This is a genomic window from uncultured Eubacterium sp., assembly GCF_934561735.1.
In the GTDB taxonomy this organism is placed as follows: domain Bacteria; phylum Bacillota; class Clostridia; order Oscillospirales; family Acutalibacteraceae; genus Eubacterium_R.
In genome coordinates this window covers 113,604-228,946 of record NZ_CAKTGT010000002.1, presented here as the reverse complement: position 1 = coordinate 228,946, position 115,343 = coordinate 113,604, and the positions used below count along the sequence as shown (strand labels likewise).

105 protein-coding genes and 9 tRNA genes (2 of these 114 cut by a window edge) are annotated in these 115,343 nt (G+C 38.4%); 88 read left to right on the top strand and 26 right to left on the bottom strand.

What is annotated here, in order from left to right:
- Positions 1-500, bottom strand: the 5' end (the start) of a protein-coding gene (locus Q0E08_RS03070; protein ID WP_294776258.1) for a TrkH family potassium uptake protein. 838 nt of this gene lie to the left of the window's left edge; 500 of the gene's 1,338 nt are visible here — the first part of the coding sequence; it begins with the start codon at positions 498-500; its stop codon lies off the left edge, out of view.
- A 34-nt stretch (positions 501-534) separates the two neighbouring features.
- Complete coding sequence (locus Q0E08_RS03065) at positions 535-1,869, bottom strand: exo-alpha-sialidase (RefSeq protein ID WP_294776255.1); 1,335 nt, start codon at positions 1,867-1,869, stop codon at positions 535-537.
- 184 nt (positions 1,870-2,053) lie between these two features.
- On the opposite strand from Q0E08_RS03065, the gene uvrB reads away from it, so the two are divergent.
- From uvrB to Q0E08_RS03045, 4 genes are all read left to right on the top strand, one after another.
- Complete coding sequence (uvrB, locus tag Q0E08_RS03060; protein ID WP_294776252.1) at positions 2,054-4,012, top strand: excinuclease ABC subunit UvrB; 1,959 nt, start codon at positions 2,054-2,056, stop codon at positions 4,010-4,012.
- A gap of 2 nt (positions 4,013-4,014) precedes the next feature.
- Entirely contained in the window at positions 4,015-6,834 is a 2,820-nt protein-coding gene (gene uvrA / locus Q0E08_RS03055; RefSeq protein ID WP_294776250.1) for an excinuclease ABC subunit UvrA, read from the top strand.
- Between the two features lie 108 nt (positions 6,835-6,942).
- Positions 6,943-7,575, top strand: a complete 633-nt coding sequence (gene upp, locus Q0E08_RS03050; RefSeq protein WP_294776247.1) for a uracil phosphoribosyltransferase — start codon at positions 6,943-6,945, stop codon at positions 7,573-7,575.
- A gap of 36 nt (positions 7,576-7,611) precedes the next feature.
- On the top strand, positions 7,612-9,003 hold the full coding sequence (locus Q0E08_RS03045) for a uracil-xanthine permease family protein (protein WP_294776244.1): 1,392 nt from the start codon (positions 7,612-7,614) through the stop codon (positions 9,001-9,003).
- A 63-nt stretch (positions 9,004-9,066) separates the two neighbouring features.
- Here the strand turns inward: Q0E08_RS03045 and Q0E08_RS03040 are convergent, their stop codons facing one another.
- Positions 9,067-9,798, bottom strand: a complete 732-nt coding sequence (locus Q0E08_RS03040; protein ID WP_294776241.1) for a YlmH/Sll1252 family protein — start codon at positions 9,796-9,798, stop codon at positions 9,067-9,069.
- A complete protein-coding gene (gene tsaA / locus Q0E08_RS03035) occupies positions 9,788-10,465 on the bottom strand; it encodes a tRNA (N6-threonylcarbamoyladenosine(37)-N6)-methyltransferase TrmO (protein WP_294776238.1) in 678 nt (225 codons plus the stop codon). Before tsaA ends, Q0E08_RS03040 begins: the two co-directional genes overlap by 11 nt.
- 130 nt (positions 10,466-10,595) lie before the next feature.
- On the opposite strand from tsaA, the gene Q0E08_RS03030 reads away from it, so the two are divergent.
- Together Q0E08_RS03030 and Q0E08_RS03025 are read left to right on the top strand one after the other, a co-directional pair.
- On the top strand, positions 10,596-11,534 hold the full coding sequence (locus Q0E08_RS03030; protein WP_294776211.1) for a hypothetical protein: 939 nt from the start codon (positions 10,596-10,598) through the stop codon (positions 11,532-11,534).
- Between the two features lie 53 nt (positions 11,535-11,587).
- Positions 11,588-12,529 carry a DMT family transporter gene (locus tag Q0E08_RS03025; RefSeq protein ID WP_294776201.1) on the top strand — a complete coding sequence of 314 codons (942 nt, stop codon included), beginning with the start codon at positions 11,588-11,590 and terminating at the stop codon, positions 12,527-12,529.
- A 21-nt stretch (positions 12,530-12,550) separates the two neighbouring features.
- Here the strand turns inward: Q0E08_RS03025 and rnhA are convergent, their stop codons facing one another.
- A complete protein-coding gene (rnhA, locus tag Q0E08_RS03020) occupies positions 12,551-12,988 on the bottom strand; it encodes a ribonuclease HI (protein ID WP_290912313.1) in 438 nt (145 codons plus the stop codon).
- Positions 12,989-13,141: 153 nt separating this feature from the next.
- Here rnhA and Q0E08_RS03015 point away from each other — a divergent pair, with 153 nt between their 5' ends.
- The 6 genes from Q0E08_RS03015 to Q0E08_RS02990 all read left to right on the top strand — a co-directional run bounded on the left by Q0E08_RS03015 (position 13,142) and on the right by Q0E08_RS02990 (position 20,564).
- Entirely contained in the window at positions 13,142-14,914 is a 1,773-nt protein-coding gene (locus Q0E08_RS03015; RefSeq protein WP_294776196.1) for a ribonuclease J, read from the top strand.
- 24 nt (positions 14,915-14,938) lie between these two features.
- Positions 14,939-15,382: a 50S ribosomal protein L9 gene (rplI, locus tag Q0E08_RS03010; RefSeq protein ID WP_273472503.1), complete on the top strand. Its 444-nt coding sequence runs from the start codon at positions 14,939-14,941 to the stop codon at positions 15,380-15,382.
- Between the two features lie 18 nt (positions 15,383-15,400).
- Positions 15,401-16,768: a replicative DNA helicase gene (dnaB, locus tag Q0E08_RS03005; RefSeq protein ID WP_294776189.1), complete on the top strand. Its 1,368-nt coding sequence runs from the start codon at positions 15,401-15,403 to the stop codon at positions 16,766-16,768.
- Entirely contained in the window at positions 16,743-18,053 is a 1,311-nt protein-coding gene (gene tilS, locus Q0E08_RS03000; RefSeq protein ID WP_294776185.1) for a tRNA lysidine(34) synthetase TilS, read from the top strand. The genes dnaB and tilS overlap by 26 nt, the downstream gene beginning before the upstream one ends.
- Before the next feature lie 5 nt (positions 18,054-18,058).
- Positions 18,059-20,053, top strand: a complete 1,995-nt coding sequence (gene ftsH, locus Q0E08_RS02995; protein WP_294776182.1) for an ATP-dependent zinc metalloprotease FtsH — start codon at positions 18,059-18,061, stop codon at positions 20,051-20,053.
- Between the two features lie 88 nt (positions 20,054-20,141).
- Positions 20,142-20,564: a GNAT family N-acetyltransferase gene (locus Q0E08_RS02990; protein WP_294776179.1), complete on the top strand. Its 423-nt coding sequence runs from the start codon at positions 20,142-20,144 to the stop codon at positions 20,562-20,564.
- 54 nt (positions 20,565-20,618) lie between these two features.
- Here Q0E08_RS02990 and Q0E08_RS02985 read toward each other — a convergent pair whose 3' ends face one another.
- Complete coding sequence (locus tag Q0E08_RS02985) at positions 20,619-21,536, bottom strand: carbohydrate kinase family protein (RefSeq protein ID WP_288312528.1); 918 nt, start codon at positions 21,534-21,536, stop codon at positions 20,619-20,621.
- 160 nt (positions 21,537-21,696) lie between these two features.
- On the opposite strand from Q0E08_RS02985, the gene Q0E08_RS02980 reads away from it, so the two are divergent.
- The 11 genes from Q0E08_RS02980 to Q0E08_RS02930 all read left to right on the top strand — a co-directional run bounded on the left by Q0E08_RS02980 (position 21,697) and on the right by Q0E08_RS02930 (position 31,822).
- Complete coding sequence (locus Q0E08_RS02980) at positions 21,697-22,968, top strand: dihydroorotase (RefSeq protein WP_294776173.1); 1,272 nt, start codon at positions 21,697-21,699, stop codon at positions 22,966-22,968.
- Positions 22,955-24,043, top strand: coding sequence for a glutamine-hydrolyzing carbamoyl-phosphate synthase small subunit (gene carA / locus Q0E08_RS02975; RefSeq protein ID WP_294776170.1), 1,089 nt, complete (start codon positions 22,955-22,957; stop codon positions 24,041-24,043). The genes Q0E08_RS02980 and carA overlap by 14 nt, the downstream gene beginning before the upstream one ends.
- A gap of 1 nt (position 24,044) precedes the next feature.
- A complete protein-coding gene (gene carB / locus Q0E08_RS02970; RefSeq protein ID WP_294776167.1) occupies positions 24,045-27,230 on the top strand; it encodes a carbamoyl-phosphate synthase large subunit in 3,186 nt (1,061 codons plus the stop codon).
- A gap of 10 nt (positions 27,231-27,240) precedes the next feature.
- Positions 27,241-27,972 (top strand): dihydroorotate dehydrogenase electron transfer subunit, encoded by a 732-nt coding sequence (locus tag Q0E08_RS02965; protein WP_294776164.1) that lies wholly within the window; start codon positions 27,241-27,243, stop codon positions 27,970-27,972.
- The gene (locus tag Q0E08_RS02960; RefSeq protein WP_294776161.1) at positions 27,966-28,877 is read left to right on the top strand and encodes a dihydroorotate dehydrogenase; all 912 of its coding nucleotides are present in this window, start codon (positions 27,966-27,968) and stop codon (positions 28,875-28,877) included. The genes Q0E08_RS02965 and Q0E08_RS02960 overlap by 7 nt, the downstream gene beginning before the upstream one ends.
- Positions 28,877-29,575, top strand: a complete 699-nt coding sequence (pyrF, locus tag Q0E08_RS02955) for an orotidine-5'-phosphate decarboxylase (RefSeq protein WP_294776158.1) — start codon at positions 28,877-28,879, stop codon at positions 29,573-29,575. Before Q0E08_RS02960 ends, pyrF begins: the two co-directional genes overlap by 1 nt.
- Positions 29,576-29,593: 18 nt before the next feature.
- The gene (gene pyrE / locus Q0E08_RS02950; RefSeq protein WP_290907531.1) at positions 29,594-30,250 is read left to right on the top strand and encodes an orotate phosphoribosyltransferase; all 657 of its coding nucleotides are present in this window, start codon (positions 29,594-29,596) and stop codon (positions 30,248-30,250) included.
- A 17-nt stretch (positions 30,251-30,267) separates the two neighbouring features.
- Entirely contained in the window at positions 30,268-31,197 is a 930-nt protein-coding gene (pyrB, locus tag Q0E08_RS02945) for an aspartate carbamoyltransferase (RefSeq protein WP_294776154.1), read from the top strand.
- Entirely contained in the window at positions 31,184-31,597 is a 414-nt protein-coding gene (locus Q0E08_RS02940) for an aspartate carbamoyltransferase regulatory subunit (RefSeq protein WP_367118521.1), read from the top strand. Before pyrB ends, Q0E08_RS02940 begins: the two co-directional genes overlap by 14 nt.
- A 68-nt stretch (positions 31,598-31,665) precedes the next feature.
- Positions 31,666-31,742: transfer RNA gene (locus Q0E08_RS02935), tRNA-Asp, on the top strand.
- A 4-nt stretch (positions 31,743-31,746) separates the two neighbouring features.
- Positions 31,747-31,822 (top strand) — tRNA-Thr (locus tag Q0E08_RS02930).
- A 95-nt stretch (positions 31,823-31,917) separates the two neighbouring features.
- Here the strand turns inward: Q0E08_RS02930 and Q0E08_RS02925 are convergent.
- The 3 genes from Q0E08_RS02925 to Q0E08_RS02915 are packed head-to-tail and all read right to left on the bottom strand — an operon-like array spanning position 31,918 to position 34,938.
- On the bottom strand, positions 31,918-33,165 hold the full coding sequence (locus Q0E08_RS02925; protein ID WP_294776147.1) for an amidohydrolase: 1,248 nt from the start codon (positions 33,163-33,165) through the stop codon (positions 31,918-31,920).
- Positions 33,158-34,135: an S-methyl-5-thioribose-1-phosphate isomerase gene (gene mtnA / locus Q0E08_RS02920; protein ID WP_294776144.1), complete on the bottom strand. Its 978-nt coding sequence runs from the start codon at positions 34,133-34,135 to the stop codon at positions 33,158-33,160. Before mtnA ends, Q0E08_RS02925 begins: the two co-directional genes overlap by 8 nt.
- Complete coding sequence (locus tag Q0E08_RS02915; RefSeq protein WP_294776141.1) at positions 34,135-34,938, bottom strand: purine-nucleoside phosphorylase; 804 nt, start codon at positions 34,936-34,938, stop codon at positions 34,135-34,137. The genes mtnA and Q0E08_RS02915 overlap by 1 nt, the downstream gene beginning before the upstream one ends.
- A 148-nt stretch (positions 34,939-35,086) precedes the next feature.
- Between Q0E08_RS02915 and Q0E08_RS02910 the strand changes: the two genes are divergently transcribed.
- The gene (locus Q0E08_RS02910) at positions 35,087-36,937 is read left to right on the top strand and encodes a BMP family ABC transporter substrate-binding protein (protein ID WP_294776139.1); all 1,851 of its coding nucleotides are present in this window, start codon (positions 35,087-35,089) and stop codon (positions 36,935-36,937) included.
- Positions 36,938-36,996: 59 nt separating this feature from the next.
- Here the strand turns inward: Q0E08_RS02910 and carB (Q0E08_RS02905) are convergent, their stop codons facing one another.
- The 9 genes from carB (Q0E08_RS02905) to Q0E08_RS02865 all read right to left on the bottom strand — a co-directional run bounded on the left by carB (Q0E08_RS02905) (position 36,997) and on the right by Q0E08_RS02865 (position 48,098).
- Entirely contained in the window at positions 36,997-41,025 is a 4,029-nt protein-coding gene (gene carB / locus Q0E08_RS02905) for a carbamoyl-phosphate synthase large subunit (RefSeq protein WP_294776135.1), read from the bottom strand.
- On the bottom strand, positions 41,025-42,098 hold the full coding sequence (locus Q0E08_RS02900) for a carbamoyl phosphate synthase small subunit (RefSeq protein ID WP_294776132.1): 1,074 nt from the start codon (positions 42,096-42,098) through the stop codon (positions 41,025-41,027). The genes carB (Q0E08_RS02905) and Q0E08_RS02900 overlap by 1 nt, the downstream gene beginning before the upstream one ends.
- A gap of 8 nt (positions 42,099-42,106) precedes the next feature.
- Entirely contained in the window at positions 42,107-43,012 is a 906-nt protein-coding gene (argF, locus tag Q0E08_RS02895) for an ornithine carbamoyltransferase (protein WP_294776130.1), read from the bottom strand.
- A complete protein-coding gene (locus Q0E08_RS02890; RefSeq protein ID WP_294776127.1) occupies positions 43,009-44,172 on the bottom strand; it encodes an aspartate aminotransferase family protein in 1,164 nt (387 codons plus the stop codon). The genes argF and Q0E08_RS02890 overlap by 4 nt, the downstream gene beginning before the upstream one ends.
- A gap of 4 nt (positions 44,173-44,176) precedes the next feature.
- Positions 44,177-45,040: an acetylglutamate kinase gene (gene argB / locus Q0E08_RS02885; RefSeq protein WP_294776124.1), complete on the bottom strand. Its 864-nt coding sequence runs from the start codon at positions 45,038-45,040 to the stop codon at positions 44,177-44,179.
- A 21-nt stretch (positions 45,041-45,061) separates the two neighbouring features.
- Positions 45,062-46,309, bottom strand: coding sequence for a bifunctional glutamate N-acetyltransferase/amino-acid acetyltransferase ArgJ (argJ, locus tag Q0E08_RS02880; RefSeq protein ID WP_294776121.1), 1,248 nt, complete (start codon positions 46,307-46,309; stop codon positions 45,062-45,064).
- A gap of 2 nt (positions 46,310-46,311) precedes the next feature.
- Complete coding sequence (gene argC, locus Q0E08_RS02875) at positions 46,312-47,256, bottom strand: N-acetyl-gamma-glutamyl-phosphate reductase (protein ID WP_294776885.1); 945 nt, start codon at positions 47,254-47,256, stop codon at positions 46,312-46,314.
- 130 nt (positions 47,257-47,386) lie between these two features.
- On the bottom strand, positions 47,387-47,926 hold the full coding sequence (locus Q0E08_RS02870; protein ID WP_294776119.1) for a DUF6512 family protein: 540 nt from the start codon (positions 47,924-47,926) through the stop codon (positions 47,387-47,389).
- Positions 47,927-48,009: 83 nt separating this feature from the next.
- A tRNA-Ser gene (locus tag Q0E08_RS02865) sits at positions 48,010-48,098 on the bottom strand.
- Positions 48,099-48,261: 163 nt separating this feature from the next.
- On the opposite strand from Q0E08_RS02865, the gene Q0E08_RS02860 reads away from it, so the two are divergent.
- The 4 genes from Q0E08_RS02860 to Q0E08_RS02845 all read left to right on the top strand — a co-directional run bounded on the left by Q0E08_RS02860 (position 48,262) and on the right by Q0E08_RS02845 (position 52,494).
- Positions 48,262-48,352 (top strand) — tRNA-Ser (locus Q0E08_RS02860).
- 378 nt (positions 48,353-48,730) lie between these two features.
- Complete coding sequence (locus tag Q0E08_RS02855) at positions 48,731-49,456, top strand: ABC transporter ATP-binding protein (RefSeq protein WP_294776114.1); 726 nt, start codon at positions 48,731-48,733, stop codon at positions 49,454-49,456.
- A complete protein-coding gene (locus Q0E08_RS02850; RefSeq protein WP_294776113.1) occupies positions 49,443-51,161 on the top strand; it encodes a hypothetical protein in 1,719 nt (572 codons plus the stop codon). Before Q0E08_RS02855 ends, Q0E08_RS02850 begins: the two co-directional genes overlap by 14 nt.
- A complete protein-coding gene (locus Q0E08_RS02845) occupies positions 51,148-52,494 on the top strand; it encodes an FtsX-like permease family protein (protein WP_294776097.1) in 1,347 nt (448 codons plus the stop codon). The genes Q0E08_RS02850 and Q0E08_RS02845 overlap by 14 nt, the downstream gene beginning before the upstream one ends.
- Positions 52,495-52,828: 334 nt before the next feature.
- Here Q0E08_RS02845 and Q0E08_RS02840 read toward each other — a convergent pair whose 3' ends face one another.
- The 3 genes from Q0E08_RS02840 to ychF all read right to left on the bottom strand — a co-directional run bounded on the left by Q0E08_RS02840 (position 52,829) and on the right by ychF (position 54,933).
- Positions 52,829-53,104 (bottom strand): zinc-ribbon domain containing protein, encoded by a 276-nt coding sequence (locus Q0E08_RS02840; protein WP_294776096.1) that lies wholly within the window; start codon positions 53,102-53,104, stop codon positions 52,829-52,831.
- A 41-nt stretch (positions 53,105-53,145) separates the two neighbouring features.
- Positions 53,146-53,709, bottom strand: a complete 564-nt coding sequence (locus Q0E08_RS02835) for a sigma-70 family RNA polymerase sigma factor (RefSeq protein ID WP_294776095.1) — start codon at positions 53,707-53,709, stop codon at positions 53,146-53,148.
- A 129-nt stretch (positions 53,710-53,838) separates the two neighbouring features.
- Entirely contained in the window at positions 53,839-54,933 is a 1,095-nt protein-coding gene (gene ychF, locus Q0E08_RS02830) for a redox-regulated ATPase YchF (RefSeq protein WP_294776094.1), read from the bottom strand.
- A 154-nt stretch (positions 54,934-55,087) separates the two neighbouring features.
- On the opposite strand from ychF, the gene ilvB reads away from it, so the two are divergent.
- The 9 genes from ilvB to Q0E08_RS02785 all read left to right on the top strand — a co-directional run bounded on the left by ilvB (position 55,088) and on the right by Q0E08_RS02785 (position 64,841).
- Positions 55,088-56,755 (top strand): biosynthetic-type acetolactate synthase large subunit, encoded by a 1,668-nt coding sequence (gene ilvB, locus Q0E08_RS02825; RefSeq protein WP_367118520.1) that lies wholly within the window; start codon positions 55,088-55,090, stop codon positions 56,753-56,755.
- Between the two features lie 14 nt (positions 56,756-56,769).
- On the top strand, positions 56,770-57,279 hold the full coding sequence (ilvN, locus tag Q0E08_RS02820) for an acetolactate synthase small subunit (protein ID WP_294776088.1): 510 nt from the start codon (positions 56,770-56,772) through the stop codon (positions 57,277-57,279).
- 12 nt (positions 57,280-57,291) lie between these two features.
- Positions 57,292-58,551: a 3-isopropylmalate dehydratase large subunit gene (leuC, locus tag Q0E08_RS02815; protein ID WP_294776083.1), complete on the top strand. Its 1,260-nt coding sequence runs from the start codon at positions 57,292-57,294 to the stop codon at positions 58,549-58,551.
- Positions 58,552-58,564: 13 nt separating this feature from the next.
- Positions 58,565-59,044 (top strand): 3-isopropylmalate dehydratase small subunit, encoded by a 480-nt coding sequence (leuD, locus tag Q0E08_RS02810; RefSeq protein WP_078768718.1) that lies wholly within the window; start codon positions 58,565-58,567, stop codon positions 59,042-59,044.
- A 10-nt stretch (positions 59,045-59,054) separates the two neighbouring features.
- A complete protein-coding gene (locus Q0E08_RS02805; RefSeq protein ID WP_177664162.1) occupies positions 59,055-59,465 on the top strand; it encodes a hypothetical protein in 411 nt (136 codons plus the stop codon).
- 396 nt (positions 59,466-59,861) lie between these two features.
- Positions 59,862-60,539, top strand: coding sequence for a response regulator transcription factor (locus Q0E08_RS02800; RefSeq protein WP_290912732.1), 678 nt, complete (start codon positions 59,862-59,864; stop codon positions 60,537-60,539).
- Positions 60,532-61,524: a sensor histidine kinase KdpD gene (locus Q0E08_RS02795; RefSeq protein ID WP_294776076.1), complete on the top strand. Its 993-nt coding sequence runs from the start codon at positions 60,532-60,534 to the stop codon at positions 61,522-61,524. The genes Q0E08_RS02800 and Q0E08_RS02795 overlap by 8 nt, the downstream gene beginning before the upstream one ends.
- Before the next feature lie 76 nt (positions 61,525-61,600).
- Positions 61,601-62,293, top strand: a complete 693-nt coding sequence (locus Q0E08_RS02790; RefSeq protein WP_177664167.1) for an ABC transporter ATP-binding protein — start codon at positions 61,601-61,603, stop codon at positions 62,291-62,293.
- Positions 62,280-64,841 carry an ABC transporter permease gene (locus tag Q0E08_RS02785; protein ID WP_294776072.1) on the top strand — a complete coding sequence of 854 codons (2,562 nt, stop codon included), beginning with the start codon at positions 62,280-62,282 and terminating at the stop codon, positions 64,839-64,841. The genes Q0E08_RS02790 and Q0E08_RS02785 overlap by 14 nt, the downstream gene beginning before the upstream one ends.
- 175 nt (positions 64,842-65,016) lie before the next feature.
- Here Q0E08_RS02785 and Q0E08_RS02780 read toward each other — a convergent pair whose 3' ends face one another.
- Positions 65,017-65,607, bottom strand: a complete 591-nt coding sequence (locus tag Q0E08_RS02780; RefSeq protein WP_294776069.1) for a zinc ribbon domain-containing protein — start codon at positions 65,605-65,607, stop codon at positions 65,017-65,019.
- A 299-nt stretch (positions 65,608-65,906) separates the two neighbouring features.
- Complete coding sequence (locus Q0E08_RS02775) at positions 65,907-66,455, bottom strand: flavodoxin family protein (protein ID WP_294776066.1); 549 nt, start codon at positions 66,453-66,455, stop codon at positions 65,907-65,909.
- Positions 66,456-66,636: 181 nt separating this feature from the next.
- Between Q0E08_RS02775 and Q0E08_RS02770 the strand changes: the two genes are divergently transcribed.
- Positions 66,637-69,138 (top strand): heavy metal translocating P-type ATPase, encoded by a 2,502-nt coding sequence (locus tag Q0E08_RS02770; RefSeq protein WP_294776063.1) that lies wholly within the window; start codon positions 66,637-66,639, stop codon positions 69,136-69,138.
- 16 nt (positions 69,139-69,154) lie between these two features.
- On the opposite strand, the gene Q0E08_RS02765 is transcribed toward Q0E08_RS02770, so the two are convergent.
- Both Q0E08_RS02765 and Q0E08_RS02760 read right to left on the bottom strand, forming a co-directional pair.
- Entirely contained in the window at positions 69,155-70,231 is a 1,077-nt protein-coding gene (locus tag Q0E08_RS02765) for a glycosyltransferase (RefSeq protein ID WP_294776059.1), read from the bottom strand.
- Between the two features lie 39 nt (positions 70,232-70,270).
- Positions 70,271-71,095 carry a collagen-like protein gene (locus Q0E08_RS02760; protein WP_294776056.1) on the bottom strand — a complete coding sequence of 275 codons (825 nt, stop codon included), beginning with the start codon at positions 71,093-71,095 and terminating at the stop codon, positions 70,271-70,273.
- 241 nt (positions 71,096-71,336) lie between these two features.
- On the opposite strand from Q0E08_RS02760, the gene Q0E08_RS02755 reads away from it, so the two are divergent.
- The 8 genes from Q0E08_RS02755 to Q0E08_RS02720 all read left to right on the top strand — a co-directional run bounded on the left by Q0E08_RS02755 (position 71,337) and on the right by Q0E08_RS02720 (position 78,971).
- Positions 71,337-71,780, top strand: coding sequence for a CtsR family transcriptional regulator (locus tag Q0E08_RS02755; RefSeq protein WP_294776053.1), 444 nt, complete (start codon positions 71,337-71,339; stop codon positions 71,778-71,780).
- Positions 71,781-71,795: 15 nt separating this feature from the next.
- The gene (locus Q0E08_RS02750) at positions 71,796-72,308 is read left to right on the top strand and encodes a UvrB/UvrC motif-containing protein (RefSeq protein ID WP_294776049.1); all 513 of its coding nucleotides are present in this window, start codon (positions 71,796-71,798) and stop codon (positions 72,306-72,308) included.
- 2 nt (positions 72,309-72,310) lie between these two features.
- Positions 72,311-73,306 carry a hypothetical protein gene (locus Q0E08_RS02745; protein WP_294776046.1) on the top strand — a complete coding sequence of 332 codons (996 nt, stop codon included), beginning with the start codon at positions 72,311-72,313 and terminating at the stop codon, positions 73,304-73,306.
- A gap of 39 nt (positions 73,307-73,345) precedes the next feature.
- The gene (locus Q0E08_RS02740; RefSeq protein ID WP_294776043.1) at positions 73,346-75,769 is read left to right on the top strand and encodes an ATP-dependent Clp protease ATP-binding subunit; all 2,424 of its coding nucleotides are present in this window, start codon (positions 73,346-73,348) and stop codon (positions 75,767-75,769) included.
- A 109-nt stretch (positions 75,770-75,878) separates the two neighbouring features.
- Positions 75,879-76,316, top strand: a complete 438-nt coding sequence (locus tag Q0E08_RS02735; RefSeq protein WP_294776040.1) for an Rrf2 family transcriptional regulator — start codon at positions 75,879-75,881, stop codon at positions 76,314-76,316.
- A 9-nt stretch (positions 76,317-76,325) separates the two neighbouring features.
- Positions 76,326-77,351: a DUF2804 domain-containing protein gene (locus Q0E08_RS02730; protein WP_294776037.1), complete on the top strand. Its 1,026-nt coding sequence runs from the start codon at positions 76,326-76,328 to the stop codon at positions 77,349-77,351.
- Positions 77,351-78,334 (top strand): FRG domain-containing protein, encoded by a 984-nt coding sequence (locus Q0E08_RS02725; protein WP_294776034.1) that lies wholly within the window; start codon positions 77,351-77,353, stop codon positions 78,332-78,334. The genes Q0E08_RS02730 and Q0E08_RS02725 overlap by 1 nt, the downstream gene beginning before the upstream one ends.
- 10 nt (positions 78,335-78,344) lie before the next feature.
- Positions 78,345-78,971, top strand: a complete 627-nt coding sequence (locus Q0E08_RS02720; RefSeq protein WP_294776031.1) for a hypothetical protein — start codon at positions 78,345-78,347, stop codon at positions 78,969-78,971.
- A gap of 23 nt (positions 78,972-78,994) precedes the next feature.
- Here Q0E08_RS02720 and Q0E08_RS02715 read toward each other — a convergent pair whose 3' ends face one another.
- Positions 78,995-79,747: a YdcF family protein gene (locus Q0E08_RS02715; protein ID WP_294776028.1), complete on the bottom strand. Its 753-nt coding sequence runs from the start codon at positions 79,745-79,747 to the stop codon at positions 78,995-78,997.
- Between the two features lie 172 nt (positions 79,748-79,919).
- On the opposite strand from Q0E08_RS02715, the gene gdhA reads away from it, so the two are divergent.
- From gdhA to Q0E08_RS02505, 42 genes are all read left to right on the top strand, one after another.
- The gene (gdhA, locus tag Q0E08_RS02710) at positions 79,920-81,254 is read left to right on the top strand and encodes an NADP-specific glutamate dehydrogenase (RefSeq protein WP_294776025.1); all 1,335 of its coding nucleotides are present in this window, start codon (positions 79,920-79,922) and stop codon (positions 81,252-81,254) included.
- 134 nt (positions 81,255-81,388) lie between these two features.
- Complete coding sequence (gene ruvC / locus Q0E08_RS02705; protein WP_294776022.1) at positions 81,389-81,907, top strand: crossover junction endodeoxyribonuclease RuvC; 519 nt, start codon at positions 81,389-81,391, stop codon at positions 81,905-81,907.
- Positions 81,904-82,509 carry a Holliday junction branch migration protein RuvA gene (gene ruvA, locus Q0E08_RS02700; protein ID WP_294776019.1) on the top strand — a complete coding sequence of 202 codons (606 nt, stop codon included), beginning with the start codon at positions 81,904-81,906 and terminating at the stop codon, positions 82,507-82,509. The genes ruvC and ruvA overlap by 4 nt, the downstream gene beginning before the upstream one ends.
- Before the next feature lie 11 nt (positions 82,510-82,520).
- Positions 82,521-83,576 (top strand): Holliday junction branch migration DNA helicase RuvB, encoded by a 1,056-nt coding sequence (gene ruvB, locus Q0E08_RS02695; protein ID WP_294776016.1) that lies wholly within the window; start codon positions 82,521-82,523, stop codon positions 83,574-83,576.
- Positions 83,577-83,587: 11 nt separating this feature from the next.
- On the top strand, positions 83,588-84,940 hold the full coding sequence (glmM, locus tag Q0E08_RS02690; RefSeq protein ID WP_294776013.1) for a phosphoglucosamine mutase: 1,353 nt from the start codon (positions 83,588-83,590) through the stop codon (positions 84,938-84,940).
- Positions 84,940-85,806, top strand: coding sequence for a class I SAM-dependent methyltransferase (locus tag Q0E08_RS02685; RefSeq protein WP_294776010.1), 867 nt, complete (start codon positions 84,940-84,942; stop codon positions 85,804-85,806). The genes glmM and Q0E08_RS02685 overlap by 1 nt, the downstream gene beginning before the upstream one ends.
- 3 nt (positions 85,807-85,809) lie before the next feature.
- Positions 85,810-86,661 carry an energy-coupling factor transporter ATPase gene (locus Q0E08_RS02680; protein WP_294776007.1) on the top strand — a complete coding sequence of 284 codons (852 nt, stop codon included), beginning with the start codon at positions 85,810-85,812 and terminating at the stop codon, positions 86,659-86,661.
- Positions 86,661-87,533 carry an energy-coupling factor transporter ATPase gene (locus Q0E08_RS02675; RefSeq protein ID WP_294776004.1) on the top strand — a complete coding sequence of 291 codons (873 nt, stop codon included), beginning with the start codon at positions 86,661-86,663 and terminating at the stop codon, positions 87,531-87,533. The genes Q0E08_RS02680 and Q0E08_RS02675 overlap by 1 nt, the downstream gene beginning before the upstream one ends.
- On the top strand, positions 87,530-88,339 hold the full coding sequence (locus tag Q0E08_RS02670; RefSeq protein WP_294776002.1) for an energy-coupling factor transporter transmembrane protein EcfT: 810 nt from the start codon (positions 87,530-87,532) through the stop codon (positions 88,337-88,339). Before Q0E08_RS02675 ends, Q0E08_RS02670 begins: the two co-directional genes overlap by 4 nt.
- On the top strand, positions 88,336-89,070 hold the full coding sequence (truA, locus tag Q0E08_RS02665; protein ID WP_294776000.1) for a tRNA pseudouridine(38-40) synthase TruA: 735 nt from the start codon (positions 88,336-88,338) through the stop codon (positions 89,068-89,070). The genes Q0E08_RS02670 and truA overlap by 4 nt, the downstream gene beginning before the upstream one ends.
- 8 nt (positions 89,071-89,078) lie before the next feature.
- Positions 89,079-90,260, top strand: coding sequence for a DUF5711 family protein (locus tag Q0E08_RS02660; protein WP_294775998.1), 1,182 nt, complete (start codon positions 89,079-89,081; stop codon positions 90,258-90,260).
- A gap of 58 nt (positions 90,261-90,318) precedes the next feature.
- Positions 90,319-90,987: a CvpA family protein gene (locus tag Q0E08_RS02655; protein ID WP_367118514.1), complete on the top strand. Its 669-nt coding sequence runs from the start codon at positions 90,319-90,321 to the stop codon at positions 90,985-90,987.
- Positions 90,984-91,610, top strand: a complete 627-nt coding sequence (locus Q0E08_RS02650; protein WP_294775992.1) for a CDP-alcohol phosphatidyltransferase family protein — start codon at positions 90,984-90,986, stop codon at positions 91,608-91,610. The genes Q0E08_RS02655 and Q0E08_RS02650 overlap by 4 nt, the downstream gene beginning before the upstream one ends.
- A gap of 21 nt (positions 91,611-91,631) precedes the next feature.
- The gene (locus Q0E08_RS02645) at positions 91,632-93,938 is read left to right on the top strand and encodes an ATP-dependent Clp protease ATP-binding subunit (protein ID WP_294775989.1); all 2,307 of its coding nucleotides are present in this window, start codon (positions 91,632-91,634) and stop codon (positions 93,936-93,938) included.
- 64 nt (positions 93,939-94,002) lie between these two features.
- A tRNA-Gly gene (locus Q0E08_RS02640) sits at positions 94,003-94,076 on the top strand.
- 11 nt (positions 94,077-94,087) lie between these two features.
- Positions 94,088-94,164 (top strand) — tRNA-Arg (locus tag Q0E08_RS02635).
- 23 nt (positions 94,165-94,187) lie between these two features.
- Positions 94,188-94,264: transfer RNA gene (locus Q0E08_RS02630), tRNA-His, on the top strand.
- A 10-nt stretch (positions 94,265-94,274) separates the two neighbouring features.
- Positions 94,275-94,349, top strand: a tRNA-Gln gene (locus Q0E08_RS02625).
- A gap of 9 nt (positions 94,350-94,358) precedes the next feature.
- Positions 94,359-94,434, top strand: a tRNA-Lys gene (locus Q0E08_RS02620).
- A gap of 92 nt (positions 94,435-94,526) precedes the next feature.
- The gene (thyA, locus tag Q0E08_RS02615) at positions 94,527-95,429 is read left to right on the top strand and encodes a thymidylate synthase (RefSeq protein WP_294775987.1); all 903 of its coding nucleotides are present in this window, start codon (positions 94,527-94,529) and stop codon (positions 95,427-95,429) included.
- Between the two features lie 9 nt (positions 95,430-95,438).
- Positions 95,439-95,912, top strand: a complete 474-nt coding sequence (locus tag Q0E08_RS02610) for a dihydrofolate reductase (RefSeq protein WP_294775984.1) — start codon at positions 95,439-95,441, stop codon at positions 95,910-95,912.
- A 169-nt stretch (positions 95,913-96,081) separates the two neighbouring features.
- On the top strand, positions 96,082-97,266 hold the full coding sequence (nifS, locus tag Q0E08_RS02605) for a cysteine desulfurase NifS (protein WP_294775981.1): 1,185 nt from the start codon (positions 96,082-96,084) through the stop codon (positions 97,264-97,266).
- Entirely contained in the window at positions 97,266-97,688 is a 423-nt protein-coding gene (gene nifU / locus Q0E08_RS02600; protein ID WP_294775979.1) for a Fe-S cluster assembly scaffold protein NifU, read from the top strand. The genes nifS and nifU overlap by 1 nt, the downstream gene beginning before the upstream one ends.
- 35 nt (positions 97,689-97,723) lie before the next feature.
- Entirely contained in the window at positions 97,724-98,638 is a 915-nt protein-coding gene (gene nadA / locus Q0E08_RS02595) for a quinolinate synthase NadA (RefSeq protein ID WP_294775976.1), read from the top strand.
- Between the two features lie 3 nt (positions 98,639-98,641).
- A complete protein-coding gene (gene mnmA / locus Q0E08_RS02590; protein ID WP_294775973.1) occupies positions 98,642-99,700 on the top strand; it encodes a tRNA 2-thiouridine(34) synthase MnmA in 1,059 nt (352 codons plus the stop codon).
- Between the two features lie 369 nt (positions 99,701-100,069).
- Positions 100,070-101,374, top strand: a complete 1,305-nt coding sequence (locus Q0E08_RS02585) for a VCBS repeat-containing protein (protein ID WP_294775970.1) — start codon at positions 100,070-100,072, stop codon at positions 101,372-101,374.
- A gap of 30 nt (positions 101,375-101,404) precedes the next feature.
- Positions 101,405-102,118, top strand: coding sequence for a response regulator transcription factor (locus tag Q0E08_RS02580; RefSeq protein ID WP_294775967.1), 714 nt, complete (start codon positions 101,405-101,407; stop codon positions 102,116-102,118).
- A 51-nt stretch (positions 102,119-102,169) separates the two neighbouring features.
- The gene (locus Q0E08_RS02575; RefSeq protein ID WP_294775964.1) at positions 102,170-103,621 is read left to right on the top strand and encodes a cell wall metabolism sensor histidine kinase WalK; all 1,452 of its coding nucleotides are present in this window, start codon (positions 102,170-102,172) and stop codon (positions 103,619-103,621) included.
- A 19-nt stretch (positions 103,622-103,640) separates the two neighbouring features.
- Positions 103,641-104,615, top strand: a complete 975-nt coding sequence (locus Q0E08_RS02570; RefSeq protein WP_294775961.1) for a DUF1385 domain-containing protein — start codon at positions 103,641-103,643, stop codon at positions 104,613-104,615.
- A complete protein-coding gene (gene prmC, locus Q0E08_RS02565; protein WP_294775958.1) occupies positions 104,612-105,427 on the top strand; it encodes a peptide chain release factor N(5)-glutamine methyltransferase in 816 nt (271 codons plus the stop codon). Before Q0E08_RS02570 ends, prmC begins: the two co-directional genes overlap by 4 nt.
- Positions 105,428-105,431: 4 nt before the next feature.
- The gene (locus Q0E08_RS02560; RefSeq protein WP_294775956.1) at positions 105,432-106,106 is read left to right on the top strand and encodes a site-2 protease family protein; all 675 of its coding nucleotides are present in this window, start codon (positions 105,432-105,434) and stop codon (positions 106,104-106,106) included.
- Between the two features lie 11 nt (positions 106,107-106,117).
- The gene (locus tag Q0E08_RS02555) at positions 106,118-106,846 is read left to right on the top strand and encodes a ScpA family protein (RefSeq protein ID WP_294775953.1); all 729 of its coding nucleotides are present in this window, start codon (positions 106,118-106,120) and stop codon (positions 106,844-106,846) included.
- Positions 106,839-107,471, top strand: a complete 633-nt coding sequence (gene scpB / locus Q0E08_RS02550; protein WP_294775950.1) for an SMC-Scp complex subunit ScpB — start codon at positions 106,839-106,841, stop codon at positions 107,469-107,471. Before Q0E08_RS02555 ends, scpB begins: the two co-directional genes overlap by 8 nt.
- Entirely contained in the window at positions 107,472-108,245 is a 774-nt protein-coding gene (locus Q0E08_RS02545) for a hypothetical protein (protein WP_294775947.1), read from the top strand.
- 21 nt (positions 108,246-108,266) lie between these two features.
- Positions 108,267-108,662: a GerW family sporulation protein gene (locus tag Q0E08_RS02540; protein ID WP_294775944.1), complete on the top strand. Its 396-nt coding sequence runs from the start codon at positions 108,267-108,269 to the stop codon at positions 108,660-108,662.
- Between the two features lie 47 nt (positions 108,663-108,709).
- Positions 108,710-109,759, top strand: coding sequence for a D-alanyl-D-alanine carboxypeptidase family protein (locus Q0E08_RS02535; RefSeq protein ID WP_294775941.1), 1,050 nt, complete (start codon positions 108,710-108,712; stop codon positions 109,757-109,759).
- Positions 109,741-110,484: a pseudouridine synthase gene (locus tag Q0E08_RS02530; RefSeq protein ID WP_294775938.1), complete on the top strand. Its 744-nt coding sequence runs from the start codon at positions 109,741-109,743 to the stop codon at positions 110,482-110,484. Before Q0E08_RS02535 ends, Q0E08_RS02530 begins: the two co-directional genes overlap by 19 nt.
- A 138-nt stretch (positions 110,485-110,622) precedes the next feature.
- Positions 110,623-111,945 carry a carboxyl transferase domain-containing protein gene (locus Q0E08_RS02525; RefSeq protein WP_294775936.1) on the top strand — a complete coding sequence of 441 codons (1,323 nt, stop codon included), beginning with the start codon at positions 110,623-110,625 and terminating at the stop codon, positions 111,943-111,945.
- Between the two features lie 15 nt (positions 111,946-111,960).
- Positions 111,961-112,338 (top strand): biotin/lipoyl-containing protein, encoded by a 378-nt coding sequence (locus Q0E08_RS02520; protein WP_294775935.1) that lies wholly within the window; start codon positions 111,961-111,963, stop codon positions 112,336-112,338.
- A gap of 10 nt (positions 112,339-112,348) precedes the next feature.
- Entirely contained in the window at positions 112,349-113,746 is a 1,398-nt protein-coding gene (locus tag Q0E08_RS02515) for an oxaloacetate decarboxylase subunit alpha (RefSeq protein ID WP_294775932.1), read from the top strand.
- Positions 113,747-113,851: 105 nt separating this feature from the next.
- Positions 113,852-115,255: a transglutaminase domain-containing protein gene (locus tag Q0E08_RS02510; protein WP_294776855.1), complete on the top strand. Its 1,404-nt coding sequence runs from the start codon at positions 113,852-113,854 to the stop codon at positions 115,253-115,255.
- Positions 115,256-115,342: 87 nt separating this feature from the next.
- On the top strand, position 115,343 holds a 1-nt sliver of the coding sequence (locus Q0E08_RS02505) for an NAD(P)-dependent oxidoreductase (RefSeq protein ID WP_294775929.1). Its footprint extends 1,019 nt past the window's final position; just 1 of its 1,020 coding nucleotides falls inside the window; the start codon is cut by the window's right edge — 1 of its three bases falls inside, at position 115,343; the stop codon falls past the right edge of the window.

Genomic DNA, 115,343 nt, shown 5'->3' with positions numbered 1-115,343 from the left:
GAATGGAAAACAGACATCCAAATTCCTTTTGCACCAAAGTTTTTGCAGAAAACAGGCATCATTGAAACAGCTCCGACTGCTTCTATAATAAATGTGCCGGTGATGATGAATTTTGTCAGTTTGACTATTCCGCCAACTTTTGGAGCAGAAATTGCGTCTTGCATTGTACTTCGTTGCATAAGAGATATTCTTCTGCCTGCAAGCATAGAAAATGATGCGGCAATAGTGACAACTCCAAGACCGCCGATTTGGATAAGAGTAATAATTACCGCTTGTCCGAAAGCAGACCAATAACTGCCTGTGTCTTTAACTATAAGACCAGTTACGCATACGGCGGAAGTTGATGTAAACAATGCTTCGTTGAACGGAGTAACAACTCGTTCTGCCGATGAAATAGGCATCATCAAAAGCAGAGCACCGAGCAATATCACTCCTGCAAAGCCAAGTAATATAATCTGAAAGGTTGAAAGTCGTTTTTTTATGTTTGATTTCTTCGGCATAATAAATGTAAACTCCTTTGCCGATTTTGATTAATTATAGCTTAATTGTTTCAAAAACAATGTGAGAACTTGGTTGGTCTTCGTAAAGAATACCGATTGTGTTGTTATCAATCTTTGTCATACAACTGTAAGCAAAGAAGCCTTCGTTAATCTTGATGTCCTCTTTAGACCACTTGATGCCTTTGCACTTGCCTTTTTTGTCGTATTCAAAAGTACCTGTTGAGATAACACCGTCATTTCTGCCTTTCTTTGATGGGTGAGAAACATATACCTTGTCACCGTCGATAAGACAGTTCTTTTGGCACTTAGGTGCTTTGAACTTCGCAGTTTTAGCCTTTGCCCAAGTAATACCATTGTCATAAGAAATTGCGGCAGGGGTCGTCTTGTAGCCCTTTGCTCTTGAAAAAGAGTAAAGATTTCCGTCAGGACCTTCTGCAAGCGTCCATTCGTCAATGTTAGGTGTGTAAGGAACGGCTTCGTTTCTTCTCCAAGTGTTGCCGTTGTCATCGGAATAAATACAAACCGAACCTTTGAGAGTATAAAGAGGGAATATCATTCTGCCGCTCTTTGTTGTGATTGCATTACCCGGAGCGACTCCGAGGAAATATCCGTCTTTTTCCTGATTAAGAATGCTTCCCGTAATGTCAACAGGCTTTGACCAAGTTGCACCTTTGTCTGTTGAGCGAAGCATAAATACATAACTTCTCTTAACGGCTTTGAGAGGAGCACCGAATGTAGTGCCGTCGCCTCCGTCGGCTTTTTTGTTTGCACCGTTGAGGAAGATGTTGCCTACATATTTGTCGTTTTCATAAAGTTCGCCGTCTGTAAAGTTAACCTTGTACGGAGTGGCGGATTTTGCTTTGTCAATAACCTTGCCGCTTTCAAGAGCATAGTAGAAGTTGCCTTCTTTGTCATAAATGAGCGGAACTGTCTTGCCGTCAAAGTTTGCGTATGCAACCTTTTTGGTGTCCATCATCTTTTTATTAAAAAGACCCTTCGATTCGGGATAATATGTAACAAGAAGCACGATGTCGCCGTTTTGTGCAACAGCCATACAAGGGTCGATGTAAAATGCAGTCGCAGTATTTTCTTTGTCCGAATTGATAACTCTTGCAGGCGGTGTGGCAATAGTTTTGATGTCACTCCAGGTTTTGCCGCCGTCTGTACTTGTTCTTACAGCAAGTTCAATAAAGCCCCAATCCATAGGTACATGAGCCTTATCGATAGCGGCAACAAGCGTGCCGTCAACATTCACCAAACTCGGAATTCGAAATGCAACACCGCTGTTAGACTCATTTGCCTCTTTTACGAGTTCTGCGGATAAAAATTCAGTATTTGTTCCGCAAAACAATGTTTGTTTGTTAGCCATAATAATCACCCTTTAATATATAAATTTATAACCTATATTATACCAAACTTGTATCTGCACTTCAATACACAAAATATTAAATATAGATGAACTAAATACCAAATACTTTCTATTGAAAAATTGAAACATTTGTTGTATAATATAGTGATTGTAGATTTTTAGCAAAAAATAGTGAGTTGATGATATGGATAAATTTAAATTAGTCAGCAAATTTAAGCCGACAGGCGACCAGCCTCAAGCTATTGAAAAACTTGCCGAGGGCGTTTTGCGAGGCGACAAAGAGCAAACTCTTATGGGCGTTACGGGTTCGGGTAAGACTTTTACAATGGCAAATATCATTGAAAAAGTCAACAGACCTACTCTTGTTTTGGCTCATAATAAAACACTTGCGGCACAGCTGTGCTCCGAATTTAAAGAGTTTTTTCCTGAAAATGCAGTTGAATATTTCGTGTCATATTATGATTATTATCAGCCTGAGGCGTATGTGCCTACAACCGATACTTATATCGAAAAAGACAGTGCAATTAATGACGAGATAGATAAACTTCGTCACAGTGCAACGGCGGCTTTGTCGGAGCGTAGAGATGTTATTATCGTTGCGTCTGTATCGTGTATTTATTCTATCGGTGACCCGCTTGATTACAAAAAAATGGTAATCTCGTTGCGACCGGGTATGCAAAAAGAGCGTGATGAGCTTATTCATAAACTTGTTGAAATTCAATACGAACGCAATGATATTAACTTTGTTCGTAATAAGTTTCGTGTTCGTGGCGACACAGTTGAGATTTATCCTGCCGGAAGTTCAGGTAATGCCGTAAGAGTTGAATTTTTCGGCGATGAAATTGACCGAATTTGCGAGATTAATCCTCTTACGGGTAAGGTTGAGGGCATACTGAGTTCCTGCGTTATTTATCCTGCTTCTCATTATGTTGTCAGTCACGAAAAGCTCAAAAAGGCACTCAACGAGATTTACAATGAAATGGTGGAACGAGTTGCATATTTTGAAGCTAACGGCAAACTTCTCGAAGCACAGCGTATTAAAGAACGCACTATGAATGATATTGAAATGCTTGAAGAAACAGGCTTTTGCAAGGGTATTGAAAATTATTCACGCATTATGAGTGACAGAAAACCGGGAGAAGCACCGTTTACTCTCATTGATTATTTTCCTGATGATTTTCTTATGTTTGTTGATGAAAGCCATGTTATGCTTCCGCAGGTGCGTGGAATGTACGGCGGTGACCGTTCAAGAAAGGGAAGCCTTATTGATTACGGCTTCAGGCTTCCGTCTGCTTTTGATAACCGTCCGCTGACTTTTGACGAATTTTACGGCAAAATTAATCAGGTTATATTTACTTCGGCAACTCCGGGCGAGTTTGAAAAAGAAAATTCCACACAAATTGTTGAACAGGTAATCCGTCCTACGGGACTTCTTGATCCGATTATCACAGTTAAACCGACCGATGACCAAATGGACGACTTACTGTCCGAAATCAATATCAGAATAGAACGCAAAGAAAGAGTGCTTGTAACCACGCTTACAAAGAAAATGGCAGAGGATTTAACGGCTTATCTTGAGGGCTTTGACATTAAGGTTAGATATATGCACCACGATGTTGACACCATTGAAAGAATGGAGATTATTCGAGATTTACGACTTGGAAAGTTTGATGTTTTGGTTGGTATCAACCTGCTTCGTGAGGGACTTGATATTCCCGAGGTGTCACTTGTTGCAATTCTTGATGCCGACAAGGAGGGCTTTTTGCGTTCCGAAACTTCGCTTGTTCAAACTATCGGCAGAGCGGCGAGAAACGAAAACGGCGAAGTTATTATGTATGCCGACAGCGTTACTCCGTCTATGGAACGAGCAATTACCGAAACCGTGCGACGCAGAAAAATACAGGAAGAATATAATAAAGCACACAATATTACACCTAAAACCATCAAAAAAGATGTTCGTGATGTTATTGAAATCACTACTAAAGAAGCGTTTGACGAGCATAATAAACGAATGACGGCAAAGGAACGCAGGGTAATGATTGAAAAACTCACACGAGAAATGAAAGAAGCGGCTAAAATGCTTGAATTTGAGCATGCTGCATTTCTTCGTGATAAGATTAAAGAACTTAGTGACGAGGACTGAATATGATTAAAAACATTGTTGTTAAAGGTGCAAGAGAGCACAATTTAAAGAATATTGATATAGAAATACCGAGAGATAAACTTGTTGTGTTTACGGGGCTTTCGGGTTCGGGTAAATCATCTTTGGCATTTGATACTATTTATGCCGAGGGTCAAAGACGATATGTGGAGTCGCTTTCGTCATATGCAAGAATGTTCCTCGGTCAAATGGACAAGCCTGATGTTGACTATATTGAGGGACTTTCTCCCGCTATATCCATTGATCAAAAAACGACTTCTAAAAACCCGCGTTCAACGGTAGGTACGGTTACCGAAATATACGATTATCTCCGACTTTTGTGGGCAAGAATCGGTATTCCGCATTGTCCCGTATGCGGCAGAGAAATTACTCAGCAAACCGTTGACCAAATTGTTGATAAACTTATGGAACTTCCGGAGCGTACAAAAATTCAAGTGTTAGCACCGATTGCAAGAGGTAAAAAAGGCGAATTTGTTAAGGAAATCAACGATATTCGCAAGCAGGGATTTGTTCGTTGCAGAATTGACGGAGAAATTGTAGATTTGCAGGACGAAATAAAACTGTCCAAAACAAAAAAACATAATATAGAAGTTGTTGTTGACCGACTTGTGATAAAAGACGGTATTCAATCTCGACTTACCGACAGCGTGGAAACCGCTACAAAAATAGGCAACGGACTTCTTATTGTTGATATAAACGGTGAAAGTGAAGAACTGTTTTCGCTTAACTATGCCTGTCCTGAGCACGGTGTTTCTATTGAGGAAATGAGCCCAAGAATGTTTTCATTTAACAATCCGTTTGGAGCTTGTAAAAAGTGTGACGGACTCGGAACATTCAAAGAAATCGACCCTGATTTGATTATTCCCGACAAAAAAATGTCGATTAATCAAGGTGCAATTAAGGCAAGCGGTTGGAATGTTGCGGAGGGCAGTTCTATTGCAAGGATGTATATGGACGCACTTGCAAAGGAATATAACTTTTCACTTGATATGCCGGTTGAAATGATTAATGATGAGGGCTTGAATGCCATTCTTTATGGTACAAACGGCAAAAAATTAAAGATGAAGCGTGTTACTTCATACGGAAGCGGAACATATTTGAGCGAATTTGAGGGTATTATAAATAATCTTAAACGCAGATACGCCGAAACCACTTCTGATTATGCAAGAACTGCTATCGAAGAAGTTATGCAAGAATGTACTTGTGGCGAGTGCAAAGGTTCAAGATTAAAGCCGGAGGCTATGGCGGTTACGGTCGGAGGCAAGAATATATATGAATTTTGTTCAATGTCCGTATCGGAAGAACTTGATTTTGTCAATAATCTTAAATTGACCGAAAAAGAGCAAATGATTGGCAATCTTGTTCTTAAAGAAATTAAGGAACGACTTACATTTCTTAATTCCGTAGGTCTTGACTATCTTTCGCTTGCAAGAGAATCCGGCACTTTGTCCGGCGGTGAGGCTCAAAGAATCAGACTTGCAACTCAAATCGGTTCTTCTCTTATGGGCGTGCTTTATATTCTTGATGAGCCTTCAATCGGACTTCACCAAAGAGATAATGAAAAACTTCTTGATACGCTTCGTCATCTTCGTGATTTGGGTAATACACTCATTGTTGTTGAACATGATGAGGATACAATGCGTGCGGCGGATTTTCTTGTTGATATCGGTCCGGGTGCAGGTATACACGGTGGTCAACTTATTGCAGCAGGCACACCTGAAGAGGTTATGGCTTGTGAAAACAGTATTACCGGTCAGTATTTGAGCGGCAAAAGATGTATTCCCGTGCCGACAAAACGAAGAGAGGGTAACGGTAAAAAACTCACTGTATTCGGTGCGAAGGAGAATAACCTTAAAAATATTGATGTTGAAATTCCGCTTGGTAAATTTGTGGCAGTAACAGGTGTTTCGGGTTCGGGTAAATCCTCGTTTGTAAATGAGATTGTGTACAAGCATCTTTGTAATGTTCTCAATCACGCAAAGAAGCATACGGGCAAGTTTTCATCCATGAAAGGTATAGATGCACTTGATAAGGTTATTGATATTGACCAATCGCCGATAGGCAGAACGCCTCGTTCCAATCCGGCAACATATACAGGCGTGTTTAATGACATCAGAGATTTGTATGCTTCCACAAACGACGCAAAGGCTAAGGGCTACGGTCCAAACAGATTTTCGTTTAATGTCAAAGGCGGCAGATGCGAAGCTTGCCAGGGCGACGGTATCGTTAAAATTGAAATGCACTTCCTTGCCGATGTTTATGTTCCTTGTGAGGTCTGCGGCGGTAAAAGATATAACAGAGAAACTCTTGATGTAAAATTTAAAGGCAAGAGTATATATGATGTGCTTGAAATGACGGTTGACGAAGCACTTGAATTTTTCTCAACACATACAAAGATTGCAAGAAAACTTCAAACTCTGTCTGATGTCGGTCTTGGATATGTCAAATTAGGACAGCCTGCAACAACACTTTCGGGCGGCGAAGCTCAAAGAGTTAAGCTTGCAACGGAACTTGCAAAGCGTTCAACAGGCAGAACGATTTATATCCTTGATGAGCCGACAACAGGACTTCATACCGCCGATGTTTCAAAACTTCTCGATGTCCTTAACAAACTTGTTGACACAGGTAATACGGTCCTTGTAATTGAGCATAATCTTGATGTAATCAAGTGTGCCGACCATATAATTGACCTTGGTCCCGAAGGCGGCAAGGGCGGCGGCAAAATCGTTGCTACGGGAACACCCGAAGAAGTTGCCAAGGTTAAAAAGTCATATACCGGTCAGTATCTTAAAAAGCTCCTTTGATTTTATTACAATCGTGTAACTATTGTTGATAACAAAATGTTATTTTGATATTATAGTAAGGATAAAAATATGTCATTTTATGTCATAATGATTTAAGGAGTTGTTTTAATGGAAAGAAAAGTTATTATTTTTGATCATCCGCTTATTCAACATAAGCTCAGCATTCTCCGTAACAAAGAAACAAGCACAAAAGATTTCAGAGAACTTGTCAATGAAATTTCTATGCTTATGATGTTTGAAGCTACAAGAGATTTGCCTATGGAAACCGTTAAGGTTGAAACACCGTGCGGTATTGCCGAATGTAAGCAGCTTGCAGGCCGTAAGCTTGCATTTGTTCCGATTTTGCGTGCAGGCCTCGGTATGGTAGACGGTTGTCTTAAGATGGTGCCGAGTGCAAGAGTAGGTCATATCGGTCTTTACCGTGACGAAACCACTCATACTCCTGTTGAATACTATTGTAAATTGCCTAAGGATATTGATAAAAGAGATGTTTTTGTTGTTGACCCAATGCTTGCTACGGGCGGCTCGGCTGTTGACGCCATTTCTCAAATTAAACTCAGAAATCCTCGTAAAATTTGCTTTATGTGTATGATTGCCGCTCCGGAAGGACTTGAAGTACTCAAAAAAGCTCATCCTGATGTTGACATTTATTGTGCCGCTCTCGATGAAAAGTTAAACGAAGATTGTTATATTATTCCGGGTCTCGGTGATGCCGGTGACAGAATTTTCGGTACTAAGTAAATTTTAGTATATAATTAACAAACGGAGGATAAATTAATGGCTAAAACAAAAATTAAAATCGGCAAAGACGGCATTTATGATGCGCGTCAGCTTGGTGCACCGAAGATGATTCTTCTCGGATTTCAGCATATGTTTGCTATGTTCGGAGCAACCGTAACAGTTCCGCTTTTAACAGGACTTTCAATTTCAACAACACTTTTGTTTGCAGGTCTCGGAACCCTTTTGTTCCACTGCCTTACAAAGTTTAAAGTTCCTGCATTTCTCGGTTCTTCATTCGCATTTATCGGCGGTTACCTTGCAGTAGCACCGCTCAACAAGGACGGTAGCGGAAACAAAGAAATGCTTCCGTATGCATGCCTCGGCGTTGCGTGTGCCGGTCTTCTTTACCTTGTTGTAGCAGCTCTTATTAAGGCTGTCGGCGTAAATAGGGTTATGAAGCTTTTCCCGCCTGTTGTTACAGGACCTATTATTATGGCAATCGGTCTCGGTCTTGCTCCGTCTGCCGTTACAAATTGCAGCAAAAACTGGTGGCTTGCAATCGTTGCGCTTGCACTTGTTATCATTTTCAATATATTCGGTAAGGGTATGATTAAGATTATCCCAATCCTTTTGGGTATTGTCGGTGCCTATATCGTTGCTGTCCTTGTAGGTAATGTCGGTGGTGTAGAAAACTTTGCTATCGACTTTTCAGCATTAAACGCTGCTCCTTGGATCGGCAACCCTGTTGAATGGTCATCAACCGTATTTGGCGGTGTTTCGGATAAGTCAAAGGCTATTTCCGCCATTATTGCTATCGTTCCTATTGCTATTGCAACAATGATGGAACATATCGGTGATATTTCGGCAATTTCCGCTACATGTAACAAGAACTTTATTAACGACCCGGGTCTTAACAGAACCCTTCTCGGTGACGGTCTCGCAACATCACTTGCATCACTTTTCGGTGCTCCGGCAAATACTACATACGGTGAAAATACCGGTGTTCTTGCTCTTTCAAAGGTTTATGACCCAAGAGTAATCAGAATTGCGGCTTACTTTGCAGTTTTCTTTAGCCTTTCGCCAAAATTTGCTGCTCTTATCGAGTCAATTCCTCCCGCTGTTGTCGGCGGTATCTCATTTGTTCTTTACGGTATGATTTCCGCTATCGGTGTTCGTAATGTTGTAGAAGCAAAGGTTGATTTCTCAAAGGCTCGTAACACAATTATTGCTGCTGTAATCCTTGTTGTGGCTCTTGGCTTGTCAGGTGGCATCACATTCACAGTCGGTTCAGCTACAATTACACTTTCATCACTTGCTTGTGCTTCAATCGCAGGTATTGTTTTGAATATCATTTTCCCTGAAAAGGATTTTGACCCTGACAAGGCATTCCAATCAGATACAGTATCGGCTCAAATTAATACAGAATCCGATTATGGCAAAAAGAAATAAGAGTTTGTTGATGAAAATAATTAAGCACGAAGCGTAAAAACTTCGTGCTTTTCTTATGCTTTGTTATCTGTATAATCTAATCACAACAACTATTTTGTGCTTTTTTGTTTCGTTAAGTGTTTGAGAATATATAAATTTGCCGTAACCACGAACCGACACCACATCGTTTTCTTTTAATTGGACGGAGTCTTTATATACGGTTTTTGAATTTATAAAAATTTTTTCTTGATTAACAAGCTGTGACGCCGCATTCCTTGACATTTTGAATACCGCCGACACGACTGTGTCAATTCGTAATGACGAAACTATGTATTCTGTTTCATCGGGCAGTTTGTTAAACATCTCGGGTATGTCATCAATTATGTTGCATTTTACGGTTGTATGCTTAATTCCCGATAAATTATCAATAATATATTTGCTTATTTTTTCAAGACAAAATACATATCCTATATTATCAAGTATCTTTATATCGCCGAGCATTTCACGCTCGATACCCAAATTCATAAGCGCACCTAAAAAATCTCTGTGCGTTAATTTGTCTGAAAATTTTTGCTGGAGCGGTTCAACTTTTATACAAACGATAGGGTAGAAATATATTTCTTCACCGAAAGCCGCTATGCATCTGTCTGCATTTTCATATCCGCCGAAAAGAGTATATGCACTGTCTGTCTTTATTGATTTTAATATGTTTATTTCCTGCAAGTTCAAAAAGTTTGAATATGTTGTATATCCTCTTTCAAATGCTCTGTGGGAAAGCTCTGTAAGTCTTTTTTTGAGCAAAACTTCATTTTCCATCTGTTATCTCCGTTACGGTAAGTGTGTTGTCGGTTACCGTAAATTTTATTTCTTTGCCTGCAAATGCAAAACCGTATTGTCTGCCGTCTTCGTGATATGCAGGGCGTGGGTCACCCTCCAATATTTCTTTTAAAGCGTTTTGCTTCTCTTTTTCAATATTGATAAGTATATTATCATCTATAATAACTTTTAATTTATGATTTTTGTTATCGTCGGCAAATCCGCACACGGCGTCTGTGTGGCAGTCACTGAAAGTGATATACGGTTTAATGTCATATATCGGCGTGCCCGATACCAAATCGGCACCGCTTACAATTAAAGTTACATTATCATTTTTGTCTTTTATTACTTTTTCAAGTTTTACGCTTGAAAGACCGATAGGGTTTGGTCGAAAAGGGGAACGGGTCGCAAAAACACCTACTTTTTCGTTTCCGCCGAGTCGCGGAGGTCTTACGGTTAACGAGTTTGATTGATGCGAATTAAGGCTGAAACCCCAAATGAGCCATAAATGACTGAATTCTTCAATTCTTTTAAAAGCCGCATGGTTTGAGTATTCTTTTTCAAATATAATTTGTGATTTTATTTCGTTCACAAGTCCGCTTTGCCTCGGTACCGCAAACTTGCTGTCGTAATCATTTATTATTTTTGCAATAGGTTTTATTTCCATTTTTACCCCTTGTTTTGTAAAGATTTAACAGTATTATAACACATATTTTTGCTTTTTTAAAAAAAATTGTTGAATTTATGATAACTTTAATGTATTATATAGTAGAAATATCTTGTAAGGAGAAAATATAATGGCTAAAGTAAAAGATAAGTCAGGACTTGCAAAATTCAACAGATTCCTTTCTGTTGTCTTAATTCTATTGGTAATAGCAACCGCTGTAATCGTAATCGTATCACCTGCAAAGGTGTCTCAACAACCGGAAACAGGCTCAACCGAGTTTGTAGATGAACCTGTTATTGATGAACTCAAACCGGGTACATACGGTGGTGTTGATTTTAAAACAACCGATGATGTTGTTAACTATTATGTTGAATGTTACAACAACACAAAGACTATGACAGTCGACGGTGCATATGACGGAAGTCCTATCAAAGCATATAAGCTTCTCGGCGATGAAACTCTTGATGTTAAAAATCTTCTTGTTGAAGGTAAGTCAAATGATACTATCAACAAACTTGTTCCGGGTATTGTAGGCGGTCTTTTCACCGGCGGTGTAAAGAGCTTGTCACCTGGTAACTCTCTTGAACCAAAGAACGACTGGCAGGAAGCAAGCAGCGGTAAGATTGACAGAACTGTTTCACACCTTACTGCAGATGATGTTCTTGCATGTAATGTTACAGACAACGGTGACGGCACAATTACAATGGTTATTCAGCCTAAGGCTCAGCTTCTTGCTATGCCGGGTGAAGATTCACAGGGTCGTTTCTTTAATGTTCTCGGTGACATCTCAGGTGTTGTAAGCAGTATCAGCGTTCTTTCATTCTCTGAAGGTTCTATTGATGATAACTTTGTTGTTAACTATGCCGGCGGTACAGGTACGATTAAGATTAATGTTGCTAACAAGGAAATTGTTGAAGCCGATTACGATATGCATGTTCATATTGATGTAACTCATGCAAATGTTGCAATTCTTAAGGATAAGAGCGCTTCACTTGACATCGAGTATGCAAACCACTTCCCGGCTTCCGAGCAATATCTCAAGGATCACCTTGTAACAATTAATAAATAAACTTTATAAGGATTTAAAGGTAGCTTCGTGCTACCTTTATTTTTGCGTTTGATATGAAAAAAACTTCTGAAAATTTTCAAAATGTTTTTGTTGTGTGGCTTATTGCTACGGTATGCTGCTTTTTGTGGGGCAGTGCTTTTCCGATTATTAAAATCGGATACAACCTTTTTAATATTGACTCATCCGATACAGCTTCAATTATTCTGTTTGCCGGAATAAGATTTATTTTAGCAGGTGTGCTGACAATAATCATTTTCAGCTTTGCAAATAAAAAATTTGTTAAACCTAAAAAGACTTCACTTGGTAAGGTCTGTGTGCTTGCAATGTTCCAAACAATTTTGCAATACTTGTTTTTCTACATCGGACTTGCTCATACAACAGGCGTTAAGTCAAGCATTATTGACGGCACAAGCACATTTTTTGCGATTTTAATTTCTGTTTTTGTTTTTAAACAGGAAAAGTTTACTTTTGCAAAAATTATAGGCAGTCTGTTCGGCTTTTCGGGAGTTGTTCTTGCCGGCTTGTCGGGAAACAGGGGAGGCTTTTCTTTTCAAATCGGTGATGTTTTGCTGTTGATTTCCGCACTCTCTTATGCCTGCTCGTCTGTTTTTATGAAAAGGTACAGCAATGACGATAATCCTGCGGTTTTGTCGGGCTATCAGTTTGTGCTTGGCGGTGCGGTTATGACTGTTGTCGGCATTCTTATGGGCGGTAAAGTTGCCACAAATGAAATAAAAGGAGTGTCAGTCCTTATATACTTGGGATTCATTTCGGCAATAGCATATTCATTGTGGGGTGTTTTGCTTAAATATAACGATGTTTCAAGAGTGACTGTTTGCGGCTCTATGACCCCTATTTTCGGTTTTACTTTGTCATATATACTTCTCGGTGAAGACAACGGTAAAATGCTTTATAAGCTTGTCGGACTTATTTGCGTTGTCGGCGGTATGATTATCGTTAATCTTAAATCCTTGCAAAAGAAAAAGACACTTTGATTTTTCAAAGTGCCTTTGTTATTATAAGTATTTTTGATATTCTTGAACAGCTAATTTGTCGCAAATTTCATTGTATTTGTGTCCGTTATGACCTTTTACCCATACAAATTCTACATCGTGGATTTGCAGTTGTTTTAGCATTTCTTCCCATAAATCTATGTTGAGTGCAGGCTTTTTATCGGATTTTTTCCAGTTATTCTTTTTCCACGAATAAACCCATCCTTTGTTTATTGCGTCACAAACATATTTGCTGTCTGTTGTGAGTGTAACTTTGCACGGCTCTTTAAGTGCCTTGAGTGCTTCAATTACCGCAGTCATTTCCATTCGGTTGTTTGTTGTTTCTTTTTCACTGCCCGAAAGTTGCTTTTCTGTTTGTTTATATACCAATACTGCACCCCAGCCGCCCGGTCCGGGATTACCGCTGCACGCACCATCTGTGTAGATGTTTATTTCTTTCATTTTTATCACCGAGGTATATTTTATCATTAATTTTGATAATAATCAATATAGATTCTATATTAATTCCTTGACATCTGTGTAATAATAATTTAAAATATATTTAATTGTATTCAGAACGGAAAAATACATATATTTAAGGAGGATTTTTATTTAATGGCAAATCAAAAAAAGGTGCCTGCGGGTGACGAAAGAAAACGGAATTCTAAGCGTCGCTATTACACAAAGAAAAGAGCACCGAAGAAGGCAGTATCTCTCCCGCCTGTTGAGCAGGAGAAAGTACGCATTTCTTTTTTAGGCGGTATGAATGAAATCGGAAAGAATATGACCCTTTATGAATATAAAAATGATATGTTCATAGTGGATTGCGGTCTTGCTTTTCCGACAGCCGAATTACCGGGCGTTGACCTTGTAATTCCTGATTTTACTCATGTTATCAATAATCAAGACAGAATCAGGGGTATTATTGTTACTCACGGTCACGAGGACCATATCGGCGGTCTTGCATATCTTTTAAAAAAGGTAAATATTCCTGTTTATGCAACAAAACTTACAATCGGTCTTATTAAAGGCAAGCTTGAGGAACACGGACTTCTCAATAAGGTTAAACTTGTTGAAATTAAACCGAGAGATAACATCACACTCGGTTCATTTAACATCGAACTTATTCATGTTAACCACTCAATCCCCGATGCGGTTGGTCTTGCAATCAGATGTCCTGCCGGAATTATTATTCAAACAGGCGACTTTAAGATTGATACAACACCGGTTGACGGTGATATGATCGACCTTCCTCGTTTTGCCGAATACGGTAAAAAAGGTGTACTTGCACTTCTTTCGGATTCAACCAATGCAGAACGACCGGGCTGCACTATGAGTGAAAAAAATGTTGGCGAAAGTTTTGAACTTTTATTCCGTAAGGCAAGAAATAAGAGAATTATTGTTGCAACATTTGCTTCAAACATTCACAGAGTACAGCAAATTATCGATGTTGCAAATGCTCGAGGCAGAAAAGTTGCCGTTATCGGCAGAAGCCTTGAAAATCTTGTTAAAGTCGGTGAAGAATTAGGTTACCTCAATGTTCCGAAAAATATTCTTATCCCGATTGACACTATCAAGAATTATCCTGATGACAAACTTGTTATTATTACAACAGGTTCACAAGGCGAGCCTATGTCCGCTCTGACAAAGATGGCTTTCGGTGAGCATAGGAAGGTCACAATTACTCCCAACGACTATGTTATTATTTCCGCAACCCCTATTCCGGGCAATGAAAAAATGGTAGGAAGTGTTGTAAATGCTCTTATGAAGCGTGATGTTGAAGTTATATACGAAAAAATGTATGAGGTTCACGCTTCGGGTCATGCCTGTCAGGAAGATTTAAAGCTAATGATAGGTCTTGTAAAGCCTAAATATTTTATTCCCGTACACGGTGAGCAAAAGCATTTGATAAAGCACGCTATGCTTGCAAGAGCGATGGGAATAGACGAAAAGAATATTTATATTGCCGAAATCGGCGAAACTATTGAACTTACAGAAACATATATTAAAAAAGTCGGCACTGTTACAGCCGGAGATGTATATGTTGACGGACTCGGTGTAGGCGATGTCGGAAATGTCGTGCTTAACGACCGTAAAAAGCTTTCGCAGGATGGAATTATAATTGTTGTTGCAACTATCGATGCACACGGCGGTTATGTTGTTTCCGGCCCTGATATTGTTTCTCGTGGCTTTGTTTATGTAAAGGATAACGAGGATCTTATGAATGCTGCCCGTGACCTTGCTTGCAGAGTTATTGATGAACAGTACGACAGTAGGTATCATGATTGGAATTCGGTTAAAACAAAGGTGCGTGACGAAATTTCCCGTTTAATGTACGAGAAAACAAAGCGTTCGCCTATGATTCTTCCTATTTTTATGGAAATATAATTTCAGAGGTAAAGGAGAATAGATATGAAAGTTATTTTGAAAGCAGATGTAAAATCACTCGGTAAAAAGGGTGATTTGGTAAATGCAAGTGACGGATACGCAAGAAACTTCCTTTTTCCAAAGGGTCTTGCCGTTGAAGCAAATGCAACTGCTATGAATGAATTTAATAATAAAGAGCAGTCAAAGAAGTTCCACAAGGCAGAGGAAATCAAGGCTGCCGAAGAAGTTAAGGCTCAAATTGACGGCAAAACTTTTGCTCTCAAGGCAAAGGCAGGTGCAAACGGCAAACTTTTCGGTTCCGTTACCGCAAAGGATGTTGCCGCTAAAATCAAAGAAGAAATGAACATTGATATTGATAAGAGAAAAATCTCGATGACAGATATCAAGGCTTTCGGCACAGTTAAAGCCGAAGTTAAGGTTTATCAGGGCGTTGTTGCAACAATCAGCGTTCAAGTTACTGAATTATAATTTATAGGGTAATTAAAAATGGCAGAATTAAATGTTACATTACCATATAATCTTGAAGCGGAGCAAAGTGTTCTCGGCAGTATTCTGATTGATAATAAATGTATGGCTGACGCAAACCTTTATTTGCGTGCGGATTATTTTTATCTTCCTCAGCACAAGGCTATATACAGTGCAATGGACTATCAGTTTATGAATAACGGCGGTGCTATCGACCCTGTTATTATTGCCGATGCACTTACAAAAGACGGCACATACGATTTGGCAGGCGGTAAGGATTATCTTATGCAACTCGCAAATGTCGTTCCGTCAACCGCTAATATAGAAAAATACGCCAAAATTGTTCAGGAACAGTACTATTTGCGTAATCTTATTCAGGTTTCGCAGAGTATTATTGAAGATGCTACAAGCGGTTCCGGTACGGCGAATAGTATTCTTGACAGTGCAGAACAAAGAATTTATGATATCCGTGAGGGTAAAACCGGTAAAGGTCCTGAAAAAATCGCCGATGTCATTATGAACAAGGTTTATCCCGAATTAAAAAACAGAACAGGCGAGAACAAAGACGATTATCTCGGAATTCCGACAGGTTTCGGTCTTCTTGACAGATATATTACCGGTCTTAATAAGTCCGACTTCATTCTTATCGGTGCCCGTCCTGCTATGGGTAAAACTTCGTTTGCTCTTAACCTTGCACAGAATATCACTATGGGTGCAAGAAAGCGTTGTGTTTTCTTTTCTCTTGAAATGACAAAGGAACAACTTGCAGAAAGATTGCTTGCCTCTCAAGCCGGCATTGAATCGCAAAAGTTCAGAACAGGTGAACTTTCAAACGATGAGTGGATAAGACTCGGTAATGCGTTATCTTCTTTTCATGATGTAGAACTTTATCTTGATGATACAGCGGCAATTACCGTTCCTGAAATAAAATCAATAGTTCGTCGTTTGAAGAATGTTGATTGTATTTTGATTGACTACCTTGGACTTATTCAGTCTGCCGTACATAAGGAGAACCGTGTACAGGAAGTGTCCGAAATTACAAGAAACCTCAAAATGATGGCAAAGGATTTGAATATTCCCGTTATCTGCTGTGCACAGCTTTCCCGTGGTACAGAGGGCAGAGGCAAAACACATACACCGCAGTTATCGGACCTTCGTGAATCGGGTTCTATCGAACAGGACGCTGATATTGTTATGTTTTTGTATCGTCCCGATTATTACAGAAATGAACTTTCCGAAGAAGAGCGTGATGAGGTTGATGAAAATCTTACAGAGCTTATTGTAGCCAAAAACCGTCACGGCGGTGTCGGCACAATTCAGCTAACCTTTGATAAGGAGTTCACAAGATTTAGAAGTATTGACAATGTTAGAGATTACAGCCAAAGCTGATTTGCTTGTTAAAAAATATAATATGCTGTCACACGGCGATTTTGTTGTTGTCGGTGTTTCGGGCGGTGCAGATTCAATGGCACTTTTATGCTATCTTCTTTCGAAAAGGGAAGAACTTGACTTGCGTATTTTAGTTGCAAATGTTGAGCACGGCATAAGGGGTGAAGAATCTGTTGCAGACACAGAGTTTGTAAAGCAGTTTTGCAAAAGCAAAGATGTTGAATTCGCAACGATTTCTATAAACGCTGTTGATGAAGCAAAGCAAAATTCTTTGGGCGTTGAGGAATATTCAAGAATTAGAAGATATGAGTTCTTCAATTCGTTCAATCCCGATAAAATCGCAACTGCACACAATCTTTCCGATAATGTCGAAACCGTGCTTTTTCGTATGTCGAGGGGTACTTCAGCAAAGGGTTTATGCGGTATTCCGCCTGTGCGAGATAATATTATTCGACCGCTTCTTACATGTACGGGTGAAGAAATCAGACAGGCTTGCAAAAACAGCGGTATTCCTTTTAGAACCGACAGTACAAATTTTGACGATGCTTACAGCCGTAATCACATCAGACAAAACATTGTTCCTCTTTTTAAAAGGCTCAATCCGTCATTTGAAACAACGGTTTCAAGAATGATTGAAAGCATAAACGAGGATGAAAGCTTTATTAATTCATTAGTCGATGATTGCTATAAGCAGTGTTTTGATAACGAGGCTTTGAATGTTTCATTGCTCAATTCGTATGATGTTGCTGTTGCAAAGCGTGTTATTATCAAGTATTTGTCTGCATACGGTGTGACTGTCGATGATTATCATCTTGGCGGAATTATTGAATTAATCAAATCAAACGGCAAGTTCCAAATTGCAAATGACAATTTTGTTGTTTGCGAAAAGGGAAGATTGCGATATGCAAAAATGAACCAAACCGTTGATTTTGACAATCTGTTTGTGAATAAACAAATAATAACTAACGAGGAATTTTTAACTAACTGTAAATTATGGCGTGAAAAATTTGACTTCTTTTGCGACTGTGATAAAATAAGTGGTAATGTTTATGTTAGAGGCAGAATGGAAAATGACAAAATTTCTCCTGCCGGCAGAGGATGCACAAAGACACTTAAAAAACTTTTTAATGAGCTTGGCATAAATATTGAAAAAAGAGCTTGCGTTCCGATTATATGCGATGATAAAGGCGTTATCGGAGTTTACGGCTATTGTGTTGACGAACGGGTAAAACCCGATTCTTCAACAAAGAATATTCTTCTTTTAAAGATTCTTTTGGAGGACTAAATTTAATGCGAAAAAATCTTTCTCAAAATTGGAAATCAATAATATTTTATATTTTGATTCCGATTATGCTCATAGGTGCAATATTTCTGTTTTCAGGTCAAAACAGAAATGCTACAACAACAAATTACAGCGATATTGTTAATTTGTTCCGCACCGAACAGGTCAGCGAATACGAACTTGATTTAAGTTCAGGTCAGTTGACCTATACACTCACTACCGACAAAAAGGGAACTGTTAACAAATATACCGTTCCGAGCGTGTCGTATTTTCTTGATGACATCAGCGATTATGTCAATGATTATAACGACGCTCATCCTGATAAGCCTATAACCTATAACTACAAAAAAGGTTCAACAAATACCTGGTGGATGAGTATGTTGCCTACATTTATCTTTACAATTATTATTGTGCTGATGTTTGTATGGCTTATGAGAAAAATGACAGGCTCAATTTCGAGTGAAACCAATCGAACCTTGGGCTTTGGCAAAATAAAATCAAAAACACAGTCGGGTGAAGAATCCGACAAAAAGTTTGAAGATGTTGCAGGTTGTGAAGAGGAAAAAGCAGAACTTGAAGAACTTGTTGATTTCCTTAAAAACAGCGAAAAATATACCGAACTCGGTGCAAGAATTCCAAAGGGCGTGCTTCTTGTCGGTCCTCCCGGTACAGGTAAAACCTTGCTTGCCAAGGCTGTTGCCGGTGAAGCAGGTGCACCTTTCTTGAGCATTTCGGGTTCTGACTTTGTTGAAATGTATGTCGGTGTCGGTGCTTCCCGTGTTCGTGATTTGTTTGAACAGGCAAAGAAAAAAGCACCTTGTATCGTCTTTATCGATGAAATCGATGCAGTAGGTCGTCACCGTGGTACCGGTATGGGCGGCGGCAACGATGAAAGAGAGCAAACCCTCAACCAACTTCTTGTTGAGATGGACGGCTTCGGCTCAAATTCAGGCGTTATTGTCATTGCGGCTACAAACCGTCCCGATGTTCTTGACCCTGCACTTCTCCGTCCGGGCAGATTTGATAGACAGATTACCGTTAATCGTCCCGATGCACAGGGCAGAGAAGATATTCTCAAGGTTCATTCAAAGGGCAAGCCTCTCGGTCCCGATGTTGATTTGCATGAAATTGCAAAGGACACAATAGGATTTACAGGTGCAGACCTTGAAAATCTTATGAACGAAGCGGCTCTCCTTGCTGTAAGAAGAAAGAAAAAGGCTATTACTCTTCAAGATATTATTGATGCCACATCAAGAGTTGAACTCGGTACGGAAAAGAAATCTCACAAGTTTTCAGAAAAAGCAAAGAAGCTCACTGCTTTCCACGAAGCGGGTCACGCTGTTGCATCTTTCTATACAGAAGGTCACGACCCTGTAAGAGAAATTTCCATTGTTCCACGTGGACTCGGTGCAGGCGGTTACACTTGGTACACTCCGCAGGAAGAAAATTACAATTCCCGTAAGGAAATGCTCGACAACCTTGTTTCGATGTTTGGCGGTCGTGTTGCGGAAGCACTTGCACTTGATGATATTTCAACAGGCGCATCAAACGACCTTCAGCGTGCAACCGAGATTGTTCGTGATATGGTCATTAAGTACGGTATGAGTGAGAATATCGGTCCTGTTGTTTATGACAGCGGCAACGGTGAAGTGTTCCTCGGCAAGGACTACGGTCATGTAAACAATTATTCCGAGGCTACTTCGGCTCGTATTGACGCAGAGGTTGAAAAGATTATGCGTGAAGCATATGAAAAAACCGTTGCAATTCTTAAAGAGCATTATGACAAGCTCGAACTTGTTGCAAACACTCTTCTTGAAAAAGAAAAGATTTCAGGCGAAGTATTTGAGTCTTTGATGAAGTTCGGAATACTCCCGACTTCAGAAGAAACATCTTCAACCGATGATGCTCCTGCAGAAATTGAAACTGTTGCAGAAGCACAAAGTGAAGTGATTGAAACAGCACAAGCAACTCAAACCGAAAACACGGAAAATACGGAAGAATAAACAAAACGGCGTAGCATCGGTTACGCCGTTTAATTTATGTACTTGTTTATGTAAAAGGTGTATGTTATATTAGTCTTGAGGTGATTTTATGCTCAGAGAAGCTAAGGTAAATGATTATTTGGGAATATGCAAAATTGCATCTGACGATTTGGGTTATAAATGTGAACCGGAGCTTGTAAAATACAGGCTTGAAAATATTGACACAAACCGTGAAAAGGTTTTTGTGGCAGAAACAGAAGGTAAAATTGTCGGTTTTATCCACGCTGAAATGTATAATACTTTATATTATAAAAGTATGGTCAATCTTCTGGGGTTAGCCGTGAATAGTGAGTTCAGACATAAAGGCTATGGTAGAGCACTTCTCGGTGAAGTTGAAATTTGGGCAAAAAATAAAGGTGTTGATTTAATTAGGGTTAATTCCGGTTTTTCACGAAAAGAGGCTCACGCATTTTACCGTAACTTAGGCTATGATAATGAAAAAGAACAAATCCGCTTTTTAAAACAATTATAAAAGCATATATCAAATATAAAAAGTGCGCATAGTTAAAATGCACACTTTAATTATTTATTCTATAAATGATTTGTACTTTTCAAAATAATTGAGCAGTTCTTGCTCCGTATTGTATGCCGAAAGAGCACCAACTTTTGTTACAGCCTTGCCGCCTGTAATGTTGCCGAGGAGCACACACTCTTTGAGCGGTTTGTCATAGAAAAGTCCGTACATAAAGCCTGAAAGAAAGGCGTCACCGGCACCTGTTGAATCAACATTTTTGAATTCGTCAATGCTCGGTACAAAGAAACTGCCGTTTTCGTCAATTCCGATACAACCGTCTTTGTCAACTTTTACAACAACATTATCAAAATATTTTGTAAGTGCTTGTGCGGCTTCTTCGGGAGTTGATGTGTTGCTTATCTTTTTTGCTTCCTTTTGGTTTGGTGTGTAATAATCGGCAATTTCAAGATAGTCTGCGTATTTTTCAAAGCTCATATCGTCATCCCATCCCGTATCAAGTACAAGCTTTGTTCCGCCTTCATGAAGTTTTTTATACACATCCAAAAATCCGCCGAGTTGCATCATTGTGATTTTACTGCCTTTGGCTATTTGAAAAAACTTTTCTTTTGCATTATCGTCAGCTTCAATAGAGCCTTTGCCGTATGTAAAAAATGTTCTGTCCTTAGGTAATATAATTGCCGATGTGATATTGAGCGGAATTTTATCGCCCTCATAAAGATTTGTCGGTTCAACGCCGTTTTGTAAAAATTTGTCCTTGGCAAATTCCGAAAAAATGTCAGTTCCGAGTTCCGTAGCGATTTTGGTTTCAATTCCGAGTCTGCCGAGGTTAATAAGTGTAGCCGGCAAACCGCCGCCGAGTTGTAAGTCAAAATCCTTGCAGTAAAGTTCTTCACCTACATCCGGTATTCTTTCCATTCCCTGATAGAGCAGGTCAACATTTGTTGCACCCGCACCTGCTATAAAAGCCATAGTGCATCTCCTTTATATGAATAAATTATAATTTAATTATATTGTTTCAGACTTTTTATGTCAATAAATCCGGTGTATAAAAATATTTATTTTATTTCTTAATTTTCGGTTGACTATTTTGCCGATTTATTATATAATTGAATTCCGAAAGAGGTGCGATATGACAACACTAATTAAGGGCGCTTTCGTATATATGGGAGCGGGATTTTCAAAACTTGATGTTCTGATTACAGACGGTAAAATCAATACCCTTGGTACCTCCATTTCTACAAATGGAGTTGACGCTGTTTTTTATGCACAGGATAAGTATTTAATTCCGGGTTTCGTAGATGTTCATGTACATCTCAGAGAGCCCGGTTTTTCTTATAAAGAAACGATAAAGACCGGCACGCTTGCCGCAGCTAAGGGCGGCTATATAGCTGTTTGCCCTATGCCTAATATCAATCCTGTACCCGACAGCGTGGAGAATATCAAGACAGAACTTGATTTGATAAAAAAAGACGCTGTTATCAATGTTTATCCGTTTGCTTCAATCACAAAAGGCAGAAAAGGCAGAGGAGAACTTGTTGATTTTGATGCGTTAAAGGAACTTGCTGTTGGCTTTAGTGACGACGGAACAGGCGTTCAGGATGAGCAGGATATGGCTCTTGCAATGGAAAAATGTGCAAAGCTCGGCAAAATTATTTCCGCTCATTGTGAAGTAAACGATTTACTTAAAGGCGGTTACATTCACGACGGTGAATATTGTAAAACTCACGGACACAAGGGTATTTGCTCCGCTTCGGAATATGAACAGATTGAGCGTGATTGCAAACTTGCAAAAAAAACAGGCGTTCACTATCATGTTTGCCATATTTCAACAAAAGAAAGCGTTGATATAATCAGAAGAGCAAAGGCAGAAGGCGTTAATGTAACCTGCGAAACAGGACCGCATTATCTCACCATGTGCGACAAGGATTTGCAAGAGGACGGCAGATTTAAAATGAATCCGCCACTCAGAAGCGAAGAAGATAAACAGGTACTGCTTCAAGGAATACTTGACGGCACGATTGATGTTATAGCAACCGATCATGCGCCGCATTCGGCTGAAGAAAAGTCAAAAGGACTTGCAGGTTCGGCTATGGGCGTTGTCGGTCTTGAAACATCGTTTGCAGTTCTGTATACAAAACTTGTAAAATCCGGATTTATCACTCTTGAAAAACTAATTGAGCTTATGAGTGTTAATCCGAGAAAGATATTTGATTTGCCGGGCGGCGAAATCAAAGAGGGAGAAGTTGCCGATTTGGCTCTTCTTGACCTTGATGCAACATGGTGCGTCAATCCCGACGACTTCCTGTCTATGGGCAGGGCTACTCCGTTTGAGGGATGGCAACTTCAAGGTAAAAATGTAATGACAATGTGTGGAGGGAAAACAGTATATGAAGCCTTATGATAAAAAAATTATCCTTGAAAACGGTATGGAATTTTACGGCTATGGCTTTGGCTCAAACAAGCAAGCTGTAAACGAAATCGTTTTCAATACTTCTATGGTCGGTTATCAGGAAATTATTTCCGACCCGTCATACACTGACCAAATGGTTTGTATGACATATCCGCTTATCGGTAACTACGGTATGACCGATGATGACTACGAAACAAGAATTCCAACAATGGGTGGCTTGATTGTAAGAGAGTATAACGATTTGCCGTCAAACTTCAGATATACAAAAACTTTGTCAGAAGTTCTTGATGAATATGACATTCCGGGTATCAGCGGTGTTGATACAAGAATGATTACACGCATTATCCGTAATGAGGGTAGCCAAAAGGTTATGATTTGCAATGCTCATAAGCCATATGATGAAGCATATGCAGAGCTTAAAGCATATAAAATCCCAACCGATATGGTTTCAAGAGTATCGTGTAAAAAGCGTTGGTATTCCCGCACACCAAATCATAAGTATGATGTTGTTGCTATCGACTGCGGTATTAAACTTAATATCGTAAGAAAACTTAATGAAAAAGGTTGCAATGTAACGGTTGTTCCGTTTGACACTCCTGCGGAGGAAATTCTCAAACTTCGTCCGGACGGATTGTTCCTTTCAAACGGTCCCGGCGACCCTGAATATGTTGAACCTGTTATCAATCTTGTAAGAGAACTTCACGGCAAACTTCCAATCTTTGGCATTTGCCTCGGTCATCAGATGATTTCTCTTGCACTCGGAGCAAAGACATTTAAGATGAAGTTCGGCCACAGAGGCGGTAATCATCCTGTACTTAATCTTGAAACAGGTAAAATTGAAATTACTTCTCAAAACCACTCATATGCTGTTGATGTTGACAGCCTTGATGGTACACCGCTTAAATTAACACACAAAAACCTGCTTGATAACACGGCAGAGGGTGTAGAATCAAAGGAAAATAAACTTTTCTCCGTTCAATATCACCCTGAATCTGCACCGGGTCCGCAGGACAGTGCATATTTGTTTGATAAATTTATTGATTTAATGGCAAAGGAGGCTGAATAATATGCCAAAACGCACAGATATACATAAGGTATTGGTAATAGGTTCAGGCCCTATTGTCATCGGACAAGCCGCAGAGTTTGACTATTCGGGCACACAGGCTTGTCTTGCACTCCGTGAAGAGGGTTACGAAGTTGTTCTTATCAACTCAAACCCTGCAACAATTATGACAGATACCGACATTGCAGATAAGGTTTATATGGAGCCTCTCAATCTTGAATATGTTGCAAGAATTATCCGTCACGAAAGACCTGATGCCATTCTTCCGTCGCTCGGCGGTCAAACAGGTCTTAACCTTGCCGTTCAGCTTGCTAAAAAGGGCGTTCTTCAGGAATGCGATGTAGAAATTCTCGGTACAAGTTTTGAAGCTATCGAAAGAGCAGAGGACAGAGAATTGTTCAAGGACTTGTGCGAAAGCCTTGGCGAACCTGTTCTTCCGTCAGAAATTGCAAATACTCTTGAAGAAGGCTTGCAGGCTGCCCGTGACATCGGCTATCCCGTTGTTCTTCGTCCTGCATTTACCCTTGGCGGTACAGGCGGCGGCTTTGCCGATGATGAGGAAGAATGTGAACTTATGCTTAAAAATGCACTTGCACTTTCTCCTGTTCACCAGGTTCTTGTTGAAAAGTCAATCAAGGGCTACAAGGAAATTGAATATGAAGTAATGCGTGATGCAAACGATACCGCTATCACCATTTGTAATATGGAAAACATTGACCCTGTAGGTATTCACACAGGCGACAGTATTGTTGTTGCTCCGTCACAAACTCTTACAAACAAAGAGTATCATATGCTTCGTGACAGTGCACTCAAGATTATCAGAGAACTTAAAATTGAGGGCGGTTGCAATGTTCAGTTTGCACTTGACCCGCTTTCGTTCCAATATTATTTGATTGAAGTTAACCCGAGAGTTTCCCGTTCTTCGGCACTTGCGTCAAAGGCTTCGGGTTATCCTATCGCAAGAGTTTCTGCAAAGATTTCTGTTGGTATGCACCTCGATGAAATTCAAATTGCAAACACTCCTGCGTCATTTGAGCCTACGCTCGACTATGTTGTAACAAAAATTGCACGCTTCCCGTTTGACAAGTTTGCGGATGCCAACAACTCGCTCAACACTCAAATGAAAGCAACCGGTGAAGTTATGGCTATCGGCAGAACAATGGAGGAATCACTTCTCAAAGCTATTCGTTCACTCGAAACCGGTGTTTGCCACCTTTATAACAAAAAGTTTGATACATATTCTGCCGACGAACTTTTGGAATATATCAAAATCGGCACAGATGACAGACTTTTTGCAATCGCTCAACTTATCCGCCTCGGTGTTGACCTTAATATGATTTATAACGACACCAAAATAGATATGTTTTTCCTTGATAAGTTCAAGAATATTACAGATTTTGAACAGACTCTTAAGAGCAATATCGGCGATGTTGAAACTCTTAAGGATGCAAAGAAGATGGGCGTTTCCGATAAATATATCGGTCAGGTTTGGGGTATGACAGAAGCCGAAGTATTTAATCTTCGTAAGGCTAACAAAATTTTCCCTGTATACAAAATGATTGATACCTGTGCATCGGAGTTCGACAGTTATGTTCCGTATTTCTACTCAACATATGAGCAGGAAAATGAGTCGATTGTAAGCGATAAAAAGAAGATTATAGTTCTCGGCTCGGGTCCTATCCGTATCGGTCAGGGTGTAGAATTTGACTATTCAACCGTTCACGCAATCTGGTCAATCAGAGATGCAGGTTATGAGGCTATTATTATCAATAATAACCCTGAAACTGTTTCAACCGACTACACAACATCAGACAAACTCTATTTTGAGCCGCTCACAGTTGAAGATGTTATGAATGTTATCGAACTTGAAAAGCCACTCGGAATCGTTGTTTCACTCGGCGGACAGACGGCTATTAACCTTGCACCGCCTCTTGACGCTCTCGGTGTTCCGATTATCGGCACAGATGTTGAAGCTATTGACAGAGCAGAAAACAGAGATTCTTTTGAAAGGGTTATGAACGACCTCGGCATTCCTCAACCAAAGGGTGAGGCTGTAATAGATATTGAAGAGGGCGTAAGAGTTGCCGAAAAAATCGGTTATCCTGTTCTTGTTCGTCCGTCATTTGTTCTCGGCGGCCGTGCAATGCAAATTGTTGCAAATGAAGAATCGCTTCGCCATTATCTTCAAACAGCAGTAGAAATTAATACGGAGCAGCCTGTACTTGTTGACAAGTACATTATGGGCAGAGAGCTCGAAATTGATGCTATTTGTGACGGCAATGATGTCTTTATTCCGGGTATTATGGAGCATGTTGAGAGAACAGGCGTTCACTCAGGCGACAGTATTTCCGTTTATCCAACATTTACGGCAAGCCAAAAGGTTAAGGACACAATCATTGACTATACCGTTAAACTCGGCAAGGCAATCGGAATTGTCGGACTTTACAATATTCAGTTTATCGCCGATGAAAATGATGATGTATTTGTAATCGAAGTTAACCCTCGTTCGTCCCGTACGGTTCCGTTCCTTTCAAAGGCAACAAGTGTACCTATGGCTCACATTGCCACACAGGTTATTCTCGGCCATAGTTTAAAGGAACAAGGATATACAAATGTTTATCAGCCTGAAAAGAAGCGTTGGTATGTTAAAGCTCCGGCTTTCTCGTTCAGTAAGCTCAAGGGTATGGACACTTATCTTTCACCTGAAATGAAATCAACCGGTGAAGCTATCGGCTATGATAAGTCGCTCACAAGAGCACTTTACAAGGCTATTCAGGCTTCGGGTATGAATGTTGCAAACTACGGCACGGTTTTGGTTACAATCGCTGACCAAGATAAGCCTACAGCTTTGCCGCTTATCAAGAGATTTTATGACCTCGGATTTAATATTGAAGCAACAGAGGGTACGGCAAAATATCTTAAAGAGCATGGCATAAGAACAAGAGTTCGTCAAAAGCTTACTGCCGATGAAAGTGACGAAATTCTCAAGGCTCTTCGTCAGGGTCACATTGCATATGTAATCAATACCATTGACATCAATGCAGGCGACAGCCATTCGGACGGCTCGGAAATCAGAAGAGCGGCAGTTGATAATAATGTTACTATGTTTACATCTCTTGATACCGTTAAGGTCCTTCTTGATGTACTTGAAGAAATTACACTCGGCGTATCAACTATTGATGCAGAATAAAGGATAATTTATGTATAAGCAGAATAAATATAAAATTTTATCAAATGATGCTTTAACCGAAGATGTATATAAAATGGTTCTCGGCGGTGATACACAATATATCACCGCTCCGGGACAGTTCATAAATATACAACTTGATGGCAGGTTTTTACGCAGACCTATTTCTGTTTGTGATTACAGTGATGACACAATCACAATTATCTACAAGGTTGTAGGTGAGGGAACAGAGCAGATGAAACATCTTGCTGTCGGAGAAGTGCTTGATGTCCTTACGGGACTCGGCAACGGTTATGATATTTCAAAATCCACAAAACCGCTTCTTATAGGCGGTGGCGTAGGTGTTCCGCCTATGTATAATCTTGCAAAAGCTCTTATAAAAGACGGACAAAAGGTGTCGGTCGTTCTCGGATTTAATACGGCTAAAGAGATTTTTTATGAGCAGGAGTTTAAGGCACTCGGCTGTGATACTTATGTTACAACGGTTGACGGTTCTTACGGAATTAAAGGTTTTGTAACCGATGCAATGAAAGATATTGATTACGATTATTTCTATACCTGCGGTCCGCTTCCTATGTTCAAAGCTGTTTATAACGCAACCGAAACTTCGGGTCAGTTCAGCTTTGAAGAGCGTATGGGTTGTGGCTTTGGTGCATGTATGGGTTGCTCTTGCAAAACAAAATACGGCAACAAACGAATTTGTAAGGATGGTCCTGTTCTTGTTAAGGAGGAAATTATATGGTAGATTTATCGGTTAACCTTGCAGGAATGAAAATGGACAATCCTATTGTGCCGGCATCGGGTACATTCGGTTTTGGTAATGAATTTAAGGATTTTTATGATATAAACATTCTCGGTTCGTTTTCATTCAAGGGAACAACAAAAGACGCCCGTTTTGGTAATCCTACTCCAAGAATTGCAGAATGTAAAAACGGAATGATTAACGCTGTCGGACTTCAAAATCCCGGTGTTCATCATGTTATTGAGCACGAACTACAGGAAATGAAAAAATACTTCCACAAGCCTGTTATAGCAAATGTTTCGGGCTTCAGCGTGGAAGATTATGCTTATACCTGTGAACTTCTTGACAGGGAAGAACAGGTCGGCATTTTAGAGGTCAATGTTTCTTGCCCAAATGTTCACGGCGGCGGAATGTCGTTTGGCACATCTCCCGAGGCTGCGGCAGAGGTTACAAAGGCGGTTAAGGCAGTTACATCGAAGCCTGTATTTATTAAACTTTCACCAAATGTAACGGATATTGTATCTATTGCAAAAGCGTGTGAAGAAGCCGGTGCGGACGGTATTTGCCTTATTAATACTATGCTCGGTATGAGAGTTGACATTAAACGCAGACAACCTGTTATTGCCAATACAATGGGCGGCTTCAGCGGTGACGCAATATTCCCTGTGGCAGTCAGAATGGTTTATCAGGTTTCAAAGGCTTGCAATATTCCTGTTATGGGATGCGGCGGCGTCAGCATTGCAAAAGATGTTATTGAAATGATGATGGCAGGTGCAACTGCTGTTCAGGTCGGAGCGGCAAATCTTGTTAATCCGTATGTCTGCAAAGAGATAATTGAAGCATTGCCGATTGAATGTGAAAAATTAGGCATAAACAAATTAAGTGATATTATAGGAGTGATTGATTAATGGGAAAAGATGTAATCATTGCTTGCGACTTTGCAAGTGCAAAAGACACATTTGAGTTTCTTGACAAGTTTACGGAAGAAAAGCCTTTTGTAAAAATCGGTATGGAACTTTTTTATGCCGAAGGTCCTGAAATTGTAAGAGAAATTAAGCGTAGAGGTCACAAGATTTTTCTTGATTTAAAGCTTCACGATATTCCAAATACAGTAAAAAAGTCAATGGCTGTTTTGTCAAAACTTGATGTTGATATGACAAATCTTCACGCCGCAGGCACAATTGATATGATGAAAGCCGCTCTTGAGGGACTTACTCGTGAGGATGGCACTCGTCCTATTTTGATTGCCGTAACACAGCTTACTTCAACAAGTGAGGAGCGTATGCAAAACGAACTTCTCATTAATGCGTCAATTAATGATACAATCGTTAAATATGCACAAAATGCCAAAGAAGCAGGTCTTGACGGTGTTGTTTGTTCACCGCTTGAAGCAGGAATGGTTAAGGATGCTTGCTCATCCGATTTCATTACCGTTACTCCGGGTGTAAGATTTGCCGACGGTGAGGTGGGCGACCAAGTTCGTGTTACCACTCCGGAAAAGGCAAAAGAAATCGGCTCTGACTATATCGTTGTAGGCAGACCTATTACACAAGCGGATGACCCTGTTGCAGCTTACAGAAGATGCTGTGCAGAATTTATCGGTTAATATATTTAGGAGGACATTATGGAAAGCTACAAAAGAGAATTTATTCAATTTTTGGAAAGTGCCGGAGTGTTAAAGTTTGGTGATTTCACTGCAAAAAGCGGAAGAAAAATCCCATATTTTATCAATGCAGGCGAAATTAAAACAGGTGAGCAGATTTCAAAACTCGGCGAATTTTATGCAAAAGCTTATTTTGAAAAAGTAGGCAATAAAAAGGCTGTTCTTTACGGTCCGGCATACAAGGGTATTCCTATTGCGGTTTCGGTTGCCGTTGCTCTTGCAAAGCAAGGTCTTGATGTTCCGTTCTTCTTTAACAGAAAAGAAGAAAAAGACCACGGCGAGGGCGGTGTGTTTGTTGGATACAAGCCTCAACCGGGCGAAGAAATCGTCATTGTTGAGGATGTTGTAACCGCAGGTACAGCTATCAGAGAAAGTATGGCTATTCTTTCAAAGATTGAGGGCACAAAAGTTGCCGCAACGTTTGTTATGGTTGACCGTAAGGAAAAGGGTCAAACCGATAAATCTGCAATCGCAGAGGTTGGAGAAGAGTATGGCTTCCCTGTATACAGCGTTGTTGATGTTTACGACATTATTGAATATCTTGAAGAAGATGAAAAGAATGCCGAGAATGTTGCAAGAATTAAGGCATATCTTGAAATTAACGGTGCAAAGGCATAATAATGGAGGTACAATAAATGCGTCATTTATTAGATACAACCGATTTAACACTTGAAGAAATTGATGATATGATTGCTCTTGCAACCGATATTATCGAAAATAAGCAAAAATACGCTCATGTGTGCGACGGTAAAAAGCTTGCAACATTGTTCTTTGAGCCGAGCACCCGTACCCGTCTTTCGTTTGAAGCGGCTATGTACGAGCTTGGCGGAAATGTTCTTGGATTTTCTTCTGCGGATTCCACCTCTGCTTCAAAGGGTGAAACTGTTGAAGATACTGTTCGTATAGTGTCAAATTATGCGGATATAATTGCCATGCGTCATCCTCTTGAGGGTGCTCCGAGAGTTGCAACAAAAAGAACACTTGTACCGATTATCAATGCAGGTGACGGCGGACACGCTCACCCAACACAAACACTTACCGACCTTTTAACTATTTACAGAGAAAAAGGGAAACTCGGCGATATTACAATCGGCCTTTGCGGTGACTTAAAGTTCGGCAGAACCGTTCACTCACTCATTAAAGCTATGTGCAGATATAAGAATGTAAAGTTTGTACTTATTGCACCTAAAGAACTGCAAGTTCCGGATTATATTATCTCCGATGTGCTTATTCCGAGCGGTGCCGAATATGTTCAGGTGGAATCTCTTGAAGATGTTATGCCTACTCTTGATGTTCTTTATATGACAAGAATTCAAAGAGAACGCTTTTTCTCCGAAGAAGAATACTTGAAACACAAGGATGCTTATATCCTTGATTTGAAAAAGCTTGACAATGCTAAAAAGGATTTGACTGTTATGCATCCGCTTCCGAGAGTTAACGAGATTTCTACCGATGTAGATGACGACCCGAGAGCAAAGTATTTTGAACAAGCACTCAATGGCAAATATATCCGTATGGCACTTATTATGACTTTATTGAAATGGGGTGGCAATCTTGAATATTGATTCTATCGAAAACGGTTATGTAATAGATCATATCCCGGCAGGCAAGGGTATGCAGATTTATAATATCCTTTCTCTTGACAAGCTTTCTTGTCAGGTTGCCATTATTACAAACGCAAAGTCAAAGAAAAATGATGTAAAGGATATTATTAAAATTAACGAGCTTGTGGACTTGGATTTGGATGTTATTGCATACATTGCTCCGAATGCAACCGTTAATGTTATAAAAAACTGTGAGAGAATCGACAAAAAGAGCCTTTCTCTTCCAAAAGAAATTAAGAATGTTATTAAGTGCCCAAATCCTCGTTGCATCTCAAACAATGAGGATATAGACCATATTTTCAAGTTGACCGATGAGAAGGGAACATATCGTTGCCTTTATTGCGAAACTATGGCACTTTAATTAAAATTTATTAAAATAATTCTTGACATTGCCTGCCTATTCTGTTATTATTTATAGGCAGGATAAATGGCCCGGTAGTTCAGTTGGTTAGAACGCCAGCCTGTCACGCTGGAGGTCGACGGTTCGAGCCCGTTCCGGGTCGCCATTATGCTGATATAGCTCAGTCGGTAGAGTGCATCCTTGGTAAGGATGAGGTCACCGGTTCAAATCCGGTTATCAGCTCCACCGAAGCCTTAGAAAACCTTGAAATTTTTGTTTTCAAGGCTTTTTTTATTTTATAAAAAACACCTTCTCAATTTTGAGGAGGTGCTTTGTGTTTATTATCTTATTCTGTCTATAACCGCTTGTGCGTTTGCGTAAATTTTTTCAATGTCAATGTTTTTGAATTCGCTGTTGTCATATAAAATTTTGCCGTTTATCATTGTCATTTTAACAACATCCTTGCCGCCGCTGTAAACAAGGTTTTTTGTTATGTTGTTGATTGGTTGCATACTCGGTCTGTGCATATCAATTACAGTCAAATCTGCCTTTTTGCCAACATCAATAACATCGCAGTCGGTTAGTCCCATACATCTTGCCGAACCGATTGTTGACGCTTTGAGAATGTCATTCGCATCTGTTGAAGCGGCGTCTTTGTCGTTGAGCTTTTGAGTTGCACAAATTGTATACATTTCTCTGAACATATCAAGTGCATTGTTACTGCTTGCTCCGTCAGTACCTACGGCGATGTTGACACCGCTTTTAAGAAGCTTTGATACAGGAGCAATACCTGATGCCAACTTTGCATTTGAACAAGCGTTTATGACTGCCCATATGCCTTTTTCTTTGTAGATTTCAATATCTTCATCATCAATCCAAACACTGTGATATGCTCCGCCGCCGTAGTTGAATACTCCAAGAGAATCAAGATATTTAGTAGGGGACATACCGTTTCTTTTTATACAATCCTCAACTTCTGATTTTGTTTCGCTTGCATGAGTAAAAACAGGTGCTTGATACTTTTCTGCAAGTTTTGCAATGCCTTTTATCAGTTCTTTATCGGTTGTGTATTCAGCATGAAAACCAAGTTTGTAGCTTACAAGGCTGTCATAATTGTTGAATTTGTTGTAGTAATCTTCAACCGCGGCGATGCTTTCCTTGAAGTTGTTTAGTCCGCTTGTCATTACGGTTCTGAATCCAAAGTCAACGCTTGCCTTTGCCATCATTTCAGGGAAGTAATACATATCAAAGCATGCACTTGTGCCGCTTGTAAGATATTCCAAAAATGCAAGCATTGATAAATCATAAATGTCCTGCGGTGTAAGCTTTGCTTCAAGCGGAAAAATTTTATCATACAGCCACGGCTGAAGCGGTAAATCATCTGCAAATGAACGGCCGAATGTCATCGCAGAATGTGTATGTGCATTTTTAAATGACGGCATAAGCAAATTTCCGTTTAAATCATACACCGTATCGGCTGTTTTGTCATATTCTCCTATGGCAACAATGCTGTCACCGTCAACAAATACATCTTCTTTAATAATGTTAAAATCTTTATCTAATACTAAACCGTTTGTAAATTTAATCATTATCTTTTATCCTTTGCAAATTTTCCTTAAACGGAGCACGAATAATACCTCTGTCGGTTATTATTGCGGTTATAAGTTCGTTATCCGTAACATCAAATGCAGGGTTATAGCATTTTGTTTCCTTTAATGCCATAGGTTCTTTGTACCACATTTCTTTAATTTCACTCGGCTCTCGTTCTTCAATAACAATATCGTCGCCTGTCGGACAATTGTAATCTATTGTAGAATACGGACCGAGAACATAAAACGGAATATTATAGTGCTTTGCGAGAATGGCAACACCGCTTGTGCCGATTTTGTTTGCTATGTCACCGTTTGCGGCTATTCTGTCTGTTCCGACAAGTACAGCGTTAATTTTACCTTGTTTCATTACAAGGCTTGCCATATTGTCGCATATGAGCGTAACATCAATTCCGGCTTTTTCAAGTTCAAATGAAGTAAGCCTTGCACCTTGCAAAAGCGGTCTTGTTTCGTCCGTGTATGCGTGGAAGGTGTATCCTTTTTCTTTACCTAAAAGCAGCGGTCCGAGCCCTGTGCCGTATTCGCTTGTAGCAAGTGCTCCGGCATTGCAGTGGGTAAGAATTCCGTCACCGTCTTTGAGAAGTGAAAGTCCGTATTCGCTGATTTTTTTGCACATTTCAATATCTTCGTTATGAATGGCTATGGCTTCGTCAATAAGGTCTTTTCCGTTTTCGTATGCCTTGAGCATTCTTGATGTTGCCCATGAAAGATTAACCGCTGTCGGTCGGGCGGAATCAAGATATTTCTTCAATTCATATTTATCTTCGTCAAGAAGTGCCATAGCATATCCTGCGAAAATACCGATTGCAGGTGCACCACGCACTTGAAGAGTTTTTATTGCGTAGTAGTAATCTTCTTTTGTTTTTGGATTTATGTATTCAATTCTGTTTGGCAAAGTCGTTTGGTCAAGAAAAAACAACTTTCCGTTTTTAAAATCTATATTTTTCATTATAACGCCTTTATAATTTCTTTAATCAGTTTTCTGAATTGAGGTCCTGCTTTTTCTGCGGCAATCGTAACATCTTCGCCGGAAAGCGGTTTATCGTATACTCCGCACGCCATATTTGAAATCATACTGATTGCACCGACTTTCAGTCCGCAGTGAACGGCGGCAATTGTTTCAACAACTGTGCTCATGCCAACTGCATCGGCACTTAAAGCTGAAAGCATTTTTATTTCGCTCGGAGTTTCAAATTGAGGACCTTTGAGCTGTACATACGTGCCTTCTTTCAATTCTATATTGTTTTTGTATGCAACTTTTTTTATAAGTTTTTTCAAATCTTTGTCATAAGCGTTGCTCATATCCGGAAATCTCGTGCCGTAATTTTCGTTATTTGCTCCGATTAGCGGACTGTCAATAAAACACGAGATATGATCGTTTATGAGCATAAAATCACCGACGCTTAATTCTTTGTTAATTCCGCCTGCGGCATTGGTGAGTATAAGAGTGTTAACTCCCAAATCCTTAAGCAATCGTATTATATCGGCAATTTGTTTTGATGAATATCCTTCGTAAAGGTGTACTCTGCCTTGCATTAAAACTACATTTTTGCCTTCAAGTTTACCGAAAATAAACTTTCCTTTATGTGACGGTGCGGTGGAAACAGGCATATCGGGTATGTCTTTGTATTCTATTTCGGCAACAGGTGACACTTCGTTTGCAAGTTCTCCGAGTCCGGAACCTAAAATTATTGCAATTTCGGGTGTGAAATCTGTTATTTCTTTGATGTATTTTAGTTGTTTTGATTGCATTAAATCACCTCAAATCTTTCAGCAAATTAATTATAACTTATAATATTATATAAATCAAATTAATTTTACATAAATTCTATTGCAAAACTCGCTTTATTTTGTTATTATTAATTTGTTATATTTTTACTGAAAGGCTATGGAAAGTATTATGAAAAAGTTTCTTTCTGTAATTCTTGTTTTGGCAATTTCATTATGCGGTGTATTTGCACTTGTGGGTTGTTCAAAAAATGAGAGCAAAAATTTTGATATGGTATTTATTACCGACGGCGGTACAATAAGTGACGGTGCTTATAACCAAAGCGCATGGAACGGTGTAAAAGAATTTGCCGAAGAAGAGAATATGTCTTGTCGCTATTATCAGCCGAATGTTGACGATAACGGTAATCTTGATGCCGATACAGTAGGCAAGTATATCAAACTTGCAGTTGACGGTAAGGCAAAATATATTGTTATGCAGGGCGAAAAAATGGCTGTAGCGGTTGACAAATATGCACCGCAATTCGGAGATGTTAATTTTCTTCTTGTTGATGCCGCTCCTCACGCTGAGGGCAGTACTACCATTGACGGATTTAATAATGTTATGACGGTTACATTCGACACTTTGCAGGCGGGTTATCTTGCAGGTTATACTTCTGTTGCAAAGGGTTATAACAAAGTAGGATATCTCGGTTCGGTTTCAGACAAGTCCTCGGCTTCATACGGTGCCGGTTTTGTACAAGGTGTTGCAAAAGCCGCAGATGAAAGCGGAATTCCTGTTTTGTGCGACTATGCAAATTATGATGCAGAGGATTTGGATTACGACTATTCGTTTACTATTCAACCTGTATATCAAAAAATAACAATCAGCAAAGAAACAACATATAAGGTTAAAGTTAAAAACGGTTTAGGTTCCGGCGTATATGCCGACGGTGAAAATGTTACTATTACCGCCGATAAGCCTGCCAAAGGCAAAGCTTTCGACCATTGGGAAGTAAAGAGCAATACAGAGGGTGTTAAAGATAAGAAAGTAAACATCAGTTCTGATAAAAAATCAACTATGAATCTTCTTGTAGGCGATTGTGATTGCACAATTAAAGCTGTATATAAAGATGTAAAAACATTTCAAATTATTGTTGCAAAAAGTGCCGATCTTTCTCTTTCATCTCTTTATGATACATACAATGTTGAAGAAAATTCAACCACTTTGGTTACTGCTCCGGCAGCCGAAAGCGGAATGACTTTTGACCATTGGGAATGTGATGACAAAGATGCTGTTGAAGATGTAAACAGTCCTTCTACTAATGTTAAGGTCACAAATAAAGATATTACAATTATTCCTGTTTATGTAAAATCCGATGTTCCTACTTTTGATGTAACTGTTTACGGCGGAACAGGTTCCGGTTCTTACAGAAGCGGTGACCATGTGTCTGTTGTTGCCGATCCTCCAAAAGACGGCTATATGTTCTATAAGTGGGAAAATGTAGACAATCAGGGCCTTTCAACCGGTATTGCTATGACAAACGAGTATTGCTATACAACTGATTTTGAAATGATAGACAGGTATTCTTCAATCGCCGAAACAATGTATAACAACGGAACACAGGTTATCTTTGGCGGAGGCAATTCACAAGCCGAATCAATCTTTACAGCTACTTGGAAAATGAGTGAGCAGGTTTATGCTTTCGGTTACGGATATGACCAAAGCTCAATGGGTAATTGCCTTACAAGCGTTGTTACAGATTACAGAGTGGCTGTTGTAAACGCTCTTAAAGATTACAAAGGCGGTTCATATTATGAGGGTAATTGCTCAAATAATTGTCTTTATGTGGTTGATATGAGCACACAAAAAACATACAAAGACAAAGACGGTAATGAAGTTGAAGATAAGAATTATAACGAGGGCTATGCAAATGTTTACAAAGCACTTGGTGATGGTACAATCAAACCTAATCTTCCTGCCGATGATGTAAGAACTGTTGTTAATTCAAAATGTATGACCCTTAATTATTGGGTAAAATAAAACAGATTAAATTTAAAAGGCATCGTAAGCGTATACTTGCGATGCCTTTTTGTTATGTTTTAGTATTCGATTTCACCTTTGTAAACAAGATTGCAGTCACCCGAAAGGGTAATGCCCATATCCGTGTAATTTACAATCAAGTCACCGCCGCGAACCTTAACGGTAATGTCCTCACCTTTGTTGCAATATCCGTTTTCAACAGCTGCAACAACCGCTGCACAAGCACCCGTGCCGCACGCCATAGTTTCGCCGTTTCCACGCTCCCAAACACGCATTTTAATTGTGTTGTTGTTAATTACCCTTACAAATTCCGTATTAACTCTTTCAGGAAAAATTTCCGCATTTTCAAATTTAGGTCCTATTGTTTCAATATTAACCTTGTCAACATTTTCAACAAATATAACTGCGTGCGGATTACCTACCGATACACAGGTAATGTTGTATTCGTTGTTGTTTATGATTACGGGTCTGTCAATAATTTTTTCACCGTCAAGATTTACAGGGACTTTGTGCGGGTTAAGTGTCGCCTTACCCATTTGAACGGTAACGGATGTAACTTTGCCGTTTCTTGTATATACTTTAAGGTGCTTAACACCTGCGTTTGTTTCGATGCTCATTTTTTCTTTTTTAACAATGTCATTGTCATAAAGGAATTTGCCGACGCATCTTATGCAGTTTCCTGCCATATTGCCTTCACTGCCGTCTTGGTTAAAGATTCTCATCTTGGCATCGGCAATGTTGCTGCTTTCAATAAGAGCAATTCCGCTGCCGCCGATTGAATAATGCCTGTCACAAAATTCAATGGCAAAACTTTCGGGGCAGGTGATGATTCCGCATTGGTTGTTAAAGAATATGTAGTCATCTCCGGTACCGTGCATTTTTGAAAATTTAAGTATACCTTTTTCTTTACGCATATTGTTGATGTCAACAAGTTCTGTGTTGTTTTGGTTATACTTTGATGCAATAATATCGGCAAGAGCATTTGCCGTATCAAGAGATGTCAGCGTTGCAATACCGAGCTGATTTGCTCTGTTGTGAAGTTTGATATAATCTGAAATTGATTTTTTATCGGATTTGCCGGTATATACAATGTAGTCGATTTTGCCTGATTCAACAAGGTCCATAATGGAATTGTCTTCACGAAGTTTGTTTACAATGCCTACATTTATGCCGAGCCTTTGAATTTCCTTTGCGGTTTCGGGTGTGGCATAAAGCTTTGCACCAAGGTCATCAAGCTTTTTTGCAAGATTTACAATTTCGTATCTGTCTTGTTTTGTAACTGTGATGAGGACACCGTGACCGTGCTTGTTTGCGTCAACTTTAAACCCTGCACTTACAAGACCTTTGAAAAGTGCTTCTTTAAGATTTTTGCCAACGCCGAGCACCTCACCCGTAGATTTCATTTCAGGTCCGAGTTGAGAGTTTACATCGTTTAACTTCTCAAAACTGAATACGGGCACTTTAACGGCAAAATACGGCGGAATGTGATATAAGCCCGTTCCGTATCCGAGTTCTTTAAGCGAAGAGCCTACCATAATTTTTGTTGCAAGCTCAACCATCGGTACGCCGGTAACTTTGCTGATATAGGGAATTGTTCTTGATGCTCTCGGGTTAACTTCGATTACATAAAGTTCATTTTGATAAATCAGGTATTGAATATTTACAAGTCCCTGTGTTCCGAGTGACAAAGCAAGCTTTTCCGAAACCTCGCAAATACGCTCCAGCATTTTGTCGTTAAGGTTATACGGTGGATAAACGGCTATTGAGTCACCGGAATGAACTCCGGCTCTTTCTATATGCTCCATAATGCCCGGAATGAGTACATCCGTTCCGTCGCTTATGCAGTCAACTTCAAGCTCGGTGCCCATCATATATTTGTCAACGAGAACAGGATTTTCAATTCCTTGCTCAAGAATAATCTGCATATATTGCCTTACATCGTCATCCGTGTATGCGATTGTCATATTTTGACCGCCGATAACATATGACGGACGGAGTAAAACAGGGTATTCAAGCTTGTGAGCAACCTCGAGTGCTTCATCAAGAGTCATCACGGATTCGCCCTTAGGTCTGAATATTCCGAATGATTCAAGAAGTTCGTCAAATCTTTCTCTGTCCTCGGCTATGTCAATGGATTCAGCCGATGTGCCGAGAATTTTTATTCCGTTTTCGTCAAGGTATTTTGTAAGTTTAATGGCTGTTTGTCCGCCGAACGCAACAACTACACCGATAGGTTTTTCAACCTTGATGATGTTCATTATATCTTCCTGACAAAGCGGTTCAAAATAAAGTCTGTCGCCTGTGTCAAAGTCGGTAGATACGGTTTCGGGATTGTTGTTTACAAGGATAACCTCATATCCGAGTTCTTTAAGAGTCCATACGCAGTGCACGGAAGAATAGTCAAATTCGATACCCTGACCGATTCTGATAGGTCCCGAACCGAGTACGATAATTTTTTCTTTTCCCGATTTCGACAAATCTCTGCTTTCGCAATGTTCATCGTATGTTGAGTAAAAATACGGTGTTTCTGCTTTGAATTCACCTGCGCAGGTGTCAACCATTTTATATACACAATCCTTGTGGAATGCAAGTGCACCGCCGCTGATTCTTTCAAGTGCTTCGTCTGTATATCCGAGATTTTTTCCTTTTAGATATTCCTCTTTTGACAAAGCCTTGTCGGTTATCGATTTTTCATAATCGGCAAGATTTTTTAATTTGTACAAGAACCACTCGTCAATCATTGTTATTGAGTGAATTTCATCAACGCTGACACCGTTTTTAAGTGCTTTGAATACGGTGAATAATCTCAAATCGTCTTGACTGTGGAGCTGTTTCATTATATCAACATTGTCAAGTGCTTTGTTGTTGAGAGTGTCAAGCGAGATTTCAGCACCTCTTACAGCTTTCATAATAGCCTGCTCAAATGACGGAGCAATGCTCATTACTTCACCCGTTGCTTTCATCTGAGTTCCGAGTTTACGCGAAGCCTGAACAAATTTGTCAAACGGCCACTTAGGAAGCTTAACAACTACATAATCAAGCGTAGGTTCAAAACAAGCACAGGTTTTGCCTGTTACATCGTTTTTGATTTCATCAAGAGTATAACCCAGTGCGATTTTGGTTGTAACCTTTGCGATAGGGTAACCCGTTGCCTTTGATGCAAGTGCCGAAGAACGCGAAACTCTCGGGTTAACTTCAATAACGCTGTATTCAAATGTTTCCGGATTAAGTGCAAACTGACAGTTGCATCCGCCTTCAATTTTAAGTTCGCTGATAATATCAAGCGAAGCGGAACGGAGCATTTGGTATTCCTTGTCCGAAAGTGTTACAGCCGGAGCAATAACTATGCTGTCACCCGTATGAACGCCGACAGGGTCAAAGTTTTCCATTGAGCATACTGCAATAACATTGCCGACATGGTCACGCATAACTTCAAACTCAATTTCTTTCCATCCGGCTATGTATTTTTCTACCAACACCTGAGTAATAGGGGAGAGCATAAGTCCGTTTTTAGCGATGATGTTGAGTTCTTCTTTGTTGTATGCAACACCGCCGCCTGCACCGCCGAGAGTAAACGCAGGGCGAACAATAACGGGATAACCGATTTCTTCCGCAATTTTGTCGGCAGTTTCCAAATCATTTGCAATGTCAGACGGAACAACAGGTTGGTTAAGCTTAAGCATTGTATCTCTGAAAAGCTGTCTGTCTTCTGCTTTGTCTATTGCTTCGGCATTTGTACCGAGGAGTTTAACTCCCATTTCGTCAAGATAGCCGTCTTTTGCAAGCTGCATACCGAGAGTAAGTCCTGTTTGGCCTCCGAGTCCGCAAAGAATAGAATCGGGTCTTTCTTTTTCAATTATTCTTTTAAGTGTTTCTTCGGTTAAAGGTTCAAGATAAATATGGTCGGCAAGTGCTTTGTCGGTCATGATGGTTGCCGGGTTTGAGTTAACCAAAACAACCTCAATGCCTTCATCACGCAAAACTCTGCAAGCTTGTGCACCTGCATAGTCAAATTCTGCGGCTTGTCCGATTACTATAGGACCGGAACCGATAACAAGAACTTTTTTTATGTCTTTATTAAGAGGCATTATTCTTTACCTTCCATCATATCAATAAATTTGTCAAATATAAATTCTGTGTCTTTAGGACCCGAGCAAGCTTCAGGGTGAAATTGTACCGAAAACGCTTTTTTACCCGGATATTCCACACCTTCGCAGGTGTTGTCGTTTGCGTTTAGATAGCTGATTTTTCCGCCAACTTTTTCAATGCTTTCGTTAACAACGGCATATCCGTGGTTTTGAGAAGAAATGTATGTTCTTCCTGTTTCAAGATTTTTTACAGGCTGGTTAACGCCTCTGTGTCCGTATTTGAGTTTTGTCGTTTCGCCGCCCATGGCAAGTGCCAAAAGCTGATGACCGAGGCAAATACCGAAAACAGGGACTTTACCTATTAACTTTTTGATTTCCTCAACAATTCCTGCATTTTCGGCAGGGTCGCCGGGACCGTTTGAAAGCATAATTCCGTCAACGCCGAGTTTTAATATGTCATCGGCTTTGGTGTCATATGGCATAACAGCCACATTACAGCCTCTTGAATTGAGTTCTCTTATGATGTTTTGTTTTGCACCAAAGTCCATAAGAACAACATTATGCTTATGTTCTTCGCTCGGATAAAGTTCCGCTTTGCTTGTTGAAACGGATTTAACCGCATCTTTTATTACATAATTCTTTACGGCTTCAAAATCAGCTTTGTCCGGGTTGGATGTTATGATTGCATTCATTACGCCGGCTTCACGGATAGTCTTTGTAACTTCTCTTACATCAACGCCGTAAACTCCGACAATGCAGTTATCCGTTAAGTATTTTTCAAGTGTTTCTTCACATCTGAAGTTTGACGGATTGTCGCATTTTTCACGCACAATGTATGCGCTTACATAGCTTTTTTTGCTTTCCTTATCGGCTTCTATCATACCGTAGTTACCGATAAGAGGAAATGTTTGCATAACGATTTGACCGTAGTAGCTTGGGTCTGTAAGCGTTTCGATGTATCCGCACATACCTGTTGTAAAAACAAGTTCGCCGATTACATCTCCAGCGGCACCAAAGCGGAATCCTTTAAATTTTTGCCCGTTTTCAAGGCAAATATATACTTCGTTGTTCATTGTTTATATCAATCCTGTAATAATTTAACCAAAACGGCTTTTTGAGCGTGAAGTCTGTTTTCCGCTTCGTCAAAAATTTCGTTTGCGTGTTCTTCAAATACCTTTGCGGTGATTTCTTCTTCTCTGTGAGCAGGGAGGCAGTGAAGAACCATTGCATCATCGTTTGCAACCGCCATAACTTCATCATTAATTTGGAAGTTTTTGAAAATCTTTTCTCTTTCTGCCTTTTCTTCTTCCTGACCCATTGATGCCCAAACATCGGTGTAAAGAATGTCCGCACCCTTTGCACATTCCAAAATGTCCGACGAACAGGTAAATTTGCCGTTTTCGTTTGCCCACTTCATAATTTCTGCGTCCGGTTTGTAATCGTCAGGGCAGGCAATGGCACATTCCATACCCATTGTGATTGCACCGACAATGAGGCTGTTTGCCATATTGTTGCCGTCACCGATAAAGCAGAATTTTAATCCGTCAAAGCTTTTTTTGTATTCTCTGATTGTCATAAGGTCTGCAAGAACCTGACACGGGTGGCAGTAATCGGTAAGGCCGTTGATAATCGGAATTGAGCCGTATTCCGCAAGGTCTTCAACTTCTTTTTGCTCAAAAGTTCTTATCATAATACCGTCAAGGTAACGGGATAAAACTCTTGCTGTGTCTTGTACAGGCTCGCCTCTGCCGATTTGAAGGTCGCGGTTAGAAAGGAACAAAGCCTGTCCGCCGAGCTGATACATGCCTGTTTCAAAGCTGACTCTTGTTCTTGTCGAACTTTTTTGGAAAATCATACCGAGTGTTTTGCCCTTGAGAATGTGGTGTTCGATTCCATTGTGATTTTCGTATTTAAGTTGGTCAGCCAAATTGAGAATATCAAGAATTTCTTCTTTGTCTAAATCTTGTAATTTGAGTAAATGCTTCATTTTTCTATTACCTCTTTCAATATTTTAAGTCCTTCGTTTAATTCGCCGAATGAAATGTTAAGAGCAGGGAGCAGTCTTACCTTGTTTTTGTGAGCCGTTAAAATAAGAAGTCCTTTTTGCAGGCATTCCTTTGCAATTTCTCCCGCATCTTTGTTTGTAAGAATACCGAGCATAAGTCCCATACCCGATATACTTTCAACATTTTTCCATTTTGAAATTTCATTAATTATGTATTTGCTTTTTTCGGATACCCCGATTAAAAAGTCATCGTCAAGTCGTTTTACAATGCTGATGGCTCCTGCTGCCGCAATCGGATTTCCGCCGAAAGTCGAACCGTGGCTGCCCGGTGAAACCGTATCTTTCAGTTTGTCACCGAATATAACCGCACCCATAGGCAAGCCGCCTGCAAGACCTTTTGCCGTTGATACAATATCCGGTTTAATTCCGAAGTTTTGGTAAGCAAAATATTTACCCGTTCTGCCGTTGCCGGTTTGAACTTCGTCAACAACCATAAGAATGTCTTTTTCATTTGCGATTTTTTCAATTTCTTTTACAAATTCCGGTGAAAGGTTGTTAACTCCGCCTTCGCCTTGAATGCACTCAAACATAATTGCACAAACATCGTCTGTTATCATTTCATTGAGCTTTTCAATATCGTTTGCAGGACAATACTTAAATCCCGGTGTAAACGGACCAAATGTTGTGTGAAAACAATCCTGACCCGTCGCCGCAAGAGTTGTGATTGTTCTTCCGTGGAACGAATCAACAAGTGTGATTATTGTTGAACGACCTTCGCCGTATTTATCAAAACTGTATTTTCTTGCAAATTTAATGGCACCTTCGTTTGCTTCCGCTCCCGAGTTGCCGAAGAAAACATTACACATACCTGTTCTTTCGCAAAGAAGCTCTGCAAGTTCCGCACAAGGTTCTGTGTAGTATAAATTACTTGTGTGCTGTACCTTAGTAAGCTGTTCCTCAACTGCCTTAACCCATTCGTCATCACAAATTCCGAATGCCGTAACACCGATTCCGGAGCCGAAATCTATGTATTTTTTGCCGTTCTCGTCATAAAGGGTAGAGCCTTTACCTTTTGAAAGACAAACATCAAATCGACCGTAGGAATGTGCCACAAATTGATTGTCAAGTTCTTTTGTGTTCATTATTTTACCTGCCTTTAAACATTGTTCCCATACCCTCATCGGTAAGAAGTTCAATAAGAATTGAATGCGGAACGCGTCCGTCAATGATGAATGCCTTTGTGCATCCGTTTCTTATAGCCTGTGTCATAGAATCGATTTTAGGTATCATTCCGCCTTTGATAATACCGTCCGCAATAAGAGCCGGAATGTCGGAAATAAATACTTTTTGAATTTTAGAACTATCGTCATTTACATCTCTGAGAAGCCCAACAATATCTGTCATAGAAATGAGTGCTTCTGCCTTTAAGTCACCGGCAATTTGTGCGGCAACCGTATCGGCATTGATGTTGTAGCAATTACCGTGTTCATCATATCCTATTGTTGAAATAACCGGAATAAAGTTGTTTGCCAAAACTTCGCTGATAACTTCCATATTTGTTTCTGTTATCTCACCGACAAAACCGTGCTCGCTGTCAAGCGGTTTGCACTTTATCATATTTCCGTCCATACCGGAAAGTCCGATTGCATGACCGCCAAGGTTTCCGATTTGGCAAACAAGGTCTTTGTTGACTTTGCCTGCAAGAACCATTTGAACAACATCAACAGTTTCTTTGTCCGTTACTCTCAAACCGTCAACAAACTTGCTTTCTACTCCGATTTTATCAAGCGTTTTGTTTATTGCAGGTCCTCCGCCATGCACTAAAACTACTTTAATACCTACTGTTGTAAGAAGAACAAGGTCACGCATAACCGCTTCCTTGAGTTCGTCGTTAATCATAGCGTTGCCGCCGTATTTTACAACAATGGTCTTTTTTCTGTATTTTTGAATATGCGGCAAAGCCTCCGCAATAATATGAGCTTTGCTTTCATTGTCTATATTAGTGTTCATAGTTTGTTATCCTCCGTTTTATCAGGTGCGATAGTCGCCGTTAATTTTTACATAGTCGTATGTCAAATCACAGCCCCAAGCAGTTGCACTTTCGTTTCCGTCATTGAGATTAATGAGTACATATATTTCATCGTCAGATAAAACTTTTGCCGCTTCTTCCTCGCTGAACTCAATTCCCGCACCGTTTCTGCAAACCGATACAATCCCTTTTTCACTCTTCAAATCAACATCTACTTTGTTGATGTCAAATTCTGCATCGGCATAGCCTACCGCACAAAGAATTCTTCCCCAGTTAGCATCTTCTCCGAATATAGCGGCTTTAAAAAGGGAAGAACAAACAACACTTTTTGCCACCGTGATAGCTGTTTCTTTGTCCTTTGCACCTGATGTAATACATTCAATCAGCTTTGTTGCACCTTCGCCGTCTTTTGCGAGCATTCTCGTAAGATTTGCCATAACTTCGTATAATGCAGATTTAAATGTGTCAAATTCAGCACCGTGAGCAGTTATTTCTTCATTAAATGCCAAACAGTTTGCCATTAGGGTTACCATATCGTTTGTTGATGTGTCACCGTCAATCGAAAGGCAGTTGTATGTAACCTTAACGATTTCGGACAAAGCCTCTTGCAAAAGTTCTGCCGAGATTGCACAGTCTGTTGTGATAAAGTTGAGCGTTGTTGCCATGTTCGGGTGAATCATACCCGAACCTTTTGCCATACCGCCGATGTGACATTTTGTGCCGTTGATTTCAAATTCTACCGCATATTCTTTTTTTACCGTGTCGGTTGTCATAATAGCGGTAGCGGCTTCAAGATTTTTGTTATAGCAAAGTCCTTTTACCAAATCGGGAATACCGTCTTTAATCGGTTCAATCGGAAGAACCTGACCGATAACGCCTGTTGATGCAACTACAACCTGTTCTTTAGGAACATTAAGTTCATTTGCAAGCATTTCGCACATCATTTCTGCCTTTTCAACACCGTCTGCATTGCAGGTGTTGGCGTTCTTTGAATTTGCAATCACTGCAATAGCCTTGTTGCCGCTTTTTTCAAGATTTGCTTTTGTAACAAGTATCGGAGCACCCTTTACTTTGTTTTGCGTGTAAACGGCTGCCGTGTTGCATACTACATCCGATACAAAAATGCAAATATCATTTTTGTGTTTAGTGTCCGGAGTATCATTGGTAGGTCTTTTGATTCCACAGTAAGTACCGTTTGCCTTGAAGCCTTTTGCCGCACATATTCCGCCTTCAATTACTTTAAATTCCATATCTATTCTCCTAAGTTAAGTCCTGTTGTTTCATCAATTCCAAGCACGATGTTTAAGCATTGGATTGCCGCACCGCTTGCACCTTTACCCAAATTGTCAAAACGGGAAGTAATAAGAATTCGGTCATCGTTGCCGTTGATTTCTATTTCCATATCGTCACGGTTTTCAAAATTGTTTGAGCCTATCATCGTTGAAGAGTATCCTAAATCTCTTACTTTAACAAATTGTTCGCCGTCATAGTGCTTTTTAAATATCTCGCATATTTCGGACGGCGTATACTTTTTTGTAAGCATATCGCTGAAAAGAGGAATACTTACAACCATTCCTTGTGGATAATCACAAATATGAGGAGCAAAAAACGGGGTGTTGTCAAGACCGCTTATTGCTTTCATTTCTTTAAGGTGTTTATGCTCCTGAGTAAGCGCATATTGGCGAGGTGAGTCAAGTTCCGGATCTCTTTCGGCAGATTCGTATTGAGCAATTCCTTTTTTGCCGGCACCTGTGTATCCGCTCATTGCATAGCAGGTAACAGGATAGTCGCTTGGCATAACTCCCTCGGAAATAAGCGGGTAAACAATGCTGTTAAATCCGCTTGCATAACATCCGGGAACCGCAATTCTTTTTGAAGTTTTAATTTTATCTCTGAACTTTTTGTCAAGTTCAGGAAAACCGTATGCCCATTCGGGATTTGTTCTGTGAGCCGTTGATGTATCGATAATTACAACATTGTCGTTTTCAACAAGCTTCACAGCTTCAATGCTTGCTGCGTCCGGTAAGCATAAAAATGTAATATCCGATGAGTTTATCATCTTTGCTCTTTCGGCAGGATCTTTTCTTTTTGCTTCATCAATATGCAAAAGTTCAATGTCACTTCTGTTTTCAAATCTTTTGTATATTTTTAACCCGGTTGTACCTTGACTTCCGTCAATAAAAATCTTTTTCATAATACGCCTCTTATATTTAAAACTTAATTTATTATACTCTATCATTTTTCATTGTCAATAGGTATTCGAAAAAATGTAATAAATATACAGTAAAAAGAATATTTATACATAAAATGATACAAAAAAAGCAGTGTCATAACTGCTTTGTAATTCCAAAAGTATTGTCTTGCGAATCCTTAAAAAACGGAATGTGAACAGGAAAATATGTTAAAAACATAAACCCAATTGCAATTATCATTAAAAGAGCAAATGATATACCGTTAACAAGCCCATTTCCTTTGGAGCTTTTTATAATATTATAACTGATTATATAAGCCGCCAAAATTCCGATAAAAAAGCTTGCAATGTTTACAAATTCAAAATTTTTGCCGAACATACCGTTGCTGATATAAAAAACGGCAAGTGTGAAAAGCATTCCTGAAACAATACCGATTAACTTGGCAAAGTAAACATTAAATTTGTCTTGCGATAGCTTTATTGTTTCAATAAATGTCCATATCAGAAAAGGAAAAAACAAAAGTTTTAAATGTTCAAACGGACTTTCGTTTACGGGGCAGAACAGTCCTATAATAGAATTGTTATTTGACCATTCGTAAATGAAGTGCATTAATGTTCCGAGTACGGCGGAAAAAATATATCCGATTACCTCAAGTTTAAGTGTTTTTTTATTCATAATATCACCTATATTATGATATGATAAAAATAAAAAAATTATTATAATAAACAAAAAACAGACTGTCTGATGACAGTCTGCTATGGCGCAGAGGGTGGGATTCGAACCCACGTGGGCGTGAACCCAAACGGTTTTCAAGACCGCCTCGTTATGACCACTTCGATACCTCTGCGTAACTCGAATGCTTTGCTATATTATCATAACAGTTACAAAATGTCAAGTGTTTTTTTCAAATAATTTAATTTTATAATTTTGCTTGACATTTAGGTGTTTATATGGTAAAGTAATTTCTGCACTTAGGTGCAACAACTTGACAGGTAAAAACCAAGTTACACGCAGAAGTACTCAAGCTGGTGACGAGGCGCCCCTGCTAAGGGCGTAGGCCGGGAAACCGACGCGAGAGTTCGAATCTCTCCTTCTGCGCCAAGAAAGAAGTCTTATTTTTTAAGGCTTCTTTTTATTTTTGCGAGAGATGAGAACTCTGACTAATCCATTTGCGACGGTTTGCGAAGCAGAGGAGCAAGGATATATAAAAAAGGCTGCGAGAGCAAAGCTCTCGAATCTCTCCTTCTGCGCCAAGAAAGAAGTCTTAATTTTAAGGCTTCTTTTTATTTTTATATTAAAATTTGAAAAGCGAAATCTATATATAATTGGTATAGATTTTTATCGTATATTTTCTTAATAATAAAGTTTTAGTTAAGGTTATATTGGTACAAAATAAAGTTTTAGTTAAGATTTGAAAAAACTATTGACTTACCCTTTTAATGTGTTATTATTAGCGTAGAAATTGAAGAGAGGCAAATTATGAAAAAAGATATACTTATCATAACAAAAAATTTGTCAAAATATTATACTGTCGGTGATGAAACAATAAAGGCACTTGACGATGTAAATTTGGAAATTGAACGAGGGCAAATAGTTGCAATTCTCGGCACATCCGGTTCGGGCAAATCCACTCTCCTGAATATGCTTGCCGGTCTTGAACGACCGACAAAAGGAGAGGTTCATATCGGTAAGTTCAGAATTGACGAACTTACGGAAGAACAGCTTACAAAGTTTAGACAAAGGTATACAGGATTTATTTTTCAAGCATATAATCTTTTACCTACTTTAACGGCTCTTGAAAATGTGGCTTTTCCGCTGTGTTTTAGGGGTGTTGATAAGCAGATAAGAGAGAAGAAGGCTTTTGAGATGCTTAAGCTTGTAGGTATCGAAAAAAGATATAAGCATAAACCTGCCGAAATGAGTGGCGGTCAACAGCAAAGAGTCGGCATAGCAAGAGCACTGGTAACTGATCCGAGTATTATTTTTGCGGATGAACCGACGGGTAATCTTGACAGCCATACCACTCAAGAGGTTATGGAACTTATACGGAATATTGTCGATACCAGGCATAATACCGTTATTATGGTAACTCATGATAAAAATGTTGCCGCTTATGCCGATATTATAGTTAATATAAGTGACGGTAAAGTAATATCAAAAGAATACAAAAAGAATATGGAGAACTTAAAAGATGAAAAAAATTAAAAGTATATTATCTATTTTAATTGTTATAATTATGACGATGTCGGTGCAAACCGCTTTTGCGGCAGATAATGATGATGAACCTGTTACAGAAGCACAAGTGCCTAAAATTGTTTTTTCTGCCTTTAGTGTAGACAAATCAGCAATATATCAAGGCGATGTATTTACTGTTACCGCAACTGTTACAAATCCGAGAGGGTACAGTATTCAAGACGCTTCGTTTAAGTTTTCGGGCGGTGATGCTTTTTCTGTATACAGAGGTTCGGATACGGAATATGTTTCAAGCTTTAATTCAACCGCTTCCGTAAGCAAAGCTTTTATATGCAATAACGGTACCGCTGCCGGTTCACATCCTATTACGGTAAGCTGTACATACAGTTACAGTGGCGGAGAGAGCACGGTAGAAGCAAATTACAGTGTTATGACTTATTCGTATCCTTCAAGTGTAACCACTCCCGTTTTGGTTACATCGTACGATAAGTTTGACAATGACATCAAGCCGGGTGAAAAGTTTACTCTTGATTTTACTGTTGCCAATAAGAGTACAACATATGATGTAAAAAATGTTAATATTAAATTAAACGGCGGAGATGCTTTCAGCATTGTTAACGATGTTGATACTATTTACAGAAATTCTATTTCAAAAAACGGGAAAGCAAAATTTTCAAAGAAGTTTATTTGCAATAATTCCGTTTCGGCAGGAATGCATCCTATTTCAGTCAGCATTACATATGAATACACAAAGAGTGGAAATGTAGAACAGGGAACAGCCGAATCAAATTTTACAATTAAAACAGTCTCCAAAAAAGGCGGTTCATCGGTTGCTCTTACTCCTCGTCTTGTTATCGGTGGATTCAATTACGGAAAGTCATCAATTAAAGGCGGTAAAAAATTTACTTTGAATTTTTCCGTAAAAAATAACTCAAAATCAATCAAAGCAAAAAATGTTATTGTTAAGGTGTCCGGCGGCGACACATTTGTTGTTGCAGACGGTACAGATACAATTTCCGTTGATCATATAAACCCAAATTCTTCTGTAGGTGTTTCTAAAAAATTCAGTTGTCTTAATACCGCTCAATCGGGAGTTTATCCTGTTACCGCTTCTATTACTTATGAGTATGTTGAAGGCGGTCAAAAGCAATCGGGTACAGAAGAACTCACCATGAGTATTCCTGTTGTTCAGCCTGACAAGGTTATGTTTTCAAGCATTGACCTTGCCGATAAAACAATCAATACGGGTGATGAAACCGATTGTGCGTTCAGCATTGTAAATACAGGTAAAACCGTTCTTAATAACGGTAATGTTCGTGTTCTTGACGAGTCGGGTACAGAACTTAATTCATCTTATATAGGCACAATCGAGGCGGGTGCACAGTATTCAAGCAATTACAATTTGCCTATCACTTTGAATGAAGCAGGTGATTATAAGCTTACTTTGGTGTTTGAATATGAAAATGATAATGCCGATAAGAAAAAAATTAAGCAAACTTTTAAGGTAACTGTTCAGGATTATGTTGACCCGTTCCCGACTGACAATACAGACAGTACCGACGGAGATAAAACCGATGATACTTCAAATAATAAATCAAAAAAAATTATCGGTGCTGTTGCCGGTGTTGTCGGTGTGGCTGCGGTTGTAACGGTTATCGTTGTTGTTAAGAAGAAAAAGCATAAGAAAGGTAAGGTAGATTTTAATGAAGAAATCTGATCTTATTGCGATTGCTTGGCAGAACCTAAAAAACAGAAAAACAAGAACTATCCTTACTATTTGCGGTGTTGTTGTAGGTGCTTGTGCAATCATTATTATGCTTTCAATCGGGCTCGGTATTGACAAAATGATTACCGCTCAATACAAAAGTGATTCATCGCTTAATAAAATTTCAGTTTACTCAATGGATTCCGAAGACGGAACACAGTCTCTTCCGTTTGACGATACAGCGGTTAAATATTTTGAAGAAATAGACGGTGTAAAGTGTGTTGTTCCAATGCTTATGGTAGACAGTAATGTTGCTATCAATTGCGGTAAATATAGTTATACCGGTACGGTTTACGGTATGGATTTGTCGCAGATGGAAGCACTTGGATATAAACTTGCCGAAGGCGATTTTTCGGGAGTAGATAAGCCCAATTGTGCTTTCTTCGGCAAAGATTCCGTAACTAATTTTCAAGATGCTCAAGGCAATCAGGTTAATTTTACCTATGACAAAAACTATGAGGTTGATTCATGCGATATTGATGCCATGAAAAACACTTTTCTCATTTCTTCAAAGGCAAGTTCAGGCGATGACAGCGGTACAGCAACTGACAAATTCGGTAATAAACAAAAACTATATGTGTCCGGCGTTTTAAAGTCTGCTTCATCAATGGATTATGATTCGCAATATTCTGTTTTTATCAGTATGGATTTGGCGAAAAGACTTTTTCAGGAGAGTCAAATGTTGAATCCCGGTAAAAAAGAAAAAATGACATACAGCAGTATAAATGTTTATGTAGAAGATTCAAGCAAGGTGAATGATGTTAAAAAAGCTTTGCAAGATGTAGGCTATTCCTGTTCTACCGATGACGAAGCTCTTGAAAATTCCAAAAAGGTTATGAAAGTTGTTCAACTTGTTTTGGGTGCAATCGGTGCGGTTTCAATGTTTGTTGCATCATTTGGCATCAGCAACACAATGGTTATGTCTGTTTTTGAACGCCAAAAGGAAATCGGTATTCTAAAGGTTATCGGCTGCGAAATTAAGGATATAAAGGCAATGTTTCTTTATGAAGCGGCAATTATCGGCGGCATCGGCGGTGCTGTCGGTGTTACAATAAGTTATATTATATCAACAGCGGCAAATTTGATAGGGCGAGTGGTTATGAATCATATGGGCGGAGGCTCATTCTTGGGAATGGGTTCGGATGTTAAACTTACTTTGTCGTATATTCCGCCATGGCTTGCAATTTGCGGTGTGGTTTTTTCTGCAGGAATAGGTATACTTGCAGGCTTATCTCCGGCAAGAAAATCCGTAAAGGTAAGTGCTCTTACCGCTATTCAAAACTGAATAATATAAGAAAAAGTCCACCTTTGGGGCACACTACATAAAGAATAAATGCTCAAAAAATCAAATAAACAGCGAAATACTGCGTTAAATTTACAGTGAAGGCGGCAAGCCTGCCCTGTAAATTATGCCTTGTCTTTCATCTGTTTCTTTGGCTTTTTGAGTGCAGGGCAGTTTAAGCAAACTGATTTTGTTCAGTGTGCATTAACAAAATCCCGTCAATACTTGCGTATTAACGGGATTTTTTAATAGTGCAATGGGCAAAACTCAGAAAGCTTAAACCAATTACTTCCTTATGCAGTGTGCCCCTTTCGATGGACTTTTTTGTTATATCTATTTATTCTTCGGTTCTTTTTGCAAAACATTCGCTGCAATATACAGGTCTGCCGTCAGTTGGCTTAAACGGTACTTTACAGCTTTTTCCGCATTCTGCACATGTAGCATCGTGCATTTCCTTAGGACCCTTAGCGGCTTGCTTTTTTGCGTCACGGCAAGCTTTACAACGCTGTGGTTCGTTTACAAAACCTTTTTCTGCATAAAATTCCTGCTCGCCGGCAGTGAAAACAAACTCATTGTGGCAATCCTTGCACACCAGTGTTTTATCTTCGTACATGTTTCTTCCTACCTCTCTATAGATTTGCCTGGGATAATTATTCAAAAAGCAACTCCCTCGAGTTTCTTACGAATACGTTGTATGGCGTTGTCGATAGCTTTGGTGTTTTTGTCAAGTTTATCGGCAATTTCGCTGTATGTACATCCTACAATATACAGTCTTAAAACTTCATTTTCAAAGCTTGAAAGTTCTTCGTAAAGCACTTGACTGAGATTTGATACACTTTCTTTTGCAAGATATTCATCCTCGGCACTGAGATGTACAACATCATCAAAATAATCATCTTCAATAGACACAAGGCTCGATTGAGGAATATCTTTTAGCCGAGATACTTTTCTTAAAGCCGATTGTATCGAATTGTTAATGCAATGTCCTGCATATGTGCCGAATGATGCACCTTTTTCTTCTCTGTAAGAGTTAATTGCCGCCAATAATCCTATCATACCTTCCTGAACCAGGTCATCCTTTTCAAGAGGTGAGTTGATATATTTCATTGCTATTGCTTCAACAATAGGCTTGTATCTGTTTATCAACTCGGTAGTGGCATCTTCGCTTTTGCGTAAAGTGAGGAGGTCTTTGTCCGATTTTTTGTTTATATCAGCCATTTTGCCTCCAAATCCACTTTTAATTAACATCTATTTAATATTATAATAAACTATTGGTTACTTACTGTCAACAAAAATCATTTGCTTTATTCAAAAAATGTATTATTTCTACAAATTTAGTAACAAAATTTATACATTAAATCTAAAGAGAACAATATCACCGTCGTTCATAACATAATCTTTGCCTTCGCTTCTTACAAGACCTTTTTCTTTTGCAACGGTCATTGAACCGCAAGCCATAAGGTCGTCAAACGACACAACTTCAGCTCTGATGAAACCACGCTCAAAGTCGGTGTGAATTTTGCCGGCTGCCTGAGGAGCTTTTGTTCCTTTTTTGATTGTCCACGCTCTTACTTCAGGTTTGCCCGCCGTAAGATAGCTGATAAGACCTAAGAGGGAATAACTCTTTTTAATCAAACGGTCAAGACCGGATTTTTCAAGTCCCATATCTTCAAGGAACATTTCTTTTTCATCAGGGTCAAGTTCTGCAATCTGTGCTTCCATTTCGGCACAAATCGGGAACGTTTCCGCGCCTTCTTGTGCTGCAATTTCCTTAACGATATTGTAGAATTTATTGTTGTCAATTCCGTCTGCAAAGTCATTTTCGCCCATATTACAGGCATAAATTACAGGCTTGATTGTGAGAAGTGCAACATCTTTGAGATATTCTTTTTCTTCTTCGGATATTTCGCATGCTCTTGCTGTTTTGCCTTGTTCCATCTCTTTTACAAGTCTTTCAAGAAAATCGACTTCGCCGGCGAGTTTTTTGTCGCCCTTCATCGCCTTTCTTCTGTTGTCAAGGCGTCTTGAAAGAATGTCAAGGTCAGAGAGAATAAGTTCAAGGTTAATTGTTTCGATATCCCTTGCCGGGTCTATATTACCGTCAACATGGGTAATGTCGTCGTTTTCAAAGCATCTTACAACATGTATAATGGCGTCAACTTCCCTGATGTGAGAAAGGAACTTGTTGCCGAGTCCTTCGCCTTGGCTTGCACCTTTTACAAGACCTGCAATGTCAACAAATTCGATTGTAGCCGGTGTAAACTTATCAGGCTGATACATTTCGGCAAGTTTGTCAAGTCTTTCATCCGGCACGCTTACCATGCCGATATTTGGCTCAATGGTACAGAAAGGGTAGTTTGCACTTTGTGCACCTGCGTTTGTAATTGCATTAAAAAGAGTACTCTTTCCTACATTAGGCAATCCAACCATTCCTAATTTCATATATATAAACTCCTTTATGTAAATTTATTCTGCATTATTATATAACATTATAAATATTTTTACAAGAGTAAATATATCTTGACATTGGGCTTTATATGGAATAAAATATTAACTAATATTTTTAAATAAATAGTAACTATTATGAGGGAGGGGCATTATGGAACTTAACGGCTCACAAATTGTACTTGAAGTTCTTAAAGAACAAGGTGTAGATACTATATTCGGTTATCCGGGCGGTACTATCCTTAACATTTTTGATGAACTTTATAAGTACGGCGATACTTTTAATCATATATTAACTGCTCATGAGCAGGCTGCCGCACATGCTGCCGATGGCTATGCAAGAGCAACGGGTAAGGTCGGCGTCTGCTTTGCAACATCCGGTCCGGGTTGTACAAACCTTGTTACAGGCATTGCAACTGCATATATGGACAGCGTGCCTGTTGTTGCAATTACTTGCAACTATGCAACATCCGGTCTTGGCAGAGATTCGTTCCAAGAGGTTGATATTTGCGGCATCACCATGCCAATTACAAAACATAATTTTCAAGTAGAAAAGGTAGAGGATTTGGCGGATATTATTCGCCGTGCATTCAAAATTGCACAGACAGGTCGTAAGGGCCCTGTACTTATTGATATTCCAAAAGATATTACTGCGGCTTCTTGTGAATATACAAAACAGGATAAAGTTGTTCCGGAAAAGGCAAAATCACCAAAAGAGTCTTGCTTTAACAGAGCGGTTGAACTTCTTAACAGTGCTAAAAAGCCTGTTATTTACTGCGGCGGTGGCTCTGTTTCTTCTGATGTAGGTCAAGATCTTATCAAATTTGCCGAAAAAATAGATTGTCCTGTTGTATCATCTCTTATGGGACTCGGCGCATTTCCGTACAATCATCCGCTTCACCTCGGACTTATCGGTATGCACGGACATTATCAATGCAACAAAGCCGCTCACGATTGTGATGTGCTTATTGTTTGCGGTGCAAGATTCAGCGACCGTGTTGCAGGCAACAGAGCAAAGTTTGCTCCAAATGCGGAAATTTTACATATTGATATTGACGCTGCCGAAATGGACAAGAATATTGTTTCAAATTATCATCTCCGCGGTGACCTTGCAGAAATTATTCCTATGCTTACCGAAGCTGTTAATAAGCAAGACCACAGTGAGTGGAGGGCGGAAATTAAAGGTTTTTCAAGACCTTTCAAGCAACTTCAAATCGGCGATTATGTAAATCCGCAAACTTTGATTGAAAAAATTGACGAAAAAACACCTGAAGATACTATTGTTGTTACCGATGTAGGTCAACATCAGCTTTGGGCTGCTCAATTTTATAAATACAAAATGCCTCGTACTCTTTTGTCATCCGGCGGTTTGGGCACAATGGGTTATTCAATGGGTGCCGCAATCGGCGGTCAGGTAGGTTGTCCGAATAAAACCGTTGTTATGTTTGCGGGTGACGGCGGCTTCCATATGAATTTGGCAGAACTTTGCACAATGAAGTCTTATAATATTCCTGTCAAGATGTTTATTATGAATAATACCGTTCTCGGTATGGTTCGTCAGTGGCAAAAGCTTTTCTATGAAAACAGATTTTCTGATACAGACCCTAACAGAGCAACTGATTTTGTCAAAGTTGCAGAGGCATTTGGCGTTAAAGGACTTCGTATAAATACAAATGATGAAATTGACAGTGTCCTTGATGAAGCGTTTTCATATAACGGACCTGTACTTGTTGATTGCAGAATCAGCAAGGATTCCAATGTACTTCCTATGATTCCTCCGGGAGGAGCTCATACGGATATTATCGAAGAATTTAATTAAGGAGGACTTCGGCTATGAAAGAAAAGTTGATTTTATCGGTTCTCGTAGATAACGAAAGCGGTGTTCTTCAAAGAGTTGCAAGCCTTTTTTCAAGAAGAGCTTATAATATTTCTTCGCTTACTGTTAGTGAAACAGAGGATGAAAAGTTCTCTCGTATGACTATTGAAACATATACAGAACCTGAAAATTTCAGACAGATTAAGCGTCAGCTTTTGAAACTTGAAATTGTTAAAAAGGTTTCTGAGCTTACAGCTCAAAACTCTGTTTCGTCAGAGCTCCTTTTGGTAAAAGTTCATGCAGAAGGCATTGAACAAAAAAATGCTCTTTTGGAACTTAATGCCTCTTACGGTTCAAGAGTTCGTGATATTTCTCTTGAAACATTTACTCTTGAATATACCGGTCAGGGTGAAACGATTGATAATTTTATTAAAGAACTTGAAGAAAAATTCGGTATTGTAGAACTTGCAAGAACAGGTATAACATCTCTTCAAAGAGGTGAAGGTTCGTTTACCGAAGATATATAAGGAGGCAAAATTATGGGAATGACAATGACCCAAAAGATTTTGGCGGCTCATGCAGGTCTTGACAGCGTTGTTGCAGGACAGCTTATTGAGGCAAATCTTGATATGGTTCTCGGTAATGATGTTACTTCTCCTGTAGCTATAAATGAAATGAACAAGTTCGGTAAAAAGTCCGTATTTGATAAAACAAGAATTTCTCTTGTTATGGATCATTTTACGCCGAATAAGGATATTCAATCTGCCGAAAACTGCAAACAGGTTCGCCAATTTGCAAAATCATTCGGTATTACACATTACTTCGATGTAGGCAATATGGGTATTGAACATGCTCTTTTGCCCGAGCAGGGTATTGTTACTTGCGGTGACTGCATTATCGGTGCGGATTCACACACTTGTACATACGGTGCTCTCGGTGCTTTTTCAACAGGCGTCGGCTCAACCGATATGGCTGCCGGTATGGTTACAGGCAAGGCTTGGTTTAAAGTTCCGTCTGCTATCAAGGTTGTTATCACAGGCAAAAAGCACGGATATATTTCGGGTAAGGATGTCATTCTTCATCTTATCGGCGAAATCGGTGTTGACGGTGCTCTTTATAAGTCACTTGAGTTTACGGGTGACGGCATTAAAGAACTCTCTATGGATGACAGACTTTGCATTTCAAATATGGCAATCGAATGTGGTGCAAAGAACGGAATTTTCCCTGTTGATGACATCACACTTGAATATGTTAAAGGCAGAAGCGAAAGAGAATATAAGATCTTTGAGGCTGACGCAGATGCAGAATATGAAAGAACAATCACCATTGACCTTTCAACCCTCAAATCAACTGTTGCATTTCCTCATCTTCCTGAAAACACAAAAACATTTGACGAGATTGACAGAATTGATATTGACCAGGTTGTAATCGGCTCATGTACAAACGGCAGAATGGAAGATATGCGTGTTGCCGCCGAAATTCTCAAGGGTAAAAAGGTTGCCGACGGAGTTCGTGTAATCGTTATTCCTGCAACTCAAACAATTTACCTTAATTGCGTTAAAGAAGGTCTTGTAGAGGCGTTTATCGAAGCTGGTGCTATTGTATCAACACCAACTTGCGGACCGTGTCTTGGCGGTCATATGGGTATTTTGGCTGCCGGTGAAAGAGCAGTTTCAACTTCAAACAGAAATTTTGTAGGCAGAATGGGTCACACAAAATCGGAGATTTACCTTGCTTCTCCTGCAGTTGCTGCTGCATCTGCAATTAAAGGCTATATTGCTGACCCTGAAACTTTATAAGGAGGTATATATTATGAATGCTAAAGGCAGAGTACATAAATTCGGAGATAATGTTGATACCGATGTTATCATCCCTGCAAGATACCTCAATCGTTCTGATGAAGAATGGCTTGCTTCTCACTGTATGGAGGATATTGATGCAGATTTTGCAAAGAATGTAAAAGCGGGCGACATTATGGTTGCCGAAGCTAACTTTGGCTGCGGTTCGTCAAGAGAGCACGCACCTATTGCCATTAAAGCATCGGGCATTTCTTGTGTAATTGCATCAACTTTTGCAAGAATTTTTTACCGCAATGCAATTAATATCGGTCTTGCTATTCTTGAATGTGATGAGGCTGCAAAAGATATTAAAGACGGTGACGAAGTCGAGGTTGATTTTGACAGCGGTGTTATCTCAAATATCACAACGGGCAAAACTTATCAGGCACAGCCTTTTCCTCCGTTTATTCAAAATATTATTAAAAACGGCGGATTAATGAATTCAATTAAGTAAGGACATTTTTATGGATATTTTTGAAATAACTGATGATTCTGTTAATAAAGCATGGTCGGGTACAGACGGTTATTGCTTTTCAATGAATGATTACACTCTTAAAAATATGAGTGAACTTGCAGATAACAATATTCCCGACAATGTTTCAAAATCACAAATTATGGTTACTCTCGGATATGTTCCTTATGTGACTGTCAACGATGTTGAGATAATGCGTGCTTTTATTGAAACTATTAACAATAAGAAACTTAAAGGTGTTTTTGAAAAGGTAGAAGATAAAGATTATGTTGAAACCTTTTGGAAATACTGCAATATTTATCCTGAAATTCGTGACAGCTACGGCGATTTTGAGCATAACTTTGTTAAAAATAAAATCGTTGATTGGTGCAAGGAAAACGGCATCAATTACAAATTAAAATAGTTTAATTTTAAGGAGTCGATTTATCGGCTCCCCAGCGTGTCGAAAAAGTGTTTTCGACACGCTGGGGGCTATTGAGAAAGGTTCTGAATTTCGTTTTCTTGGGAAGGAAGATGTACGATGGTACCTCGACTGAGCAAAAAACGAAAAACGCCAAAAGTGTTGCAAACTCGATGTTTGCGGCACTTTTCTTTAAATAGTATTATTGAAACAATAAGGTTTCGGGATAGGCAAGCCTATCCCCTACAAAATCACGCTGAAATAATTTTGGCGTGCTTTAGGGGCTTTATCAATAGTCTAGGGAGTCGATTTATCGGCTCCTTTTTATTACAATATTGTAATGGAAGTGCAATATATAATATGTTATTATATTTATAACAAAATATAATGAGGTGCATTATGGATATATTTTTGTTAGAAGATGACGATGCAATTGCAATGGGCTTGTCATATTCCCTCGAAAATGAGGGATATACCGTAACCGTTGCAAAAAGCGTTTCTCAAGCACTCGAAATAATAAACCAAAAGAATTTTTCAATGTATTTGCTTGATTTAACCTTGCCTGACGGAAGCGGATATTCCGTTTGCAAAAGAATCAAGGAAATAGGCGATTTTCCTGTTATATTCCTTACGGCTTATGATGACGAGGTAAATGTTGTTATGGGTTTTGAACTCGGTGCCGATGATTACATCACAAAGCCGTTTAGACTTAAAGAACTTCTTGTCAGAATTAAGAGTGTGTTCAGACGATACAACAATGACAGCACTGACGGTAAAATAAAAGTTAAAGATTTGGTCGTTAATACAAATGAAGCAAAAGTTTACAAAAACGGCAACGAAATTGTCTTGACTGCAATGGAATACAGACTGCTTCTTATTCTGCTTAATAATAGAGGCTGTGTACTTTCACGCACACAGCTTTTGGAGAATATATGGGATGTTGCGGGTGACTTTGTTGAGGACAATACCTTGACCGTGTACATCAAACGGCTTCGTGATAAAATTGAGGAGAATCCAACCGAACCTGAATATATAAAAACAATCAGGGGTCTTGGATATATTATTGAAAATGAATGATAAGGAAATAAAAATAGTATTAATTGTATCGTCGGTTTTGACTGCCGTGCTTTCTGTTATATGTGCTTTTTTCAGCAAGATATGTGCTGTTTTATGCTTGGTACTTGGCATAATTTTGATAATGATTTTTGCTGTTGTTACAAAACGCAGATATAAAAATCTAAATGACCTTAACGATTACCTTTCGCTTGTTTGCAAGGGCATATATGATATGAATATTGACGACAACACCGAGGGCGAATTATCAATATTAAAGAATAATTTGTATAAGGTAATCACACTGTTACAAAGTCAAAATGAGTATTTGAAAAATGACAAATTGTATCTCGCAGATTCAATTGCCGATATATCGCATCAACTCAAAACTCCGCTTACATCAATGATGGTGATGTGTGAACTCTTGGAAAATGAAGAAAATCCCAATAAACGCCGGGAGTTTGTTGCAGTTATCAACCATCAGCTGTCAAAAATGAAGTGGTTAATTACCAATATTCTCAAAATTTCAAAGCTTGATGCAGACGCAACCGAATTTAAAAGAGAAGAAGTCAGTATATCAAAAGTGCTTGATGACAGTTTAAAACCGTTTGTTTTGACCGCAGAACTAAAGAATATCACTATTCAAAATAATACAAATGATTTTGTCTTTAACGGTGATGAAAGCTGGACGGTTGAAGCGGTTTCAAATATTGTGAAAAACTGTCTTGAACACACAAATGACGGCGGAAAAATCATTATTGCAAGTGACTCGACCAACCTGTACAATAAGCTGACAATTTCCGATAACGGTTGCGGAATCGCAGAAGAAGATTTGCCGCATATATTTGAGCGTTTTTATCACGGCAAAAATTCATCAAAGGACAGTGTTGGTATTGGCTTGGCACTTGCAAAAACCGTCTTTGAAAAAGAAAATGCCTCCGTTTCGGTTGAAAGTGAGCAGGGCATAGGCAGTGTTTTTGAAATAAGGTTTTATAAATCCGTTGTTTAGTGACATAACTGTAATTTTTATGTCACGGCATTGTAATTCTCGTTTTATAGAATAGGGCACGAAAGGAGAGAAATGTATGAATATTCTCGAAGTAAAAAATCTATCAAAAATCTACGGCAAGGACGAAACAAAGGTCGTTGCACTTGATAATGTGTCTTTTTCTGTAAAACAAGGTGAATTTGTTGCAATTATCGGTCCGTCTGGTTCAGGTAAATCTACTCTTTTGCACATCCTCGGCGGAGTTGATGTGCCGACAAAGGGAAGTGTTATAATCAACGGAACCGATATTTCGACCCTTGATGAAACAAATCTTGCAATTTTTCGTCGCAGACAAATCGGACTTATTTATCAATTCTACAACCTCATTCCGATTTTGACGGTTGAGGAAAACTTGACCCTCCCGCTGTTGTTAGACGGCAGAAAGCCAAATCAAAAAATCATTGATTCTCTCGTGAAAACTCTCGGTCTTGAAAACAGATTGAAGCATTTACCGAGCCAGCTTTCGGGCGGTCAGCAACAGCGTGTTTCCATCGGCAGAGCGTTGATGAACAATCCTGCTCTTATGCTTGCCGATGAGCCGACAGGTAATCTTGACAGTGAAAACACAAAAGAAATTATTTCACTGCTCAAAAAATTTAATAAAGAGAATAACCAAACTCTTATTGTCATAACTCACGATGAAAGAATTGCACTTGCAGCCGACAGAGTTATTGCTATTGAGGACGGCAGAATTACAAGAGATGAGGTGAAAACGGATGAATATCGTTAACAAACTCACTCTCCGTCATCTCAAAGAAAACAAGGGCAGAACTCTTGTAACAACTTTTGGAATTATTGTTTCGGTTGCAATGATAACCGCTGTTTTTGTTGCTATGGCATCTTTTATGCAGTTGTTTGCCGATGTTTCGATTGTGTCAGACGGCAATTATGTTGCACAACTGAATGATGTAAAATCATCAAGCCTTGACGAACTTTATAAGGACGAAAGAATCGAAACCGTCGGTTTGTGTGATGAAAACTATAAGCAGTTCAAAATTGACAACGGCAAGTCCGACAGGCTCGCAACAGGCTCAATCGGTGCTTGTGATGACGGATATTTTAAAATGTTCATTCAGGCTGATTACGACGGAACTTTGCCAAAAACAAGTGAAGAAATCGCTGTGCAAAGCGATTTTATCGAAAATAACGAACTTGATTGGCAGGTTGGTGATATTGTTTCTATCCCGTGCGGTACAAGAATTATGAGGGATAAAGACGGTGAATTTGATGTCACCGGTGCATATTCAAAAGGCGAAAAGTTTGCTCGACAAGAGGTTAAACAATACAGAATAACTGCGATACTTCATGAAAATAATCCCACTTCCAAGTTTGCACTTTTAACTTATTCGGATGATTTAAAGGCAAATCCGACTGTCGCTTTTCAGCTTAAAACTCTTAACAGCAAGTCTTTGGATGTTGTGAATAGTATTATTGATAAGGCAAATCCCGGTGCAAGCACGGTGAATACGGAATTGCTTTATTCCAACTTTTCATATTCAAGTGATAGCTTTATGGCGATGATTTTACCTCTTGTTGTTATTTTACTTGTTATAATTATGGTTGCTTCCGTTGTTCTTATTTATAATGCTTTTGCAATGTCGCTTTCAGAAAAGGTAAAGTATCTCGGTATGCTTTCGTCAGTAGGTGCTACCAAGCGACAAAAACGACTTTCCATATATTATGAGGGATTTATTCTTGCACTGTTTGGTATTCCGCTCGGTATCGGTGCAGGTGTTGCCGGCATCGGTATAACACTTAAAGCACTTGGCAAAAAAATTATTTCTACTTCAATGCTTAACGGTGTAACCGAACAAAATGTTTCAATGAAAGTCGTATTCCCGATTTGGGCGGTTTTGATTGTCTTGGGATTGAGTATAATAACAATTTTGATTTCTTGCTCAATTCCGGCTAAAAAGGCTTCAAAAATTTCCACAATTTCTGCTATCAGACAATCTGATGAAATTAAGGTTAAAGCAAAGACGCTCAAATGTCCGAAATATATCAAAGCAATTTTTGGTTACGAAGGCGAACTTGCATATAAAAATCTCAAACGAAACGGCAGAAAAGCAAGAGTAATTACCGTTTCAATCGCACTTTCCATTGTTTTGTTTTTGAGTTGCAATTATTTTTGTGATATTTTTGCAAACGAAACGGTAGGGCAGGAGTCAATGCCTTATCAAATCGGCGTTTATCTTGATGATACAAATCGTGAAAGTGCAATTAAAGAATTTGAAAATGTTGATGGCATTGACGATATGTATAGTGCAACAAACATTTATTATTCGGTTCAAAAAAACAGTAATTACAGAAATAATTTCAAAATGTTTACCGATGATAAAAAGCTTACCAACGCTTACAGTCGTGAGTTTTCGAACAGATTTGCTGTTCAAATAAATATGCTTGATGACGATATGTTTAATGAACTTTGTGATAAAAACGGTATTGACAGCAAGGCGTATTTTAATTCAAACAATAAGTGTAAATTGCTGTTGATGAACAATGTTTCGCACACCGCAAGCGGCAAAAAAGTGTTCACCGATAATATTCTCGGCTCAAGTTTTAAGGAAGCATATTATCCGGAAGATAATCTTCAGTTTGAAATTACGGATTTTGTTAAATACAGCAACACAAAGCCTTGCAATTTGAATAAAATCGGCGTTATTTCACTGTATATGCCGTATTCACAGCTTGTAAAAGTTTGCAAGAACATCAACGCAAACGACAATCAACTTTCAAACTATGTTTTGGGAATAGAAACAACCGACCATCAGAAAGTTACAGAAAAGCTGAATACAATATCCGATGACGGGAAAAATTCCAACTTTACAGTTGTTGATTTTTCGGAACAAATGCAAGCATTTGAAGCTATTGCTTTGGTAATTCAGGTGTTTGTTTACGGCTTTGTTGCATTGATTTCGCTAATTACAATATTTAATATTATCAACACGATTTCTTCGGGTATTGCATCTCGTAAAAAGGAGTTTGCAATGATGAAATCTGTCGGAATAACACCAAAAGGCTTTAACAAAATGATTATGCTCGAAAGTGCTTTTTACGGAATAAAGGCTGTAATTTTCGGCTTGCCGATAAGTGCGCTGATTTCTTTCGGTATGCACATGGTTTTGAATAACAGCACAACAACATTTTCAATAGATTATGTGTTGTACTTAATTGTCGCACTTGTTGTGTTTGCAATCATCGGTATGACAATGATTTATTCAGTCAAAAAAGTCCAGCAAAACAATATAATCGAAACCTTAAAAGAAGATATAAACTAAAAATTTATTTAATTCATCAGTATAAAATAAGCCTCCAATGGTAGAATGAAATTTACCGTTGGAGGTTTATTTGTAATGTAATTGAAGGTCCTTTTTAATATTTAAATCCGATTGTATTTATAGTGTTAATTGATTTAATTTTATATGCTTTATAATGCTAAAAAGTTATAATGGATTAATTTATGACTATTATATTATCAGATGTCGCTTCTTGTATCGAAACACAAAGACATCCATTATCTAAATGATCATCGGTACTTAAATCTGACCAATGGCCTGCACCTTTAATAACACCCTCAATATATAATTTGTCACCGATATTAATTCTATTAAAAGCATATTCATCATTATTAGTAATAGTCAGTAATATATCCGATTTAAATTTAACAAAAGTCATAGAGGCTCCACTGTAAAATTTTCTATTAATATCTACAACTTCATAAGTAAAGGAAATTGGCACGTTCTTGTATTTTTGATTAAATGCATTTATTTCAGTTACATTTTTGCAAGCTTCATATTCATCAAATAGTTGATTATAAGTAATATTTTCATTTCCGATTGATAAGTTTATTCTTCCATTGATTTTGTTACCAATATATTCATTGCACCAAGGATACCACAAATATGTTATAACAGATAAAATAATCAACAGCCTAAAATAAAACTTTATTTTTTTGACTTTTTGTTTTGCTCCACATTTTGGACAAATGTCTGCGGTTTTAGAAATCTCTGCTCCACATGTTTTGCATTTCGTAATTTTTTTCATTATTGTAATTCTCCTTATCTAAAATAAAAAATGCGCACAGCCGAAGCCATACGCACAAAAAACACATAGCTCAACTGTCGCCAAACACATCACATATATACACGCGGTAAAGTATGCAAATTAAGAGCATGCATTTTTATCTAAAGACAAAAATAGCATACCTATACCGCCGTTAAATATTCACTTGTGATGTATTTGGCAATTTCAGTTTAGCACATAATCAATAAAAATGCAAGAAATATAAGCATAAGAAAAAGACGACTTGATTGTTCTTTAATCAAATCGTCTTTAAATAATTATTATTTTTTGATTTGGTGCACAAATTTTTCAAGTTCAACAATGTTGAATGTGTAGTTATTTGAATCCGTACCTGGTATGTAGTATCGTGCTTTCAATTCTCCGCCGAGAGGGGAGAATAACTGCTTGATACTGTTTGACATATAGTTTGCACATTCTCTTGCGTTTGTTCCGCTTGTGATTACAAGACCTACACTCTTTTGTTTGCCTATAGGCTCGCTGTCGCCACGCAGATATTTTGCACTGCAAAAGCGTTGAAATCTGTCCATAAGGGCCTTTAGAGGAGCAGGAAAGAAGTTGTTGTACATCGGAGAAAGAATTGCGATATAGTCAGCTTCTTTCAAATCCAAAAAGAAAAAGTCAAGGTCCTTGTTTGCACAGCCGTTGTGCATTTCACAATATCCGCACGCTTTGCATGGCAAAGGGTCAAGTTTGTATACATTATATTCCTTTGTTTCGCAATCGATAAAATAAGGCTTAATTTGCTTTAAAACCTCTGCACAAACTCCGTTTTCCCTTGGAGAAGCATTAATAATTAATAATTTTTTCATTTCATCACCAAAGGGTATTATATATTTTTACATATAATATGTAAAGTATAAATTGACAAATTGATATTTTGTGTATATTATTTATGTGGAAGGTGATTACTCGGTAATCATATTAACACAGTAGGCTTTTGCGGCTGATTGCCTTTGTGTTATTATTGCAAAATTCAGAAACGAGGTAAAAATGACTCAATACAATGTGACAGGTATGAGCTGTGCGGCTTGTTCTGCAAGAGTGGAAAAAGCAGTTAGTTCGGTTGACGGAGTTTCTTCTTGTTCTGTAAATCTGTTGACAAACTCAATGGGCGTAGAGGGCACCGCAACATCAAAAGAAATTATTGAAGCGGTGGAAAAGGCAGGATACGGAGCTTCGCTTAAAACAAAAAACAAAAAAGCTAAAAGTAATTCCGATGATGAACTGAAAGATACCCAAACACCGAAATTGGTTAAGCGACTTGTAGCGTCTTTGGTGTTCCTTGCACCGCTTATGTATATCTCTATGGGGCATATGATGTGGGGCTGGAAACTCCCGAGTTTTATGGAAAACAACCATATTGCCATGGGACTTGCACAAATGCTTTTTGCAATTATCATTATGGTGATAAATCAAAATTTCTTTATCAGCGGTTTTAAGGGTCTTATCCACAAATCACCAAATATGGATACGCTTGTTGCTCTCGGAAGCGGTGCTTCGTTTGTATACAGCACCTATGCGCTTTTTGCAATGACGGTTGCACAAACAAAAGGCGATATGTCTGCGGTTATGTCATATATGGATGATTTCTACTTTGAATCCGCAGCCATGATTCTTGCCCTGATTACAGTCGGCAAAACTCTTGAAGCATATTCCAAAGGAAGAACAACCGATGCGTTGAAAGGCTTGATGTCGCTTTCTCCGAAAACTGCAAATGTTATTCGTGACGGCAAAGAAATAACGGTTGATATTGATGATGTTTCTGTCGGTGATGTTTTTGTTGTCAGACCGGGCGAAAGTGTTCCTGTTGACGGAGTAGTTATTGACGGCGAAAGTGCTGTTGATGAATCTGTACTCACGGGTGAGAGTTTGCCTGTTGACAAAACAGTTAACGATAAGGTCACATCAGCCACTATCAATAAATCGGGCTTTTTGAAATGCAAGGCTACGAGAGTCGGCGAAGATACAACATTGGCACAGATAATCAATCTTGTGTCGGATGCTTCGGCTACAAAAGCACCTATTGCAAAACTTGCCGACAGAGTGTCCGGAGTGTTTGTTCCGAGTGTTATTGCTATTGCGATTATCACTTTTATTGTGTGGTTGATTGTGCCAAAACCGTTTGGATATGCACTCAGCAGAGCAATCAGCGTTTTGGTTATCAGTTGTCCTTGTGCTCTTGGATTGGCAACTCCTGTTGCAATTATGGTCGGCAACGGCAAGGGTGCAAAAAACGGTATTTTGTTCAAAACCGCCGTCTCTCTTGAAGAAGCAGGCAAAACTCAAATTGTTGTTCTTGATAAAACAGGAACTATAACCGAGGGCAAACCGAAGGTTACCGATGTAATTCCTGTTGGCATATCTGAAAACGACCTTTTGCAACTTGCTTATTCACTCGAAATAAAAAGCGAACATCCGCTTGCAAAGGCGATAGTGGAAAAAGCCGAAGAAATGCAAATTTCATCGCTTGATATTAAAGATTTTGAATCTAAAACAGGCAACGGCTTGTGCGGAACTTTGGAAAATTCTAAGATATATGCGGGCAGTTCAAAGTATATTTCAACTGTTTGTGATATTTCATCAGTTAAAAATGATATTGAAAAATTGTCAAATGACGGCAAAACTCCGTTGCTTTTTGCAAAAGACGAAAAGCTGATTGGTGTTATTGCTGTTGCCGACACAATCAAAAAAGACAGCCCTGAAGCAATCAAGCAACTTAAAAATATGGGAATAAGGGTTGTTATGCTCACAGGCGACAACAAACGCACGGCTGACGCAATCGGCAAGCAAACAGGCGTTGATATGGTTATATCCGATGTTTTGCCTGACGGCAAAGAAGCAGTTGTGAAAAAGCTTCAATCATTTGGCAAGGTTGCTATGGTTGGTGACGGTGTAAATGACGCTCCGGCACTCACAAGGGCGGATGTCGGCATTGCCATCGGTGCAGGTGCGGATGTTGCGGTTGACAGTGCAGATGTTGTTTTGATGAACAGCAAGCTATCGGATGTTTGTTCTGCAATCAGGCTCAGCAGAAAATCGCTTACAAATATTAAAGAAAATCTGTTTTGGGCTTTTATTTATAATATTATAGGTATTCCGTTGGCTGCCGGTGTGTGGATTCCAATCACAGGATGGACACTTAACCCGATGTTCGGTGCGGCTGCGATGAGTCTTTCAAGCTTTTGCGTTGTTATGAATGCGTTGAGGCTTAATTTTGTGAATGTAACAAGTCCAAAAAAAGATAGAAAAATCAAAGAAGTAAATATAGATTATACGGAGGAATTTAAAATGACAAAGACAATTAAAATTGACGGAATGATGTGCCCGCATTGCGAGGCTGCCGTTAAAAAGGCACTTGAAGCGATTGACGGCGTAACTTCAGCTGTTGCAAGTCATACCGAAAAACAGGCAACCGTTGAGCTTTCCAAGGACGTTGACACAGCAGTTTTGGAACAAGCTGTTGTTGATGCAGGATACACAATAATTAAATAAAGAATTTAGGAATTCGTCAATTGACGAATTCCTTTATTTTTTGCATATTGTCTTTTAGCCTTTCGTTTTCAGGCTCAAGAATATATGCAGACACGGCGTTTTTTAGTGATAGGGAATAATTGCCTAAATTGAAGTATGCAATTGCCAAAAGGTCGTACGGAACATAATTCCAACAATAGCCTTCACTTATATATGTCATCGGTCGCTCTGTTATTTTCAAAGCGTTTTCAACCAATTCTGCGACTTTGCTCCAATTTTGGAGTTCATATTCAAGTTGAGCATATTCAATATACGGTTCTCGCAAATACGGAGTTTCTTTTATCGCTTTTTCATACCACAATTCTGCTTGCTTGTAATCAGCTTTTTTTATATAGCATTTTGCAATATACCGCATTGAAGCACAACGCTCGTCTTTCCATTTTGCACTTGGCAACGCAAGATGCTTTTTTAATGTTTCAATACTTTTGTCGTACATTTTATAAAACATATACTCTCTGCCGAGGTAGTGCATATTTCTGTCGTCATTTGGATTTTCTTTTACCGATAATTCAAGAAGCGGCAAATACTGTCCTCGTGATTTCTTTTTGTCCGGATAATGCTTTAATGTTACATTGTCCAATGTGATATATTTTTGCTGCTGTTCGCCTGTGTATTGCAAAATTTCGTGTACGGGATATACCCATTTGAAATTGTTTCTTGAATGGATTTTTTCAATATAAAATGATGTTTGCGGTTTTCCGTTTTCATCAAAACTCCAAATATAATTATATCTTGCGTTTGTTGTGCCATTTGTCCATTTTTCTTCCAACTCATCTCTCCAACCTTTTGTGAACACTTCATCAAGGTCGGTGCAAACGCAAATATCAACATCTTCTCTTACGAAATCAAGTGATTTATTTCGTGCTTCATCAAATCTCCAAGGTTCAATTTTAACAGAGTTTACAATAACACCTTTTTGCTTTAATAATTCAACGGTGTTGTCTGTTGAGCCTGTATCTGCAACATATATTTCGTCAGCTTCACTCATAGAATTTACCCAACGCTCAACAAATTTTTCTTCGTTTTTTGAGATGGCATAAACAGCTATTTTCACAAAATCACCTCTATGTACGGTGGCATATGCCACCTTTATTTACGCAAGTTTTATAATTGTTAAATCCGATACCGTGGCTTCTGTACCGCCTGCAGACGGTGTAACGGTAACAGCTGTTGCGATAGGATTTACAATGCTTAAAACAGTATTTGCCGCTGTTGTTGTAATGATTGTTTTGCCTTCGATTATTCCGTCATCGGCTGCGTTTCCGAATGTTGCATTCGGTTGAACAGCACCGTTAACCGCAATGCCTAATTGACCGGCTGTATTTGTATTTACCTTAAACATTATAAGATAAGTTCCCGTATCAGCTAAATTAAATGTTGAATTAGTTAATCTTGTAATGCCTGTTGTTGAGGCAGACGAATTAGGAAACTCAACTGCTGTATTTTGTGCAATAGCGGTAGGATTATCATTTGGAGCAAGTGCATAAAATGATGCGTATTCGCTAATTCCGCCCGCAGGACCTGTAGGACCGACAGCACCTGTGGCACCCGTTGGTCCGGCAACACCTTGAGGACCCGTCGGACCTACTGCACCTGTTGCACCCGTCGCACCGGTAGGACCTGTCGGACCGACAGCACCGGTTGCACCTGCAACACCTTGCGGACCGGTTGGACCGATTGCACCGTCAGGACCCGGAATACCCTGCGGACCGGTTGGACCGATTGGACCCTGAGGCCCTTGATAGCCTTGTACGCCTTGCGGACCCATAGGTCCCATTGGACCTGTCGGACCGGTAGGACCTACAACAGGATAGGGAACAGGTGTCGGTGCAGGTGGGCAAGGAGGAACAGGAGGCGGGCAAGGTCTTATCGGTACAGAACACGAACAACCTTGTTCTCTTGTATTGTATATCATCATAAGTTTCACCTTACAAATAGTATTATATATGTCTGCCGTAACAGCCAAAGACATATATTTTATATTATGCATAGCCTAAAAACGCTGTTACTTTTTTCGACAAAAATAAATTTAAAAATTTTTTGAAAAACTTCTTGACTTTTCCTGACCTTTGTGATATAACACAATTAAAGGACAAAGAAAGTCAAAGTCAAAGACTTAATGTCCGACTAAAATGAAAGAAGATGATTAAGAAGTGAAGATGAGTGATGTAATAGCTGATATGATACTTGATATGTTTGACGATAATACATCAACGGTTCAAATTCAGCGTAATGATTTAGCAAACAGAATAGGTTGTGTGCCCAGTCAGATTAATTATGTAATTACATCAAGATTTACTCCGGAAGCCGGCTATCAAATAGAGAGCAGACGAGGCGGAGGAGGATATATCTTAATCACCCGTGCAGCTTCTCCGCAAAACGCTTTAATGGGCTTCATTAATTCAATAGGAAACAGTATTGACGAGAGAAGTGCAAAGGCAAATTTAATAAACTGTAATTATCAAAAATTAATTAATGACAAAGCTACAAAAATGATGGTTTGCGTTGTTGCAGACAACAATTTTAAAGGTATTCCAAAGGAATATGCAGATGCTATTCGTGCAAAACAGTTAAAACAAATGCTTCTTGCATATATTGATTAATTGGGGGCGTTATTTATGAAATGTACACATTGTCATATGAATGAGGCTAATACTCATATTCAAAAGATTATTAACGGACACAAGGAAGAAATGTATCTTTGCGAGGATTGTGCAAAGGAACTCGGAGTTATGGATGAGTTTAATTTTGAACCGTTTTCTATGGATAATTTCTTCGGTAACCTAATAGGTGCAGGTGCAAGTGCATTCAATTCGCTTGTCGGCATAAACGGTTGCCCAACCTGTGGTTCAACACTTAAAGATATTGTTGATTTCGGTCGTGTCGGATGCTCCGATTGCTATGATAAGTTTGAGGACAGACTTGCACCGAGCATTGAAAAAATTCACGGAAATGTAAAGCATATCGGCAAAAATGTAACATATACCGAATCGACAAATACAAAAAAACAAACAGTTAACGACTCCTTGTCACAACTCAAGGAAGAACTTAAACAGGCTGTTAAGGAACAAAGATTTGAAGATGCAGCGGTTCTTCGAGACAAGATAAAGGAAATCGATAAGGAGAATTAAAGATGGAAAAAAGATACGAGAGTTCAGCAACAAACAGTGATGTAATAATGTATTCAAAGGCTGTTTTAATGCGTAATTTGGCGCATGTCCCATATCCGATAAAAATGAATGATGACACTAAAAGAACGGTTGTAAAAAAGGTGTTTGCCTGTATAAAAAACTCTCCGCTTGCACAGGAATTTGATTTGATTAACACTTCGGATATATCAAAAGCCAAGGCTTTGTCTTATTCGGAAAAAGATTTGATAAGCGATGGCTTTGCAAAGCAAAATTCTTCATTTCTTTTGTCAAAAAATGAAGATGTATGCATATCAATTAACGAAGAAGACCATATAAATATCAATTCTTTTGCATCCGGTCAAAACATTGAAGAAGCATACAATAAAGCAAATGATATTGATGATATTTTTATCAAAGGTTTGCATATTGCTTTTTCCGATAAATACGGGTTTTTAACATCATCTCCGTTTAATCTCGGAACAGGACTTAATGTTTCTGTTGTTCTTCATTTACCGGCTCTTGCAAACAAAGGTATAATGTCCAAACTTTCAACAACAGTTTCAAAGCTTGGCTTTGTACTTAAAGAAATGTATGAAGGCGGTGCAGGGGATTTTTACATTCTTACAAACACCGTTACTCTCGGTATTACCGAGAAAAATGCAGTTGACAATCTGAACGCCGTATGCAATCAAATTGTTGCACAGGAACGGTCGGCAAGAGAAGCGTTAAAGGAAAATCCGAGTGTTGAAGATAAGATTTATCGAACTTTGGGCATACTTAAACTTGCACGCAAACTTTCTGTTGAAGAATTTTTAAACAATATATCATTGGTTCGGCTTGGAATATCTCTTGGATATTTTGAGTATTCATATGAGCTTATAGGAGATATGATTTACAATCTTTTTGATGCAACTCTCGTTGATTCGTCTAAATCCGATCTGACTCAATCAATGTGCGAAACATTAAGAGCACAGATTGTCAGAGAAAAACTGGCATAAAATGTTGGTGTTCAATTTGTTTAGAAAGGCGATGATATTATGTATCGTTTTAATTCATTTACAACAAAAGCAAACGAGGTGCTTAACCTCGCAATTAAAAGTGCCGAAACTTACGGACACAATTATATAGGTACGGAGCATATTCTTGTTGGTTTGCTTTCAACCGATTCAACAGTTCCCGCTCTTACAAACAACGGCGTAACATACGAAGGCGTAGACCGTCTTATCCGTGAAGAAATCGGCGTTGGTAATCCAACATCACTTACTCCGGACGATTTTACTCCGAGAGCAAAGAGGATTATTGAAATTTCGTTCCAAATTGCAAGAACAATGCGTAATTCATATGTAAGCGTTGAGCATATTCTTGCCGCACTTCTTAAAGAAGAAGACAGCTATGCCGTAAAGTTTATCAATGAACTTGGTACGGATTCACAAAGAATTCTTGATGACTTGATTACCGATTTGAGTTCAAACAGCTACGACAGCAATCAACAAAGCGGTTCAAAGAAAAAAAGCAAAAGCAAAACTCCTACACTTGACGAATTCGGTAAAAACCTTACAGAACTTGCTAAGCAGGGCAAGATTGACCCTGTAATCGGCAGAGAAAAAGAAATTAAAAGGGTTATTCAAATTCTTTCAAGAAGAAATAAAAACAATCCTTGCCTTATCGGTGAGCCGGGTGTCGGCAAAACCGCCATTGCCGAGGGTCTTGCACTTAAAATCGTTAACGGCGAAGTGCCTGAAATGCTTGCAAATAAGACGATTTACTCACTTGATTTGACTTCAATGGTTGCCGGTACAAAGTACAGAGGCGATTTTGAGGAAAGAATCAAAAAGGCTATGGATGAAGTTAAGGATAATAAGGATGTTATCCTTTTCATTGATGAAATTCATAACATTATGGGTGCAGGTGCAGCAGAAGGTGCGGTTGATGCCGCCAACATTCTCAAACCTTCGCTTGCCCGTGGCGAAATTCAGGTAATCGGTGCCACAACTATTTCCGAATACAGAAAAAATATCGAAAAAGATGCGGCACTTGAAAGAAGATTTCAGCCTGTGACGGTAGGTGAACCTACAGAAGAAGAAACCGTAGAAATTCTTAAAGGTCTTCGCGATAAGTACGAAGCTCATCATAAGGTTAAGATTACGGATGAAGCTATTGATTCTGCCGTAAAGCTTTCATCAAGATATATTAACGACAGATTTTTGCCTGATAAAGCTATCGACCTTATTGATGAAGCAGCGTCGGTTGTAAGGCTTAACGCTTATACTCTTCCGCAAAATTTAAAAGATATGGAGGATGAAATTAAGCGTCTGAATGCCGAAAAACAAGATGCCGTTAACAATCAAAAGTTTGAGGACGCCGCAAAGTTCAGAGATAAAGCAAATGAACTCACAAAGCTTCTTGATGACGAAAAATCAAAGTGGCGTAATACTTCAAATCACGATGTAAAGGCTGTTTCAAGTGACGAAATCGCACAGGTTGTATCATCGTGGACAGGCGTTCCGGTAAGTCAGCTTACTAAGGAAGAAAGCGAAAGATTGCTTAATATGGAAAATATTCTCCACGAAAGAATTGTCGGTCAGGATAAGGCAGTAAGTGCAATTTCAAAGGCTATCCGCAGAGGCAGGGTCGGTCTTAAAAATCCTAACAGACCTATCGGTTCGTTTATTTTCCTCGGACCAACAGGTGTGGGTAAAACAGAACTTTGCAAATCTCTTGCAGAAGCTATGTTCGGTGATGAAAATGCTATTATCAAGCTTGATATGTCCGAATATATGGAAAAGCATACGGTATCAAAACTTATCGGTGCGCCTCCGGGATATGTAGGTTTTGATGAGGGCGGTCAGCTTACAGAAAAAATCAGAAGAAAACCATACAGTGTTGTTCTTTTTGATGAAATCGAAAAGGCTCATCCCGATGTGTTCAATATGCTTCTTCAAATTCTTGAAGACGGTGTTTTGACCGATTCGCAGGGCAGAAAAGTTTCGTTCAAAAATGCAATCATCATTATGACTTCAAATGTCGGTGCATCAAAAATTACAGATGAAAAGCTTGCACTCGGCTTCGGTCAGGAGGACGGCAAGAAATTATCAATCGAAGATTTGGTAATGCCTGATTTGAAAAAGACCTTTAAGCCTGAATTCCTTAACCGTCTTGACGATATTATCGTATTTAATCAGCTTGAACAGAGCGATATTGAAGAAATTGCAAAGCGTATGCTTAAATCACTTCAAAAGAGAACTCAAGATCTCGGTATTGAACTTGATTTTACAGATGCGGCAATTAGTGAACTTGCAAAAGAAGGTTTTGACAAAACATACGGTGCAAGACCTCTCCGTCGTGCAATCCAATCTAAGATTGAGGACAAATTGTCCGAATTGATTTTGGATAAAACAATAAGCGAAGGTTCAAAATGTACTGTTGATTTTGCTGATGGCGAGTTTCAATTTAACTCCTAAAGATACAAAATACGGCATAAAGAAAATTTCTTTGTGCCGTATTTTCATAAAAACCTTGAAAACCTACTAAAATGGTGGTATTATAAATTCAAGGACAGGAGATGATTACTTGAAAATTTCTACAAAAGGCAGATATGCGCTGCGTATGATGATAGATTTGGCACAAAACCAAGGTGACGGATATGTGTCTTTGAAAGATATTGCAAACCGACAGGAAATATCAAAAAAATATTTGGAACAAATTGTTGCTATTTTGAACAAACCCGATATACTCCGTACAAACAGAGGCTATCAAGGCGGTTATCGTCTTGCAAAAAATGCAAATGAATATACGGTAGGTGACATTCTTCGCCTTACAGAGGGTGGAATTGCTCCGGTATCCTGCCTTGAAAATTCACCGATAATGTGTGATAGGGCAGATGATTGCGTAACGCTTCCTGTATGGAAAGGGCTTTACAAGGTTATATCCGAATATGTTGACAGTATAACATTACAGGATATTGTTGATAAAAATGCTGATATTTCTTCTTTTGATTATGTAATTTAAGGAGTTACTATGAGAAATCATGAAGTTGTAAAAAGCCATAATCTTCTTGATGAAAACGGTCATCTTATTGAACCGGGTTGGAGCAAATCGCTCGTTCAAAAGTATGACAGAAATATGATTAAAAAACGCAAAACAAGAATTAAAGAGTGGGATTATTATTATATAATGTCTAACTCAAACAAATTTTGTTTATGCCTTACTATATCAGATTTGGGCTATCTCGGTATGTACAGCGTAAGCTTTGTTGACCTTGAAAATGCTGTTGAGCATACTCAATCGGAACTTACAGCGTTTCCGCTCGGCAAAACAAATTTGCCGCCGACTTCGGCAAAGGGCGATGTTGCTTTTAAAAATAAAAATCTCGATATTTCTTTTTCTCATTTGGGTTCATCAAGACTTATAAAAATGAACTATAAAACATTTGATAATAAGCAGGGAATATCTTGTGATATAAAACTTACCGATGAACCGCAGGACAGTATGGTTATTGCAACTCCGTGGGCAGAAGACAAAAAGGCTTTTTATTATAATCAAAAGATTAACTGTATGCGTGCAAGCGGTACAGTAACTTACAAAGGTAAAATCTATACACTTAATCCTGAAACAGACTTTGCCGGTCTTGATTGGGGCAGAGGAGTTTGGACAAAGGATAATTACTGGTATTGGGGCTCAGGTTCCGGTCAAATTAACGGTGTACCTTTTGGCTTTAATCTCGGCTACGGCTTCGGCGACACAACCGCCGCAAGCGAAAATGTTATTTTCTATGACGGAAAAGCAAATAAGTTTGATGATATTGTTTTTAACATCAGTGATAATTATACCGACCCGTGGACATTCAAATCATCCGATGGAAGATTTGATATGGATTTCACGCCGATTATAGACCGTAACGCTTTGATTGATGTTAAGGTTATTGTTACTGACCAACACCAGGTATTCGGTAAAATGAATGGAACAGCCGTGCTTGATGACGGTACAAAAATTGAACTGAAAGACTTTATCTGCTTTGCAGAAAAGGTACATAACAAGTATTGATGAAAAAGTTTAATAAATTGTATGATTTGGCAGGAAAGCTTGAAAACGAACTTGATTTTGACTTTCGTGCTCAATCTCAAAGAATAGATTCATTTCAGGAATTTTACGAAAACATAATTGTTCCGTATGCTCACGGAGACAGAATTTATTTTAGAGGCGAAAGAATAAGAAGTATCGACCGTCCGTTGTTGCCTTCTATTTTTAGACATAGAAATATTGTGCTTGATGATGACGAAAATTTTGCACAACTTAACGCTCAAAGATTGCTTTATTTTTACAATAAATATCCCGAATACACCGATGTTTTTAAAAAGACTATCGGCGGTTTATCGGAAGATAATTTGTATCCTTTTTTGAGCTTTTCACAGCATTATTTTGGGTTGAGTCCGCTGATAGATTTAACGAAAAATCCTTTTGTTTCTTTGTCTTTTGCATTAAAGAACAGAACGGAATATGATGAGGATATTCTTTTTTACACTGTTGAAATTAAGGATGAAAATGACTATACAACTCATTCTCATATTGCAAATGAGTGGATGAAGAATTATAATGTCATTGTACTCCGAGAAGCACCTACAAATGCAACCGATGCCTTAAAGGAATATAGCAAGGAAAGTTTGCTTAAACGCAAAGAATACGGCAAAGAAAATTTGCTTCAATACAAGGATTTGATTGAAGAAATAAAGGGCAGGTCAATATTTGAAATCAGTGCTCCTACGGCAAAGTTGATTGATGTACCTACCAATGATTTGATGCGATTTCAGCAAGGTGTGTTCCTTTTGCTTGATGATTTTACGATATTCGGCAACGGTTATCTTACAAAGAAAATCAGGGATGATTTTTCCATTAAAAAATGGATTATAAATAAAAAAATTTGCCCTGAACTTTTGGAATATCAAAAGAAAAAAGCACCGTATTATGATTACGATACTATAACCGATTTGTCAAAGACGGTAGGTAAAATTAAGAAAATATATTTTTAGGAGTGATTTTATGACATTTTTCAGTCGACTTTCAGGCGGCAATCAAGAAATGATAAAACTTGCGATTTTGCTTTTATTATCTTCATTTTTGTCACTTTTTGTTTGCATTTTGACTTCTGAAGCAATCAGTGAGGACTCAAAGGCAAGAGGAATAAAAAACAGAATGACATTTGCTGTTTTTGGATTTTTCTTTCCGCTTCCGACCGCAATAGTTTATTTGATTGTCAGAAACAAAGCAAAGAAAATTCAGCCTAAAATATGTAATTGTTGCGGAATATCTCTTGATAATTCGTTTTCTGTTTGTCCGCAATGCGGCTCAAAACAATTTACGGATTATTTGATAGTTGATAACGAAAAACATCATAAGGTTGCCAAAGCAACTGCAATATCGGCAATAGTTTTGTATATCGTTGTTTTAACAATCGGTCTGTATATGCAGTTTTCGGGAATGTTTTATACAACAAATTTTGCACGAGATAAAAATAAATATAATTATGACAACGGTTATCAATACGGCTTTAATTATGATGATGACGACGATGATGACAAATATGACGAATTTGACAAGGGTGATTTAGACGATTACTTTAATCAGTTTGGTAATGGTCAAGATAATTCGGAGTCATTTGACAATTGACGAAAAAATAATGGCTTTACAGATTATTTTTGTAAAGCCTTTTTTATTTTCATCGCCCATATTCCGAAAACTTCTCTTGTAAAATATGCCACTCGCAGTATTGGTATGCTCTTTGCCGGAAGTGAATATGGAATTAAACCGACTTTTTGAGCATACATTTTTGCTCTCAACATATGATATTCGCTTGTTGCTATGGCAATGTTTTCGGATAAGTCGAGTGTGTCAATTATTTGCTTGGAATATAGCATATTTTCATAGGTTGATGTTGATTTCTCTTCTTTGATAAGTCTTTCTTTATCTATTCCGCATGAAGTCATCAATCCGTACATACATTCCGCTTCGCTTATATCTTCGTCAACACCTTGTCCGCCCGATAAAATCGCAACAGCTTTTTGGTTTTTTTTCATATATTCGGCAGCAGCACGGCAACGCTTTACAAGAGCTTTTGACGGTACACTTCCTTTAACTCTGCACCCGAGGACAATAACCGTTGTTTCGTTTTTTGCATTGCACTTAATCGCATTAATGATTTTAAACAGCGTTATGAAAAACAATGTTAAAAATATAATGAACAATCCGAAAAATAATATAATTAATATTTTTCCGGCAGGATATGTGTAAATTTTTTTGATTTGTTCAAAAAATACCGAACAAATAATTACAAAAGTACCCAAGATTATTCCGAAAATATTTCCCAAATTTATTTTTGATTTGTATAGCGGAGATACATACACGGCAATGATTAGTATTCCGATAATTATTACAACTGATTTCACATACTCACCTTTGTATATTTTATACAAATACACTATCATAATTACGCATTTTTGTAAATAATTTTATAAAATTTATATAAAATTAGTGACAAATAAAATGTATTGTGATATTATATAAATGCTTTAACGAACTAAAGCAGTATAACAAACTAAATTTTGAGAGGGATAAGTTATGGCTTATGTTGATGAGATACTCGAGTATCTTGAAAGAAAAGATTATTATGAACCGGAATTTATTCAGGCTGTAAGTGAGGTTCTTAACTCGCTTCGTCCTGTAATCGATGCTAACGAAAAGAAGTATCGCCAGGTGGCTCTTCTTGAAAGACTTATTGAACCTGAAAGAATTCTTCGATTCAGAGTTCCGTGGATTGATGACAATGGACAGGTACACGTAAATCGCGGCTATCGTGTTCAGTTCAACTCCGCAATCGGTCCATATAAGGGCGGTTTAAGACTTCATCCAAGCGTAAACCTCGGTATCGTTAAGTTCCTTGGTTTTGAGCAAATTTTCAAAAATTCACTTACAGGTCTCCCTATCGGCGGCGGTAAGGGTGGCTCAGACTTTGACCCTAAGGGCAAGAGCGACAGAGAAATTATGATGTTTTGCCAAAGCTTTATGACAGAACTTTGCAAGGTTATCGGTGCGGATACCGACGTACCTGCCGGTGATATCGGCACAGGTGCAAGAGAAATCGGCTATATGTTTGGTCAGTACAAGAGAATTCAAGGCACATATGAGGGCGTACTTACAGGTAAAGGCCTTTCATTCGGCGGCTCTCTTGCAAGAACCGAAGCTACAGGCTATGGACTTCTTTACTTGACAGAAGAAATGCTTAAATGCAACGATTCTTCTATCGAAGGCAAAACTGTTTGCGTTTCCGGTTCGGGTAACGTTGCTATTTATGCGGTTGAAAAGGCAGAAATGCTTGGTGCAAAGGTTGTAACCGTTTCGGATTCAACAGGTTGGATTTATGATCCTGAAGGCATTGATGTTGCTCTTCTTAAGGATGTTAAGGAAAACAGAAGAGAAAGACTTACAGCATATGCCGAGGCTCGTCCTTCTGCTAAATATCATCCGGGCAGAGGTGTATGGCAGATTAAATGCGATGTTGCTTTGCCATGTGCTACACAAAACGAACTTACTATCGACGATGCAAAACTTCTTGTTGAAAACGGTTGTATTGCAGTTGCCGAAGGTGCTAATATGCCTACTACCCTTGAAGCAACAAAGTATTTGCAGGAACACGGTGTAATGTTTGCTCCGGGTAAGGCTGCAAATGCAGGCGGTGTTGCAACTTCTGCTCTTGAAATGAGCCAGAACAGCGAACGCATCAGCTGGACTTTTGAAAAGGTTGACGCAAAGCTTAAAGAAATTATGGTTAATATTTATCATAACATTGACAATGCTGCTAAGAAGTACGGTCTTGACGGTGACTATGTTGCAGGTGCAAATATTGCCGGCTTTGAAAAAGTTGCAGATGCTATGATGGCACAGGGTATTGTTTGATTTACAATAACATATATTTTGAGAGGACGATTTGTTTCGTCCTCTTTTATTATATAATTATAATATAATATTATTGCAAGAATGATATTTATGTGTTATAATATCAAAAATATTGTGTGAAAGAGCGTTTTTTGATGGTTATTTTGGGAATCGACCCCGGTTATGCCATAGTCGGATGGGGAGTAATTGAATATTCTCATTCTCATTTTAGAGTGTTGGGCTACGGTGCAATAACAACTCCTGCCGATTCTCCGTTTCCTCAACGGCTTCAAACAATATACAACGATATGTGCTACATCTTTGAAAAGTATAAGCCTGAAGTTATGAGTATGGAAAAATTGTTTTACAATTCCAATCAAAAAACCGTTATTGATGTTGCACAGGCGAGGGGAGTAATTACTCTTGCGGCTCAAATGAATATGAAAGATATTTATGAATATACGCCTCTTCAGGTAAAGCAATCGGTTACCGGATACGGCAGAGCAGAAAAAAAGCAGGTTATGGAAATGACAAAAAGTATTCTCAATCTTCCGTCTATTCCGAAGCCCGATGATACAGCCGATGCTTTGGCTATGGCTATTTGTCACGCACACTGCAGTGGCTCTGCTATGAATAAAATTAATAATATGATTAATTTTGGAGAAAAACAATGATTTACAGCTTAAAGGGTACGCTTACATATATTGAGCCGACATTTGCGGTTGTAGAATGCGGCGGAGTCGGCTTTAAATGCTTTGCAAGCACTACCACAATAACTTCACTTACATCAATCGGAACAGAAGTAAAACTTTTAACTTATATGAGCATAAGAGAAGACGCTATGGATTTGTACGGATTTGCAACACCAAACGAACTTGAAGCATTTAAACTCTTAATTTCGGTGAGCGGAGTAGGTCCTAAAGCGGCAATATCTATTTTGTCTGCTTTGGCTCCCGACAGACTTGCGGTTGCCGTATCGTGCGGTGATGTCAAATCTATTCAGGCGGCACAGGGTGTCGGTAAAAAAACAGCCGAACGCATTGTGCTTGAGCTTAAAGATAAGATGAATGTTGTAGCCGGAGGTGAAACTGCCGCCGTTGTTGATAACATTCAGTCTGCCGTTGTCGGCAGTAATTCATCGGAGGCTATTGAAGTACTTGTTTCTCTTGGGTTTAATCAGTCCGATGCGGCTCTTGTTGTCGGCAAGCTTGACCCAAATATGTCTGTTGACGATATGATAAGAAAAGGACTTCAAAGTCTTTCGGCTAATTTATAACAGGTGAAATTATGATAGAAAACGAATTTGAATATGATTTTGAAAATCGTATGTCGGCTCCGGAATATACACCTGCCGATGAGGATATAGAAAATTCTTTAAGACCAAAACAACTGACCGATTATGTCGGACAGGAAAAGGCAAAGGAAAATCTTTCGATATATATAAAAGCCGCAAAACAGCGTGGCGAATCACTTGACCATGTCCTTTTTTACGGTCCTCCGGGACTCGGTAAAACAACTCTTGCCGGTATTGTTGCAAACGAGATGGGCGTTAACATTCGTGTTACTTCCGGACCTGCTATTGAAAAACAGGGCGATTTGGTTGCAATCCTTTCAAATCTTGAACAGGGCGATGTCCTTTTTATAGATGAAATTCATCGACTTAACAGAACGGTTGAGGAAATTCTCTATCCCGCAATGGAAGACGGCAAGATTGACATTATTATAGGCAAAGGACCGAGTGCAAGAAGCTATCAGTTGAGCTTGCCGAAATTTACACTTATCGGTGCCACAACAAGAGCAGGCCAGCTTTCTGCTCCGCTCCGTGACAGATTCGGCGTTATACTTCGACTTGAAATGTACACTCCTGAGGAACTTTCGCAAATAGTTAAAAGATCGTCAAAAATCCTCAACATTCCTGTTGATGATGAGGGGGCATATCAAATTGCAAGCCGTTCAAGAGGAACTCCCCGTATTGCAAACCGCTTGTTAAAACGAAGCAGAGATTTTGCCGAAGTAAAATACGACGGCGTAATTACTGCCGAAGCGGCGGCTTCCGCACTCAACAGTATGGAAATTGACGAACTCGGACTTGATTCAATCGACCGCAGATTGTTAACAACAATGGTTAAGAATTACAACGGCGGTCCTGTCGGACTTGAAACGATTTCTGCCGCTATCGGTGAAGAATCGGTTACAATCGAGGATGTTTATGAGCCGTATCTTATGCAAATCGGATTTTTGGCAAGAACACCAAGGGGCAGAATTGTTACCCCGGCAGGTTATAAACATCTCGGAATAGAAAAGAATAATACAGACAATCCGCAACAATCATTTGATTTATAAGGAGCTATGTTATGGGCAGATTATTCGGTACAGACGGTGTAAGAGGAATTGCAAACAAAGATTTAACCAATGAACTCGCAATGCAAATCGGCTCGGCTGCGGCAACAGTTTTGCTTAAAGAGTCAAAAAGTGCAAAACCGACAGTTCTTATCGGTAAAGACACAAGAGCATCCGGTGATATGCTTGAAGCCGCTCTTACCGCAGGTCTTTGCAGTGTGGGATGTAATGTCCTTTCGGTAGGAATTGTTCCTACTCCTGCAGTTGCATATCTTGTGGGATTGTATGAATGTGAGGCCGGTATTATGATTTCCGCTTCACACAATCCTTGTGAATATAACGGAATTAAGATTTTTCAAAAATCAGGTTACAAGCTTGATGATTCTCTTGAAGAAGAGATTGAAGCAATAATTCTTGATAAATCCGAAAAAATCGAATATAAAATCGGTGGTGAAGTCGGTAATGCGACAAAATGCAAATCCGCCGTTAAGGACTATATTGAGCATGTTGTCGGCACAACAGATGCAAAATTTGACGGACTTAAAATTGCACTTGATTGTGCAAACGGTTCCGCAAGCGTGTGTGCAAAAGAGATTTTCACTTCACTCGGTGCAAAATGTTTTATGCTTTCGGACACTCCTGACGGAGTAAATATTAACGATAAATGCGGTTCAACTCATCCTGAAGAGCTTATGAAGTTTGTCAAGGATGCAGGCCTTGATTTGGGCCTTGCCTTTGACGGCGATGCAGACAGAATGCTTGCTGTTGATGAAAACGGAGAACTTGTTGACGGCGATAAGGTAATTGCCGTTTGTGCTTCTAAAATGAAAGAAGAGGGCAAACTTAAAAAAGATACTGCCGTTGTAACTGTAATGAGTAACATGGGCTTTTTCAAGTTCTGTGAAGCTAATAACATTAATTGTGAAAAAACAGCCGTAGGTGACAGATATGTTCTTGAAAAAATGCTTAAAGAAGGCTATAATATCGGCGGCGAACAATCGGGACATGTAATTTTTCTTGATTATGCCACAACCGGTGACGGTGAATTGTCCGGTGTTCAGCTTCTTGAAACCGTTGTAAAAAGCGGTAAAAAGCTATCGGAACTTGCTTCGGTAATGCAGGTTTATCCTCAGGTACTTATCAATGTTAAGGTTTCTGCCGAAGGTAAGAAAAAATATAATAACGATGAATATATTATTGCCGCAACTCAAAAGGCAGAAATGGAACTGATGGGCGACGGTCGCGTACTTGTCAGAGTAAGCGGAACGGAGCCTTTGGTCAGAGTTATGCTTGAAGGCAAGGATATTAATCATATACAAAAGCTCGGCGAGCAAATTGCCGAGGTAGTTAAGGAAAGACTTTCGTAATGAGATATTCAAAAGATTGGAAAGACTATGAATTAATCGATTGCTCATGCGGTGAAAAGCTTGAGCGATGGACAAGAGAAATTCTTATAAGACCTGACCCGCAGGTCATTTGGAAAAGCGAAAAAAATCATAAATTATGGTATCAACCAAATGCAAGATATGTCCGTTCAAAAACAGGCGGCGGCAAATGGCAGGTGTTTTCGCATATGCCGTCTGCATGGCAGGTTAGATATAAGGATTTAACATTTAACATTAAAACAATGGGCTTTAAGCACACAGGTTTGTTCCCGGAACAAGCTGTTAATTGGGATTATGTAAGAGAACTTATTAAAAATTCCGATAAAGAACAGGTTAAGGTTCTCAATTTGTTTGCTTATACCGGTGCGGCAACCGTTGCCTGCCTCAAAGAAGGGGCAAGCGTTGTGCATGTTGACGCTTCAAAGGGTATGACAAATTGGGCAAAAGAAAATGCACAGGCTTCGGGTGTTGCCGACGGCGATGTTAGATGGATTGTTGACGATTGCATTAAATTTGTAAAAAGAGAGCAACGACGCGAAAATAAATATGACATCATAATTCTTGACCCTCCGTCATACGGCAGAGGTCCAAAGGGTGAAATTTGGCATCTTGAAGAATGCTTGTACGACTTTATGCTTGAAGTTGAAAAGGTTCTTTCGGATGAGCCTATTGCAGTTATTCTTAATTCTTACACAACGGGACTTTCGGCATCCGTTATGAAATACATACTTGATGATGTTATCACATCAAAACACGGCGGAAGCGTTGAAGCAGACGAAATCGGCTTGCCGGTTACTGCAAACGGCGGTGTACTTCCGTGCGGAACAACAGCTATTTGGAAGGCTTGATATATGGAATTAATAAAATTTGATAATGTTTCGTTCTCATATCAAACCACTGATGAAAAGGATAATCCCGTAAGTGTTCCTGTGCTTAAAGAATTTAACCTTTCAATTGAGCAGGGTTCGTTTGTTGCAATTCTCGGTCATAACGGTTCAGGCAAATCAACGGTTGCCAAGCTTACAAACGGTATTTTGTTTGCCGACAGCGGAACGGTTACCGTTAACGGCAAAGTTGCAAAAAATGACGATAGTATTTACGATATAAGACGGGATGCCGGTATGGTTTTCCAAAATCCCGACAATCAAATTGTTTCTTCTATTGTTGAAGAAGATGTTGCATTCGGCGTTGAAAACCTCGGTGTTCCTGCCGACGAGTGCAGAAAAAGAGTTGACGAAGCTCTTAAAACTGTCGGAATGTATGAGTACAGGCTTAAAACTCCGTCAAAACTTTCGGGCGGTCAAAAGCAAAGAGTTGCCGTTGCCGGTATAATTGCAATGAAACCGAAGTGCATTATACTTGATGAGCCTACGGCAATGCTTGACCCGAACGGCAGAAAAGAAGTTATTGACACAATTATGAACCTCAATAAAAACGAGGGCATAACAATAGTTCTTATAACACACTATATGGATGAAGCCGTTAAAGCAGACAGGGTTGTTGTTATGGATAACGGCAAAATTATGCTTGACGGTACACCGAGAGAGGTTTTTGCCGATGTTGACAAGATGAAATCCTTGTCGCTTGAGGTACCACAATCCACAGAACTTGTGTATGAATTGGGCTTAAAGACGGAACAAACCGTTTTGAATTCGGACGAATGTGCCGAAGTATTATATAATTATTTAATGAGAGAAAACTAATGGCAATTTTAGAGTGCAAAAACTTAAAATTTATTTACGGCATAGGTACTCCGTTTGAGTTTTGTGCCGTTGACGGCGTTGATTTTTGCGCTCAGGAAAACGAGATTATCGGTATAATCGGTCATACCGGCTCCGGCAAGTCAACATTCATTCAGCATTTAAACGGACTTTTAAAGCCGACTGACGGCATTGTAACGGTTAACGGCAAAGATATTTGGTCAAAAGAAAATAAGGAAAATATTCGTCAGGTTCGTTTTGCTGTCGGTCTTTGCTTTCAGTATCCGGAGCATCAAATATTTGAAGAAACAATTTTTAAAGAAATCGCTTTCGGTCCCAAACAAATGGGACTTGATGACGAAGAAATAAAAAACCGTGTGTACGAAAGTATGGAATATGTCGGTCTTGACAGAAATACGGAAAACAAATCACCGTTTGATTTATCGGGCGGTCAAAAGCGTAGAGTGGCTATTGCTTCAATTATCGCTATGAAACCGCAGGTGCTTATTTTGGATGAACCTTGTGCTGGACTCGACCCAAATGGCAGAAATGTTATTTTAGACCTTGTAAAGAACTATCAAAGCAAATCGGGTAATACAGTTCTTTTTGTTTCACATTCTATGGAGGATGTTGCCAAAATAGCCGATAAAGTTCTTGTTTTTAATGACAGCAAAGTTGCTATGTTCGGCACAGTTGATGAGGTTTACTCAAGAGGTAAGGAACTCAAGACAATGGGTCTGAATGTTCCTGAAGTAACCGATGTGTTCTTAAAACTTCATGATATGGGCGTTGATTGTAAAACCGATATTTATACAGTTGAACAAGGTGTTAAAGAGTTTGAGAGGCTCAGGAATAATAAGGAGGTACTGCTGTGATTGATGTAACAATAGGTCAGTATCTGCCCGGAGATTCTTTAATTCACAAAACCGATGCAAGAGTTAAAATAATTATTACTCTGCTGCTTATGGTGTCTGTCTTTTTGTGCAGAAACTATTATACTATGGGTTTTGCACTTTTGCTTTCGATTGTTATCGGCATTATATCAAAAATCAAACCTAAGGTTATGCTTAAAGGGTTAAAACCGATTATAGTTATTGTTCTGTTTACAACCGTACTTAATCTTTTTTACGGCTCGGGTGAACCTCTTGTAAAACTTGGATTTTTAAAGATTACGGAAAACGGAATTAATAATTCGATTTTTATGGCACTCAGAATTATAATTCTTGTTGTGTTCGGTTTGATTTTAACATATACAACTACACCTACGGCTTTAACCGACGCAATGGAATCGCTTATGAAACCGCTGAAATTGTTTAAAATTGATGTTCATTCAATTGCAATGACAATGACAATTGCACTTCGTTTTATACCTACTCTTGTGGAAGAGGTGGATAAAATTATGTCGGCTCAAAAGAGCAGGGGAGCAGATATGGAAAGCGGTGGAATATTAAAAAGAGTTAAGGCTGTTGTACCTGTTATGATTCCGCTTTTTGTGTCGTCTTTCAGGCGGGCAAACGAGCTTGAATACGCTATGGAATGTCGTTGCTATCGTGGCGGTAACGGCAGAACTAAAATGAAAGTAATGAAAATGTCCGCAACGGATTATGTTTTGCTTATTTTGTCAATTATTTATTTTGTAGGTATAATTCTTGCAAGAATATTTATGTTTAAGGTTATATGAGAAGATTACTTGTTACAATCCGATATGACGGTTCCGCTTATCACGGCTATCAGGTGCAAAGCAATGCTTTGACTGTTCAGGAAGTCTTTCAAAACGCTGTTCAAAAGGTGTTTGGAGAACGACTTGATGTAAAGGGTTGCAGCCGAACAGACAGCGGCGTTCATGCAAATATGTATTGTATATCATTTGATACAGATATGAATATATCAAACGAAAGCGTCATATTGGCACTTAATACTTATCTTCCCGAAGATGTGGCAGCGTATGATTGCAAGGAAGTCGATATGGATTTTCACCCAAGATATAATTGCAAATCAAAAGAATATATTTACAAAATTTACAACGGCAAATATCGCAATCCTTTTTATGCAAAATATGCATTGTGGTATAGGTGGAATATTAATGCCGAATACTTAAACAACGAGGCTCAGGCTTTTGTGGGTAAATATGATTATTCCGGCTTTTGCAGTATTAAATCCGATGTTGAGGATACCGTTAGAGAAATATATTCCTGCAAGGTTTGGCGTGAGGATGACTTTGTATATTTTAAGGTTTGCGGCGACGGATTTTTATATAATATGGTTCGTATTATGGTAGGTACACTGCTTTTCGTTTCCGAAGGGAAAATTAAGAGCGGAGAATTAAAAAACATTATTCTTTCAAAAGACAGAAAAAAGGCGGGCAAAACCGCACCGCCTCAAGGTCTTTATTTAAACAATGTGAGTTATTAGGAGTTATTATGCCAAGTAACGAAAGAGAAAATCAAAGAATAGAAAGAAAAAAATTAAAAGAGAATAAAGCTAAAAAGGTTGTTTGGATTATTCTCGGAATTTTCGTTTTGCTTCTTATTGTTATGAAAGTATGCGAAATAGATTTTGCCGATATAAAAAACAAGGTGAACGCAGCAAATCTGTCAAGCTCGGTAGCAAACAATGATTTTCCGTATACGATTGACATCAGAAAGGATGCTAATCTTCAGCTTATAAACGGCAAATTTTATGTCCTCAGCGATACCGGTGTTGTATCTTTAGATCCGTCAACCGCAAAGGAATCATATTCATTTGATCACGGATATGCTTCTCCCGTATTAAAGTCAAACGGCAATTATACATGTTTATTTGACCGAGGCGGTACGAGAGTCAGACTGGATTCAACTTCTGAAAATCTGTATGAAAAAACACTCGACCGTAATATTATTACGGCAGAAGTTGCAAAAAACGGTACAATAGTTTATTCTTCTTTTTGTGATGATTCAAAATCCAAAATTGTTGTTATAAACAAAAATGAGAACAAAAAACTTGAGTATGATGTTAACGACGGATATGTTACGTCTTTGGCAGTTAATTCAAACGCCACAAAGATTGCATATACAAGCGTAAATTCTCAAAATGCTTTTTTGTCTTCAACAGTACATATATTAAGCGTTTCCGATAAAAACGAATTGTTTAAAATCGAATATAATAAAGCCAATGTCCTTGATTTGCATTTTTCCGATTCGGATAATTTATATGTTGTCGGTGACACATTTTTATCTTTGGTAAAATCATCAAAAAACGCCGAATATATTTTTAAACAGGGCACTATTTCAACCATCAACTATTGCTATACTTCTTCAAACGAACTTGTTATAAATTATGGTGATTTTTCGAATTCTTCAAAATCAAAGCTTGATTATGTAAAATCAAACGGCAAAATCAAAACAAGTATAACATTAAAAGAAAACTCAAAGTTTATCAGTTCAAATTCAAACGAAATAACTGTTTTGTTCCATAATCGGATTGATGTATATTCACTTACAAAAGGCGATAAAAAGCAATCTGTAAAGTGTGACGGTTCGGTTAACAGTGCATATACAATATCTTCAAAAATATATATTCAGTATGGTCAATGTATTGATACAGCCGATAAGAAGGATAAATAATATGACAATATTTAATTATACGGTTAATTATGTTGACTTAATTATTGTCGGAATACTTTTGCTTTTCGGAATAATAGGTCAACAAAAGGGAATTTTTATAACCCTTGTTAATTTTATCAGATATGTATTGGGATTTTCTTTATGTATATTTTCAACAGACAGATTATCTCAACCTATATATGATAATTTTTTGCAAGAAAGGGTTCAAAATACTGTAAATGAAAAAATAGTAACATCGTCAAATATTGATGAAATTATGACCAATATCAATAATACTGTTGATTCGCTTCCTAATTATATTAAAAACAGTATTGATGTTTCTTCGTTAAAACTTTCTTCAAACAATATTTCACAAAATATAGCAAATGAACTTTTTGAACCTGTTATAATAGGAATTCTCAAAGTTTTGATTTTTGTAATTGTTTTTATACTTTTCTTTGGAATTACGGGTGCAATTATTCATCATATAAGAAGAAAAAACAAAGATAAAAGAAAAGAAAACAAGAAAAAGAGTTTTGCTGTTTTTACAGACAGACTTTTGGGATTGGTTTTCGGTATGCTTAAAGGTGCTCTTGTGGTTTTTGTGTTTGTTAGCGTTATTACTTATCTTTTAGGTATTCCGAACTTTGCAAGTAATCAATTTTTAAAAACAGCTGCCGACAGTCAGCTTTATCAACTGTTACTCAACTATAATCCATTTAATGTGATTACGGAGGGAATAATATGAGCAAATTTAAAGAGAATGTAAACGAACTTTTTGAAAATTGGAATACTATTCCAAACTGGTTGAGCTTTTTGAGAATTGCTCTTATTCCTGTTTTTTCAATTCTTTTTATCAAAGAAAAATACATACCTGCTTTTGTACTTATGATAATCGCTGCTTTAACCGATTTGATTGACGGTAAAATTGCAAGAAAGTACAATATGGTATCCAATCTCGGCAAAATTCTTGACCCAATTGCAGACAAACTCTCACAGGTAGCAATCGTTATCATTTTGATTGTTAAGTTTTGGTCGTTTGACGGTCCGCTTAAATATTTGCTTTTCTTGTTTATAGCAAAAGAACTTATTATGGTTATCGGCGGTGGTTTGCTTCTTGCAAAAGGCTTGCGCCCTGTAGCGGCTGAAATGTGGGGCAAGGTTGCCACAACTGTATTTTATATATTTATGATTGCCATTATTGCTGTCGGTCCAAACGGTGCTTTGGTCGGTCACTGGTTCTTTAAGGCTTTGCCGACACCTGTTATTTACGGAATGGTAATTATATCTGTTATTCTTGCATTTGTATCATTGTTCGGCTATGCTCCGGGCTTTATTAAGCAAATCAAGGAGAATAAATCAAACAAATAACTTTAGGAGATTATACATCGAATGAAACAACCAATGTGTACACGATGCGGCGAAAGACCTGCTATTGTGTTTATTCAAAAAATGGAAGACGGCGTTATGAAACCCGAAGGCCTTTGCTACAAATGTGCCAAAGAGCTGAATGTCGATATGGGACCTATTCAGGGCCTTATGGAAAAAATGGGCATAAGTGAAGACGAACTCGAGCAGGCAAGTGAGCAAATGGGCATGTTTATGGAAAATATGGATGACTTTGACTTCGGCGACATCGGAGCAATGTTTAATCCTGAAAATTCAGACGGTGCTCAAACAATGCCTTTTGCCGAAATGATGAGCAGTCTTACAGGTGAAGAACCGTCGGGTAATTCTTCATCGAAACAAAAAGGAAGAAAAAATCATAAAAAGTCACAGGACGAAGCAAGAAAGTTTTTAAATAATTATTGCAATAATCTTACCGACAAAGCTAAAAAAGGCAAAATAGACAACATTATCGGCAGAGACAGCGAAATTGAGCGTGCAATTCAAATTCTTTGCAGAAGAACAAAAAACAACCCTTGTCTTATCGGTGAACCGGGTGTTGGTAAAACCGCTATTGCGGAGGGCTTGGCTATTAAAATTGCCAAAGGTGAGGTTCCTGCAAGACTTATGGATAAAGAAATTTATCTTCTTGACCTTACAGCACTTGTTGCCGGAACTCAATTCAGAGGTCAGTTTGAAGGCAGAATCAAAGGCCTTGTTGATGAAGTAAAGCACGAGGGCAATATTATTCTCTTTATTGACGAAGTTCACAATCTTGTGGGTACGGGCGACAGCGAAGGCACAATGAATGCCGCTAATATCTTGAAGCCTGCACTTTCACGAGGTGAAATTCAGGTTATCGGTGCCACAACATTTAACGAATACAGAAAGTATATCGAAAAAGATGCCGCACTTGAAAGAAGATTTCAGCCGATTAAGGTTGAAGAACCTTCAATTGATGACGCTTACAGAATGCTTCTCGGTATCAAAGGATATTATGAAGATTATCATAAAGTAAAGATTAATGATTCTTTGGTATATAAGGCTGTTACTATGAGCGAAAGATTTGTAACTGACCGTTATTTGCCTGATAAAGCTATTGACCTTTTGGATGAATCTTGCACATGTGCAAATCTTCGAAATCCTGCAATAAGCAGATACCAAATGCTCATTGAAAAGAAAAATAATATTATGGACAATATTGATAAACTTTCTGCTCCCGAGGAAGGTGAACAGATTGATTATGAGCTTATTTCAAAACTTAAATCTCAGCTTATTAATATTGATAACGAAATTCCCGAGGTTGAAGAAAAAGCAAAGGATAATCAGGTTCTTGAAGCCGATTTGGCAAAGGTTATTTCCCTTTGGACAGGAATACCTGCCTCAAAGGTTGAACAAGGCGACATTAATAAACTTGCTTCTTTGGATAATGAACTAAAATCTCATATTATCGGTCAAGATGAAGCAATTGAGAAAGTTGCAAATGCCGTTCGCAGAGGCAGAATTCAAATCAGCCCTAAAAAACGACCGCAATCATTTATTTTTGTCGGTCCGACAGGCGTCGGTAAAACCGAGCTTGTAAAACAACTTGCCAATGCTCTTTTTGATTCACCTGATAATCTCATTCGTCTTGATATGAGTGAGTTTATGGAAAAATTCAGCGTGTCAAGAATTATCGGCTCGCCTCCGGGATATGTCGGTTATGACGATGCAGGTCAGCTTACAGAAAAAGTACGCAGAAAGCCGTATAGCGTTATCCTTTTTGACGAGATAGAAAAAGCTCATAAGGATGTTCTTAATATCTTACTTCAGATTCTTGACGAGGGTAGAATTACAGACGCACAGGGCAGGGTAGTTAACTTTGAAAATACGGTAATTATTATGACCTCTAATGCCGGTTCGACTGACCAAAATACTATGGGCTTTGGAAAATCGGCAGACGACATCAATCGTGAGGTTACTATGAAAGCTCTTGAAAGATTTTTGCGTCCTGAATTTCTCGGCAGAGTTGATGAAATTGTAATTTTCAACAAACTTACTTTTGATAATTTTGAAAAGATAGCAAAAATTATGCTTGATGAACTTGTTCCAAGTTTAAAAGACAAAGGTATTGATTTGGTCTATGAAGACAGTGTTCCCGTATACCTTGCCAAGAAAGCATACGGCTCAAAGAAAAATGCAAGAGGACTTCGTGATGCCGTAAGAAGAGACATCGAAGAAAAGCTTGCAAACACTATTGTTTTCAATCAACAAACCGATATAAAAAAGATAACTCTTACAGGTACAGATGAAATTTCTGTAAAAATAAATTAAGAATTTATCAAAAAAGTATTGACATTTCAGCGGTCATTAGATATAATAATGACCGTTGTGACACGCGGGTGTAGTTCAATGGTAGAATCCCAGCCTTCCAAGCTGGTCGCGTGGGTTCGATTCCCATCACCCGCTCCAACAACTTATATGCGCTGTTAGCTCAGCTGGATAGAGCAACTGCCTTCTAAGCAGTAGGCCGGAGGTTCGAGTCCCCCACAGCGCGCCACTTTTTATGTCACAACATATATGGTGGGATTGGCCTAGTTGGTTAGGGCGCCAGTTTGTGGCACTGGAGGTCATCAGTTCGACTCTGATATCCCACCCCATTTTATTTATTGGGGAGTAGCCAAGCGGTAAGGCAACGGACTTTGACTCCGTCATGCGTGGGTTCAAATCCCGCCTCCCCAGCCAGTTTTATATGATCCATTAGCTCAGTAGGTAGAGCACTTGACTTTTAATCAAGGTGTCCGGGGTTCGAATCCCCGATGGGTCACCAAAGCCTCGAAATTCGAGGCTTTTTCTTTTTGCTATTTACTATTTCAATTTTTTATGATATTATATTTTTAATTCAATTAAAGAGGTTATATTATGAGTCTTTGGGATAAGGAATATATCGGTCTTTGCAAAAAAATTTTGACTACCGGTACTGAGGTTATAAACAGAACAGGCATAAATACAATTAAAGTTCCGTCACATCATTTTCAACTTGACATCGGGGAAGAATTTCCGATTTTAACAACAAAACAGTTATTCATCAGACAAGCTGTTCTTGAAATGCTTTGGATATATCAGGCTCAATCAAATGATGTTCGTTGGCTTCAAGAGCGTGATGTTAACATTTGGAACGAATGGGAAATAGATGAAGAAGGCTATTGGAATGCCGCTCAAATGCTTCCCGACGAAAACGGCAAACTTGTTAAACAAGACGTTCATAAGTTTTTCGGAAAAGAATATGCACATACTATCGGTACAGCCTATGGTTATATTGTTAATAAATTCCAAATGACTCAAAATTTAATTGATAAAATCAAAAATCATCCCGAAGACAGAAGATTGGTAATGACTCTTTGGCAAAATGATTATCTTGATACTGCCGTTCTTCCAAGCTGTGTTTGGTCAAGCGAATGGGATGTCACAAACGGCAAACTTAATTGCTGGGTTCATCAAAGAAGCTGTGATGTACCGCTCGGCCTTCCGTTTAATGTTACTCAGTATTCTGTGCTTAACTCAATGCTCGCACAGGTTTGCGGCTTAAAGCCGGGAACGATTGATTGGTCAATTAAAGACGCACATATTTATGTTAATCAGGTTGACGGTATTAAAGAACAAATCAGAAGATTTGACGAACAGGGTGATTTGCCTGCACCTCAGCTTTGGCTTAATCCTGAAGTTAAAGATTTCTTTGAATTTGACAATTCAAGAGATTGTAAAGATGTTAAACTTTTGAATTACGAACATCTTGGTAAAATTAAATTTCCAATTGCACAATAAGGAGAATGTATGGCTGTTTCTATGATTGCCGCTGTGGGCAAAAATCTCGAACTCGGTAAAAATAATGACCTTATATGGCACTTTAAAGAGGATATGAAGTTCTTTAAGGAAACTACTATGGGTCATCCCGTAATTATGGGCAGAAAAACTTTTGAATCCCTTCCGAAAGCTCTTCCGGGCAGAAGAAATATTGTTATTTCATCAAATCCGGATTATAAAGCCGAAGGTGCAGAAACCGTTACTTCTGTAAAAGACGCTTTGAAAATTGCCGAAGCCGAAGATGTATTCATTATAGGCGGCGGTAGGATATATAAAGAATTCTTGCCTTATGCGGATAATCTTTATTTAACGGAAATTAATGCCGAATGTAAAGATGCCGATACATATTTCCCTGAATTTAACAAAAGTGATTATATTAAGGAAATAGTTAATTTTTATGATGTAAACGGCACCGAATTCTATCATGTGATATATAAGAAATAATGTATTTAAGCCTTTCAAAACAGAAAGGCTTTTGTATATTTTTGTAAAAACAGGGAATATTATTGTAAAAAATATTTTAATTTCCTATTGACAAAGTAGGAAATAAGTTATATATTATAGGACGAAAAACCTATAAATTTAATAGGAATAAAAAAGGCAGGTTAAAATTATGGCAACGATTTATGTTGATAATGCTGCAACCACACAGCTTTCGGATGCTGCTTTGGAAGCTATGAAACCTATGATGCAGGAGATTTACGGCAACCCGTCATCGCTCCATCACATCGGTCAAATTGCAAAGGAACATCTTGAAGATGCAAGAGCAAGGGTTGCAAAATGTATAAATGCAAATCCAAACGAAATTTACTTTACATCGGGTGGCAGTGAAGCCGACAATCAGGCAATTCTTACAGCCGCATACAACGGTGCTAAAAAAGGTAAAAAGCACATTATATCTTCAAAATTTGAACATCACGCTGTTCTTCATACGCTTGATAAACTTGCAAAAGAAGGTTTCGAGATTGAACTTCTTGATGTATACCACAACGGCATTGTTAAAGTAGAAGATGTTAAAAATGCTATCAGGGAAGATACAGCACTTGTTACGATTATGTCGGCAAATAATGAAGTCGGCACAATTCAACCGGTTAAGGAAATCGGTGCCGTATGTAAAGAAAAGGGCGTTTTATTCCACACAGATGCCGTTCAGGCATTCGGACATATTCCGATTGATGTTGTTGATATGAACATTGATATGCTTTCTATTTCGGCTCACAAGTTCCACGGTCCTAAGGGTGTAGGCCTTTTGTATTGCAGAAAAGGTATCATTCTTCAAAACCTTATTAACGGCGGTGCTCAGGAACGCGGCAAGAGAGCAGGTACCGAAAATATGGCATCTATCGTAGGCATGGCTGCCGCTATGGAAGAAGCTGTTAAAAACCTTGATAAAAACGCAAAATATGTAAGCGCACTTCGTGATAAAATTATTGACGGATGTGCAGATATTGAACTTCACACGCTAAACGGTGACAGATATAACAGACTTCCGGGCACAATCAACTTCAGTTTTGAAGGCATTGAGGGTGAAGGACTTATTCTTCTTCTTGACCAAGACGGCATTTGTTCTTCATCGGGTTCTGCATGTACAAGCGGTTCACTTGACCCGTCACATGTCCTTTTGGCTATGGGCGTACCTGTTGCAAGTGCTCACGGATCACTTCGTATTTCTCTTTGTGAATATAACACTGAAGAGGAAGCGGATATTATTATCAATTCAATCCATAAGGTTGTAACATATTTAAGATCAATTTCTCCTGTTTGGGAGAAAATTCAAAACGGAGAGGTAGTAGAATAATGGCATTATATTCAGAAAAAGTAATGGATCACTTTACAAATCCAAGAAATGTTGGTAAAATTGAAGATGCTGACGGCGTAGGCGAAGTAGGCAATGCTAAATGCGGCGATATTATGAAAATTTATCTTAAAATTGATGAAAATCATGTTATTACAGATGTTAAGTTTAACACTTTCGGTTGTGCGTCTGCAATCGCATCAAGTTCGATGGCTACCTGCCTTATCAAGGGTAAGCCTGTAAGTGAAGCTGTTGAGCTTTCAAACAAAGCAGTTGTTGAAGCACTTGACGGATTACCTCCGGTAAAAATTCACTGTTCTGTGCTTGCAGAGGAAGCAATAAAAGCCGCAGTTAAGGATTATTACGATAAAAACGGCATTGAGTACGATCCCGACACATTCAAGGAAAAGAATGCTCACGAATAAAAATATATCTTATATGTGATGCTTAGGAGTAGGTTATGGCTTTAAAAGACATACAAGAGGAAATTTTAAAATTAAAAAAAGAAAAAGATATTTGCATTTTAGCACATTGCTATCAATCACCCGATATACTTGAAGTTGCGGATTTTGTAGGTGACAGTTTTGCTTTGTCTGTTTCGGCTTCAAAAGTAACCAACAAAACAGTTATTATGTGCGGTGTTAGATTTATGGCAGAAACCGTAAAGATTCTTTCACCCGATAAAAATGTTATTCTTGCAAACGGCGACGCAGGTTGTCCGATGGCTGAAATGATGGATAAGGAGCTTATCGAACAGGTTAAGGAACAATATCCGGATTACACTGTTGTTGCTTATATCAATACCACAAGCGAACTGAAAACGGTTTGTGATGTTTGTGTAACTTCTTCATCGGCGCTTAAAATTTGCAAGAGCCTTGATACCGATAAGATTTTATTTATTCCGGATAAAAACCTTGGTTCGTACATTGCAAAGCAATTACCCGAAAAGGAATTTAAACTTCTTTCGGGCGGATGTCCTACACATGCACGAATGGGCATTTCAGAAGTGAAAAAAGCAAAGGCGGCTCATCCTGAGGCTCTGTTTCTTGTTCATCCCGAATGCGTTCCGGAGGTTGTTGCCGAAGCGGATTATGTCGGCTCAACAACAGGCATAATGAATTATGCAAAGGAAAGCGACGCCAAAGAATTTATTATCGGTACCGAAAGCAGTATTGTTTCTCACTTGCAACTTGCATGTCCCGATAAGATGTTTTATCCGCTTTCAAAAGACCTTGTATGCCACAATATGAAACTTACTACTATTGTAGATGTACTTAATTCGGTTAAAGGTATAGGCGGCGAAGAAATAGAACTTGACGAAGATGTCAGACTCGGCGCAAAGCGTTGCATAGACAAAATGATTGAGTTAGGCTGATATATGAAAAAAGCTATTATTGCAATGAGCGGCGGTGTAGATTCAAGCGTTGCCGCTCTTTTTATGAAAGAACGCGGATACGACTGTATCGGTGCAACTATGAAGTTGTATGACAATGAGGATATAGGTATCAGCAGGGAAAAGACCTGTTGTTCTCTTGACGATATTGAAGATGCAAGGGCCGTTGCGTATAAACTCGGAATGCCTTATTATGTTTTCAATTTTAAAGATGAATTTGAAGAAAAAGTTATTGATAAATTTATTTCAACATACGAAGCGGGCGGAACGCCTAATCCTTGTATTGATTGCAACAGATATTTAAAATTTGAAAAGCTTATGAAGCGTATGGAAGAATTGCAATACGACTGTGTTGTTACAGGTCATTATGCCGATATTGAATTTATTAACGGTAGGTATATGCTTAAAAAAGGCAAGGATTTATCAAAAGACCAAAGCTATGTTCTTTATTCGCTTACGCAATATCAGCTTGCACATACTGTTTTTCCTTTGGGTAAATATTCCAAGGACGAAATCAGAGAGGTTGCCGAAAAACACGGATTTATCAATGCACGCAAGCGTGACAGTCAGGATATTTGCTTTGTACCTGACGGTGATTATTCAAAGTTTATTGAGAATTACAAGGGCAAATCTTATCCAAACGGTAATTTTGTTGATAAAAGCGGCAATGTCCTCGGCGAACATAAAGGCTTGATACGATATACAATAGGTCAAAGAAAAGGACTTAATATTGCTCTCGGCCATCCAGTTTATGTTATAAGCAAGGATGTTGAAAACAATACCGTTGTATTAGGCTCAAACGATGACTTAAATAAATCAAAACTCAAAGCAACCGATTTTAATTGGATTGCCGAAAAACCAAACGGCAAAATTAATTGTGCCGCAAAAACACGATATAATATGCGTGAAGTTCCGTGTACGGCATATTGTGACGGCGACGATGTTATTGTTGAATTTGACACTCCGGTCAGAGCAATTACTCCGGGACAGGCTGTGGTTTTATATGACGGAGAGTATGTTCTCGGTGGCGGAACTATTGAATAAAGTCGCTTATTAACGAAAATTTCATTAATTATTCATTTTGTTTTATTGAATTTACTTGAAAAAGATGTATAATTAAGTCATAAAATAAATACAAGGTGGAAGACATATAACGGTTTCTCCAACCAATGACATTGACTGTCATGGAGTCGGTATTAATGTTTCTCTTTTCATTGTTTCTCCTCTAACCGATGTCTTTAAAAAGGCTCCAATCCACCTTCTTTTGTAGTAATTTTGTTATAAACACCCGATATATATGCTCGGGTGTTTATTTTTTGTAATAAAAATGTTATTTTTTCTTAATTTACTATTTATTTTATTTTACTAATCTGTTATAATTAAGATAAATTTTGTCTGCAAAGGAGGATGGGTATGAAATATTTAAAACTATTTGTATGTATTGTTTTGATCATTACCTTATTCTCGGGTTGCAGTTTTAGGCTTGCTTCTTCCGTTAACGATTTGATTTCGGCAGTTGCCCCTTTTGGCGAAAATGCAGATGTTAAAAGTGCTCTTGACAGTTTTATGTCAAACGGATATTCTCTAAAAAATCCGTCGTCGGGTGAATATATCACATCTTACAATTTTTACGATTTAGACGGTGATGATAAAGAAGAAGCGGTTGCTTTTTACGAACCAAACGATAATCTCGGAACTATTCGTATGGCTATAATCAAAGAATATTCCGGTAAATGGGAAGTTGTATCCGATATATCGGGTTATGGTGATGATGCGTATCGTCTTGATTTTGCCGATGTTAATAATGACGGCAAAGATGAAATTATTGTTTGCTGGAATACTGTATCAAATTCAAACAGTCATTCATTTGTAGTTTATAACTTAAAATTTGAAGATAAAAAGTTTGAGATTAATCAAATTAATAATGATGATTTTTATTTAAACAATTATGTTATAGTTGATTTTAAGCAAAAGGGCAACAACGAAATTTTAATGTTTGAAATCAATTCGGGAACCAAAACCAGTGCAAAGGCTGAACTTTATTCCGTAAATAATAATGAATTTAAGCTAAAAGGAGAAACAAAACTTGATTCGCGTGTTATATCTTACAGAAATATAAACGTTGAAAAAGCAGAAGGCGATATAAGAGTTTACGCCGATGCAATAGGTTCAAACGGCGATAGTATAAGAACGGAAGTAATTTATTGGTCAAATATGTATAACTCGATTGTTTCACCGTTTTACAGCTATTCTACGGGCAGAACCTCGGGAACATCAAGAGGTTGTCTTGTTAATTCAAGTGATATAAACGATGACGGAAGAATTGAAATCCCGACAGATGTTTCAGTCAAAGGCTTGCCAAAAAATGTTAAGCCTCTTAATTGGAAAATTTATAACAAGACTATTCTTGTACACAAAGCTTATTCGCTTTACATAACGGATGATAGTTATAACATTATTATTCCGGATGATTATTTTAAAAATATTTCTGTTTCGTATAACAAGGAAACAAGAGAAATGTCTGTTATAAACAAGCAAACAAATAAAACAGTCTTTTCGGTTATGCCTGTTTTGAAAGCAGTGTATGATGAAAAATCGTATAACGGATACAATGTTATTCTTGACAAGTCGGGATATTATTATCTTGCAAAATCGGGAAATGACAGCGAAATGAAAATTTCTGTTGACGAACTGAAACAATACATTAAAATATGTTAGTTTACTGTTTAAGAAAGGTACGGTGTAAATATGAAAAAGGTACTTGTTGCCGAAGATGAAGAATCCATCAGAGAGTTTATTGTAATAAACCTTTCTCGTTCGGGCTATACTGTTGAACAGGCTGAAAACGGACTTGTTGCACTTCAAAAATTCAAACAGGACGAAGAAGGCTTTGATGTTGCGATTCTCGATATTATGATGCCGGAGCTTGACGGTCTTGCCGTATGCAAGGAACTCCGTAAACTTTCGTCGGATTTAGGTATCATTATGCTCAGTGCTAAAACTCAGGAAATGGATAAAGTAACAGGTTTGCTCTTCGGTGCCGACGATTATGTTACAAAACCGTTTTCTCCGAGCGAACTTATGGCAAGAGTTGACGCTATTTACAGACGAGTTGAAATGACAAGAGGCTTTAAAAAAGGTGAATCGAATTCAGACAGCATCATTCTTGACGAGTTTGAACTTAATCTTCGAAACAGAACTCTTTTAAAATCGGGCAATATGATTGAACTTACCCAAGTAGAATTTCAAATTGTTGAGTATTTCTTCCGCAATCCAAATGCTGCATTGTCAAGAAATGACATTTTAAAACAAGTTTGGGGAGCAAATTATTTCGGCGATGAAAAGATTGTTGATGTTAATATTCGTCGTCTTCGTATGAAAATAGAAGATAATCCGTCAAGTCCTACAAGACTTGTTACAATTTGGGGACTCGGATACAAGTGGATTACAAGCGAACAATAAACAGAAAGTTGAGTTTTTTAGCAAATGAACAAAGATTTTAATGCTGATTTTATGAAAAAATTTAAAAGCAAAAAAATCGAAGGTATTACAAGAAGATGGTTGATTTTGATTATCGGATTAATTGTTTTGCTGTTTACCGTTGCATTTATCATTTGCACATCTCTTATAAAAGTTTATTATTATAATTCTGTTGAAAGCATTGTTAATTCGGCGGCTTCGGATTCTGCAATCAACTATTTTGAAAATAACATAAATAACGGTGAATCTCTTGAATCGTCTGCAGCACTTTATATTGACACATATTCAAACAAGGATTCAACAACGGTTTGGATTGTTGACAACGAAGGCAATGTTATTATATCATCCAACGGTTTTGGAGTGCAAAAACAGGATATGCCGGATTATAAAGTCGCTATGGAAGATTCTGACGGCAAAGGTAAATTTGTCGGTAAATTGTCAAACGGTCAAAAAGTTATGGCTGTTTGCAGAGTGATAAAAAGTTCCGATGACACTAAAGTCGGTGCAATCCGTGTAATGACAGCTGTTGACAATGTTGACCGTCAAATTGCGAGCATGTCGGTCCTTATAGCTGTTATCTTTTTGATTATTCTTGCTATAATTATACTTTCCAACCTTTATTTTATCAGAACTATTATAACTCCGCTTAAGGAAGTCAATCAGGCAACAAAAAAGATTGCCGAGGGCAACCTTGATGTCAGAATAGAAAAGAAATATAATGACGAAATCGGTGACCTTGCCGACAGTATCAATACAATGGCTTCGGAGATTGCTACTGCTGATAAAATGAAAAATGATTTTATTTCAACCATTTCTCACGAGCTTCGTACACCGCTTACATCTATTAAGGGATGGGGCGAAACGCTGACCCTCGGCAACCAAGACAATGTTGACGAATTAACGCAAAAAGGCTTGCAGGTTATCGTTAAGGAAGCGGGCAGACTTGAAGGCTTTGTAGAAGAATTGCTTGATTTCTCAAGGCTTCAAAGCGGAAGAATGACACTCCGCCTTGCAAATGTAGATATTCTTGCCGAGCTTGAAGAAACACTGTTTACATTCATTGAGCGTGCCGTTCGTGAAGGATATGAAGTAAAATACAGCATTCCGGAAGTTCCTTGTATTGCAAATGCAGATGCAAACAGACTTAAACAGGTCTTTATGAACATTCTTGATAATGCACTAAAATATTCACGACCGGGCAGTAAAATTCTTGTAAAAGCCGAATTTGAGAAAAAAGATGATAAAGATTTTGTAAAAATTGCGATTGCCGACCAGGGTTGCGGCATATCAGAAGAAGATTTGCCACATGTAAAAGAAAAGTTTTATAAGGCTAATGTAAGCGTTAAAGGTTCAGGTATCGGTCTTGCGGTAACAACAGAAATCGTTAACTTGCATAACGGTTATTTGGATATAGACAGTGTGGAGGGTAAAGGCACTTTAGTAACAATTCATCTTCCTTTGCTGGAAGCACCGCACCAAAACTAAAATTTGAAAGGTTATTTTAATGAGTAAAAAACAACACATCACTTCTGTAGGCGGTCAGGCTCTTATAGAGGGCGTTATGATGCAGGGGCCGAGAGGCATTGCAACTGCCGTCAGAAAAACCGATAATTCCATTCTTGTAGAATATCATAAATTTAATCATTTAAAAGATAAAAACAAATTTTTCGGTATTCCTATCATTCGTGGAATTGTTGCTTTTTTTGAGTCGATGATTATGGGGTACAAGCTTTTGATGTATTCAGCTGAGGCATCGGGAATGGAAGACCTTGAAGATGTTGAAATGAATAAATTTGAAAAGTGGATTACCGATAAATTAGGCGATAAATTCATGGATATAATTATGGGTTTTGCAAGTGTTCTCGGCTTTGCTCTTGCATTTTTGATTTTTTTCTTTCTTCCTGTGTTTATATTTAATAAAATAAACGCTGCGGCACATATGTCACTTACCCCGTGGCAAGGAACAATCGAAGGCTGTATGAAAATATTTATTTTTGTTGTTTATATGCTTTTGGTTTCTCAAATGAAAGATATAAAAAGACTTTTTAAATATCACGGAGCCGAACACAAAAGTATTGCTTGCTATGAAGCCGGCGAGGAACTCACAGTGGAAAATGTAAAAAAATGTACTCGCTTTCATCCAAGATGCGGTACATCATTTATGTTTGTAATGCTTATTTTAAGTATTGTTATTGTTACTCTTCTTTCACTTGTTGTTCCGGCTGAACTTAAGCAAAATACAGTGGCGTGGATGCTTATTAAATTACCGCTTATTCCGCTTATTATGGGTATCGGCTATGAATTTATCAGATATGCCGGTAAGCATGACAATTTGTTTGTCAGAATAGTATCCGCTCCGGGTTTATGGATGCAAAGAGTTACTACCAAAGAGCCTGAAGATGATATAATAGAAGTCGGTATTGCTTCAATAAAAGCTGTTATTACCGATAATATTGAGGATGACGAAATTAAACGATGAATGTTAAGGAAGCATACAGTTACAGCGTAAGTTTTTTAGAGGCAAATGGTGTTGATGAGGCTGATTTTAAAGCTTTAACCGTTGTTTGCTATGTAGCGGGAATCAAAAACAGCGAATATCACGCTCATAAAGACGATTTTGTAATTACGAAACGGCTTGCAGATTGCTTATGGAACCTTAAAACAGGCGAACCGCTTCAATATGTTATCGGCAAATGGGATTTTTATGAAAGTGAGTTTTATGTAGGAGAGGGAGTTTTAATTCCCCGTCCCGAAACAGAAGAACTTGTTGACCTTGCCGTTAAATATTTAAAGACTGTTACCAATCCTGTTATAATTGATTTGTGTTCGGGAAGCGGATGTATCGGCGTCAGCATTGCGAAAGCTGTACCGGATTCAAAAGTTTACTGTATAGAAAAAAGCAAAGAAGCATTTAAATATTTAGAAAAAAATGCTAAAGATTGTAACAATGTCATTTTGATTAATGACGATATTTTTAATGATATCGATATTGAAAATGCAGATTTGATTATTTCAAATCCGCCGTATATTAAAACTTCGGATTTAGCTGATTTGCAGGATGAAGTTAAAAAAGAACCGCAAATGGCTCTTGACGGAGGAAATGACGGACTCGATTTTTACAGAATAATAAATACAAAATGGTCATCTAAACTAAAATCAAACGGTATTTTAATGCTTGAAATCGGAGAAGAGCAGGGAAAAGACATTGCTGATGTGTTAACCGAATTCAATAATGTTGAAGTAAAAAAAGATATGTATGGCAACGACAGAATGGTTGTTGCAAAAAGGTGATTATATGATTTCAATTTTCAGATATATACAGCAGGGAGAATATTTACTTGCAATTATTGCCGTTCTTTCAAGATGCTTTGTTGTATTCTGTTGTTTACCTATTCACGAATTGGCTCACGGACTGATGGCACACCTGCTCGGTGACGATACGGCAAAAAGAGAGGGAAGATTGTCACTCAATCCTTTTGCCCACCTTAATCCTATCGGTACGGTTATGATTTTTCTCTTTGGTATCGGTTATGCAAATCCCGTGCCAATTAATCCGAGAAACTTTAAAAATGAAAAAGGCGGTATGGCTTTGACCGCACTTGCAGGTCCGCTTGCAAATCTTCTTATGGGCTTTGTTTCGGTTTGGGGTTTCTTTATCTTTACAAAGTTTACCGGCTCATCCGCAATAGGAAGTGCAGTTGCTTATTTCTTTCTTTATTCAGCACAAATCAATGTTATGCTTGCAGTGTTTAATTTGTTCCCAATTCCACCGCTTGACGGCTCAAAGATTTTGGCAGCCGTTTTGCCTGACAAGCTTTATTACAAATATATGATGTATGAAAGATATATCATGATTGCTCTTATGATTTTACTTTTCACCGGTGTACTTGACACTCCAATTTCATTTTTAACAGGTAAGCTTTTGAATATTATATCTATTCTTCCTAATTTAGTGTTTCATCTTTATTAATAAGAGGCTTTATGGATAATTTAACCTATAAAATTGAGGTGTTTGAAGGTCCTATGGATCTTTTGTTGCACCTTATAAGTAAACATAAACTGAATATAAATGATATTCCGATTGTAGAACTTGTAAATCAATATCTCGATTATGTTCGTCAAATGGAAGAAGCTGATTTTGATGTTGCAGGTGACTTCCTTGAAATGGCGGCAAGATTGATTTATATCAAAACCGTATCTTTGCTTCCTCGTCACGAAGAAGCAGAAGTTCTTAAAAAAGAGCTTACAGGTGAATTAATCGAATATCGTGATTGTAAACTTATGGCTGAAAAACTTTCAAATCAAACAGACGGTTTCGGAAGGTTTGTTCGTCAACCGCAGGGCGGCTGGGTGAATTATGATTACGAGCGATTTCACGAACCTGATGAACTTTTGGACGCATATATAAATGTTGCAGGCAAAGCTCAAAGACGACTTCCGCCGCCTATCGATTCGTTTAAAGTTATAGTTGCAAAAAAGTTTGTCAATGTTGCTTCTAAAGTAAGAACGGTTATGCGTAAACTTTGGAGCGGTAAAAAAGTTAATTTTTTATCACTGTTTGACGGTGCAAAATCAAAATCGGACATTGTTGCAACTTTTTTGGCAGTATTGGAACTTACAAAAACAAAAAAAATTACGGTTGAGGGCGATATGCACAATCCAACCGTTAAAATAGTTAATGAAACCAAAGAGGTAGATAACCTTGAATAAAACAGAAAACTTAGTATCAACGCTTGAAGCAATGCTTTTTGCCGCCGGAGACCCGGTTGAACCGACAAAGCTTGCCGAAGTTCTTGATATTGATATAGAAACAACCGAAAAAATGCTTGAGCATTTAAGTGCCCAATATGACGAACGAAATTCGGGCTTAATGCTTATCAGAGTAGATAACAAGTATCAAATTTGCACCAGAGAAAAATACAGCGATGAAGTTCGCAAACTGATGGAAATAAAAAAGAACGCTCCGCTCAGTAACGCGGCATTTGAGGTACTTGCGGTTATTGCATATAACAAAACCGTTACTCGTTCGTTTATTGAACAGGTAAGAGGAGTTGACTGTTCGGGTCCGATTTCATCACTTGTTCAAAAAGGACTTATTGAAGAAAAGGGAAGAATGGACCTGCCGGGCAGACCTCTTATTTACGGAACAACGGACAGGTTTTTAAGATGTTTTTCTCTTAATTCTCTTGAAGATTTACCTGATTTACCGAAAACCGAAGAAGTTGAAAGTATTGCAAAAGACGACAGTCAAACTTCTTTATTTGACAAAGAAAATAAATCTGATATACTAAAAGAAAAAGAAATATCCGAAATTGCTCATATTGAGGAGGAATAAATGAAAACTTTTTTGATAATTTTAGCTGTCATAGTTTTACTTTTTGCTATTATTCTTTCTCTTTCGGCTGAAGCAACTGTTATTTATGACAACGGATGGCACACAACTGTTCAAGTCCTTTTTATAAAAAAAGATGTTGAACTTTCAAAAATTTTAAACTTTGTTTTGTTTCCCGATAAAGCAGGCAAGGAAGCCGCTGAGAAACAGAAAGAAAAGAAAAAAAACAAAGCAGATTCTGCAAAACCTGTTATTCAAGAAAATAAAGAAGAGGTAAAACAGGTCACTGAACCAAAAGAAAATAAAAAAGAAACAAATGATAATTCCGAGGTTAAAGTTGAGCCGGAGAAACCTAAAACCGAGCTAAAACAGCAACCAAAGAAAAATCCTATTGCTAAAATAATTGACGAAGACGGTATAGTCGGAATTATGCTTTTGGCATCAAATTTGGTGGAAACTTTAAATACTGCCGTGATAACTTTATTTAAAGGTTTGCATATTTACTCATTATATGTTAAAATGATAGTCGGTGGTGCCGATGCAGACGAAATTGCAAGAGCATACGGCAGAATTTGCGGTTTTTATTACCCTTTAAAGGGTATGATTTTAAACGGTATGAAGGTTGACCAATATGATGATTACATACAACCCGATTTTATCGCACCCGCAAATGAATATGAATTTCAGCTTATTGCATCTATAAATATTGCACTGATTTTAAAAATAGGTATTAAAGCAGGAGCAAAATTCCTGGTTAACTTAATAAAAAATAAGTAATTAATATAAGGGGAAAGAACTATGAAAGAAACTCCGGTAAACAAAATAATGGAATCAACACTTGAAAAAATGAGAGAAATGGTTGATGTTTCAACTATTATCGGTGAGCCTATGGTTACAGGTGAGACCACTCTTATCCCTGTATCAAAGGTTTCTTACGGCTTTACATCGGGCGGTACAGACCTTCCGTCAAAGCAAAATAAGGAACTTTTCGGCGGTGCAGGCGGAGGCGGTATCTCCATTACTCCTGTTGCATTCATCGTTATTCAGGATTCAAAGGTTAGACTTATGCAAATCAACAATTACACATCATCCGCAGACAGAGCTATTGCAATGATTCCTGAACTTGTTGATAAGCTTACAGAACTCACCGAAGCAAAGAAAAAGGATTCGGCTGCAGAAGAAAAAGCAGAATAATTTTAATTAAACAGAATCACCTGCATATATTTATGTAGGTGATTGTTTTGTATAAAAAATTTATTTGTATTTTATGCGTTTTAACTATTTTGTTTCCGCTTACCGTAAGTGCAAAAAGCAATAATATTTCCGCACAAAAGGCAGTTGTAATAGACAAGTCAACTTCAACTGTTTTGTACGAAAAGTCAAGTAATGTAAAATGTTCTATGGCGTCTACAACAAAAATTATGACCTGCCTTATCGCTTGTGAAAAATTGAAACAAAATGATATTGTAACGATTACAAACAAAATGCTTGATAAAACCGAAGGTTCACTTATTTACCTAAAAGTCGGAGATAAAATTACGGTTTCGGATCTTATAAAAGGTGCATTGTTAGCGTCAGGTAATGATGCAGCAAATTCTCTTGCCGTTTACACTTCAGGCAGCGTTTCGGAGTTTGTTAAGTTGATGAATTTGTATGCTATAAAATTCAAAATGTCAAACACACATTTTGAAACTCCGTCCGGGCTTGACAGCAAGAATCATTACTCTACGGCATATGATATGGCATTGCTGACTTCTCATGCACTTGATAATGAAATTTTTGCTTCTGTTTGTAAGCTTCAAAAAGCAGATGTTACAATAAACGGCAATGTTCAAACCATATATAATCATAACAAACTTCTTTATCAAACAGAGAACTGTATCGGCGTTAAAACGGGATTTACCGAAAAATCCGGAAGATGTCTTGTCAGTGCATATGATTACAAAGGAAGCACAATTATTATTGTCACTTTGAATGATTACGATGATTGGAATGACCACAAAAAACTTTTTGATTACGCAAAAAATCAATATAAAACCCTGTCAAAAACTGAAAATATATCAATCGATTGTGTCGGAACAAACAGAAAAAAGGTTGTATGCACCACACAATTTGATGTTTCATATCTTGACAATTTAACTTTTAAGTACTATTATTATCCTATTTTGTATGCTCCGATTTTGCAAAATACCAAAGTCGGCAAAACTGAAATATACTCAAACAACAAATTAATTAGGACTGTAGATATTATAGTTCCGGAAAGTGTAAAAGTATGGCAAACAACGAAGTAAGATTACAAAAATTTATGGCAGAGCAGGGAGTAGCTTCCCGAAGAAAGAGCGAAGATTTAATTCGTGCCGGAAAAGTTAAAGTTAACGGGCATGTTGCCGAAATAGGGATGAAAATCAATCCTCGCAAAGATTTGGTTACTGTCGGCAAACAAAAGCTTACAAATGTAAAAAACAGAAAAATGGTTTACATAATGCTCAACAAACCTCGCGGATATGTAACAACCGTATCGGATGAACTCGGCAGAAAAACCGTTATGGATTTACTTCCTAATTTCGGTTGCAGAATTTACCCCGTAGGCAGACTTGATAAAGATAGTGAGGGTCTTTTGCTTTTGACAAACGACGGCTCTTTTACAAATTGTATGACCCATCCTTCGCACGAATATGCAAAGGTTTACCGTGTAACGGTTCGACCGGCTGTGAATGATGAAATTCTATTTAATCTTCGCAACGGTATTGAAATTGACGGAAGAAAAACCGCACCGTGTGAAGTAACCGTTTTAACCGAAGAAGAAAACAGAGTGGTTCTTGAATTTATTCTTCACGAAGGCAGAAACCGCCAAATCAGAAAAATGTGTGAAAGTCAAGGCCTTGAGGTTGCAAGACTCAAAAGAATTTCAATCGGTCCGATTAAACTCGGGATGTTAAAGCAGGGCGATTATAGGGAATTATCGGAGCAGGATGTAAAAAAACTTCTTCGTTCTGCTGGACATAAAGAAAATTGATAAAAAAGTCGGAGATTTTCTCTGACTTTTTTTAATTTTATATTGATATTATAAGAAAATAATGTTAATATTAATAATAGGTCATTTTGGTAATTTTATATATCAAAGGAACTTATTATCTCGTAAGGAGGATTATTAATGGGTAATTCAAACAAAGAGAATGTTGCAATTCAAAGACTTGCTTCTCTTTTTGATGAAGGCATTTTTACCGAGATTGATCCGTTTGCAAAAGGCGAAAGCGGTGAAGTTGAGGTCGTTGCCGGTTACGGCTATGTAAACGGTACGGAATGCTATGCTTTTGCGCAAGACAGCAATATAAACAGCGGTGCTGTAACCGTTGCGCAATGTGCAAAAATTTTAAAAGTGTTTTCTTTGGCAAAGAAAACAGGTTGCGGCGTTGTCGGTATCTATGATTCAAACGGTGTTCAGCTTACACAGGGCTTTGAGGTTCTCAATGCTTTCGGTGAAGTTGTAAAAGCCGCTTCAATGCTTTCGGGCGTTGTTCCTCAGGTCAGCATTATTGCTGGTGCTTGCCTTGGTACATCAGCTTTAATTGCAAATATGGCTGATGTTGTTATTGCAAGCAAGGACAGCGATTTTTATATTACCGCACCAAGTGATATAACTGTTGAAGAAAGTGCAAAAAACGGCACAGTTGATATTATGTGCGATGATGTTGACTCAGCTTTAAACGAAGCAAAAAAAGTTATTTGTATGCTTCCTAAAAACAATCTTTACAGTGCTCCTATGGTTGATTTTGAATATTCGGCTCCTTCTGTTTCGGCAGTTGACGGTGCTTCTGTTGAAGATATTGTTAATTCTGTTCTTGATTCAACCTTATCCGTTGAATTTAAAGCCGAATACGGAAAACATGTTATTACAAAGCTTGGTACCGTTGAAGGTTCAACTGTCGGTGTTATTGCATTTAACAATGACGAAATTTGCCATAATTGTGCATATAAGGCTGAGGCTATGGTTAAGCTTTGTGACGCATTTAATATTCCTGTTATCACCGTTGCAAACTCTACAGGTCTTACAAAAGGCAAAGATGCACAAATGCTTGTTGCCGCTACAAAGCTTACAACAGCATATGCAAGTGCAACTTGTCCTAAAATTAGCTTGATTACAGGACAGGCTATCGGTGCATCATATATTATTCTTGCCGGTAAAGGTGCAAATGCCGATGTTACTTTGGCTTGGCAAAATGCTGTTGCTTCACCTCTTGATGTTGAAGCTGCCGTTGCTTTTCTTTATAACGACAGACTTGCAGACGGTGAAGACAGAGCAAAGCTTGAAGCCGAATATAAAGAGACAGTCGGTTCTGCATTTACTGCAGCTGCTTGCGGCGCTGTTGATGATGTTTTCCCGGCTGAGGAAACAAGAACAAAGATTGCTTCTTATCTTGATATGCTTATGAGCAAGAGAGAAACAACTATTCCAAGAAAACATTCTGTTAAATAATCGGAGGATATAAAAATGAAAAATTACACAATTACAGTTAACGGAACACCATATAATGTAACAGTTGAAGAAGGCACTTCATCAGCTGCTCCTGTTGCTTCTGCTCCGGCACCGGCACCTGCCGCTGCTCCGGCTCCTCAGGCAGCACCAAAAGCAGCACCTGCACCGGCTGCTGCCGGAAGCGTTAAAGTTGACGCTCCTATGCCGGGTAACATTCTTGATGTAAAGGTATCAAACGGCACTGCTGTAAAGGCAGGTCAGGTACTTGTAATTCTTGAAGCTATGAAGATGGAAAACGAAATTGTTGCTCCTCAAGACGGAACAGTTGCTTCAATCAATGTAAATAAGGGTGATACTGTAGAAGCAGGTCAAACTATCATCACTTTGGCATAAGAGGTGCACTATGGCTAAAATCGGAATTACAGAAACTGTTCTCCGTGATGCACATCAGTCATTGATTGCCACTCGTATGAGAACAGAGGAATTTGTTGACATTCTTCCTCAAATGGATAAAATCGGCTATCATTCTTTGGAATGTTGGGGCGGTGCAACATTTGACTCATGTCTTCGTTTTCTTGACGAGGATCCTTGGGAAAGACTTCGTACTATCAGAAAAAAATGTCCTAACACAAAGCTTCAAATGCTTTTCAGAGGACAAAATATGCTCGGCTATCGTCATTACAGCGATGAGGTTGTAGATTATTTTGTAAAGAAAAGTATCGACAACGGTATTGATATCCTTCGTATTTTTGACGCACTTAATGATGTTCGTAACCTCGAAACTGCCATTAATGCCGCAAATAAATACGGCGGACACGTTCAAGCCGCTATATCATATACAACAGGCCCTGTTTTTGATGTAGATTATTATTGCCATTATGCAAAACAACTTGAAAATGCAGGTGCTTCATCAATTTGTATCAAGGATATGGCAGGTCTTCTTACTCCTTACGGAACTTATGATTTGGTTAAGGCTCTTAAAGAAACCGTTAAAATTCCTATTCAACTTCATACTCACTACACTTCGGGACTTGCTTCAATGGTTCTCCTCAAAGGAATTGAAGCCGGTGTTGATGTAATTGACACAGCTATGTCACCGCTTGCTATGGGTACATCACATCCTGCAACAGAATCTATGGTTGCCGCTCTTAAAGGCACTGAATATGACACAGGACTTGACCTCAAAGCACTCAGTGAAATCAGAGATTTCTTTGCTCCTCTTCGTCAAAAGTATCTTGACAGCGGACTTCTCGATCCTAAGATGCTCGGTGTAGACGCAAACACTCTTCTTTATCAGGTACCCGGCGGTATGCTTTCTAATCTTAACAGTCAGCTTAAACAAGCGGGCAAGGAAGATCAACTTGAAGAAGTTCTTGCTGAAGTTCCTCGTGTTCGTAAGGACGCAGGTTATCCGCCTCTTGTAACTCCATCATCACAAATCGTTGGTACACAGGCTGTATTCAATGTTATTATGGGTGAAAGATACAAGATGGTTACAAAGGAATTTAAAGACCTTATTGCAGGTAAGTATGGCTCGACTCCTTGTGAAATCGACCCTGAATTCCAAAAGAAGATTGTAGGTGATGACGAAATCATTACTTGCCGTCCTGCCGATTTGCTTAATGATACTATTGAGCAATTCAAGAGCGAAATTGCAGAATATTATGAGCAGGAAGAAGATATTTTGTCATATGCTCAGTTTGGTCAGGTAGCCGTTAAATTCTTTGAAAAGAGAAGAGATAAAAAGTACGGACTTGACGGTAAACACGATAATATCGAAACAAAGGTTCATCCTGTATAATAAAAAATATCACACTTTTAAACAGTGCTCTTGACGGGGCACTGTTTTTTAGTTATTATGTTATTAAAGAGAAATAAAACAGAAGGGGATGATATTTTGAAAAAAATGTTATGTATGCTGATTTCGGTCTTGTTTATAATTACCGTATTTTCTCCGTTTGCAGTTTATGCAAATGTTAAATTCGGTAATTCAACGGTTGCTTCTGAAGAAAACAGCGACACACCAGATACGGATGTTAATTTTGATTTTTTCAATCCTGATGAAAAAACCGCAAAAGAAATGGAAAACACAATCATTCAGGGTTTGCTCTCAATGCAAAGCAGAATTGATCTTGCAAAATATAAAATTCCGAATACCCAGGCTGCCATTGTTATTTCAAATATTATAAACGGCAATCCGGATTTGTTCTTTGTTTCAACAAATATTACATACAGTTATAATACTACAACAACATATGTTGTAAGTTTTGTTCCTGCTTATGCCTTATCCTCCGTTTCCGAAATTAACTCAGCCAAAATTTTGTTTAATAATGAGATGAACAAAATATTAGCCAAAACAAATGACGGTATGTCCGATTTACAAAAAGCTTTAACGGTTCACGACTATATTTGTAATTTGGCTGTTTATCCTAATCTGAACAACGGAGATGAAGTTGTTTATCACTCCGCTTACGGTTTTGTAAAAGACAGAAAAATTGTATGTGCCGGATATGCATTAATGTACTCGGCTGTATTGAGCAAACTTAATATTCCTACAAAATATGTCATTTCCAATTCTATGGGACATGCATGGAATACTGTGTATATAAATAATAATTGGTACAATGCGGATTTAACTTGGGATGACACTTCGTTTTCGAATGTTGATACAAATACCATGGGCAGATTTTCTCACGAATATTTTTTAAAAAGCACATATGAATTTCAGACATACAAAGAACACACAGGTATGGTTTATCCTTACAATGTAGCATGCACCGATTATTCATATGATGAGGCTTTTTGGAATAACTACACCTGCAATATCTTTACATATCAAAATTGTTATTATTATCTTGATTTAGACGCTTCAAATTTTTTGGTTAATATCATCAAAAGAGATGAAAATGGAAATACTGCAATTTTGAATAATAAAAAATATCCATCTGTTTATTTATCATATGGAAACGGAATGAAAGTTCCTTTAGGTCAAATAACAATGATTAATGATGTGTTGTATTTCAGTACATCTTCGAATAATACCGCAACAATAAATTGCTATGACCTAAAAACAAACAAGGAATATAAAATAACAGAATTTGAAGGTATGAGTGCCGGCATGGGCGAACAGGATGGAGAATTGCAATACGCTTTATTGAATAATGAAACAGTATACACTTCCGTAAAGCAACAGCCGATTTTTGATAATATTTATCCGTCAAATGTAAACAAATCCGATTACAGTCCTTATGTTGATATCAATCATGACGGCTATATTAACGCAAAAGATTATGCACAATTAAAAAAATAAACAAATTATTAACTTTAATCATTGACGAATGGCAAATTTTGTAGTAATATAGAAATGTTGAAATTATTTTAAATACGGGAGGGTATTA

What these genes read in the sequence shown, in the direction of transcription:
- Q0E08_RS03065 (WP_294776255.1), bottom strand. Translation starts at nt 1,869, where the DNA reads ATGGCTAACAAACAAACATTGTTTTGCGGAACAAATACTGAATTTTTA.
- uvrB (WP_294776252.1), top strand. Translation starts at nt 2,054, where the DNA reads ATGGATAAATTTAAATTAGTCAGCAAATTTAAGCCGACAGGCGACCAG.
- uvrA (WP_294776250.1), top strand. Translation starts at nt 4,015, where the DNA reads ATGATTAAAAACATTGTTGTTAAAGGTGCAAGAGAGCACAATTTAAAG.
- upp (WP_294776247.1), top strand. Translation starts at nt 6,943, where the DNA reads ATGGAAAGAAAAGTTATTATTTTTGATCATCCGCTTATTCAACATAAG.
- Q0E08_RS03045 (WP_294776244.1), top strand. Translation starts at nt 7,612, where the DNA reads ATGGCTAAAACAAAAATTAAAATCGGCAAAGACGGCATTTATGATGCG.
- Q0E08_RS03040 (WP_294776241.1), bottom strand. Translation starts at nt 9,798, where the DNA reads ATGGAAAATGAAGTTTTGCTCAAAAAAAGACTTACAGAGCTTTCCCAC.
- tsaA (WP_294776238.1), bottom strand. Translation starts at nt 10,465, where the DNA reads ATGGAAATAAAACCTATTGCAAAAATAATAAATGATTACGACAGCAAG.
- Q0E08_RS03030 (WP_294776211.1), top strand. Translation starts at nt 10,596, where the DNA reads ATGGCTAAAGTAAAAGATAAGTCAGGACTTGCAAAATTCAACAGATTC.
- Q0E08_RS03025 (WP_294776201.1), top strand. Translation starts at nt 11,588, where the DNA reads ATGAAAAAAACTTCTGAAAATTTTCAAAATGTTTTTGTTGTGTGGCTT.
- rnhA (WP_290912313.1), bottom strand. Translation starts at nt 12,988, where the DNA reads ATGAAAGAAATAAACATCTACACAGATGGTGCGTGCAGCGGTAATCCC.
- Q0E08_RS03015 (WP_294776196.1), top strand. Translation starts at nt 13,142, where the DNA reads ATGGCAAATCAAAAAAAGGTGCCTGCGGGTGACGAAAGAAAACGGAAT.
- rplI (WP_273472503.1), top strand. Translation starts at nt 14,939, where the DNA reads ATGAAAGTTATTTTGAAAGCAGATGTAAAATCACTCGGTAAAAAGGGT.
- dnaB (WP_294776189.1), top strand. Translation starts at nt 15,401, where the DNA reads ATGGCAGAATTAAATGTTACATTACCATATAATCTTGAAGCGGAGCAA.
- tilS (WP_294776185.1), top strand. Translation starts at nt 16,743, where the DNA reads ATGTTAGAGATTACAGCCAAAGCTGATTTGCTTGTTAAAAAATATAAT.
- ftsH (WP_294776182.1), top strand. Translation starts at nt 18,059, where the DNA reads ATGCGAAAAAATCTTTCTCAAAATTGGAAATCAATAATATTTTATATT.
- Q0E08_RS02990 (WP_294776179.1), top strand. Translation starts at nt 20,142, where the DNA reads ATGCTCAGAGAAGCTAAGGTAAATGATTATTTGGGAATATGCAAAATT.
- Q0E08_RS02985 (WP_288312528.1), bottom strand. Translation starts at nt 21,536, where the DNA reads ATGGCTTTTATAGCAGGTGCGGGTGCAACAAATGTTGACCTGCTCTAT.
- Q0E08_RS02980 (WP_294776173.1), top strand. Translation starts at nt 21,697, where the DNA reads ATGACAACACTAATTAAGGGCGCTTTCGTATATATGGGAGCGGGATTT.
- carA (WP_294776170.1), top strand. Translation starts at nt 22,955, where the DNA reads ATGAAGCCTTATGATAAAAAAATTATCCTTGAAAACGGTATGGAATTT.
- carB (WP_294776167.1), top strand. Translation starts at nt 24,045, where the DNA reads ATGCCAAAACGCACAGATATACATAAGGTATTGGTAATAGGTTCAGGC.
- Q0E08_RS02965 (WP_294776164.1), top strand. Translation starts at nt 27,241, where the DNA reads ATGTATAAGCAGAATAAATATAAAATTTTATCAAATGATGCTTTAACC.
- Q0E08_RS02960 (WP_294776161.1), top strand. Translation starts at nt 27,966, where the DNA reads ATGGTAGATTTATCGGTTAACCTTGCAGGAATGAAAATGGACAATCCT.
- pyrF (WP_294776158.1), top strand. Translation starts at nt 28,877, where the DNA reads ATGGGAAAAGATGTAATCATTGCTTGCGACTTTGCAAGTGCAAAAGAC.
- pyrE (WP_290907531.1), top strand. Translation starts at nt 29,594, where the DNA reads ATGGAAAGCTACAAAAGAGAATTTATTCAATTTTTGGAAAGTGCCGGA.
- pyrB (WP_294776154.1), top strand. Translation starts at nt 30,268, where the DNA reads ATGCGTCATTTATTAGATACAACCGATTTAACACTTGAAGAAATTGAT.
- Q0E08_RS02925 (WP_294776147.1), bottom strand. Translation starts at nt 33,165, where the DNA reads ATGATTAAATTTACAAACGGTTTAGTATTAGATAAAGATTTTAACATT.
- mtnA (WP_294776144.1), bottom strand. Translation starts at nt 34,135, where the DNA reads ATGAAAAATATAGATTTTAAAAACGGAAAGTTGTTTTTTCTTGACCAA.
- Q0E08_RS02915 (WP_294776141.1), bottom strand. Translation starts at nt 34,938, where the DNA reads ATGCAATCAAAACAACTAAAATACATCAAAGAAATAACAGATTTCACA.
- Q0E08_RS02910 (WP_294776139.1), top strand. Translation starts at nt 35,087, where the DNA reads ATGAAAAAGTTTCTTTCTGTAATTCTTGTTTTGGCAATTTCATTATGC.
- carB (WP_294776135.1), bottom strand. Translation starts at nt 41,025, where the DNA reads ATGCCTCTTAATAAAGACATAAAAAAAGTTCTTGTTATCGGTTCCGGT.
- Q0E08_RS02900 (WP_294776132.1), bottom strand. Translation starts at nt 42,098, where the DNA reads ATGAACAACGAAGTATATATTTGCCTTGAAAACGGGCAAAAATTTAAA.
- argF (WP_294776130.1), bottom strand. Translation starts at nt 43,012, where the DNA reads ATGAAGCATTTACTCAAATTACAAGATTTAGACAAAGAAGAAATTCTT.
- Q0E08_RS02890 (WP_294776127.1), bottom strand. Translation starts at nt 44,172, where the DNA reads ATGAACACAAAAGAACTTGACAATCAATTTGTGGCACATTCCTACGGT.
- argB (WP_294776124.1), bottom strand. Translation starts at nt 45,040, where the DNA reads ATGAACACTAATATAGACAATGAAAGCAAAGCTCATATTATTGCGGAG.
- argJ (WP_294776121.1), bottom strand. Translation starts at nt 46,309, where the DNA reads ATGGAATTTAAAGTAATTGAAGGCGGAATATGTGCGGCAAAAGGCTTC.
- Q0E08_RS02870 (WP_294776119.1), bottom strand. Translation starts at nt 47,926, where the DNA reads ATGAATAAAAAAACACTTAAACTTGAGGTAATCGGATATATTTTTTCC.
- Q0E08_RS02855 (WP_294776114.1), top strand. Translation starts at nt 48,731, where the DNA reads ATGAAAAAAGATATACTTATCATAACAAAAAATTTGTCAAAATATTAT.
- Q0E08_RS02850 (WP_294776113.1), top strand. Translation starts at nt 49,443, where the DNA reads ATGAAAAAAATTAAAAGTATATTATCTATTTTAATTGTTATAATTATG.
- Q0E08_RS02845 (WP_294776097.1), top strand. Translation starts at nt 51,148, where the DNA reads ATGAAGAAATCTGATCTTATTGCGATTGCTTGGCAGAACCTAAAAAAC.
- Q0E08_RS02840 (WP_294776096.1), bottom strand. Translation starts at nt 53,104, where the DNA reads ATGTACGAAGATAAAACACTGGTGTGCAAGGATTGCCACAATGAGTTT.
- Q0E08_RS02835 (WP_294776095.1), bottom strand. Translation starts at nt 53,709, where the DNA reads ATGGCTGATATAAACAAAAAATCGGACAAAGACCTCCTCACTTTACGC.
- ychF (WP_294776094.1), bottom strand. Translation starts at nt 54,933, where the DNA reads ATGAAATTAGGAATGGTTGGATTGCCTAATGTAGGAAAGAGTACTCTT.
- ilvN (WP_294776088.1), top strand. Translation starts at nt 56,770, where the DNA reads ATGAAAGAAAAGTTGATTTTATCGGTTCTCGTAGATAACGAAAGCGGT.
- leuC (WP_294776083.1), top strand. Translation starts at nt 57,292, where the DNA reads ATGGGAATGACAATGACCCAAAAGATTTTGGCGGCTCATGCAGGTCTT.
- leuD (WP_078768718.1), top strand. Translation starts at nt 58,565, where the DNA reads ATGAATGCTAAAGGCAGAGTACATAAATTCGGAGATAATGTTGATACC.
- Q0E08_RS02805 (WP_177664162.1), top strand. Translation starts at nt 59,055, where the DNA reads ATGGATATTTTTGAAATAACTGATGATTCTGTTAATAAAGCATGGTCG.
- Q0E08_RS02800 (WP_290912732.1), top strand. Translation starts at nt 59,862, where the DNA reads ATGGATATATTTTTGTTAGAAGATGACGATGCAATTGCAATGGGCTTG.
- Q0E08_RS02795 (WP_294776076.1), top strand. Translation starts at nt 60,532, where the DNA reads ATGAATGATAAGGAAATAAAAATAGTATTAATTGTATCGTCGGTTTTG.
- Q0E08_RS02790 (WP_177664167.1), top strand. Translation starts at nt 61,601, where the DNA reads ATGAATATTCTCGAAGTAAAAAATCTATCAAAAATCTACGGCAAGGAC.
- Q0E08_RS02785 (WP_294776072.1), top strand. Translation starts at nt 62,280, where the DNA reads ATGAATATCGTTAACAAACTCACTCTCCGTCATCTCAAAGAAAACAAG.
- Q0E08_RS02780 (WP_294776069.1), bottom strand. Translation starts at nt 65,607, where the DNA reads ATGAAAAAAATTACGAAATGCAAAACATGTGGAGCAGAGATTTCTAAA.
- Q0E08_RS02775 (WP_294776066.1), bottom strand. Translation starts at nt 66,455, where the DNA reads ATGAAAAAATTATTAATTATTAATGCTTCTCCAAGGGAAAACGGAGTT.
- Q0E08_RS02770 (WP_294776063.1), top strand. Translation starts at nt 66,637, where the DNA reads ATGACTCAATACAATGTGACAGGTATGAGCTGTGCGGCTTGTTCTGCA.
- Q0E08_RS02760 (WP_294776056.1), bottom strand. Translation starts at nt 71,095, where the DNA reads ATGATGATATACAATACAAGAGAACAAGGTTGTTCGTGTTCTGTACCG.
- Q0E08_RS02755 (WP_294776053.1), top strand. Translation starts at nt 71,337, where the DNA reads ATGAGTGATGTAATAGCTGATATGATACTTGATATGTTTGACGATAAT.
- Q0E08_RS02750 (WP_294776049.1), top strand. Translation starts at nt 71,796, where the DNA reads ATGAAATGTACACATTGTCATATGAATGAGGCTAATACTCATATTCAA.
- Q0E08_RS02745 (WP_294776046.1), top strand. Translation starts at nt 72,311, where the DNA reads ATGGAAAAAAGATACGAGAGTTCAGCAACAAACAGTGATGTAATAATG.
- Q0E08_RS02740 (WP_294776043.1), top strand. Translation starts at nt 73,346, where the DNA reads ATGTATCGTTTTAATTCATTTACAACAAAAGCAAACGAGGTGCTTAAC.
- Q0E08_RS02730 (WP_294776037.1), top strand. Translation starts at nt 76,326, where the DNA reads ATGAGAAATCATGAAGTTGTAAAAAGCCATAATCTTCTTGATGAAAAC.
- Q0E08_RS02725 (WP_294776034.1), top strand. Translation starts at nt 77,351, where the DNA reads ATGAAAAAGTTTAATAAATTGTATGATTTGGCAGGAAAGCTTGAAAAC.
- Q0E08_RS02720 (WP_294776031.1), top strand. Translation starts at nt 78,345, where the DNA reads ATGACATTTTTCAGTCGACTTTCAGGCGGCAATCAAGAAATGATAAAA.
- gdhA (WP_294776025.1), top strand. Translation starts at nt 79,920, where the DNA reads ATGGCTTATGTTGATGAGATACTCGAGTATCTTGAAAGAAAAGATTAT.
- ruvC (WP_294776022.1), top strand. Translation starts at nt 81,389, where the DNA reads ATGGTTATTTTGGGAATCGACCCCGGTTATGCCATAGTCGGATGGGGA.
- ruvA (WP_294776019.1), top strand. Translation starts at nt 81,904, where the DNA reads ATGATTTACAGCTTAAAGGGTACGCTTACATATATTGAGCCGACATTT.
- ruvB (WP_294776016.1), top strand. Translation starts at nt 82,521, where the DNA reads ATGATAGAAAACGAATTTGAATATGATTTTGAAAATCGTATGTCGGCT.
- glmM (WP_294776013.1), top strand. Translation starts at nt 83,588, where the DNA reads ATGGGCAGATTATTCGGTACAGACGGTGTAAGAGGAATTGCAAACAAA.
- Q0E08_RS02685 (WP_294776010.1), top strand. Translation starts at nt 84,940, where the DNA reads ATGAGATATTCAAAAGATTGGAAAGACTATGAATTAATCGATTGCTCA.
- Q0E08_RS02680 (WP_294776007.1), top strand. Translation starts at nt 85,810, where the DNA reads ATGGAATTAATAAAATTTGATAATGTTTCGTTCTCATATCAAACCACT.
- Q0E08_RS02675 (WP_294776004.1), top strand. Translation starts at nt 86,661, where the DNA reads ATGGCAATTTTAGAGTGCAAAAACTTAAAATTTATTTACGGCATAGGT.
- truA (WP_294776000.1), top strand. Translation starts at nt 88,336, where the DNA reads ATGAGAAGATTACTTGTTACAATCCGATATGACGGTTCCGCTTATCAC.
- Q0E08_RS02660 (WP_294775998.1), top strand. Translation starts at nt 89,079, where the DNA reads ATGCCAAGTAACGAAAGAGAAAATCAAAGAATAGAAAGAAAAAAATTA.
- Q0E08_RS02650 (WP_294775992.1), top strand. Translation starts at nt 90,984, where the DNA reads ATGAGCAAATTTAAAGAGAATGTAAACGAACTTTTTGAAAATTGGAAT.
- Q0E08_RS02645 (WP_294775989.1), top strand. Translation starts at nt 91,632, where the DNA reads ATGAAACAACCAATGTGTACACGATGCGGCGAAAGACCTGCTATTGTG.
- thyA (WP_294775987.1), top strand. Translation starts at nt 94,527, where the DNA reads ATGAGTCTTTGGGATAAGGAATATATCGGTCTTTGCAAAAAAATTTTG.
- Q0E08_RS02610 (WP_294775984.1), top strand. Translation starts at nt 95,439, where the DNA reads ATGGCTGTTTCTATGATTGCCGCTGTGGGCAAAAATCTCGAACTCGGT.
- nifS (WP_294775981.1), top strand. Translation starts at nt 96,082, where the DNA reads ATGGCAACGATTTATGTTGATAATGCTGCAACCACACAGCTTTCGGAT.
- nifU (WP_294775979.1), top strand. Translation starts at nt 97,266, where the DNA reads ATGGCATTATATTCAGAAAAAGTAATGGATCACTTTACAAATCCAAGA.
- nadA (WP_294775976.1), top strand. Translation starts at nt 97,724, where the DNA reads ATGGCTTTAAAAGACATACAAGAGGAAATTTTAAAATTAAAAAAAGAA.
- mnmA (WP_294775973.1), top strand. Translation starts at nt 98,642, where the DNA reads ATGAAAAAAGCTATTATTGCAATGAGCGGCGGTGTAGATTCAAGCGTT.
- Q0E08_RS02585 (WP_294775970.1), top strand. Translation starts at nt 100,070, where the DNA reads ATGAAATATTTAAAACTATTTGTATGTATTGTTTTGATCATTACCTTA.
- Q0E08_RS02580 (WP_294775967.1), top strand. Translation starts at nt 101,405, where the DNA reads ATGAAAAAGGTACTTGTTGCCGAAGATGAAGAATCCATCAGAGAGTTT.
- Q0E08_RS02575 (WP_294775964.1), top strand. Translation starts at nt 102,170, where the DNA reads ATGAAAAAATTTAAAAGCAAAAAAATCGAAGGTATTACAAGAAGATGG.
- Q0E08_RS02570 (WP_294775961.1), top strand. Translation starts at nt 103,641, where the DNA reads ATGAGTAAAAAACAACACATCACTTCTGTAGGCGGTCAGGCTCTTATA.
- prmC (WP_294775958.1), top strand. Translation starts at nt 104,612, where the DNA reads ATGAATGTTAAGGAAGCATACAGTTACAGCGTAAGTTTTTTAGAGGCA.
- Q0E08_RS02560 (WP_294775956.1), top strand. Translation starts at nt 105,432, where the DNA reads ATGATTTCAATTTTCAGATATATACAGCAGGGAGAATATTTACTTGCA.
- Q0E08_RS02555 (WP_294775953.1), top strand. Translation starts at nt 106,118, where the DNA reads ATGGATAATTTAACCTATAAAATTGAGGTGTTTGAAGGTCCTATGGAT.
- Q0E08_RS02545 (WP_294775947.1), top strand. Translation starts at nt 107,472, where the DNA reads ATGAAAACTTTTTTGATAATTTTAGCTGTCATAGTTTTACTTTTTGCT.
- Q0E08_RS02540 (WP_294775944.1), top strand. Translation starts at nt 108,267, where the DNA reads ATGAAAGAAACTCCGGTAAACAAAATAATGGAATCAACACTTGAAAAA.
- Q0E08_RS02530 (WP_294775938.1), top strand. Translation starts at nt 109,741, where the DNA reads ATGGCAAACAACGAAGTAAGATTACAAAAATTTATGGCAGAGCAGGGA.
- Q0E08_RS02525 (WP_294775936.1), top strand. Translation starts at nt 110,623, where the DNA reads ATGGGTAATTCAAACAAAGAGAATGTTGCAATTCAAAGACTTGCTTCT.
- Q0E08_RS02520 (WP_294775935.1), top strand. Translation starts at nt 111,961, where the DNA reads ATGAAAAATTACACAATTACAGTTAACGGAACACCATATAATGTAACA.
- Q0E08_RS02515 (WP_294775932.1), top strand. Translation starts at nt 112,349, where the DNA reads ATGGCTAAAATCGGAATTACAGAAACTGTTCTCCGTGATGCACATCAG.
- Q0E08_RS02510 (WP_294776855.1), top strand. Translation starts at nt 113,852, where the DNA reads ATGTTATGTATGCTGATTTCGGTCTTGTTTATAATTACCGTATTTTCT.